Origin of the sequence: Enterococcus sp. 12F9_DIV0723 (genome assembly GCF_002174375.1) — a bacterium.
Classification (GTDB): Bacteria; Bacillota; Bacilli; order Lactobacillales; family Enterococcaceae; genus Enterococcus_A; species Enterococcus_A gilvus.
Genome location: NZ_NIBK01000002.1, coordinates 115343 through 230685, shown reverse-complemented (window position 1 = coordinate 230685; position 115343 = coordinate 115343). Strand labels below are relative to the sequence as shown.

The following is a 115343-nucleotide window of genomic DNA, read 5'->3' as shown; positions in this document are numbered from 1 at the left end:
CCCATTCTTTTTAAAGCGTTCGCTGCATTCCAAGAAAAATTCCTCAGTTAATCCAGTGCCCACTTGCGGGTAAAAATTGTGACAACCGAATAAATAAGGTTTATTGGCTTGATAACTCAAAATATTCTCAAGATACGCCACATCATTACTCATATTCAATTCAATGATCAGCCCATAAGGATTGTAACTGATCAGTGCTTCGGTATTGCCATCAAATCCTTGATCCAAGCGAATCCCATCGACACCTAATTCTGCAAAAAAGCGTAGATTCTGATAACTGATTTTCAATTTTTCAAAAATACGGGGCGAAATATCGATGATCGTCAGATAGCCTAAATCTTTTGCAACGGCAACGATTTTAGTGAATTTCTCTTTAGTTGCAGGAATATCCTCAGCCTCGAGCATACTCATAAAGAGACGGGAATAGCCGTATTTTTTTCCAAGCTCTAAGTACTGCTTGTCCTTTGTAAAATCGCTATGGTCGGGATAAATCGAGAGTCCTAATTGTCTGAATGTCATGATTGCTCTACTCCTTCATAATAAAGTACCCCTGAAGCATTACTTCCTGTTAAAGGAATAATGGTTACTTCAGGATAGTGTTGTTTAATTGTTTGTTCAAAACTTTTTTGAACAACTAGATTGTGTGTCAAAACTGAACCACTGATAGCGATCTTGCTTTGACTTCCTAATGACCCCGCCCGATCTAATATATCTAAAGCTTGTTCTGCTAACTGCTCTCCAGATTTTTTCATGATTGCTTGGAATGCTTCGTTTTGATCACCGTGTTCGGCAAACTCTTTTCCATAAGCAGCCAGTTCGTTGCGGGAAAGACGATTGAACAAATGCACAGCTTCAAAAATATCCTTCACACCGATAATCGGTAAAATCAATGCCGTTAATTCCCCCACTTGTCCTCGGTCTGATTCTTTCAGCATCCCTTTAAACGCCTGCCGTACCATATCATAGGCACTTCCTTGATCCCCTAATAACTGTCCCCAGCCGCCCGCTCGATAAGGTGTCTGATTAAAGCGGCCCAAAACGATCGAGCCTATCCCCGCGATAACCAATAGTCCATTAGACCCTTGCAGACCTTTCAACAGTGCGAGTTCAGCATCGGAAAGCACGATAGTTGGTCGCTGTACTTTTTTTTCAATATATTCAGCAAGTTCTTTCTGATTTCCAGCGCTTTGACTACCCGCAACACCAGCTAAGATCAATTCGCACTTGTTAACTGGTAATTCTTCAAAGAGTTTATCTAAAGCAGCCAAAATATTTCTCTTTGTCTGATTAGTATCAACGAAGCTGTTTCCAGGTCCGGCTGTTGTCTCGGCGATCAATTCCTTATTTGATGTATATGCTTGAGCGGTAATGTGTGTTCCGCCACTATCAATTCCAATTTTATACTGCATAAATTTTTCCTCCAAAAAACTTGACATGGAATAAGAATACGTTTACATTATATCTGAAATGAAATTTTATTTCAATAACATTGAAGAAATGAAATCGAATTTCTAAAAAGGGGAATGAGAAGAAAGATGAAGAGAAGGAGGTCAATAGATTACGGTAAGAGAGCATGGGAGGAACAAGAATGCCGATTTTTGCTAAAATTCAAGAACAAAAAGATGCTTTTTCAAAATCCGAGTTAAAAATCGCGCAATTCATTCTGGATCAACCAGAAGAAGTGTTGAAAATGACCGCGCAACAAGTAGCGACAGCGGCCAATTCAAGCAGTGCGGCAGTCATTCGTTTGTGTAAACGGTTGAAGGTATATGGATTCCCGCAACTTAAAATTGAATTATCCGCGGATTTAAGCAGCGGTGAATTAAGCCAAAAAATACAACCAGAAGTGCGAAAAAATGAGGCAATCCATTCAATCAAAGAGCGATTATTACTAAACGTTCAAAGTTCATTAGCTGAAACCGTAGAAGAACTGGAAGATGCGCAAATCAGTCAACTAAGCCAATTAGTTGCTCGGACGACGCGTTTATTGGTTTTTGGCGTAGGCGCATCGAATTTAGTCGCTCAAGATATCGCCCAAAAGTGGGGAAGCATTGGAACGATCGTCAGCACGTTTAATAATCTAAACGACATCCTTCCAATAGTGGCAAATGCAAGCAAGGACGATCTCTTGTGGGTCATATCGAATTCAGGCGAAACGCCAGAAGCGGTGCATGCGCTGAAGATTGCGAAAGAACAGAATGTTGCGACCATTACGATGACCAAAAAAGGCAGCAGCACAATCTCTGAACTCGGGGACATTGACATTCACACGAGTCAACCGATCGAGTTACCAGGGAAGATCGCTGCAACAGATTCGCTGATGTTACAGTTTATGGCTATTGATATTATTTTTTACGATTATGTCAGTCGATATTATGAAACCAGTATTTCCAAATTAGAGCAATCGTCAAAACTAGTGAAAAACTATAAGAAAAATTTCTATAAAAAATAAAGAATACAGAGTTGCAAAAAAGGATGCCAGTCCAACTTTTAACAGTTTATCAGTTAGAACGATCCCAATCTTTTTCAAGCAGACAAACAGGAACCCTCCTAGTTGGATGGTATACGGCTTGAAAAGCAAACTTATTTTTCTGACAGGAAAAATAAATACATTAAAATGAAAAAGGAGACTTACCATGGATAGATTCATGAAGATCATTGAAGAAAAACTTGTGCCGCCAATGTCTAAATTAGGGACACAACGACACCTATTAGCAATACGTAATGGGGTCGTGTCGACGTTGTCTCTCATTTTGATCGGCAGCTTCTTTCTAATTTTTGTAAATATTCCTTATAAACCAATCGCAGATTTATTGGCCCCTTATAGTGAAACCATCGCTCTGCCCTTCCGCATGACGATGGGATTAATGGCTATCTACGCGACCTTTATCATGGGATCTGACCTTGCGAAATCCTACAAGCTTGACCCGACAACCGGTGGAGTGTTGTCCTTGGGTGCCTTCTTCATGTTACAGATGCCTGTGAATGTGACCACGCCAGCAGATGCACCGTTAGGATTCGTTTTGCCAATGGCATCATTAGGTGCTTCCGGCATGTTCTCTGGTATTTTAGCAATGATTTTCTCTGTTGAAGTGTACCGTTTCTTCACCAATAAAAAAATCACGATCAAGATGCCTGAACAAGTACCACCGGCAGTCGCACGTTCTTTTGAAGCGTTGATCCCCGGAGCCGTTGTGCTGATCACGTTATGGATCATTCGCGATATCATCGGATTCGATGTGAATTCTGCACTGATGGCCATGTTCAAACCAATCACTGGTTTGCTAGGAAATAACCTGTTCGGTGCTTTACTGCCAATGTTCTTCATCCATTTATTGTGGTCATTCGGGATACACGGGATGAGTATTGTCGGGTCGGTCATCCGTCCAATTTGGCTAGTAATGCTAGATGATAATGCAAAAGCTCTTGCCTCAGGAACACCTGCGACAGAGCTGCCTTATATAGCACCGGAACAATTTTACCAATGGACAGTGACCATTGGCGGAGCAGGTGCAACGATCGTAGTTGCTGTGTTGTTCCTGTTCATTTGTCGGTCAAAATTTTTAAAAGAAGTCGGACGCTTCACCTTGATTCCCGGGATTTTTAATATCAATGAGCCGATGATGTTCGGTGCACCAATGATTCTGAATCCGTACATGTTCATCCCCTTCAATCTAGTACCGTTAGTATTAACGACGATCTCCTATTCCGCCATAAAATTCGGTCTTGTCAACGGGTTTAGCACCTATCAAGCGTGGACGCTGCCCGCTCCGATCGGTGGCTTTCTGAGTGCCGGAAATGATTGGCGCGTCGTGGTACTGATCCTTGTGAACTTACTCGTTGCGGGAATCATTTACTATCCATTTGTAAAGGCATATGACAAAAAGATGGTTCAAGACGAAATGGCGCAAGTTGAAACAAGTGCTGCTGAATAACTCGTTTTTCGAAGAAAGGATGGCGAAACTATGTATTGGTTTATCGTATTTGCATTTTTCTTAGTGGTATTGACGATCAGTCAGTTCTCATTAAACAAGTTGGAAAAAAAAGGAGTTCGAGTTCATCGTTGGATCTGGGCATTTGCTTCGTTTCTAATCATGATCATTCCAAACATTTTGCTGCCTCATTTATCTGAACAAGTCAACATCTTCCTATACGCATTGTGTGCGGTTTTCGCGGTCAATTTCATGATCGAACAAAGAAAATATGTAGAAGCGATGAACCAGCGTTTCCCCACACAATCGAAATGAAGGAATCAAATGAACCAGATGCACTGTAGACGGTCGGTAATTTGATCTTCCCTGTGATGTAACCGGTGTTTAGTGAGGGTAAGCTCTTACTATTTTAAGAATAAAAATCTGTTAGTTGACCTTGAAGTCTACTAACAGATTTTTTTATTTTCCTTAATTCATCCAAGCCTTTTTTGTCTGAGATTTCCTGTGTACAGTCCATCTACACAAGTTCCTACATGACGGTAACCTAACTCTGAATAATAAGTATTCAAAAACGAATTATCTTTTGCACAATCTAAGCGAACAGTCCTATGGTCTTTTTCCGCCTTCATTTCAATAAATTTTAATAGCAATTTCCCTAAACCCGGTTTATTTAATGCCGTTGCAAGATGATGCACATAATAGGATGGTTCTTTGCTGACCTTCTCCCATCTTGGGTCCTCTGTAAACAGCGCCGCAACTCCTACTATTGTCCCTTTTGATCTTGATCTGAGTACAAATAGTTCCCCTTGTTTTACAAGTTTACAGAAGTAGGATTGAGGGTATACGTCGAAGTATTTGGTTTCGTTCCACTGATGGATCTCTTCCTTGTTCATCCACTCAATTCTGTCTTCAATTATTTGAACTATGTCAGAAACATCTATTTCTAAGGCCTTCTCAAAATAATAATCCATGATATCATCCTCTGTTCTAAAATATTCGGCAATTATAGCCTCATTTTTTACATTCAAACGCTCTTCGTTTCTTGCTATTTCGGTAGTTATCATTCCATAATAGCACTATTTTAAAGAAAACAATTAGGTTTTTGAGGGGGAAATCAATCGAATTTTTTATGAATGCTACTCATAAGTATTGACGAGGGATTTCGCTACAGGTTTAGTGTAACTAATAGGTTCAAATTACGAGAGCACTCGCCAAACACTCGATAGCATCAACAAGGACCACATTTCTATTGACTCGAAATGTGGTCCTTTTGCCTTTGAGAGATTTGGGTTACTGCGTTAACTGAATATAGCGATTTCCTGGTGAATAGGCGTTCAGGTTTAAGAAGAGATTGCTGTAGTTTTCTCTTGCTAAAATATAGCCAACAGTAACGGTGGCTGTTTCGCCGGGAGCAATGGGTTGTTCCTCTGGGTCTGCTTCGACGACAAGATCATCAACGATTTTTCCAACCGTTGTCGGTAATGGACTTACGGAGCCGGCTATATAGCGGTAAGAATCTGATGAATCCTTTTGAACCAGAGTCGTCTCTTTCGGTAAATCCGTAATGGTCGTTCCTTCTTTGGCTAACTGTTCTATCTGCGGAAGTATAAGTCCACCATCAATCGTTTCTTCCTGTATATTCTTGACTTGAGTTCGATTTCTAGGTATTTAGGTTGTATGTCCACTTCTCTGATTTTTTTATTCGTGGTATTTTTTCCATCACCATAGCTGTATTCTGTCGCTGTGATCGGTTGAAGCGTGCCTTTTTTGTCCCATTTTTCGCCAAATTCCTGTTCAGTATACGTTCCTGCTTTCACTTGCTTCTTTAAGATCGACAAGTATTTCGGAGCGATCGTATCGCTAAGTGTTACCTTGGTTGCAGTGATTTCTTGCACGGGCGTACCGTAGATATCCATCGTTTGGATCGCTTCATTGAGCTGGACGACTTCCTTTTTGTTGTTGCTGTCTAAGATCATTGGGTCAACAGTTCCCATCCGTTCTGCTTCATCCTCGGGAGTCAGGTATTCGATCGTTTCCGTCGCTTCTTCCTCGGTTGCCACATTGACAAGGGAAAGCTGATCAAGGACCTTCGTGATTTCTTTTTCCGAAATATCGCCATAGCATTTCAGCTCAACAAACTTATTTTGCTGTTCAAAGAATTTTCTCGCTACTCTCTACTCTCGCCTCTAACTCCTCAAAAGGGTCTAATTGTTCAAAGAGATACGCGGAACCCTTGGAAAGCTTGATTTCCTTATAATTTCTAACGTAATCATCACTAACGGTATCTTTTTGGTTTAGCTCATACAGTGTAAAGGTGATACCTCGTGCATTATACAACGCTTCTAAATAGTCATCACTATCTGAGGACACGGGCTATGATACACTTTTCTTGACTACCAGTTACGTTACCGGAAGGAATGAACTCTATTGAGAAAAACATATGATCGTGAATTTAAACTAAAGATTTCACAGGATCTCCTTGAGAAAAAAGTAACTACCAAGGGAATCGCTGAAGAATACAATATCTCTCGTCCAACCATTTCCCGATGGGTTTCAGAATATCGTCGATACGGGAAAAATGCTTTTGCTGGAAAAGGAAAAAGATTACCTGATAAAGCAGATTTCTACATTCTTGAACAAAAAAATAAACGGCTAACAGAGGAAAATGAAATTCTAAAAAAGTTCGACACGTTTGTGAAGCAAAAAAAGTAGTTCGTTTTGAGTTTGTTCACAAACATCATCAACAATATTCAATTCAAACTTTGTGCAGGATTTTAAATGTAAGTAGGCAAGGATATTATTTATGGCGGAATCGTCGCCCCAATAGGACTCAACTCCGCCATGATTTTTTAAAACAGAATATTAAGCGAGTGTTCTACGAACACAAAGGTCGATACGGATCTCCAAGAATCGCTCAACAACTTTACGATGAAGGAATAGAGACTAATAAACGTGTTGTGGCGGTCCTTATGCGTGGAATGAATTTATGTGCAAAAGGATTTCATCGACGCCAACCTTCTTATGGCAGAGGAAAAGCAATCGAAGAAATAGTAAAAGAAAATTTATTGAATCGACAATTTGAACAGAGCCAAATTGATGCTGTTTGGGTGACAGATATTACTTACATTCCTTGTAATGACGGTCGCCTCTATTTGTCCACCTACATTGACTTAGCAACTCGTATTCCACGTTGCTATATGCTGGATTCAAACATGAAAAAAGAAATTGTCATCCATCCATTAAAAATTTATAAAGGAGAATTGCCTGCGGTAATTCATTCCGATAGAGGTAGCCAATATCGGTCTCTTAGCTATCAAGAGCTGTTGACCGACCACCACATCATACATTCAATGAGCCAACCTGGGACACCTGTTGACAATGCGGTAATCGAATCGTTTCATCGATCGATCAAACGAGAATTAATCGAACCCAATAAGCATAAAAGTAAACTAGAGATGAAGGTGTTGATTCAAGATTATTTAGAGGACTATTATCCAAATAAAAGAATCCATACAAAATTTATGATGACTCCTCGACAATTTGAGGCGAAGAAAATAAGTAATCTAACCGAATGTTAACTAAAATGTTGCAGGCCCCAAATTAACTTATCTTTTTGTTCATAAAAGTCTTGCCATTCCAACAAAATCCCTTAACTTAATGTCCAGTTTTTCTTGACATTTCCACCCCTTAAGTTAGATTTTCTGGTCTAACTCAAGGGGCGCACTTCATCACTTCTCCGTAGCTTTTTCTTAGTAATCCACTTTGATATATCCAACGCACCGACACAGATTATTTCCCTTTTTCAGGTAAAACTACACCGAGATCAAACGCAATCTTTGTAATTCTATCCCTGGTTTCTTCGTATTTGTAATTTAGATTGATCACTCTGTAATAGGTTCTGCGTGTAATTGCTAACTTGCTTATTGCTTCAGTTATCGGAACACGTTCCTTTTCTTTATAGATAAGCAATAACCGTTCAATTTGCTTATCGGTCAATTGACAGCCACCACGCCTCTTACTATCAAGGGTATTTTTTTTATCTTCTGGATTCAGCCCTTCCCCCGTTCTTTTCTTTTGGTGAAAAAATGGTTTTATAGTTTCTAACTCCCTAATCTTCTTCTTTTGAACGAGTATCTCACTTTTTAAATTACTAATCTTTTTATTATACACTTGAGCAGAGTTCGCAATTTTTTGATCACTATCATATTCTTTTAAATCGAGAATTTTCTTTTTTCTATTTAGCTGATCCTCTAAATCTAACGCTCTATTATAAAACGCTATTTCCTCTTCACTTCTTTTTTTCAATTTTCCTTTCACTCTTTCGAGTTCATTTTCTAGTCTATCTGCTCTCTCTTTTTCTTCATTACATTCCCTCTCGAGTTTTTCAATTCTTTCTTTATATGTTTTTTTATTTTGGAGGTGAATCTTTCTTAACTTCCTATTTTCTTTTTTCAAGCCTTCTGCCACGTCTATCCATGAAAATAAAAGACTATGAATCTCCTCATCACTTCCAGCATATATCATAAATCCTGGTCCATTTTTTTTAGTTAATTTCAGCAACAAGTCATAAGTATTTTCCTTCTTCTTGTCTGCGTCATCATTCCTCATACCATTCACCCTCTTATGTATCTTTTATATTAATATAAAAGATACACATAAATGCAAAAACAATCAATGCTTCTATTGATTTACAGCTTCCTTTCAGTACATAATATCCTCTTTTATGAAGGATGATTCATCTACCCTTAGACACTATTTTTTTCACAAAATTCTGAGAACATGACAATTAATTTGCTGATCTATTTAAACTCAATTCTTGATAGGGTAGAACAAACCATCATTAATTACATCAAATTTATCCACTATCCTCGGTTTTTTATTGTTTTTTTATTCAATCAAATTGAAGAAAATGATCGTAAGAATAAGGCAGTAGAAATAAGCAATCTTAACTAATCCTATTCTCTTAGTAATACTTTGAAAAACCAATAAAAATAATTTTTCTCTATTTATTTAGGTAGTTCATTTAGTTCACATTAAGAAATAAATTCTTTTCTACTGATTAGATCTTTCATAAATCAACTAGAGAAAAACTGTGGGTACCATTCAAAAACTGAATGGCATCCACAGTCTAAACTATCTATTTTTTTAATATAGTATTTCTTATGAACAGTTAATGAGCGCGTCTACTCCCAGGACATTACGCCATAACTTCCTGTAATTCCTTGCATCAATAAATTGTCTGCGTACCCTTCAATAAAGGTAGTTGCTTCTGCTTCTGATGAAAACAAATGCGCTCCCTTTTCAATATTTGTTGATTGGTCATCCCCTTCGGAGACGTAATACCACACGGTATATTGAACTTGCGGCTCTGGTTTTGGTGTTGGTATCGGAGCAGGCGTTGGGTCTGGTGTTGGAGTGACATTTATTCCCTCTCCATCATTAGGGGTTCCATTAGACGAATTTTCATTGTTTGTTGATCCATTCCCCTTACTATCTTCAGTACCAGATGGTTTAGATGCACCAGTATCAGTCGATTCAACAGTAGATGGATTCTGTGTACCCGAAGCAGCATCTGTAACCTGTGAAGGCTGACTGACAGATTCACCAATTGGTTGATTAGGTACTACCTTATCCGCTTCAGTAATAGATTGTTGATCCGTTATGACACCATTTTGATTTTGAACAGTCACTACGTTACCTTCAAACACCAACTTGTTTCCTGCATAAATCAAATTGTAATTTCCAATGCCATTCAACGAAGCTAATTTGTCCATGGCAATGTTCGTTGCCAATGAAATACCGCTTAACGTGTCTCCCCAGACAATAGTATATTCTTTTTTCCCTTCAACATCTTTTTTGATTTGATCAATTGATCGTGCTTCCCATTTACCATCAGCTGCGGATGCCTTAGTGGACTGTATCCCAGCTAATAGAATCCCACTCAGTACTACTGGACTAATAAGTAAGCTCATTTTCATTTTTTTGTTTAAAAATCGTTTTTTCTCCATATTCTTCTTTTTCATTACATTCTTTCGTCTTTCCATAATTTCCTCCTTGAAATCCTATTAGTACAATCTATTCAGTAATCCAAAAGAATACCTGGATTTGAATATTCTTTACTCTGTTATTGCTTCATTTCATCACTAAATAAAGATGGTTTTCTCCCATTTTTTCTTAATTGTTTACACAATTTCTCTGATCTCATTTTGTATTGCTCAAGACCCATTTTATAGTGCTCTGATTTGACTTTTTGAACAGTCAACTCATTTCTCATAAAGTAGTTCATCCGTTCTAAATCATGAATCTTTTGTAAAAGTATTCTTTTCTCTATTCCCGCTAAGCTTTCACAACTGTCTTGACAGTCTTCACAAATTGTATATGTTTCATTATCAACCATAGTCTGTGCTACTGAATAACTACCACACCATTCACAAGTCATTTCACTTGCGAGTTCAGCTTTGTACAAAATTTGTTGAACTTCAGATGACATATCCTCTGATTTTCTTTCAATTGAAATTATTAGTGCACCATCCACTCGCTTTACATTTCTAATTGAATGTCCTAAGTCAGATAATTCTTTTTCAGCGGTAATTAAAATTGCGTACCATCCTCGACCAATTTTGTAACCGAAGCGAATATACGAAAGATGCTTCAACGTTTCATAGTTGATTGCGTGTTGATTCATAAGTCTCACTTCCTTCTAGATCTATTCTTAATATATCTATAGTATACCAATCTAAAACCAGAAGTCAACATATAGTGTTTTTTATAAAGCAAAAAACAACACTATAGTTAATACAAGTGATAATTTAATTGCTATAGAATTAGAAGAAACAGATGGAACTGGTGGAGTATGGAAGAATTAGATGCAGCAAAAATTGGTAAAAGAATTAGAGAGTTACGGAAAATAAAAAAATTGACTCAAGAAAAGTTAGCTGAAATATCAGGAGTAAGCGTTGTATTAATTGGAACACTTGAAACTAAAGGAAGAAATATCTCTATTGAAACATTAGTTAAATTACTTGATGGACTAAATGTTAGCTTTATTGAATTTTTTTCTGCTTTCGAGTCAACTGAAAATGACACAGCAAACTTGATTGAATTACTTTCACGATCAAACAATAAAAAGGACTATATAGATGTATTTACCAAAATATTGAAAATGGAATCTAGTGATATTTGAATTGCTTTACTTATAAGTTCTTAATACGCAACTAATAACTACCGTTTTTTTATCCATTCAACCTTCAAACAGCTTGCTCGAGTGTACTGAGAGAGCTGTTTTTTTACTCTTCAGCTTTTGCCCCGTCTATTATTCTTGAAAGATCTTCGAGTTGAATATCCTCTCCTTCAGTTTCAACAAATTGTAGCGTGACTTCGACATCATAGGGAGGCTCAACCTCTGAGAGGTCAAAAGATTCCCTGTCGCTATCGAATAATACCGTCTCTTCTTCTTCATCCAAGATGTCTTCTGAGACTGTTTCTTTGGATATAGGATAGAAGTTGAGACAGATTTTGAGAGAAGGTAAACTAATCTCAAAGTAAGGTGTCTCGTTATGCCAAAACGCTACACAAAAGAATTTAAAGAAACGATTTTAGAGTTGCACAAACAAGGAAAATCAGTACGACAATTATTCTTAGAATATGAAGTTGGATATTTTACTATTACTAAAGTGGGTTCAAGGTACAACCAGAATAAGTCCTGCCGGACTTACTCCCGACGAAGCTAAAGCTTTAAAAAAACAATTAAAAGAAAAAGACGAGGAACTCCTTATCTTAAAAAAGGCACTCGGCCTGTTGGCAAAGAAATAGAAATCATTGAATTCATAAGTCAAGAATGCAAAGCAGACCATCACAGTGTGTCAAAAATGTGTCGTCTGCTGGGCATATCTAGAGCTGTGTACTATCGTAAAATTAATCCGACCCTCTCCAAAAGAGCTAACGAACAAGCTTTGTTGGATCGTCGAGTCCTCCGTGTCTACCACGAAAGTGGTCGTGTCTGCGGTGCTGGGAAAATTCATTGAATACTCGCACAAAACTATTCAGACTATCGAAAAATCAGCACGAAATGTATTCAGAGATCAACGAGGCGTCAAAAGATCCAATCTATTGTCATTAAGAAATTCAAAGTAGGTAAGCCTGCCAAGATACTCTTGAAAAACTATCAAAATTTATTGAAACAAGATTTTTCCACTACTAGGTTGAATCAGAAATGGGTAGCTGATATCACATACATCCATACGTTAGACGATGGATGGTGCTATCTTTCAACTATCAAGGACCTTCATTCAAGAAAAATTATCGGTTATCACTTTGATCGTAATATGACGACTGTTATTGTAGGAAAAGCCCTTGAGGACGCTGTTTCAAATAGAAATGTTGAAAATGGGCTGATTTTGCATACCGATTTAGGGTCGCAGTATACAAGTAATGAATATAAAGAACGGCTGAAAGAATTAACTATCACCCATTCCTACAGCCTTAAAGGCTGTCCCTACGATAACGCAGGAATTGAATCATTCCATGCATTATTGAAGAAAGAATATGTGTACCAACGACCAACATATCAAACTTTTGAAGAAGCAAGGCGACAAATTTTCAGTTACGTTCAAGGATTTCATAACAACCGCAGAATTCACAGTGCTTTAGCCTATCTGTCTCCGGTTGAATTTGAGAAAAAGATACTGGCTGCTTAACATAAAAAATCTCTCGTAAAAAGTGTCTTAGCTATTGACTCTAATCCAGCTACCGAGGGCACAGACGTCGTGGACACGTCTGAAGAGCAAGCGGCTTCTGAGACATCTGCTGCGAAAGGACCTGTATTTTCGACAATCCCGGGAGCTAATTCGCCAATTCGCCAAACGTCATTAATAGTACCTGCACCACCCATCGGAAATGAACACCTCGCATCTGGTACGAGCCAGATGCCCCCTCCCGTGGCTGTGGAACAGGCCCCTTCGATACAGCAATCAGAACCGCCGCCTTCACCCTCACGCAGTCGAAGAGGCTTGCTTTCTCGACTGCTCCGCAAGAAACAGTGGGAATAACTCGCCGTATAAATAGGCGCGTCTCTTTGAACGGACATCTTTTTACGCAGGGCTCATCGCTCTTGGCAGCACCCCCACTGTGAAAGGAGGTAATCTGCTTGAGCGAACTGACCCGCTATCTACTCGCCCCGATCGTCATGGGCGTGATCGTTGCCCTCTTCAACCATTGGCTGAGGGGCCGCGATCCATAACGAAGCTGCCTGCGTTTTTTTATCTTATTGCCGCAGGTATTCTTCATAAAAAAAATGATGATCCCTTTGACAGGAATCATCATTTTTTGGCTGCCTTTTTTTAAATAGAAGGCGGCTATTTTCTTATAGATAGATCGAGAAGAACATCAGCATCGCACCCAGCATCACGAATAAGTGCCAGACCACGTGCATATACCGGCGGTTTTTCATGCTGTAGAAAAGCGACCCTACGGTATAGGCGACACCGCCTGCGACTAGCAGCAATAACCCCTTCAGCCCGACACTGTGGTACAGGCTTGGCAGAGCGATCACGACGGCCCACCCCATCACGTTATATATAATAGTAGAAAGCTTCGACACCGATTTGACTTTGCTTAGCGTCAGGCTTTTGCAGACAATGCCTACGATCGCCGCCAGCCAGATCACACTCAGCAGCACGATCCCGATCGTCCCTTTGATATAGAGCAGGCAGTAAGGCGTGTAGGTCCCTGCGATCAATAAATAGATGGAGCAATGATCGAAGACTTGAAAGACTTTCTTGGCTTTCGTAAAGATCAAACTGTGGTACAACGTCGATGCTAAGAACAGCAGCAGCAGCGAGACCCCGTAAATAATGAAGGACACATAATGCAGCTCGCTAGTGGCCTTCCCCAACAAAAAAACAAACCCAATAATGCTCAAAACGACGCCCACTCCATGCGTCACGGCATTTAATACTTCATTTGTGATTAAATATTTTCGGTTGTACTGTGTCTCCATTTCGTTATCACCTCAGTTGATTTATTAAAGATACTATATCATGGTTAACAAGATAATTCAATCTAGTTTTTAAAACTAGATGTTAAATTTACCCTAAGATAATGCCGTTATCTGCTAACTTGTACCCAAAAACCAACAAGTCTCCTGCATAAATCTCTGCTTCCTTTGCCTCATTCAATACCTTGATCAACCCTGCGACGGTCAATAGTTCCTTTGGCTGCTTCGTCAAAAGGATCTTTCCTTCTTCCACCTTCACCTCGATCCGATTCGTCAGCTTTTTCCCATCGGCAATAAAAACATAGGTATACGAAGACAACTGCTTCAATTCGCCTTCCGCATCTACTTGAATGGCCGTCAATAAATCTTTGGCTTTCATGACATCCCCTCCTCTTTTATTATAACGTAAAACAAAACGATCGCGGGTTTTGTTATAATCGAGGGACTAAAGGATTCGGGAGTCTCCCACTCCTTAGAAAACTATGTAAGGAGAGAGAAGATGTCTAAACAGATTACGCGCTTTTTCAGCTACTATCGTCCCTATAAGAAATTATTCCTATTAGATTTTACCTGCGCAGTTTTTGCGGGCTTATTGGAGCTGGCCTTTCCTGTCGCGGTCAATCAGGTGATCGACAAAATCATGCCTAAAGGGGAGTTCCGCACGATTTTGCTGGCTTGCTTTGCCCTTTTGCTGTTTTATGTACTGAATACGGTGCTGCAATACATCGTGGTCTTTTTTGGTCACAAGCTGGGGGTCAATATCGAGACGGATATGCGGCGGGAATTGTTTGCCCACCTTCAGACGCAGCCCTATGAATATTACGACAATCAAAAAACGGGGAAGCTCATCAGCCGCTTGACGACGGATCTTTTTGAGATTTCCGAGGTGGCGCATCATGGGCCGGAGGACGTGTTCATCACCATCATGACCTTGCTGGGGGCATTTTTATTGATGCTTCAGAGCCATGTGAAGCTGGCGTTGGCGACCTTTGCGTTATTGCCGCTGATCACGCTGGCACTCGTGTTCTTCAATAAGAAGATGACCTCGGTCAATAACCGGATCTATGAGGACATCGGGGAGTTTAATGCGGGGGTGGAGGCGTCGGTGAGCGGGATTCGCGTGACGCAGTCCTTTGCCAATGAGGAGCATGAATTTCATCGCTTCGGCGGGTTAAGTGACGCGTACCGTAAATCAAAGATCGTCTTTTATCGTTTGATGGCGGTCAGTTCTTCCTATAATTACTTTTTGATTCGCTTGATCAATCTCTTCACGCTGATCTTTGGTTCGTATTACGTGATTCAGGGAGAATTGACGAATGGGCAGTTTGTCGGGTTCATCCTGCTGGCCAATGTCTTTGTCCGACCGATCGAAAAGGTCAATACCATGATCGAGAGCTACCCAAAAGGGATCGCGGGGTTCACCCGTTTGACCGAGGAGCTGGACAAGCAGCCGGCCATCGCGGATCGTCCGACGGCGCAGGCAGTCACTGAGCTGTCTGGGGACATTCGGTATGACGACGTGTCCTTTTCTTATGCGGACGGCAAAAAGGTGCTCCACCACATCGACCTCCACATCCAGCCGGGAGAAACGGTGGCGTTTGTCGGGCAGAGCGGCTCTGGGAAGACGACGCTTTGCAACCTGCTGCCGCGTTTTTACGAGGTCACCGAGGGGCGGATCACGATTGACGGGATGGATATTCGCGATATGACGCTGGCTTCTTTGCGGAGTCAGATCGGGATCGTCCAGCAGGATGTCTTTCTGTTTCCCGGCAGTATTCGGGAAAATATCGCCTATGGCCGTTTGGAAGCCACGGAGGAAGAGATTCTGGCTGCCGCTTCGATGGCTCATTTGGATGGCGTTTTCGCCCAGATGCCGGAGGGAATCGACACCCAGATCGGGGAACGAGGCGTCAAGCTGTCTGGCGGACAAAAGCAGCGGGTCGCCATTGCTCGGATGTTTCTAAAAAATCCGCCGATCTTGATTTTGGATGAAGCGACCTCTGCGTTGGATACGGAAACGGAGCAGGTGATCCAAAAATCGCTGAATACCTTGGCAAAGGGACGGACGACCATGATCATCGCCCACCGCCTCGCGTCAATCAAGCATGCCACACGCATCGTCGTGGTGAGCGCAGATGGGATCGTCGAACAAGGCACCCACGAAGCCTTGATGGCAAAGGGCGGCGCCTATCTCGCTCTGTACGACGCACAATTCAGAAGCTAAAAAAGTCTGTCTACCACCCCATAAGCGGTGTGTAGACAGACTTTTTTTGCGTTCTCGTTAACTGCGGTCCAAGCTTTTCGCCACGGTATTGCCTAAGGACTGTACGATCTGGACCAAGACGATCAAGAGGATGATCGTCGTGTACATCACCGCCGGCTCGTTTCTTAAAAAGCCGTATTGGTAGGCGATGTTGCCTAGTCCGCCGGCGCCGACCAAGCCCGCCATCGCGGTAGCGCCGATCAGCCCGATCATGGCGATCGTCAAGCCGCGAATGATCCCGCCTCGTGCTTCTCTCAGCAGCACATCGCGATAGCGCGATAGATTTTGTGACGGGTTTATTGACACGAAAATGACCAAGATTTTAAAAAATGAGTCACTAAAAATAGTGTACAGAAACGGACCATTTTCTGTACACCTGAATACCATTTTTTAGATTACAAAAGTTCATCATGGCTTCCTGTTCTTGTCATAGTTAAGATAATATTTTTGTCATCAATCTTATAAATCAATAACCAGTCTTTATCTAAATGCAGCTCTCTATAGCCTTTCCAGTTTCCTTTTAGAGCGTGATCTCTATATTTTCTTCTTAATTGTTCTTGATTATTTGTGACGAGCAACTTAACTACTTTTTCCAACTTTCTCATATCGTAGTGTTTTTTCATCATTCTTTTGAAATCTTTTTTGAATATGGACGTGTACTCAATCTTCAGCATCCAGCTTCTCCATCAATTCTTCTACTGAATCAACCTTTGTTGTCAATCCGTTTTCAACCTCATAGCGAGCGATAACGTTCTCAATCGGTTCTCTACTTGGTTGGAAAGGTAAACGTTGTTCTCGCACACTTTGCTTTAAAAAGATTGTAACAGCTGTAGTTAAATCCATTCCCATATCGTTGTAAACTTCTTTTGCTTGCTCTTTCAGATCGCCATCAATCCGAATATTCAGTCGTGACATAGTCATGAAATCACTTCCTTCCTTTAGAGAAAGTATACCATTTTTGTGATTACGTTGGCAACACATTGGGATATGCGATGTTCTATTCTTAGTTCTATCTTATCGTTGGAAGTTGCTGCCTTAGCAAGCAACAATAACAATCCTTCACTTGCGGTAGTAACGTACTTATGATTTTATTGATTGTTCATTTGATAGTCGTTTTGTTCAGTTGCAGCAGGCGGCCAGTTCTATTTTTGAGTATCACGTTTTTTTCGATACCATCTGCGATCATTAATAGACCGTTCACTCCCCATTCTATCCTTTTCAACCAACAGATTCGAGTTAATTACGACGCACAATTCAGAAGCTAACAAAAAGTCTGTCTACCACCTCATAAGCGGTGTGTAGACAGGCTTTTTTTGCGTTCTCGTTAACTGCGGTCCAAGCTTTTCGCCACGGTATTGCCTAAGGACTGTACGATCTGGACCAAGACGATCAAGAGGATGATCGTCGTGTACATCACCGCCGGCTCGTTTCTTAAAAAGCCGTATTGGTAGGCGATGTTGCCTAGTCCGCCGGCGCCGACCAAGCCCGCCATCGCGGTAGCGCCGATCAGCCCGATCATGGCGATCGTCAAGCCGCGAATGATCCCGCCTCGTGCTTCTCTCAGCAGCACATCGCGATAGCGCGATAGATTTTGTGACGGGTTTATTGACACGAAAATGACCAAGATTTTAAAAAATGAGTCACTAAAAATAGTGTACAGAAACGGACCATTTTCTGTACACCTGAATACCATTTTTTAGATTACAAAAGTTCATCATGGCTTCCTGTTCTTGTCATAGTTAAGATAATATTTTTGTCATCAATCTTATAAATCAATAACCAGTCTTTATCTAAATGCAGCTCTCTATAGCCTTTCCAGTTTCCTTTTAGAGCGTGATCTCTATATTTTCTTCTTAATTGTTCTTGATTATTTGTGACGAGCAACTTAACTACTTTTTCCAACTTTCTCATATCGTAGTGTTTTTTCATCATTCTTTTGAAATCTTTTTTGAATATGGACGTGTACTCAATCTTCAGCATCCAGCTTCTCCATCAATTCTTCTACTGAATCAACCTTTGTTGTCAATCCGTTTTCAACCTCATAGCGAGCGATAACGTTCTCAATCGGTTCTCTACTTGGTTGGAAAGGTAAACGTTGTTCTCGCACACTTTGCTTTAAAAAGATTGTAACAGCTGTAGTTAAATCCATTCCCATATCGTTGTAAACTTCTTTTGCTTGCTCTTTCAGATCGCCATCAATCCGAATATTCAGTCGTGACATAGTCATGAAATCACTTCCTTCCTTTAGAGAAAGTATACCATTTTTGTGATTACGTTGGCAACACATTGGGATATGCGATGTTCTATTCTTAGTTCTATCTTATCGTTGGAAGTTGCTGCCTTAGCAAGCAACAATAACAATCCTTCACTTGCGGTAGTAACGTACTTATGATTTTATTGATTGTTCATTTGATAGTCGTTTTGTTCAGTTGCAGCAGGCGGCCAGTTCTATTTTTGAGTATCACGTTTTTTTCGATACCATCTGCGATCATTAATAGACCGTTCACTCCCCATTCTATCCTTTTCAACCAACAGATTCGAGTTAATTACGACGCACAATTCAGAAGCTAACAAAAAGTCTGTCTACCACCTCATAAGCGGTGTGTAGACAGGCTTTTTTTGCGTTCTCGTTAACTGCGGTCCAAGCTTTTCGCCACGGTATTGCCTAAGGACTGTACGATCTGGACCAAGACGATCAAGAGGATGATCGTCGTGTACATTACCGCCGGCTCGTTTCTTAAAAAGCCGTATTGGTAGGCGATGCTCCCTAGTCCGCCGGCGCCGACCAAGCCCGCCATCGCAGTAGCGCCGATCAGACCGATCATGGCGATCGTCAAGCCGCGAATGATCCCGCCTCGTGCTTCTCTCAGCAGCACGCCGCGGATGATATGGAAATGACTGATCCCCATGGCTTGATACGCCTCGATCACGCCGCCGTCCACCTCTAGTAAGGACGTTTCCACCAAACGGGCCAAATACGGCGCCGTATAGATGATCAGCGGCAGCAAGACACCCTGCACTCCGATCGTGGTCCCTACCAGAAATTTCGTCAACGGCAAAATCAGAAACAATAGAATAATAAAGGGCAACGAACGCAGCACATTGATGACGCTGTTTAAGATTGAATAGAGGGGAAGATTGCTGTTTAGTCCTCCAGGGCGCGCGATGACCAGCAGGACTCCTAGTGGGATGCCGATCAAAATAGACAACCCCAGCGCGACACACACCATGACGAGGGTCTGCCCCAACCCTTCAAGGACGACCTGCCCCCATTGACTCCAAAATGCACTCATTAGATAACCTCCTCGATTAGTACCCCTTGGCTTTTGATGTAGGTTTTGGCGGACTGAAAATCAGCTTCTGTCCCGCCGTCAAACTGCACCAGCAACTGTCCATGACGTTTTTCTTTTAAATACCCGATGTTGCCGCTAAGGATGTTCGGGCTCAATTGGAAGTCTTTCGCTACTCGAGCCAACACAGGCTCCGTGGCTTCCTCTCCGATAAATTGCAGCTGAACGAGCCGCCCGCTGCCCTTATAGGCCGCTAAGACCTCCGCTGGGACGTTGTAGCCGTCGTTTGCACCAATGAATCGCTTCGTCGTCTCTTCTTGCGGACGGGTGAAGAGATCGATCACTGGACCGGCCTCCACGATTCGGCCATCCTCCATCACCGCCACACGGTCACAGATTCGCTGCACCACATCGATCTCGTGGGTGATCAGAAAGATCGTGATCCCCAGCTCCTGATTGATCTTCGTCAATAGCGTCAGGATCGACTCAGTCGTTTCCGGGTCCAACGCACTGGTGGCTTCGTCAGACAGAAGGATCTCCGGTTCATGGGCCAGGGCGCGGGCGATCGCCACCCGCTGCCGCTGCCCGCCAGATAATTGCGCCGGGTAATTCTCCTTGCGATCCGTCAAGCCGACAAGGTCCAAGTATTTCTCCACCCGTTTGGCGATGACATCCTTTGGCACCCCTTCTAATTTCAGCGGCTTGGCGATATTTTCGTAGACGGTCGCCGTTGACAAGAGATTGTAGCCTTGAAAAATCATCCCGATCTTTCGTCTAGTTAACAATAATTCTTTTTTGTTAAGCTCTCGTAAATTTTGACCATTGATCAAAATGTCTCCAGTGGTGGGCGGCTCTAAAAAATTGATCATACGGATCAGGGTGGATTTCCCTGCCCCTGAATAGCCGACAACGCCGAAGATCTCCCCTTTTTCAATCGTCAAATCCACGTCCTTCACCGCTTCGATCAGGCGTTTTTTCTGCTGAAAGACCTTGGATACCTTTTTCAGTTCAATCATGCGACCTCTCCTCCTGTTTAAAACGCTGGTACAACCGAACCTTTAAACTTCTCTTCGATAAATTTCTTCGTTTCGTCTGAATAATAGTATTTCTTTATTTCTTTGATGATCTTGTCGTCTTTGTTCTCTGTCCGTACCGCAAACACGTTGTAATTCGGGTTGTCCTTCAAGGGTTCATGGTAGATGGCGTCGTCGTTGATCGTCAGCCCCGCACCAAAAGCGAAGTTCGTGTTGATGGCTGCGGCGGTCAGTTCTCCTAATTGTGACGGGATCTGAGACGCTTCTAATTCGACGATCTCAATGTCTTTCGGATTCTCCGCAACGTCGTTCTTCGTTGCTTTGACCTCTACCCCGTCCTTCAGCTTCAAGACGCCGGCTTTTTCAAGCAATTTCAACGCCCGATACTCGTTGGTCGGGTCATTGGGGACACCGATCTTGTCCCCCTTTTGAAGTTTACTTAAATCAGAAATCTTTTTAGAGTAAACCCCTAATGGGAAGGCAACTGTTTTAAAGGCCTGCTCGATCTTGTAATCCTTGTCCTTCACCTGCTGCTCTAAAAACGAAAGTGTCTGGTAGCTGTTGCCGTCCAGATCCCCGTCATTCAAGGCTGTATTCGGCGTATTATAATCATCAAAGCTCTTGATATCAATCTCGATGCCGTCCTTTTTCGCTTGCTTGGCGACCTCTTCTAAAATCTCCTGATGGGGCCCCGAAGTCACGCCGATCGTGACCTTTTTCTCATCTAAAGGTTTCGCTTCCCCTTTTGATCCGCAGCCTGCCAATACCCCGCTCACGGTCAATGCCGCAACACCTAATAAAATTGCTTTTCCTAGTTTTTTCATCATCATTTCCTCCTGAGTTGTTTGTTTCGGATGCTCCCGCAACGAGTCGCACCTACACACGCCTTTAGACGCTCCTGTTTAGCTGTCTAATGCTTGCCTATCCTGCGAATCGCTGCTAGGCCATCCTGCATTTTGCCAAAGAAAAAAAGCCCGCCCTCTCCCCACACTATGTGCGGGAAAAGGACGAGCTTGCTCGCGATACCACCTTCATTTGCAACAGTCTCACAACTATTGCCTCAACAAGTACGATCATACTTGAGCGTTGTTAACGAGCGCTGCCCCGTCAGTACCTACGTATCGGCACTGCCATTCAGAGACCATTTTCTAAATCTGCCCACATATCCGCTCTCACCTGCCCGGACTCTCTTTGATGCGTTTCGATCTATACTTTTCTCTTCATCACGTTTCTTTGTTTCGCAAATTGATAAATCGTATCTTACAGGTCAAAAAGAAAACTGTCAACACTTTTTTATCATCAAAAGCACATTTGACTTTCATTTTCACAAAGCATAAACTAGTTGAAATCTCACTTTTACCAAATTTTTGAGCAAGTGAGGAAAAAATCGTACGTTCATCCATTCAGGAGACCATGTTTCCTATGTTCAAAAAAGGAGTTGATTCAATGGATATCACCACGGAAGTGCGCCCTGGCGCCAATCGCTACGTTAGCGGCGAAGGCATTCTTCAAGACCTTCCCAGCTATTTCGTCGGATTTAAAAAGATCTCTATTATCACAGGGGAAAAATCCTCTGAAGCATTCAGAAAGTATTACCGCCAAGAATTGCACTATCCTACCTATCGCTATGACGGGACCTCTAGCCATGAAAATGCGGTCGCCCTCGCAGAAGAGATCGAGCAGGCAGAATTGATCGTCGCCATTGGGGCGGGGCGTGTGATCGACACTGCCAAAATGGTGGCAGAAGAGCTCAACGCCGAGCTTTTAGTGATCCCGACGCTCATTTCAAACTGTGCACCCTTTACACCTATCGTTGCGGTTTACCGTCCCGATCGGACCTTCAAGGCGATGGGCTTCATGACGCGCGCGCCCTTCCTGACCATCGTGGATTCAAAATTCTTACTTGCGACGCCGAAGGATTATTTTGTGGCAGGTGTCGGCGATACCTTGGCGAAATGGTACGAGATCGAAGGCATCACACGACGACTGCCAGAAGACGAAAAGTCGGCTTATGTCAGTCTTGGAATCGCCTGTGCCAAAGCCATTCAGGAGCTGCTTTTAAGAGACGCGATCCCCGCGATCCAAGACCTTCAAAACCGCAAAGCCTCCCCTGCCTTTAGTCGTGTTACCGATGCGATCATTGGTCTGGCAGGCGAAACCGGCGGATTTGCTGCATCCTTTGGACGATCCGCGGGCGCCCACGCGATCCATGACGGCCTCTCCTATTTAGAGAGTACCCACGAGCAGCTTCATGGGAAGAAAGTCGCTTACGGTATTTTGGTGCAATTAGCCCATACGAAGGACATTGAAGAGATTCTTACTCTGAGACCCTTCTATGAAGCCGCCGGTTTGCCGATGAAACTAAAGGAATTGAACGTGCTAGATACCTCTAAAGAAGCACTGACTCCTGTCATCGATCATGCCGCTTCTGCCAATGAAACCTTCAATATGGTCGATCCTGCAATCACCTTTGACGACATTTATCAAGCGATCCAAACCGTCGAATCCTTATAAAGTTTACTTTAAAAGTCTAGAGAAATTTTTCTAGGCTTTTTTTGCGGTTTACTTTTATATTTTGAAGTTTACTTTTAATTTATATAATATGAAAAGTTTACCTTAAATGATTCCCTTTATGAAGGTGATAATTGAGGTTAACTGTTAATCTTAGTATGAATAATCATTGCTAATTAGTTTACTTTATTTATCATCATTTAGGTTTACCTTTTATATTGAAGTTTACTGTATTAGATGTGTTTTGCTGCTGTAAAATTCAGTTTACTTTAATTGATTTATAAAAGGTTTACTGTAAATTTTTCTCTCTTAATTGCTTTAGTTGCAGTCCATGTTTTGAAGTATACCTTATTTAATTAAGTTGCAATAGACAGTTTACCTTAAATATTTTGTTTTAAGTAAACTGTATTTACGTATAACAAAAGGTTTACTTTAATCATTAAAGGTTTACCTAAACAAGTTGTATTTGAGTTTACTACAATAAAATACGTTTAAGTTTACTTTTTAGGTTTAATGTTTACTTTAATTTAACCTCGAAAAGTTTACCTTATTGTTTGCAATAGAGTTTACTTTATTTACGTTCTATTTGAAGTACACTTTATTTTTGCATTACCTATTAAGGTTTACCTTTGAATACTAAGTTTACTTTAATAAAATGATATACAGTAAACCTTATCTTATAGAGTATACTTTAAATTAGGGTAAATTCTAAATGACGTTTACTTAAATATAATATCAGGTAAACTTCAATAGAGTTAAAGTATACTTTATTTAGATTTAATCACTGTTATAACAACAATCTTCTATTCTAAAGGTTTACCTTTATCTATATAGAGTAAACTTTGATTGCAGTAAACGTTTACTCTATTATTTTAATAAGGTAAACTTCCATATATTAAAGTAAACTTTGAATCGATAAACTAAGTTTACTTTTATTCCGTATAAGAAGTTTACCTTTATTATTTATTGCAGTTTACTCTAATAGCAATCAATACGGTTTACTTTAGTTCGATCCTTATTTATAGTTTACCTCATTTTAACTATTTGTAGTAAACCGTATTGCTATTTAGATTTTTATATAGTAAACTTTAATTGAGAAATTAGGATTGGAGAATGTGTATGGCTAAAAAAGCTGAGACCTATGTTGTAGGAAATTTTAAGGGGGGCGTTGGTAAATCGACGACCGTTCAAATGCTGTCATTTGAGAGTGCCTTCCGAAAAGATCGAAAAACACTCGTGATCGATTTAGACCCTCAGGGGAATACCAGTGACGTGTTGTCCTTAACAGCAGAAAATTTTGGAAACAAAGAATTGCCCGATGAATTTGATGCAACGATTTGGGAAGCGGTTCGTTCAGGGGACATTCAATCGTCTATCTATAATATTATGCCGAATTTAGATTTGATCCCAGCGAATATCTCATTTTCTGATTTTCCAGATTATATGATCGAACGCTACCCAGGAGACAAGCTCTCTCAATTCAAATACATGGAAGAATTGATCGAACCGCTGAAGCGCATTTACGACGTGATCTATATCGATGTGCCTCCGACGATCAGCACGTATTCAAATGCGGCGATGTATGTGGCGGAATACGTTATCGTCATTCTGCAAACACAAGTAAAATCCTTAAAAGGGGCCCAAAACTACATTGATTACATGAATTTCTTCATTGATCAATACGACACAGACCTTGAAGTTGTAGGGATCGTGCCCTTCATGATGCAGAAACGGGATTCTGTTGACCAAGAAATCTATACCGCAGCAAGAGACATCTATGGTGCCCATCTGTTGGACACAGTCGTGCTAAATCAAAGCCGTTTGAAACGCTATGATGGGTCTGGAATTACCTATGATATCAACAAAAATGGCAAAGTTGAGCAGTGGGACAAGCGTGCACACGAGGTTTTCGTCAATATTTTGGATGAAATTGATGAACACCGCCTCATATTGAGCGGTGAAGAGTAGGGGAGACGTTGAATGGCGAAAAAAATGAAGCTAGATTCGCTTTTAACGGCGAACAAAAAAAATAAGGGCATTGAAAAAATGTCTGAATACTCCAATCAAGACAAAGAGGAGAAGAAGCCCAGCTCTCAAGACCTCTTAGCAAACCGAACGCTGAGTCCAGAAACGGACTTTCGGCGCTCCGCACTCCATGACGAATCGCGACACTTAAATGAACGAACACCTATAATAGAAGAACATCCGTCGCAGGCACATGATACCGAGGCAGGGAAGAGGGGACGGAAGCGTCAATACTACGATCCTCGTCTGAAAGCCTTGGAAATGCAAAAAATCTCGGCCCGAACCAAGATTCGGATGCAAAATTTGATCAATGCGAAGTTTGACGGCTACACGCCAGACAAGATGATCGACTTTTTATACGACTATTATCTTGAAAAAGGGCTCTCCAGAGACGACCGAAACTTCCTGAATCAGCTTGAAGAAGCCTCTATGGAGGAGTATAAAGAGAAGCCGAAGTATCAGAAATTATTCAAAGAATTAGAAAACAATGAGAATTAAATACAAAAAAAGTAAACCGTAATGCTCTTTATCTCCTGCATTATGGTTTACTTTTTTTAAAGTTATTCAGTATTTCAGTTTACCTTTATTATCATAAGTTTTCTTTAAAAGTTTACTTTTGAAAAACGGATCGCTTCTTTCCGCGAGCTGTGGATAACTATTAAACGCCTTATCCACATTACTTTTTATCCACATTCTTGTTTTGAACAAGGGAGTCGATTGCCTTATTTAGAGTTTACCAAAACTACTTTTATATCCTTTAATAAAGTAAACCTTAATAGTTTTTATTCTTGTATTATAGTAAACCTTAAAATTCTTTATAAACATATTAAAAGTTTACTCTAAAAAATGTTGTTTGGAAATCGCTTTACAATAGGGTTTCAATCCATTATTCTAGACATGTAGAAAAAAACGAAAAAAAGAGTCTAAAGATTTGGCGATCTTTAAACTCAAAGGTTTGAGCTAATTTTGGCGAATTAGCCTGTCACATTTTAGATAAACGTTTAAGGGTTAGAAAAATTGGTGTTTGCCTAACCTCTATTAAGTATACCATATTTTGGTAACTTTCTCAATCCTCTATCTGGTGACAGTATCCATTCCTTTAAAACTTTCGCTACGCATTTGAAAGTATCTATAGGAGGTTCTTTGTCATGTCCACAAACTTAGACAATACCATGACCGCAACCAATTTGCCCAACGGCAATTATATCCCCATCGATTTGAATTTAATCAATAATCCACAGTATAAAACGCTCTCTATTGAAGCGATGATGCTTCATGCCTTGTACACGATGCGCATGACGTGCAGTATCTATAATGGACAAAAAGACGGAAGTTGGCTTGATGAAGCTGGTCTTCCTTACATCTATTTTTCCAATGAAGAGGCTGCGGCCTTGTTGCGGGTATCGGAACGCAAGATCACTAATTTGAAAACAGACTTGGCAAAGGCTGGCTTGATCCAGGTTCTTCGTCATGGACTGAAAAATTATCGGATCTATGTTTCCAATCCCAAAGCACCTGAAAAAAATGTCGTCGTTCAATTGTCCTTCAAGAATTATACCCGCAGCAAAACGATCGTACCTGTGGAAAACGATACACCGAAAAAAGCAGCGGAGTTATCCACTGTGGATAGAGAAGCAGAATCTGCGTCTCCGAGCTCGCAAGATTTGCTTACAAGTACACAAAAACAATTAGCAAAACAAACCACAAGAGCAACAAATGTAACAGGCACGTTGCCCAAAAATGACGTTGTTTCGTTGGATCAAAATCTGATCGACGGCTTGGCGGCTCGCTATGCCCATGTCTTGCCACAACAGGCGTTCCAACGGTTTCTCCCTTTCTGTAACGGGGATTACCGCAAGGCACGCTGGTTTGTCGACACGATCTTCAAGGCGAAGTATGCCAGCACGCAACAGTATATTCAGGCAGGCTTGCCGGCAGAGGCAGAGGTTCTGACCTTTGAACACAACACGTATTTCAAAACAGACATCGGTGACGCGATCGCAAAAGCCATCGAGCAAATGTACCGCTACAAGACCGTCCGAAACCCAGAAGGCTTCTTCTTTGCCTTCATGAAGGGCTTCTTTACGGAAAAGACACGTCAATACCTGGTCGATCATTATGAGCTGACGCCAGACTTGAATCGGACCCTGTCCTCTGTTCAACAGACGCTGCAGAAGAAAAATGCGTCTTCTTTGCTGCAAAAATCAGAAAAAGTAGTGAAAAAGGTCTCCTAAGAGCCACAACCTTTGTTATAATGTAGCGGAGTCTATCAGAGAAAGGTTAATGTTATGAATAAGTTTAAACTCGCACTTTTTGGCTACAGTGGGCTCTTAGGCCTCGCGGTGGGGGTCATTGTAGCTTTGTTTATGGGATTTGCGGAGATCGGGCATCAGCTTTTATGGCAAAAGCTGCCTGCGTTGATCGGGAATCCGCGCTTTTATCCTTTGATCCTTTGTACCATCGGGGGTGTGGCGATCGGCTTTTTTGTGAAAGCATTTGGGCGATACCCGCGAACCCTGCAGGAATCCTTTACGGAATACCACGAAACACAACGAATTGATTATCATGATGGAAAAATCGTCCGAAATTTATTGGGTTCCCTGATCGTCTTGCTTTTTGGCGCAAGCTTGGGACCTGAGGCGGCGTTGATCGCGATTATCGGCGGCTTGGTGACATATGTTGCAGACAGGCGAAAGATCGCGGGGAGTCAGCGCACAGATCTGATCGAGTTTGGGATCGGCACCTCTTTAGGGGTGATCTTTATGACGCCGCTCTTTGGGGTCGGACGTTCGGTGGAGCGTGACGATTGGCAGGTCGTGACAGAAAGCAAGCTGAAGAAATATGTCTTGTATATTTTTACGACGTTTACTGGATTTATCGGGTACCTTTTGGCGTATGGTCTGTTTCCGAATCAGGAGCAGGTCTTCGCGATCCGCAGGCTGGAGGGAAGCTTTACGTGGCAAGGTCTCTTGCTCGTCATTCCCATGATCATATTGGGCGCGTTGTTCGGAAAGTTCTTCCTAGTGCTTCAGGACAAAAGCGACCAGTTGAACCAACGGATTCGCAATCCGATTCCTTTAGCCATCTTTGCGGGGATCGTATTGGGTGTTTTAGGAATGATCTCTCCTTATTTCTTGTTTTCCGGGGAGCATAATTTATTGTCCTTTACTCGTCAGGCGGAAACGATGAGCTTTCTCATCTTGCTGCTGATCGGTTTTGGAAAAGTCGGGATCACGATGTTCTGCTTGGCCTGCAACTGGCGCGGCGGAACGATCTTTCCCATGATTTTTGCCAGTATTGCAGTAGGCTTGGCTTTTGCCAATCTTTTTCCTTATTCGCCGGGCTTATTGGTGGCTGTCTTTACCGCTAGCGCCTGTGCCGTGATTTTGAAGCAACCGTTGGCGACGGCCTGCTTGTTCCTATTGCTGTTTCCTGTGGAGCTGTTCCTATGGATCTGGTTGGCAGGGTATCTGGGCAATCTGTTTTTACAGCGGCTGCCTTTTTTCCACGAAGAACAAACCATCAATACCTTCAAGCTGCCTGAGCTTCCAAAGCGGACAAAGGCACCTAAAAAGAAAAAAGAAGAGACCTCTGTGGCAAAAAGAGACGTTTCAGAATTAAGAAAAGCGGCGGCACGTAAACAGGCTGCGGCAACAGAAACGCAACCAAAAGTAGCGGAGCCGAAAAAAGAACTCTTGGTACGCAAAGACGTTCAAAAGGACGAACGGAAGTCCCGTGAGACCCCGAGAACTCAAGCTTCGCCGCGTACAAGAGAGCTTACGGACGCACCGCGAACACGTTCGAGTCGTCACAAAAGAAAATAACGAAAAGGGGAGACCGTCGAAGGGGCGATCTGCCCTTTTCTTTTTTGTCCTTTTTTTGAAAGCGTTGACCAACGTTACATTGACTGCTACTCTATGTTATAGAAGAGGAGAACCTCAAAATAGAAAGGAACGTGTGACAATGTTAAACGAAACAAAGATCCGTGCGTATTTGGAAAAAGAGAAATTGGATGCTTTTTTTATTGCCAAAAGAGTGAATGTTCGTTTTACTAGCGGTTGGACAGGAGACGATTCATTCATCCTGCTCACACAAGAAGGCCAGTATTTCTTGACCGATCCACGCTATACCGAACAAGCGGCGATCGAAGTACCGGACTATGAGATCATCAATTGGCGTTTGCCCGGAAAGACTGTGGGGGACACCGTGGCGCGCTTAGCCAATGAGAAAAAGATAAAAACGATCGCTTTTGAAGCGGATTATTTAACCTACGATATGTATGCGGATTTTTCAGCGAAAACACCTGCGGAATTTGTTCAGGCAGGGGGCGTGATCGACCGTATGCGTGCGATCAAATCACCAAAGGAAATTCAATACATGCGCAATGCCTGCGAGATTTCTTGCCGCGCATTGGAACGACTATTGCCTGAGATTCGTGTGGGCGTGACAGAAAAAGAGTTGGCGGCCAAGCTTTCCTTGTACATGGTGCAAGAAGGCGCGGACACCCAGCCCTACGGCAATATCCTGATTTCTGGCGCCAACACGTCGCTGCTCCATGGTATCCCATCGAAAAAAGCGATCGAATACGGCGATTTCGTCCTTATGGATTTTGGCTGTCAATACGAAGGCTATATGTCTGATATGACTCGAACAGTGGTCGTCGGTCAAGCGTCTGACAAGCAGCGGGAAGTCTATGAGCTGGAGAAACAAAGCCTCGAAGCAGCAGAAGCAGTGATGAAAAACGGCGCGGCGGTGAAGGACATCTATCAAGCCTCTTTGAAACCTTTGGAGGGAACGGATTATACGCAATACACGTATCGAAATATTGGTCACAGTATCGGCCTGTTTGTTCATGAATTGCCTTACATCGATGAACAATATGACGATGTTTTGGAGACCGGCATGGTGATGACTATCGAACCGGGAATCTACATTCCAGATTGGGGCGGCGTGCGGATCGAGGATCAAGTGCTGATCACCGAAGACGGCTATGAAAATATGATTCGTCTTTCCCATGATTTGATTGAATTATAAGCATCAGATAAGCTATACTAAGACGACGACGGCAGCGGCTGTCGTCGTTTTTTACCGTAAAAAAATAAAAACGTTTCGCTAATCCCATAGTTATAGGATTCGTGGAAACATTCAAGCAAACCAATCACGACGCATCAGAAAAAGGGGGAGACCGATGGATGAACGGGAAGCATTTGATCTTGTCTACGATATTGGCGAAACACTGCTGAAAAACGGGGCGGAGATCAAACGGATTGAAACGACCATTCACCATATTGCAAAAGCATTGGAACTGCAAGAGTTTGACAGCTTTGTTTTGATCAACGGAATATTTATGACTGCGCGTTTGAAGGATCAAACGGTCCAGGCCCGTGTGCGGGACGTGCCGATCTCGCCTATCAACTTAGGCCGCATCGAGCAGATCAATACACTGTCGCGCCGACTCGCGGAAAAGCGGCTAAGTCCAGAGGAAGCCAACCAATGGCTGCAGGAGATCAAGCAGCAGACCTTTTCCTCTAATCCGTTAAAAATTTTCGCCTATGCCTTCGGGAGTGCCAGCTTCTGCTTTATTTTTGGCGGAAGTATCTGGGACACGATGGGGGCGCTGCTTTTAGGCGTGATACTCGCCTGCTTTACGATGTATTTGCTGCCGAAGTTCAACATGTCAGACATTATCTTGACCATCACCAGCAGCGGCTTCGTGAGCATTCTGGCCTGCCTCTTCGTTCATTTCGTGCCGATCCTGCAATTGACCAGCTTGATCACCGGCGGCATCATCTCGCTTTTGCCGGGGGTAGCCATCGTGAACGGCATCCGCTATTTATTTGACGGCGACTACAGCTCCGGCTGGGGCCAAATGATCAATGCGCTCATCACGGCTTTGTGTGTGTCCGTCGGCGTGGGGCTGGTTCTAAGAGTTTTCAGCATGTTGTAAACGATAAAATGATTTTTTTCTGGAGAAAGGAGCGCCTTATGATCACTATTTTGTTCCAAATTTTAGCAGGCTTTTTAGGAACGATCTCTTTTGCGATCCTGTTTGAAGTGCCGCGACGCTACTATGTCTATTGCGGCATGATCGGTGCGTGCGGGTGGTTCATCTATTTGCTGATCATGCAATTTTGGGTGGCACCAGTTACGGCAACCTTTATTGCCTCTCTTGTGTTGATCTATCTTTCACGAGAAGCCTCGTTTGCCCTGAAGGCACCAGTCACGATCTTCTTGATTTGTGGTATTTTTTGCCTCGTTCCTGGGATGGGAATTTACAATTTTACGTATAATTTCTTTATTGGCGACTCGATCAAGGCTGCACAGATAGGCGTACAGGTATTGAAAATTGCGATCGCGATCGCTGTCGGGATCACCGCGGGGTACGAATTATCACCGAAATTTTTCTATTCTTATCATAAAATGCAAAAGAATAAAAATTCATTCTGATGAATATGATAGAAAGTCGTTTTGTTATAATACAGAACGGCTTTTTTGTTTGTTTTTGATTGGATAATTCAACTTTTTTTGTCGACAAACGTTATTGAAAAACCCATTATTTTAATGGGAATCCAAATTTTTGGTAGAGGTGAACAAAATAAAAATACCAGAGATATAATAGAATTTTGCGGATTTTTTTTCGAATTATTCCAAATAGAAACCGCTTTTCAAAAAAATGTTTAAAGAAATGTTTAAATTGGGTAAAAGATATAGTAAACTAGTGGAAGCGGATACGCTGTGACACATTCGATTTTCTTTGTCGAAAGCTTGAAAACTAAATAGTTTTATGGTTATTTTAAAACTAGTGACAGGTGAATCGTTACACAAATTAGTATCCTTGTGCTCAAACTGTTGCATAGCAGTTGAGGTCCTCGAAATCAATTATTAACAGCTACGTGAGAACAGAGCTGTTTTTAATAATGCCGTCAGGCAAACAATATCAATAAAAGGAGTGGAACATTTTGAAAGAACGTCGCGTTGAAAGAGTCATCGAAAAAATGAATGAGCAAGACTATGGCCAATTGTTAGTTTCAGATCCAACAACTATTTTCTATCTAACTGGTCGCTGGATTCATCCTGGTGAACGTCTATTAGTATTAGTGATTACTCCAGAGAACAAGAATACTTTGATTGTCAACAAGTTATTCCCGATCGAAGAAGATCTAGGTGTCGAAAAAGTATTTATTGATGATACAGACGATGCTGTGAAGAAAGTGCTTGAATATGTGGATACGGACAAAAAAATCGGTATCGACAAGAATTGGCCTGCCCATTTCTTATTGCACTTGTTAGAGCTTGTTCCAAATGCCAAGTTAGGAAATGGCTCTGAAGTAACGGATGCCGTTCGCGCAATCAAAGACGAAGAAGAAAAACAATTGATGCGTGACGCACAAGCGGACAACGAGCTTGCGATCGATCGCCTGAAGAATTTGTTGCCGGAAGAGCTTACTGAAGCTGAAATGGCGGACAAATTGGGTGAGATCTACAAAGAATTAGGCAATACAGGGTTCTCTTTTGATCCAATCGTAGGATATGGAGCGAATGCAGCCGATCCTCACCACGAAACGGATGATTCAAAAGTGAAGCCAGGGGATTCAGTGATCTTGGACATCGGCGGGATCAAGAATTCTTATGCTTCTGATATGACCCGTACGTTCTTCTACAAAGAAGTTTCTGACAAAGGGCGCGAAGTCTATGAAACAGTCAAAGAAGCGAACCAACGTGCGATCGATCTAGTAAAACCAGGCGTAAAATTATCAGATATCGACGCGGCAGCCCGCGATTACATTACTGAAAAAGGCTATGGCGAATACTTTACGCACCGTTTAGGCCACTTCATTGGAATCGATTGCCATGAAACTGGAGATGTTTCAGGCGCAAACGACAACGTGGCAGAAGTCGGAAATGTCTTCTCAATTGAACCAGGAATCTATATTCCAGGCGAAGTAGGCGTGCGGATCGAAGATTTAGTAATCGTGACCGAAGACGGATGCGAAAACTTGAATCATTATTCGAAAGACTTAGAAGTCATCGGTTAGGAGGCCAGACGTCGTATGAAAATCGAAGAAGGATACATGCCTTATTTAGGGCATCAGACTTACTACCGCATCGTTGGTGAACAAAGCGGTAATAAGAAACCATTGATTGTCATGCATGGCGGCCCCGGATCAACCCATAACTATTTTGAAGTCCTTGATGAAATGGCGGTCGATGGCCGCCAGATCATCATGTATGATCAATTAGGTTGCGGGAAATCTGCGGTGCCATCTCAGCCAGAGCTTTGGACGGCTGAAACATGGGTCAATGAATTAATCGCATTAAGAGAACATCTAGGATTGGATGAAGTCCATCTATTAGGTCAATCTTGGGGCGGCATGCTGGAGATTATTTATGTGTGTGACTATGCACCTAAAGGCATCAAGAGCATGGTCCTTTCAAGCACCTTGCCTTCAGCCAAGCTTTGGGCACAAGAACAACATCGGATGATCAAATTCATGTCCGAAGAGGATCAGGCAGCGATCGCAAAAGCAGAAGAAACAGAGGTCTATGATGATCCGGCGTATCTTGCAGCCAATGATCGTTACATGGTTCGCCATGCTGCGCCTGTATTCACTGAAAACGATCCAGAACCTTTACGACGGAAAAAAGTCGCAGGGACAGAAAGCTACGTTACAGCTTGGGGACCGAATGAGTATTCTCCAGAAGGAACACTCCACGGGTACGATTATACCGACAAGCTGACGGACATCACTGTTCCAACACTTGTTACGAGCGGCACAAACGATTTGTGTACACCGCTAGTAGCAAAAACGATGTACGACGCGATTCCAGGAGCAAAATGGGAGCTGTTTGCCTTCAGCAGACACATGCCTTTTGTGGAAGAACGTGAAAAGTATATGAAACTTTTAGCGCAATGGTTAGACGCGAACGATTAATTTTTTAAGAGAAAGAAGGAATGATAGTGGAAACAACTCCAGTAAAAAATAAGAAGCCTTTTGGGTTTTATGTCTGCGCACTTGGCTTTACCTTTGAGCGGTGTGCGTTTTATACCGCGAAATACATGTTGGCGATTTGGATCGCAACAACGGCTGCTTCTGGCGGCTTAGGTATGACCAGTGCACAAGGTGTGCAAATATCTGCTTGGTTCGTTGCAGCGACGTACATCACACCAACCTTTGGCGGATACATCGCCGATTATTGGCTAAGTCCTCGCTTATGTGTGGCAGCCGGAATGGTTATGATGGGTGCAGGCTACATGTTGGCTTGGCAAGCAAGTTCAATGGGCATGGTATGGTTGATGATTATTTTGGTAGCACTGGGTACCGGATTATTCAAAGGGAACCTATCGGGTGTAAATGCCTTGCTTTTCAGTGATGAAAAAGAATTGAACGAAGCCTTCTCGATCCAATACTCATTTGTAAATATTGGGTCATTTATCGGAACAACATTCTTAGTATTATTAATTAAAAATTACGGCTTTAACTTTGTATTTATGATTTGCGGTGTGTTACTGCTAATTGATGCTTTGTGGTTTATTTTGAACAGCCGCTCATTAGGCGAAGCTGGTAAAAAACCATTTAAAGTGGATCAACGCCAATTCGATTCTGCTGGTAAAAAAGCAGAGGGTGCCGTAGATACAAAATTAACATCTGGAGACAAAAAACGTATTGTCGCAATTATTTTAGTAACATTGTTCTCAGTTGCGTTTTGGACCGTTTGGTATTTAGCATATATGCCAGCATACTTCTACTTCGGATACGGTGATGGTGCCGGATTTATCGAGCGTGCCAACTGGGTCATTGGAAGCTTCAAGATTCCTACGTCTTACTTTGACTCAATGAACGCACTGACGTGTATCGTATTAGGCCCACTCTTAGGTCGTTTATGGACGAAGCTTGCTGCACGTCCGCAAGGCGATATGAGTATGTTTAAGAAAACAGCTCTTGGTATGATCTTAGTTGGAATCTCTTATGTCGTAATGGTACTTGCAGATATGATCGGAAATGGTCATACAGGCATTTTATGGTTGGCATTAGTTAGTTTATTGATGTCCGTCGGCGAAATGGTCTTCTCTCCACTTGGAAATTCATTTATTGCCAAATTAGCTCCTGCTAAATTAATGGGACTGTTATTAGGTGTTTGGACCATCGCGGTGTTCTTCTCACAAATGATTTATCCTGTGATTTATGCAATTTTGGAAACCGCTGATCCAGCGAAATTCCAAATGGGTTATGGGGTCTTAGCCGCAGTAGTTATTGTGCTGGGAATCATCCTATGGTTTGGTAGTAAATCATTAGACAAATTAGAAAGCGCAGAATAAAACGCGTGATGTGATTAAACGCTCATCCCTTGAATAGGGGTGAGCGTTTTTGTGTGTTTTATGTGAAGTCCTATACATATAAATGTATCGAATGAAAGCAAGGTTGATCAATAAAAAATGTCTATATAATGGAAATAAGTGATTCAAACGTCTTATATTAAATAACGATTTAATAAAACACTTAGTTTTGTGAAATAACTGAGTATAAATGGTAATTTTTTAGTCTATTTGTTGATTGTCGACTGTCTACAAGTACTGATAAAAGTTGTGAAATCAATAATTGTGAACGTTTTTAGTCAATCACCTCGGATTAATGAAAATTCAATTAGAGAAACCAAAAAAATGAACAATCCATAAAGATATTTGTCAGAAAATATCAAAATAAACAGGAAACGACCTTTAATAAGCTAGATGATTGTGCTATCATTTACATGAACTACGGGTGGCTGATTTGCTCAAGTTCGAACAAACGAAAAAGCGAGGAGGTGAAACAATTTGACACAAATTCTTATACCATTAAAACAACATGTCGGCGCTCCTTGTAAAGGAATCGTGAAGGCAGGCGACCATGTCCAACGCGGACAACTGATCGCTGAGCCGAACGGGTTAGGCGCAAATATCCATGCGAGCTTTTCTGGAAAAGTAGTTGATGTAGACGGTGACAACATTGTTCTCATGATCGATGAAGAGCAGGATTTCTCGAAATATCTGCCTATTCCTAAGACAGAGAGCAACGCGAAAGCTGTCGAGGCTGCGGGGATCGTTGGTGCTGGGGGAGCAGGTTTCCCTACATTCTTAAAACTGGCGTGTGATATTCCAGAAGGAACCTTTATCGCAAACGGTGCGGAATGTGAAGCATTGCTGGCTCATAATGTGAAACAAATGAGCGAGCACATCGATCAATTGATCCGCGGGATGAAGTATTCCATGGAAATGATCCATGCCCCTAAAGGTGTGATCGCTGTAAAAGGCAAGCATCGGATGCTAGTGACACGCTTATTGAAGGCCGTGGACAGCGAGCCAACGATTGACGTGTATCAATTGCCGGATATCTATCCAGCAGGAGATGAGCGAATGATCGTTCGTGAAGTAATGGACATTGTGCTGGAACCAGGCCAGCTTCCAACAGAAGTTGGTGCAGTGATCGATAATGTGGAAACGATCAAACGAATCGCGGAAGCTATTGAAGATCGCAAGCCGTTCATTGACAAAGATGTGACCGTCTCTGGTCGCGTAAAACAAAAAGAAACAGTCTTCGTGGATGTACCGATCGGAACACCAGTCAAGACATTGATCAACAATGTCGGCGGTTACGTCGAACCACATGGCGAGATCGTTGTCGGCGGACCTATGACGGGACGAAGCGGCGATGAAATGACACCGATCACGAAAACAAGTGGCGGTGTGTTAGTCGCAATGCCATTTCCACAAGAAAGCCGGAAAGTCGGTTTGCTGATCTGTGAATGCGGCGGTTCTGCCGAACGCATGACCGAGATTGCTAACAACATGGGCGCGGAAGTTGTCGCTGCTGAAAGATGCAAGCGGATGGTAGAAGTAAATGGAAGATATAGATGTGCCCTGCCAGGTATTTGTCCAGGCCAAGCTGCAACTGTCATGTCCTTGAAGAAACAAGGGGCAGAAGTAGTATTGACTGGCTCCTGTTCCGATTGAACGAACACCGTTATGGGTGTAGCTCCTAGGTTAGGAGTTCCGGTTTATCATCATACAGATCATGTGCTGCGGGCAGATGGGCATAGACTATATCGTAGATTACCTACAAATTAATTTTAAAAATTAGGAGGATTTAACGAATGTCTATTACAGCAGAAACTGCTAAGGAACATGCCAAAGACCCTGCCGTATTATGTTGCCGCGCGGAAGCGGGCAAAGTAATCGCACCAGATGATTTAGAAGATCCAGCGATCTTCCCAGATTTAGAGGATTCAGGCTTATTAGAATTACCTGATACGACTCTAACAATCGAACAAGTACTTGGTACGACATTGAAAGAAACAACGGATGCGTTGGTTCCATTGACAAAAGAATTATTAGATGGTGTTTCTGAAGTCACGGAAGAAGCAGCCGAAGAGGAAGCTCCTGCAGAAGAAGCAGCAGCGCCAGCTCCGGTGGCTCCTATCGCTCCAGTCGCACCTGTTACGCCAATGGGCGGACAAACAATCAAAATCCATATTGCAGAAGGACGCGGGATCGATCTAGAAGTACCGATGTCTATCGCCGGTCAAATGGGTGTTGCACCAGTCGCACCAGCGGCTCCAGGTGAAGCAGCAGCGCCAGCACCAGCGGCAGCAGCACCAGCTCCTGAAGCAAAAGTAGAAGAAAAAGTGGTTCGTTCCGTTCGTCGTGATCACATGAAGATTGAAAAAGTGGTCTTCGGTGAGGAAACAAAGATCGAAGGAACAACTTTGGTTCTGCGCAAAATGGAAGACATGTGCGAAGAAGCAGCGGAACTAGAAGAACTAGTTGAGAGTGTGACTTTTGAAATCATTACACCAGATAAATATAACGAATATAGTGAAACGATCATGGACGTACAACCTATCGCTGCTAAAGTAGATGGCGCAGATATCGGCCATGGCGTTACTCGTGTGTTAGATGGCGTAGTCATGGTTCTTACAGGTACAGACGCAAATGGTGTACAAATCGGTGAATTCGGTTCTTCTGAAGGCGAATTGGACCGCAACATCATGTGGGGACGTCCTGGTGCACCAGATAAAGGCGAAATCTTCATTAAAACACAAGTAACGATCAAAGAAGGCGCGAATATGGAACGTCCAGGACCATTAGCCGCTCATAAAGCATCAGACTATATCACACAAGAAATTCGCGAAGCCGTGAAAAAAGCGGACGAATCTCTAGTGGTAGAACAGGATGAAATCGTACAAAAACGTCGATTTGGTAATAAACGAGTGATCATCATCAAAGAGATCATGGGTCAAGGTGCGATGCACGATAACTTGATCATGCCAATCGAACCAGTTGGAACATTGGGCGCAAAACCCAACGTTGACTTAGGAAACTTACCAATTATTTTGGCGCCAACTGAAGTATTAGATGGTGGTATCCATGCATTGACGTGTATTGGACCTGCATCAAAAGAAACGTCTCGCCACTATTGGAGAGAACCATTAGTGCGTGAAGCGATGGAAGACGAAGAAATTGATTTAGTCGGTGTAATGTTTGTAGGTTCTCCGCAAGCAAATACTGAAAAATATTATGTTTCTAAACGTTTAGGTATGACGGTCGAAGCGATGGACGTTGATGGCGCGATCGTTACGACTGAAGGATTTGGTAACAATCATATCGATTTTGCTTCGCATATTGAAGAAATCGGCAAACGCGGCATTAAAGTTGTCGGAGATTCTTACTCAGCAGTACAAGGTGCGTTGGTTGTTGGGAACCCAGAAATGGTCGCGATGGTCGACAACAACAAATCAATGCAAGGGATCGAAAACGAAATCTTGTCGAACAACACACTATGTAAGGAAGACGCGATTCGTGATTTAGCAATGTTGAAAACATTGATGGGCGGCGGCACGATCAAAGCAGCCGAACGTAAATGGAACCCGAATGTAAAAGCAAACAACATTGAGATCATCGAAAAAACTACAGGCAAGAAGATTGACCTTGTAGAAAATGAGCAAGTCTTGCCTAAGAGTAAAAAACGCCAAGAAATTTACGAAGTAGAATAAGGTGAAATAATGGATGGAATGAATAAACTCAAATATATTTCGACGGAACAAATGTTTGAAGGGATCATCGTTGAACTTCATGATGCCAGTGTGACGATCGACTTAAAAGGTCGATTAGGTCAGCTTAAAATACCTCGTCGAATGATCATTTCTGAATACAATTTAGAGATCGGTCAAGAAGTTGGGTTTTTAATGACTTATCCAGAAGTTTTGGCAGAAGAACCGGATGAACATTATAAAACTGCTATTTATGAGCATGAGCGTCGCCGGGCCGAAGCCAGAAAAAAACGTGAAGAAGCAAGAGAGGAGAATTAACACATGGGCTTAACAGTCTTTGAAGGGTTACAGTCAGAAATTTTTGTGCCGATTACGCCAAAATCTGTCTTTACCCCTGTGAAAAAAGAGCTTAAAGAAATGCGTGTGGCATTAGCAACTGCTGCCGGCGTACATTTGAAAACAGATAAACGATTCAACTTAGCGGGTGATACCACGTACCGCGAAGTACCAGATACAGCTAAAGTAGAGGAATTGATGGTTTCTCACGGCGGGTACGACAATGCCGATGCAAACCGTGACATCAATGCGATGTTCCCATTAGATCGTTTACATGAACTAGCGGCAGAAGGATTCATCAAAGAATCTGCACCTGTCCACTATGCTTTCATGGGCGGCGGCGGAGACCAGGACGCATTCCACGATGTAACTGGACCAGAAATCGCACAAAAATTAGTAGAAGAAGACGTCGATGCTGTCGTCTTGACCGCTGGCTGAGGAACCTGTCATAGAACTGCCGTGATCGTGCAGAGAGCTATTGAGGAAGCGGGAATTCCTACTATTTTAATCGCCGCGTTGCCACCAGTTGTACGCCAAAACGGGACACCACGTGCCGTTGCTCCGCGTGTACCAATGGGTGCGAATGCCGGTGAACCACATAACATTGAAATGCAGACAGGTATCATGAAAGATACTCTGGAAGCACTTGTAGCAATCGAAACGCCAGGGAAAATTGTTCCTTTACCTTATGAATACATTGCCCACGTCTAGAACATGAGGCGGATGGAATAAGTATTCAGCGTCGAGAAATAAGACGAAAAGCCTAAAAATTGGTTTTCCTATTTTTGCGGCTGTTCGCTTATTTCTAAGACGCTGCTTATTCAATCGCCGTTTATATTGGAAGTAGGTGTGAATAATGCGAGGCGAAACGCTAAAAATCAAAGTGTTTCATATGGAAGACGTCACCAGTGGCGACACCTTCCGTCTTGAACCCACTCGTTTGCAGATCAAGCAAAACTTTGACTGCGGAGACGCCGCTATTCAGAAGCTGACGATTCGATTGCTCCCACCGCATCAGCATAATGTTGAGACCAACACCATCATGGATATCCTTCCGATCTCCACGAAGGTGCTGGGCGCGCTGGGGTCTGGGATCACGCATACACTTACCGGTGTTTCAGTCGTCATGACTGGGGCTATTGAGGATGGAGAACAAATGCATGAATTTGGCTCTTCTGAGGGTGTATTGCGTGATCATTTAGTATTGAATCGAGCAGGGACGCCTAACGCAGAGGATTACATTCTTTTGATTGATCTTCTAGCGAAAAAGGGGACTCCTTTTAATCGTGAGCTCTGTCTTAAAATGTTTGCGATCGTAGACGACTATATCCAAGAAATTCGCGAAAAGCTGAAGATGCTGGAAGGAAAAGAAGCCTGTGAGACCCATGTCTACGAAGACAAGACCAATCCAGGCAAGCCGAAAGTGGCTTTGGTGAAGCAGGTGGCGGGGCAAGGAGCGATGTACGATATGCTTCTTTATCCGAATGAACCTAGCGGCTTCAAAGGCGGCTGTTCCATCATCGACATGAACAATATGCCCGTCTTCTTGTCAGCGAATGAGTATCGCGATGGGGCGATTCGTTCGATGGTTTAACGTAACTAATGGATAGGTGGTGGTGGTATGGGGATTGGCCCATCAACCAAAGAAACATCTTTGCATCATTTTCAAGACCCACTGGTGGATCTGTTAAGCAACGATCCTGATATCGATTTTCAAGGAGTGGTTGTCGTTGGGACGCCGCAAAGCAACGCCATGAAATACCTCGTTGGTCAGCGTACGGCTGCATGGCTGGAAGGGATGCGCACGAATGGTGTGATCGCTTCGACCGATGGCTGGGGGAATTCAGATGTTGATTTTGCGAACACTTTGGAAGAGATCGGCCGCCGAGAGATTAGCGTGATTGGACTCAAGTTCATTGGTACACAAGCGAAGTTTGTTGTAGAAAATGACTTTACCACGCACGTTTTGGATTTCAATAAATCAGAAGCGGGGATCGAAACAGAGGTCGTTGGTGAAAATACGATCAATCAACGAGATGCTGTTAAAGCGCTTGCGTCGATCAAATTGAAAATGCGAAAAGACAATCAAGAAATACGATAACTGTTTGAAAAAATAGAAATAGTGGATGAAAAAATCATTCACTAGTACGAACAAGGGAGGATAATCATGAAAGTATCAAAAATGATCTCAGCAATCGACACACATACAGCAGGTGAAGCTGCCCGTCTGATCATCGGTGGAATCCCAAAATTCCCTGGTGAAACAATGGCTGATAAGAGAGCCTATTTGGAAAACGAAGCAGATGACCTTCGTAGAATGTTGATGCTGGAACCACGAGGACACCGTGATATGTTCGGCGCCTTCATTACAGAGCCTGTTCACAAAGAAGCAGACTACGGTATCATTTTTATGGATTCAGGCGGTTATTTGAACATGTGCGGCCACAACACGATCGCAGCGATGACTTCAGCAGTAGAACAAGGCTGGGTAGAGGTCAAAGAAGGCGAACGTGAAGTCAAAGTGGTTCAAGATACGCCAGCCGGAATCGTTCACGGAACGGTTCATCTGGATGAAGATTATTCAGCAGAATCTGTGTCATTTGAAAACGTGGAATCATTCCTTTATAAAGAAAACGTCACAGTTAATGTTCCGGATATCGGAGAATTGTCGATGGATATCTCCTTCGGCGGCAGCTTCTTTGCGATCTTGCCAGCCGCATCTGTTGGTCTGGAGATCAAACCAGAGAACGCATCGAAATTCAATGATCTTGGGATGATCATTCGTGATGCAGTGAACGAACAAATCGACATTCAACATCCAACATTGGAGCATATCAAAACTGTAGACCTTGTGGAATTTTATGGTCCAGCAACGAGCCCTGATGCGACGTATCAAAATGTGGTGGTCTTTGGTGATGGACAGGTAGACCGCTCGCCATGCGGAACGGGAACCAGTGCCAAGCTTGCGACATTATACGGCAAGGGCGAAATGAAAGTCGGCGACACCTTCGTGTATGAAAGTATTCTTTGCACGAAGTTTAAAGGGGAGATTGTGGAAGAAGCTGAAGTTGGTGGATACAAAGCAATTATTCCTCGCGTAAGCGGTTCAGCGTATGTCACAGGATACAACTCATTCTTGGTTGATCCGAAAGATTCCTTGAAGGATGGATTCCTTTTAGGATAAAGATGAAGGAGGGGTAATATGGTAACGATTTTAGTAACATTATTTGCGGTGGTTCTAGCGGCACAAGCGGCTGGGATGGTCATTGATTTCTTGAGACACAAAGGCGACGACGGTGGCGGCTCATGGGGCGGCGGACTTGGGATTGGTTTTGTAACGAACTTTTTGGATACATTGGGAATTGGTAGTTTTGCCCCAACGACATTGCTTTTTGATGTCACCAAACAATTGAAAAACCCTCGTCATTTACCAGGAACATTGAACGTGGGACATGCGATCCCCGTATTGACACAAGCGATTTTATTCACGACGACAGTTGCCGTCCAACCATTGACGTTGGTTGCATTGATTGGCTCAGCGACGGTTGGTTCGTATATCGGTTCAAACTTTGTAACAAAATTACCAGCTAAAAAAGTCCAATTGTATATGGGTGTTGCGTTGATCGCAACGGCGATCTTGATGGCCTTGAGACAATTAGGGATGATCGACATCTTGGGTGCCGATAATACAGCGACTGGGTTGAGCGGTATCCGTTTGATCATCGGTGTTGTCGGAAACTTCATCTTCGGTGCGTTGATGACTGTTGGCTGCGGCTTGTACGCACCATGTATGGCTATGGTTTATATGCTTGGGATGAGCCCGTTGGTTGCTTTCCCGATCATGATGGGATCTTGTGCAGGCTTGATGCCCGCAGCAAGTATCAACTTTATCCGTACAGGCGACTATGCCCGTAAATTGAGCTTAGGCTTAGGGATCGGCGGCGTTGTCGGTGTATTCATCGCCTTTACCTTTGTGAAGAGCTTGAACCTGGATATTCTAGTATTCTTGATCGTATTAGTTGTTCTTTATACAGGCGCAACGTATATCAAAAAAGGCTTGTCAAAAGAACCTGAACAAAAAACAGCGTAATTGCTATCAAAACTACCTGCTTCTTTCGAGCAGGTAGTTTTTTTTATGCTGGTTTAGAAAGATAAAAACGGCGGGCCGCTTTTTATTTCCCGCGCGTCAGGGGCCAGCGATGTTGAGTCTCAGAATTTCTTGACGATCGGAGAGGTCATTGGAACGAAAAAAAAACGTCTGAAATGCAAAAAAGTCTCCAAAAAAGAGTTCGTATAAAAAACACGTGACAAGAATCACGAGAATAAAAGAAAAATCTTTATGCAATCGCTTAACACAAGAGAAAAAGGCGTATCTTATTCTTAACAAAGAGAGACGAAAATTTACATAGAGAAACAAAAAACAAACTGTTATAATAGAACACGTGAAGGATGGTGAAGAGGATGGAAACAGTCCAACAATTAATCGTCTGCGGCGGCTGTAATGCAAAAATTGGACCAGGAAATCTAGGGGAGCTCTTGGCAGATTTGCCGAAAGCGACTAGTGAAAAACTACTGGTGGGATTTGATTCAACTGACGATGCTGCTGTTATTAAATTACGAGAAGATCTGGCGATTATCCAGACATTAGATTTTTTCCCAACGATGGTCACTGACCCGTACCTTTTCGGAAAGATCGCGGCGGCCAATGCGCTGAGCGATGTGTATGCGATGGGAGGCGAGGTACTTTCAGCATTAAATATCGTCGCTTTTCCAGAAGAAAAGGATTTAGGGATTCTAAAAGAAATTTTGCGGGGCGGTGCGGAGAAGGTGCAAGAAGCAGGGGCGATCTTAGCCGGCGGGCACTCGATCCATGATTCGTCTGTCAAATATGGTCTTTCTGTCACAGGAACGATCGATCCAACGAAGATCTACCAGAACAATACGTGTCAGCTAGGCGATCATTTGATTTTAACGAAGCCTTTGGGCGTGAGCATCATTACGGTGGGCTATAGCGCAGAGGAAATCAGTGAAGAGGCATTTGTGAAAGCGACCACGAGCATGGAGACCTTGAATAAATATGCGATGGCGATCATCCGCAACTACGAGATCAATAGCTGTACGGATGTCACCGGCTTTGGATTGGCGGGGCATCTCCATGAAATGGTGAATGGTCAGTACAGTGCGGAGATCGATTCGGCACGTCTGCCATATTTTGAGGAAGCTTACCAAGGGGCGAAGGAATTTATCTTGACGGCTGGCGGCCAGCGCAATCGGAATTATATGGAAGACAAGATCGATTTCCAATTGAATGATTTTGGGATCGAGGAATTGCTCTTTGATCCGCAAACCTCTGGTGGATTGCTGGTCAGCGTACCAGCCGATGAAGCGGCAGCGCTAGTGGCGGAATTACAAGCAGCCGGGATTCCCGCACAGGATTTTGGTACGATCATTGAAAAACAAGACAAGGAATTGATTGTTTATTAATCTCTGCTTGCAGCAGATAATAACGATAAAAAAGAACGGAGTGAACCAAATGTTCAAAATCGATGCATTAGGAAAAGCGTGTCCGTTACCGGTGATTGAAACAAAGAAAGCTTTGAGAGAACACGATGTCGTGGAAACCTTAGTGGACAATGAGATCGCGACACAAAACCTAAGAAAAATGGCGGAGCAGCTTGGCTATATTTATCAGATGGATCAGGATGCGCCGAATCACTACAAAGTGGTCATTTCAAAAGGAAACGCGGACCTGATCGATGACGAGGAGCCGCAGGTCGCTGAGGCGATCGCAACCGTTGACGATTACATCGTCGTGGTGGACACCAATGTCATGGGGCGTGGTTCCGATGAATTAGGGAAAAACCTGTTGAAGGGGTTCATTTATTCTTTGACGGAACAAGATGTACTACCTGAAAAAGTCATCTTCTATAATGGCGGCGTGCAATCCGTCGTTGAAGGGTCTGATTCGCTGGAGGATATTCGCGGGTTGGCGGAGCAGGGCGTGGAGATCTACGCTTGCGGCGCGTGCCTGAACTTCTATGAGTTGACCGCGGCTGTCGGTGAGGTCACAAATATGTACCGAATCGTAGAAATGATGCGCCAAGCACCAAAAATCGTGAAACCATAAGCAAAATAAATGCATTACCAAATAGTAAAAACGTACAAGTTGAAACGAAAGAGCATTTTTCAAAGAAAGAATGACTAGTTGATCATGAAGGAGCAGTTTTTATGCAAACATACGGAGTTGCGTTGTTTTATTCGACCCGTGAGGCCATGAAAGCTGAGGAAATCGCGAAGAAAGCCCAACTCGCTGTTCGAATCATTCCCACACCGGAAAAGATTCATGCCAGTTGCGGCTTTTCTTTGAAATATCCGCTGGCTGAAGAGGTGTCCCTGACCCTTTTGCTGACAGAAGCGGAGATCGTTTCGGAAGGCTTTTATCATGCGTCTCAAGAGGGCTTAAAAACGGACTATGAATTGATTCAGAAAGGATGACGGAATGGCAAATATAGTGATTGGAACGGCAGGGCATATCGATCATGGCAAGACGACCCTGATCAAAGCACTGACCGGCATTGAGACGGACACCACCAGTGAGGAAAAGAAACGCGGGATGTCGATCAATTTAGGTTTTGCTTATTTGGACCTGCCAAATAACAAACGCGTCGGGATCGTGGATGTGCCTGGGCACGAGAAATTCATCAAGAACATGGTGGCTGGCTTGCCGGGCATCAATTTGGTTTTATTGGTGATCGATGCGGCAGAAGGGATCATGCCGCAAACAAAAGAACACATCGATATTTTGACCTTGTTGGGCATTCGTGAGTTCTTGTTGGTTTTGACCAAAGTGGATACGGTCGATCCCGAATTAAAGGAGCTGGTGGTCGAGGATATTCGCGACCAGTTGGCAGATACGCCTTTAGCTGACGCGGAGCTGATCGAGACCGATGCGGTGACCGGAACGGGAATCAAGGAGCTGTTGGCAACGATCCAAGCTCATTCGGAAGAGGTTCAGGAGCGTTCAGGCAGCGGGTCCGCACGGCTGAACGTGGACCGCGTGTTTAGTGTCAAAGGATTCGGGACAGTCGTGACCGGCACCTTATTGGATGGGTCAGTGAACGCGGGGGATGACCTGTATCTTTATCCAAGTCAAAAAAAGACGCGGATACGAAACATCCAAGTCCATGAGACGGATGTAAAAAGCGCTCAAGCCGGGCAGCGGACGGCCTTAAATTTAGCCAACATCGCCACCGACGAGATTCAACGGGGGGATGTTTTGTCGGTATCAGAGAAATTGGAAGACACGTGGATGCTAGATGTCAAAGTCACCTGTTTGCCAGAAGTGGAAACCGGCATCGGTCTTTGGGATCGAGTTCGATTGTTAGTCGGCACCCGTGAGGTGATGGCGCGGACCGTTCCGTTAGGCGTTGATTGGATCGGACCAGGGGAAGACGGCTTCTTGCAGCTTCGCTTGGAAGAGCAGGTAGCTGTCAAAGAGCGCGATCGGTTCATTCTGCGGTCGTATTCGCCGATGCATACCATCGCTGGCGGGGAGGTTCTCGATGCGGCGCCTCATAAACATCGCCGCTTCAAAGTAGAGATTCTTGAAAGCCTGAAGGCCAAAGAAGACGGCAGCTTGGATGAATTGATCGCTGATTTTATGGTCAATAAAAAGCAGCCATTTACAAAGGAAAAAGAGCTGCAAGAATATTTAGGCGTTGGAAAAGAAGAAATTCAGCCCATCTTAGCAGAAATGGTCGCAGACGGTCGGGTGATGGAGACGAAGGTCGGCTATCTGGCACAAGCGAGTTATCAAAAGCTTGCAGAGCAGGCAACGGAGATTTTGTCGTCGTATCATAAGCAATACCGGCTGCGGTTTGGGATGCCGATCGAAGAATTCCGTTCCCGGATGCGAGGGGTTCTTGCTGAGAAGGAAATCTCTACCTTGATCGCCTTATTAAAAGCAGACCTTGTCAAAGAAGCAAACGACCGACTTGCTTTGCAGACCTTCGATGTTGTCTTTAACAGCTACCAGCAAGCGGCGAAAGAAAAAATCGAACAAACGCTTGCGAAAAATGGCTTCACTCCGGTGAAAAAAGAAGACTTGTTTAGCTTAGACAAAAATGCGGAGGAAGTCTTGGAGGCGTTGAACGGAGATACGGTCGTCTTTTTGACTCATGAATATGTGCTATTAGGCACGGTATTCGACCAAGCGGTGAAGGTGATCCAAGACACGATCACGGCTCATGGACAAATGACGCTGGGAGATTTTCGCGATTTGACGAACTCCAGCCGGAAAGCCTCGATGCTGATCCTAGAGTACATGGATAAACAAGGGATCACCAAACGAGTGGAAAATTACCGCGTATTAGGCTAGGACACGAGTCAGAGAGCGAAAGAAAGAAGGGTAGAGGAATGGGTATTTATTTGGACAATGCGGCCACGACGGCGCAAAAACCGCCTGTTGTGGCAGAGGCGATGACAGCGACCCTTACAGGTGACTATGGGAATCCTTCCCGCGGTGCCCACGGGTATTCCTTAGCAGGGTACCGTATGGCAGAGAAGGCACGCAATCAAATCAAAGCGCTGTTTCACGCCGATCAGCGGTATGAGGTCGCCTTTACCAATAATGCGACGGTGGCTCTGAATGAAGTCCTAAAGGGCTTGATTCAACCAGGCGATCATGTACTCACGACTTCTTGGGAGCACAATTCGGTCTTGCGTCCGCTGTACCAATTGGAGGCGCAGGGCGGACATTTTGATGTAGTCTCCAGCGAAGCCGTGACCGGACGTCTACGTTACGACGAGTTTGTTACAAAGGTCCGCCCTGAAACGAAGGCGGTGGTCTGCAATCAAGCCAGTAATGTCACGGGCAATCTGCTGGATCTCGAATGGGTCAAGACCTTTTGTGAAGAGCAAGGACTCTATCTGATTCTCGATGCGTCGCAAACTGCTGGGGTCGTTCCCATTGATCTGACTGATGGAAAAGTCGCGGCAGTGTGCTTCACAGGGCACAAATCCTTGTACGGGCCACAAGGGACTGGCGGGGTTTGCCTGTTGAAAAATCTTCCGCTGGAACCGGTTCTCACAGGCGGTGACGGTATGCAGTCCTTTTCAAAGGTTCAGCCGAAGGAATTACCGACGTTGCTGGAGGCTGGCACGTTAAATATTCCCGGTTTGGCAGGACTGGCGGCGAGTGTCGAGTGGCTTCAAACCAACGAGAGTGACGGAGCGTTAGGGGATTATTTTTCCAAAGGATTACAGAACATCGAGGGTGTGACGGTGTATGGTGCGTTATCTGATCCGCGAGTGGCTGTTTTTTCCATCAACATCAAGGATGCAGAATCAGCATTGGTTAGTGATATTTTATGGGAAGAGTACGGCATCGCGACACGACCGGGGTATCACTGTGCGCCCTTGATGCATGACGCGTTGGGAACGGCGGATCGTGGAACCGTTCGCTTGTCGCTGTCTCACTTTACGACGCAGACTGAGATCGACACCGTCTTAGAAGCGATTCAAAATTTGGCGTTACGCTAGGAAAGCAGGTGACCTATGTCAAAAGAAATTCAAACTATTTTAGCCAGTCTGCCTTCAGTGGATGTCTTACTGAAGCAGATCGATCCCGTCTATCCTCATGGGAAAGCGAAGGAGGCGACCCAAGAAGTCGTTGCCCTTCTGCGGGAATCCGTGGTGGAGGGCACACGGAAAACCGTGATTGACCGAGAAGAGGTACTGGCGATGATCCACAAGCAGCTAGAGGAAAAACAATTTTCACTGCGGCGGGTGATCAACGGGACAGGAACCGTGATCCATACGAATCTAGGACGTTCTTCCTTGAGTAAAACGATCCAAGAACAACTGCTAGCGACCAGTTTTAATTATTCAAATCTGGAGCTGGATCTTGCGAGCGGCAAGCGTGGCTCGCGGTACAGCCATTTGGTCTCTATCGTGAAGAAACTCACAGGCGCAGAAGATGTCTTGGTCGTGAACAACAACGCCGCGGCAGTCCTGCTAGTTCTGAGTACATTGACGCAGGATAAGGAAGTGTTGGTCTCACGAGGTGAATTAGTAGAGATCGGCGGGGCCTTCCGAATCCCTGACGTAGTGACCTCCAGCGGCGGAACGATCGTGGAAGTCGGCACCACCAACAAGACCCATTTGCGTGACTATGAACACGCGCTGACAGAAGAGACCGGTGCCGTCTTGAAAGTCCACACGAGCAATTATCGAATCGTCGGATTTACGGAAACGCCGAAGCTGACGGATTTAGCAACGCTTGCTCATGCCAACGGCTTGCCGCTGATCAATGATTTAGGCAGCGGGCTGTTGATGGATATGCGGCCATTCGGCTTGCCTTATGAACCGACGGTGAAAGAAGTGATGGATCAAGGCTGCGACATCGTGACCTTCAGCGGTGACAAGCTGTTGGGCGGACCGCAGGCAGGGATCATCGTTGGGAAAAAAGAATACATCGAAAAGATGAAGAAAAACCAACTGCTGCGCGCTTTGCGAATCGACAAGATGACGCTGGCTGCACTAGAAGCCACTTTGGCGCTGTATTTAGATGAAAAAGAAGCCTTAAAAACAGTTCCAACGCTGCAAATGATCAGTTTGAGTGAAGAAGACTGCTTAGGAAAAGCCGCGGAGCTTGCGGCGATGCTCCAGCCAATCACTGAATTGAGTATAAAAATCGAAAAAGACAGCAGCACGATCGGCGGCGGTTCGTATCCAGAACACTTATTGCCGACGTATGCAGTGGTCTTGAGCTGTGAGAAATTCTCTCCAGACGACCTGCAAGAAAGATTAAGATTTGCTGTCACCCCGATCATCAGCCGCATCAAGGACAACTGCAATTTCTTAGATATGCGAACCATCGCTGTCGAAGAATTCCCGATGATCCAAGAATGCTTGCAGGAAATCTTCGGATAGTGTATCGGGTTAGCATAAAGGAGTAAACATGAGTCAACCACAAAAACAATTGGTCGCCGTGTCGCATTGTGTTTTGAACCAAAATGCCGTGATCCATGGGTGGGAACGGGCACGAGGCGCCTTTCCCTTCGCGATCGAACTCTTGCGTCGCGGCATCGCGCTCATTCAATTGCCGTGTCCAGAATTCATCGTCTTAGGCGGCGACCGTCCACCGATGACCTACGAGGAATACCACGAGCTGCCGGATTTTCGCCAGACGTGTCAGGAGCTGCTGGCCCCGTGCATCCAGCAGATTCAAGCCTATCAAGCAGAAGGCTATGAATATCTAGGGGTGATCGGTATCAACGAAAGCCCTAATTGCGCCATCAGCGGGCAACGCGGCGTATTAATGGAAGAATTTTTTAAAGAATGTCAAAAAAGACAGATTGCGAACAATTATTTAGAAGTGCCCACGTGGTACGAAGAAGAGGAACAACGAGAATTTAATGACTCGTTGCAGGTATTTTTAGAAAGAGGAGTGAAGAAATGAATAGTAAGGCAAAAGTGATCGCCATGTGTGCCATTGCGGTCGGATTGAATGTTGTGTTGGGTGAAGCTGTCTCCATGATGAAGATTCCGCTATTATTTTTAGATACAATGGGAACGATTTATATTGCGGCGAATTTTGGGATGGGCTACGGGATTTTGACCGGAGTAACGACGAATTTGCTGATGGGACTGTTTAGCGGTCCGATGGCGATCCCCTTCGCTTTAGTGAATGTTGCGGTCGCTATCGTCGTAGCGTTATTGGCAAAAAAAGAATTTAGCTATAAGGAAGCATTGATCGCAGGGATATTGCTGGCCGTTATTTGCCCGATGATCGGTGCACCGATCCGATTGGCGTTGTTCGGCGGCTTTACCGGCTCAGGCACGGACGTGGTCATTATGGCGCTCAGGGCGTCTGGCAAAGAAATGATCAGTGCGACCTATTGGGGCGCGGTCATGGGAAATATCGTCGACAAGATCGTTTCCTGTTTACTGGTCGCATGGTTTATCAAATTGCCGCAGATGAAGCGTTTTGCTGTCAAATGAGCGTGAATACCTTCTACGGCTGAGGGACTTAGCCTAGAACATTTAAAATGAGTGGGTTTCGACGGAATTGGTTGAAGCTTGCTCATTTTTTGTTGGTCAGAAAAGAATTCTTTGCTGCCGGTTTCAGGTATGGTATTCTTTAATGGACGAAACACACGAAAGGAGGGAATTTATCAATGGTCTGTGTGTCAAAAATAACGTTGAATGAAGATCGCTTACGTTTTCATATCAGCTTTTGTCATGCAATTGCTTTTAAATCAGTGGTCAAGGGAGAAGTATGCTCAAAAACACTGACAATAAAAGAAAATACATGACCATGTGGTAAAATCCTGAATTTTTAGATGTTTAAATAATAACAGGGTCATGTTTGGAATGTCCAAACATGATTTTTTATTTTTCCCATGGTCTCGACTAAGGGAGAGAAACACGATGTTGATTCAAGCAAACATGATCACAAAAAAATTTAGTACGACCCCTGTTTTTGAAGGGTTGACGTTCGCGATTTATCCAGGCGATAAAATAGGCTTAGTAGGAATGAATGGCTGTGGCAAGAGCACGCTGCTGCGCATATTGACAGGCGAAGAAGGGATCGAAGCTGGAACTGTCGCGAGGCGAAAAGGAGTGTCGATCGGGTATGTTCCTCAAACATTGGCCTACAGCGAGACGAGTGTAAAAGACTACTTGTTCAACAGCTTTGAAAAAGTTGCCGCTTTACGCCAACGCTTGCGAAAAATCGAGGAAGCCATGACCGATCCGCAGGCAAATTTCGAGGTGCTGCTGCAAAAATATGGGCAGTTGCAAGAGCGCTATGAAGAAGCTGGCGGGTATACATTAGAGGATCGGATCGCTGCTACGATGAAGGGCTTAGGCATTGAGGAAAAACTTGAGGCATCCCTTTCCTCATTGAGCGGAGGGCAGCGTATCCGCGTTGAATTGGCCAGAGTATTGACAGAACCAGCAGACGTTTTGCTGCTGGATGAACCGACCAATCATTTAGACATTGACGGCATTCATTGGTTAGAAAATTATTTAAGCCACAGCAAACAGGCGTATCTGGTGATCTCCCACGATCGGGTATTTCTGGATACGGTCGTGACGCGTATTGTGGAGATTGAAGGGGAGCAAGCCGTCAGCTATCCGGGAAATTATAGCAACTATGCACAACTCAAACGCGAAAGAATCGTGTTGCTGCAAAAGAATTTTGACCTGCAACAAAAGGAAATCCAACGGCTGCAGCGGATGAGTCGCCGGTATCGCCAATGGGGTCAGGAAAGCGATAATGAAGATTTTTTCCGTAAAGCGAAAGAAATCGAAAGACGAATAGAAAAATTAAAACACGCGTTGATCAAACCGCCAGAACCTGGCAAGAATCGGTTGCAGCAGGTCACGCAAGCCAATCGCTCAGGAAAAGAAGTTCTTGTGGCTGAGGAAATCGGCAAGTTTGTCGGCGACCGCTTGTTGTTCTCAGATTCAACCTTCATGATCTATCGGCAAGAAAGGTTGGCGTTGACAGGTGCGAATGGCAGCGGCAAATCCACGTTGATCCGCTGTCTATTGGGAGAAACTTCGTTGGATGAGGGCACGATTCGATTGGGTGCGAATGTGAAGATTGGCTACCTTCCCCAAAAACTATTTTTTGCCAACCCCAAGCAACGTCTGCTGGCCTATGTGCAAGACGTGCTGCCAGAAGAACAAAAAGCGCGCCGAACACTGGCGCAATTCGGTTTCTTTGCGGAAGATGTGACGAAACGAATCCAAGACCTTTCTGGCGGCGAACAAATGCGGATCTATCTATTGAAGCTTTTGCAACAGAAAATCAACTTTTTGATTTTAGATGAACCGACGAATCATTTAGACATTGCCGGCAAAGAAGAACTCGAAACAATCTTAGCCGCTTATGAAGAAACGATTTTAGTAGTCTCCCACGATCGGTATTTTTTGCGGAAGGTCACGGATGGGCAGTTGGCAATCACGGCTGGAAGCATTCGCAAGCACGCGTTGCCAGTTATACAATAGCGTTGAACCAGCAGTCATGGAGCGTGGCTGCTGGTTTTTTTGCGGGAAATGACTGAAATGACAAAACTGTTAGGTGTTTTTAGGCTCTATCAATGGTTGATTTTGCAGGAAGTTTGTATAGTAGGCGTAGAAAGAAAAAAGGAGCAATCAGTGATGAAAAAATTTTTGATTGGTTTGATTAGTTTAATCGTTCTCGCCTATGTAGGCTTACAAATAGCAGATAAAGTTGTGAAAAGCGGGGATGATTACTACGTTCAGATCACCACAGACGGGAAACGTCTCAACGAGAAAGACGATAGCGGCAATGATTTCGTTGATTATAAATATGAATTGCCTGGCTATGACAAGGAAGGCAAGAAAAAGGACTTGGATTTCAACGCCAACAAAGATCGTCCATTGCGACGCGAGGCCTTTCTTAAAGTAACGTGGAACAAGAGCAAAGGGGTCACTTCCTATGAAGAGGTCCAACAAAAGGAACTGCCCAAAAAAGCAGCAGAAAAACTAGGTGTTTAATATTCTGCCAGAAAACAGGTATAAACTTTCAGCATTTCGGTGCTGAAAGTTATTTTTTAAATGAATGTAGGAGTGATAGCATGGAAAAAATCGTAACCGTCGATGCCGTAAAGAAAACCTACGGCAAAGGCAATCAGAAAAAAACGGAAGCCTTAAAGGGCATTTCATTTGAAGTAGAAAAAGGAGAATTCGTCGGGATCATGGGCGCATCAGGCTCAGGAAAATCCACGCTGTTGAATTTATTAGCGACTTTAGACAAGCCGACAGAAGGACAAATCAGCATCAACCAAGACGATGTCACTAAATTGTCTGGCAATCAATTGGCAGATTTTCGGAGCCGCGAGATCGGCTTCATCTTCCAAGACTTTAATTTATTAGAAAATCTAACGGCGGCGGAAAATATCGCTGTGCCCTTGTCCTTGCAGGGCGTGAAGGCTAAAGAGATCCATCGACGGGTCTCAGAAGTCGCGCAGCGTTTGTCGATTGACGGGATCTTAAACAGCTATCCTGCACAAATCTCTGGCGGGCAAAAGCAACGTGTGGCGGCAGCGCGTGCCTTGATCACACAGCCGACGATCTTACTTGGGGATGAACCAACAGGGGCATTGGATTCAAACAGCGCCCGGGATCTGTTGGACACGATGGAGGAATTGAACCAAAAGGACCAAGTATCGATTCTTTTAGTGACCCACGATCCTTTCTCAGCCAGCTATTGTCAACGAATTCTCTTCATTAAAGATGGCGTGATCTATCAAGAGGTGAAACGAGAAAATCAAACGCGGGAAGCTTTTTATCGTCAGATTTTAAGTATTCTCGGGAACTTGGAACAGTAGGGGGTGCCGTTCGATGCTTTTAAAATTATCACTTACTGGGATCAAAGGACGTCTGCGTGATTACATCGTTTTGTTCTCCGGCTTAGTCGTCGCTTCAGGAATTTTTTATATGTTTGAAGGTTTGGCTACAAATACGGCCTTCTTAGAAAGCAACTCCATGGTCAAATCGATCGTGTTCATTTTTCATTTAGGAACGGTCTTGCTGTCGATCATTACCTTTGTCTACATTCTGTATGCTAATTCCTTCTTGATGACGATGCGCCAGAAGGACTATGCGATGTTCATGATGCTGGGGGCAAAAGGACGCAAGATCGCTCAATTGATCTTTATTGAGACGTTTGTGGTTGGCGTCAGTGCCACCATCGTTGGAACCCTGCTGGGCATTGGATTGAGCAGTATCGTCCAGCAATTATTGGTCAAACAGTTGGCGATCAAGATTACCCACTTTACGGCCGTCAGTTCGTCGGCAGCGCTGTTTACATTGATTTTTTTCACCGTCATTTTTCTGTTGGCAGCCTTTGTCAACGCCATGACGATCGTGAAAAAACCGATCCTGACATTGCTGCGAGCAGGCGAGACACCGATGCCGGCAAATCGCAAACCATTTACGCTGCTGTTAGAGGTAATTTCGGGCATCGCGTTTCTGGCTATCGGCTATTTCATGATGTCACAAGTCATGACCTTGGCATTTTTCGCCTTGATCACTGCCCTGATCACGATTGTTTTAGGAACGTATTTTGTTTTCCATTCGATCCTGATCTTCGTTTTAGACCTGTTGAAACGTCGGGACAGTATCGCGTTGAAAAAATTGAACAATTTCACGCTCTCGCAACTAAGCTTCCGTATCCAGGATTACACGAGGATTTTATCCATGGTGGCGATGCTCTTTGCTCTTGCATTAGGAGCGATCACCGTTGGGTTGGGCTTCCATAATGAGATCATGAAAATGACGGACGCCACTTCAACCTATGATCTTGTGCTGAACAATGGGCAAGAATTCACCGCGTCTGATTTAAAAGGTCTATCGACTTCTTCCGATGTGGCGTATCAACAAAAAGAAGACAAGGATACCGTTTATTACGATCGGGAACAATTCAATCAAACACCTTTCAAAACCAAAGTATTTACCTCAAACCGTCAAACAAAGACAGTTGGCTTTGATGGGGAGAAATTAGCCAGCGATGTCACTGCGTCAGACCAGCTCCGAACCTTGGAATTGCCTGAACAAAGTGCCAAGAAGCATCAATTTGTCTCCAATCAAGAATTTGCGGCGTTGCCGGGAAAAACAACGGAATTACGTCTAATCACGGTGAAGGACTTCGAGAAAGACCGAGACGCCTTGACAAAATTAGCCAATGAGAACTTCCAAAAAAATCCGACATTAGACAAGGATATGGGAGGGATGAGCCAGAAAGCTTTGGTCTATGAGCTATACAACGCCTTGTTCTCAGGCTTTGAATTTATGGGCTTCTTCTTAGGGATCGCCTTTTTGACGATGCTGGCAAGCTGCCTGATGTTCAAGATCTTGTCAGGAGCCAAAAGCGATATCCAACGATACAGCATGCTGGAAAAAATCGGCGCACGCCAAAAGCTCTTGAAGCAATCTATTCGCAAAGAGATCGGCATTCTTTTCCTAGTCCCAGGACTGTTAGGGGTGACCCACGTGCTCTTTGGACTGCAAATGTTCAACACGCTCCTAAGTGATCCCTACAGCAATCTCTGGCTGCCATTCCTGATTTTCTTCGTGCTATACTTTGTCTATTATTTATTGACAGTGTGGATCTATACAGGAATCGTGATGAAACGCGAGGGGTAAAAAGAAAGCTTCCAGCAGATTAGGTGCTGGAAGCTTTCTTAGTCTTCTTCATCTATATAGGCTAAGATATCGCCCGGTTGGCATTCCAGCACTTTACAGATTTCATTCAGTGTGGAAAAACGAACGGCTTTGGCTTTCCCCGTTTTTAGAACGGAAATATTCGCATTCGTCATCCCGACCCTTCTTGCCAGCTCACCAGAAGACATTTTTCGTTTTGCTAGCATCACATCTAGGTTTACTTGGATCATTAGATTTCCAGTCTCCTTTTCATACGGTTCAATTAGATAGTTAATTCATTTTCTTCAGCGATCACATTAGCCTTTTCTAAAATTTTGGCTAGTGCCCAAACGATGATTGCACCAACGATATAAGTGAGGTCGAGTAAAGAATAATCCATTGCCATTCCGTGCATAGAAGCATAGACATCGGGAAGACAAGTGGTTACGGATAAAAGCACTAGCACAACAGAAATCTTTTTCGCAGTAAGCACATTTGTTTTAACAAAAATCTGTTCCATTTCTAAATTTTTAAAAAAACTGCGTACAAAGTAGAAGAGCAGCCCGTACAAGATAACATTGGTAATCAACAGCAATAGGAAAAGCGGAGATGAAAAAATTGCTAAGGTAAATTTTCCTAAAGGCAAACTATCCATATCCATGCTCGCCATCGTAATTTCTCGTGTTACCGACGGAAAATTAAAGATCACCGCTAAAATTCCTAAACCAACAATAGCAATACCCATTGCCCCAACAAAGAAACTAAACAACCATTTCAACCCTTTAAAAACAGCTTTTTCTGAATTCATTTTTAAAACACTCCTTTTTTTGTTTGAATCTCTTGATGTGTTCACTATAAAGCAGGTTTTAAACAAAGTCAATATATTTTTATCGAAAAACGATAAAAATATATTGAATAAGAAGATTTCAAAATTAGGAGTGTTTTGGAAATCACTGACGCTAATAAATAAAAAAAATAGATGTTTCCAGTGTCTTCGTGTTATTTTATCCCAGTTTATTAAGAATGTGAATTTTTTATGTCTTGGAAAGTGGGTAAGAGACGCTACAAAAAGCAAGTATATCGGGATTTTTCTTTGCATTTTGAACGTAAAAAAACGATTTACGTTCAAAATGTAAAATTGAGCGATGAAGCTTAATTTAAAATGCATTTTTTTAAAATCTGCTCTATAGTAGATACGGACAATTTAATAGAGAAAGAAGTGTTCCGGATGAACCGGGTAAAAAAAGCTTTTAGCAACCGCTGGGTGATTTTACTGACAGCGAGTGTGCTCTTTTGGGCGAAAACGATTTTAGCCTATTACGTAGATTTTTCATTAGGTGTAGAGGGGTCCGTTCAAACCTTCATTTTGTGGATCAATCCAATCGCTACAACCTTGTTGATGTTTGGCGTGTTTTTGTACGTCAAAAAGTTCAAGCCGGCTCTGGTGGTCTTGTTCTTGATGGATCTGTTGAACACCGTGATCCTCTATTTGAACGTGATCTTCTATCGTGAATTCACCGATTTTGTGACGATCAAATCGATTTTAGGCTTTTCTAAAGTATCACAAGGCATTTCCGGCAGCTCCTTTGCCTTGATGAAGCCCCATGATGTGTTGTACTGGATTGATTTGGCAGTATTTTTAGGGATTCTGATTTACCTCTTTGCCGAACGCAAAGAAATCGTCAGCAAGCCTGCCAAAAAAACTGTTGCCATCGCTGTGAGCTGTTTGGCCGCGTTGACCTTCTCGATCAACCTATCCATGAGTGAAGCCGATCGGCCGCAATTATTGCAACGGACCTTTGACCGTTCCTATATTGTAAAATATTTGGGATTGGACGCCTTTACCGTGTATGACGGCATCAAGACGGAGCAAACGAACAGTGTGCGTGCCCACGCCTCAAGCAACGGACTAACGGATATTTTGAAATATACCAAGTCCCACTATGCGGCACCTGATCCAAGCAAGTACGGGATCGCGAAGGGAAAAAATATCATCGTGATCCATTTGGAAAGCTTCCAGCAATTTTTGATCAATATGAAAGTGGATGGACAAGAAGTAACGCCATTCTTAAACAGCTTAGAAAACGACAATAAACAAACGCTGGCCTTTGATAATTTCTTCCATGAAGTCGGCCAAGGGAAAACCAGTGACGCGGAAAATATGCTGGAAACAGGCACGTTTGGGTTGCCGCAAGGTTCGCTGTTTACACAACTAGGCTCGGACAATACGTTCCAGGCCGCTCCAGCGATCTTACAGCAGCAAGCAGGTTACACTAGCGCCGTGTTCCACGGAAATGTCGGCAGCTTCTGGAATCGCGACCATGTCTATAAAAATCTCGGTTATCAAAATTTCTTCGACCGCTCCTACTTCAATCAGTCGGATGAAAATCTAGGCTACGGGATCTTGGACAAGGATATGCTGAAGGAAACGGTAGGGCATCTAGAACACCTGCAACAACCGTTTTACTCAAAATTCTTGACCGTTACCAACCACACGCCTTATTTGACGGATGGAAAGAACTTTAATTTCCCTGCATTGAAGACGGGCAACAGCACTGTCGATGATTATGTTCGGACAGCGCATTACTTGGATGAATCGCTGCGCCAATTCTTTGACTATTTAAAAGCGTCAGGCATTTATCAAAACTCGATCTTTATGATTTACGGCGACCACTTTGGGATCTCTGACAGCAACAATAAAGACCTCGCAAAGGCAATCGGAAAAGATCCTACGACTTGGGATAAATTTGACGATTCTCAAATGCAGCGGGTGCCATTGATGTTCCATATCCCAGGCTATACAAATGGCGGTATCCAACATCAGTATGGCGGGGAGATCGACGTTTTGCCCACTCTCTTGCATTTGATGGGAATCGACAATCAAAAATACATTCAATTCGGAACCGATCTGTTTTCTCCAAAACACGATCAAACCGTGGCTTTCCGTAATGGTGATTTTGTTTCACCAGCGTGTACGGAATTAGGCGGCGACACCTACGATACGAAGACGGGTGAAAAGGTCGATCCTCAAGTACTGGGTATCCAACCTCAGATCGACAAGGAACAAAAGCAAGTCAAGCAAGCGCTGAGCCTGTCCGACAAGCTGAACCAAGAAAATCTGCTGCGCTTCTATACACCAGAAGGGTTCACGCCTGTTGATCCGAAGAAATACGACTATCACGATCTGGATAAAAAGAACGCGGAGATCGAAAAAGAGAAGGGCGGCCAATCAACTAGCCTTTACTCGAAGAACGGCAATAAAACGACCACAGCCCTTTATCCGCCGATCCAATAATTTCCAACTGTAAAGAAAAATCAAAAAATACTTTACAAATATAAAGCCAAACGCTGAAAAACTTTCCAAAAAGAAAGTGCCGCAGGGTTTGGCTTTTTTCTTGTCTCATTAAAGAAGAGGGAGTCTAATCCCCGCAAGGCTATCATTAGGTAAGTTAGGGAGGCCTTTGGTAAACTAGAGAGGAACAAAAAAAGAAAGGTGAGGCAACTATGGCAACCTTGGAAAAGTTGATTCCAATTATTTTTCATCCAATCGTGCTGTTATTGGATATTTTATCGATCTGCATTATTTTGTACGGGGCGTTTTTTTCATTTATGAAGCTGCTGCAGCGAGGAAAAGAATCCAGCCAGTTATCTGCGCTGCACAAGATCAAATACATTAAAGCCTATCTGGGCAGCTATATACTATTAAGCTTAGAATTTCTTATCGTCGCCGATATTATTGAAACAATCATTAATCCGACATTCCAAGACATTCTCAAGTTAGGATTGATCGTCTTGATTCGGACCACGATCTCCTACTTCCTAAACAAAGAAATCAACGAATTCTCCGAGCAGCAGCAGTAGAAGCGGTAAAGGTTTAAACCAATTAGTTAGTCATTTTTTAAAAGAAAGAAGTTTCTCAGAGAGGGAAAATTCTTTCTTTTTTTCTTATGAAATTGTTATTGATTCCTCTTTAAATGAATGGTATGATTGTTTTGTTTCGGGAGTGGATGGGTTCTGGTGTTCCCTCTGGTCTTCAAAACCAGTATGAGGAGTTAAGAGCTTCTTGGGTGGGTTCGATTCCCACACATTCCCGCCAATATAATTATTATGTCCGATAAACATTGATACAGAGCGCTTTCTGTTAAATGCTTGTCGGATTTTTTTGATTTCCGCTGCATTTAGTTTAATTCTCAAGATAGTGCATCATTTTTTCGACTGATTCATGTTTGCGCTTTTCGATGATGTGTAAATAGTATTTGCTAGTAATTTCAATAGAGGAATGCCCTAAATGATCCTTAACATCTTGTAAAGCTAGTACACTTTCTAAAAGCATTGGAGAGCGTGTCAAAAAGGATATAAGCGAGAAAATTATCAATTCTGTTTTAGGGATAAGTTTTTTCGGCAGCATTTTAGCCTGTTTCAAATATGGGATAGATTTGTTTGTAGTTAAAGATACACAAAATGTTGGAAAAAATGTACTTATGCATTGTGGAGTCTATGCGTGTGTGTCGGTCGAACTACATTGTAAAGAGTCAAAGCGTAATGATATAATATTTTAATAGTTGATATATAAAGGAGTCATAGCGAGTGGTGGAAAAAGGGAAGAGTACTGATGGGTTAATGAGACATATTAGAAATACTCATGGAGTAGCTATTAATGGCAGTACTGAGAAGCAGGCTCTTTTAAATATGGGATATTATCATGGTTACAAAGCGAGTAGGTATATAAAAAAGAGCACTAATTTACAAAATTATGACAATTTTCAGGAAGTAAAAGCTATTTATGATTTTGATATAGAAGTAAAAACAATATTCTATCCATTGCTAGTACGAATTGAAACATCATTAAAAAATCGTTTAATTGATTATTTGGTAAAGGATAATGATTCAGATTTGGAAAGTATTTACCAAAATAAATTAAATGATTATGAGGCCAAACCTGTAGGAAATAAAGATTATAAAAAATATTTAAATAAAAAACTGGAGTTGAGGAACAAGATAGACAGTACTATTGCGTACAACTATTCTAAAGGACATCCATGTATTCAGCATTTTTTTCATAGCAGTAAGCCACTTCCTTTGTGGGCATACTTTGAAGTAACAACTATGGGGGAATTTGGAAATTTTATCTCTTGTATGGATGTTTCATATAGAATTGAATTTACTCAAAATATGAATATGCATCATACTGGTTTTAATCAAAATGGTAGAATGTTAGAAAATATTATTTTCTGTTTAACAGGTATTAGAAATGCAACAATGCATAATTCCATGATTTTTGATTGCAGATTTAATAACAGTAATTTTTCTTCTCAACTTATAAGTTATTTAGAAAATACTACAGGGATAAAAAACATTGATTTTGAAAGCATAGTAGACTTTTTAATACTGCTCATATTTTTAATGAAAAAGCAGCATACGACAAAAACGGAACTGAACCGCGTAGTATCACAGTTTGATAAAAAAAGAGAGCTACTATATTCATCTATTCCGATGAAAGCATATAGTGAAATATTAGGAACAGATGCTAGGAAGAAAATAAATGGGTTAAAAGAGTATATTTCAAACGGTAGAATTTTTTACTTTACTCTATAAATAGCTCATGGTACCATTAATATACCAAATAGCGGTGTATTACTTCGGTTTGCACCTAAAAAAGTCGGATGCGTCCGGCTTTTTTTCTTTGTTTTATCATACTGAATGTTTGGAGTTTATTGAAATACGCCTCACAATTAAGTGAAATTGAATAAGAATTGTTGATTTTTAAAGCCATGATAAATCCGGTTAAACTCTACATTTAAACCCACACATGCCCGCCAATATAAACGCTACATCCGATGAACGCTATTGCAGAGAAGATCTGTCGAGTGGGCGTCGGATTTTTTTATTTTCCTTCCTCAATTAATCGTTCGTGTTTACGGTAAAAGGACTAAAAACAGAGAGAAACGTCAACGGTTTTTTTCGTTTGAGTGAGGAAAGGTACGTTGTCGTGTTTGGAAACAGTTCTTAAGAAAAAGAAGCAAAACTTAATGTTTGAAACAGTTAATTCAGGAAATGTTCATGTTTTTTTGCTTTTACTATCTATCCGTGATATAGTAACTAAGTAATACTTTGATATGTGACTAGTTGTTTATCTAGCTTTTCTAAGATACTTTTTTTTACACGTCATTCTTTATTACAAATAAACACACTTGATGTGTAATTGGAGGTACTTTATTATGAATAAAGGTACAGTAAAATGGTTTAACGCAGACAAAGGTTTTGGTTTTATTACAGGTGAAGATGGCAATGACGTATTTGCTCATTTCTCAGCTATCCAAGGCGACGGATTCAAAACTTTGGACGAAGGCCAAGCAGTTTCTTATGATGTAGAAGAAGGCCAACGCGGCTTACAAGCTACAAACATCACAAAAGACTAATTTGTTTAATCGACAGATAACTAAGAAGATCGGAAACGGTCTTCTTTTTTTCTATAATTATTTGAAGGAGGATATTCACATATGGCAAGCACCTATGGATTCAAATCTCCACAACCCTCATCGTTAGGGGAACGCTTCTCGATCGGTCAAGAAGTATTTTTCGAATATAACCAGGAAACGCAACTAGGGATTGTAAAGAACAAGCTGAACAATTCTGCGATCGTAAAAATAATTAAAAGTGAAACCGAAGATTTAATTGATTTCACAACGGTCATTAGTTACGGTGATCTCGTCGAACCTATTATGTAAATAAACACCGACCTTCGCAAACGTGGAGGTCGGTGTTTTTCTTTTCTATTCAAAAAATTCAAAGACGCCTATCGTGCCATCTGCGCGAAAAAGGATGCGGTAATTTTTATAGGACAAGCCTTCTTCATACATTCTTGCGTAGACTCTGACAGCATGCTCGAAGGCTCTTTTCGTGATCCCTAAATAATCGGCGCATTCCCAGACCGCCGAAAAATGTTCCTTATGGCAGTCAATAATATCCTGTGGCGTGACGACCAATGTGGCACCGACGTCGCGGGCCTTCTGCTCTTGCTTTCGTTTTTCATTCGTATCTTGACTGGTGATATCACCAGCGCTCGTCAAATAGTGGGCAATTTCTTCTGCGACTGTCTCTGTCAATTCTTCGGTCGACTGTCGCGGGTTCAAATAAACCTGATCATCAATGCATAGGCCCTTCAATCCGTCTGGCATAGCAGGCTCAAAAGTATAATCGATCCCTTGAAAGTCAGCCATCAATTTCTCTGCTTTATCCATCTCATCAATCCTTCTTTGCATGCTTCAGCTTAATAAAATCAATGTAATTTAAGATATCTTCCATTTGTTCTTCTGTGACCTCGTCATCGATATGCGCAGCAACGGTCAGTTGTTTAGAAGAAAAAGCCGTATTTTTTTCGCGGCCATGCAAATAATCCAAAGAAACATGAAAAAAATCGGCGAGCTTATTTTGCGTCTCAATATCTGGTGTTCGTTTTCCCTGTTCATAGGAGGCGTAGGTGGTTTTGGCGATCCCGAGCTCTTTTGCCATGTCCATCTGGGTGAGTCGCGGTGTTCTTTTTCTCAAGGCTTTCAGCTGTTGAGCAAACATAGGTGGTCACTCCCTTCAAAGACAGCATACCATAACTATGCCTATATTTCGTATAAAAAGAGACGAAATGTGGACAAAAGAATTTACAGTGTACGCGAAATGTATTACCATTGACTTATAAAAAGAAATTCAACCTACTTTTAAAAAAAGGCAGGTGTTCATTCATTTAGAAGATGCCTATCTTCTAAGTGTATTCGAGTTATTTTAAGGAGGGCTTGCGATGGAAAAATGGAAGAAAGACTATTTGAAAGGAATCTTGCAGGACTACCCGAACATGCAGGATTATTATTTAGAGCGAAGGGGAAAGCTGCTATTACATCCCACTGAAGCAACAAAGGTGGAAAATACTGACCCAGAAAGCAAGGATCTGTTGATCTCCATTTCATTGGATCGGCAGTTGATCAATCTCGAACGAAACCAGAAGATCATTTCTTATTGTTTGGAACAGGCAACCGGTGAGACGAGAGCGATCATTGAGGGTCTGTACATGTCAAAACAGCCAAAAAGAAATTTGGACCGTATGGCAGAGGATGTTTTTCTAAGTAAGCGGCAGGTGATTCGTTTGCGAGACCAATTTTTTGAAGTGTTAGCCGAGCATTTAGGAATCTAATGTCTTTTTTTTGGCAACAAAACGAACATAAGTTCGTATATACTAAAGGTAGATTTAAGAGAAAGGAAGGGTTCTTATGAGAGAGGGAACACGTGAGCGTTGTCAAAAGAGGGAATCTGGGAGCCGCCGATGCGCGGGGCTTCTGTTCAGAAAGTGGGTGAAGCAGCATGGATGCACTTCTTTCTTCACTGCTTGAGAATCCAGAGAGCATCGGTTTCCCGATCCTTTTTGTTGGGTTATTGGTGTGGGTAATGAAACAAAACAACGAACGAGAAGACCGTTACCTGAACACCATTGACGAGCTGACCGGTTCATTGAAGCAGATCGAGAGGCTAGAACGGACGATTCGACAAATTTGTGAAACAATGGAACGAATAAACTAGCAAAAAAAACCAGAAGCTTTGAAGCGACCGCCAAAGATTTCCCTTTTGGCGGTCGCTTCCTGTGATTCAAACTTCTGGGCGTATTAAGATTGTTTTTCTGCTTTTATAATCAACATCATTGGTCGGCGCATTTCGTCCTTCATACCAGGAACCGCCATCATCGTTTCAGGCGGAATAGGTTCAACGATTCGTTGGATCTGGAACCCATTCGTCAACAAGCTGTCTAGATAGGTCGTCATTGTTCGGTGGTATTTCGTCACATCACTGCCGAGAAAATGGGCCGTGCGCTGTCCTTCGTAAAAATAATTGTCTACTGGAAAGTGCGCGATCTGTCCCTTTTCATCGTAGGTCCAATCCTGTGCCCCTTCCGCAGTAAAGATCGGATGCTCCACGGAAAAGACAAGCTGACCCTCTGGAACCAACCAGGTGCCGATGTGTTTGGCTAGCGTTTCAAAGTCTTCAATATAATGGATCGCCAGTGAGCTGATCACGATGTCGAAGCTGTTTGGCTCGAAAACAACCGTATCAAAGCTGTCTTTTATAAAGGTGACCGTGGAAAAGGTGTTTTTCTCGCGGGCAACCGCCAGCATTTTTTCTGATAGATCGACGCCAACGACGGATGTGGCACCATGCTCTGCGGCATAAAAACAATGCCAGCCGTAACCGCAGCCGAGATCAAGGACGCGTTTTCCTTCAAAGTCCGGCAATAATCCTTTTAACGTTTGCCATTCGCCTGCACCATCCAAGCCCTGCTTACTGCGGGCCATTTGACTATAGCTGTCAAAAAATTCTTCGTTATCATAAATGTTTGTCATTATAAATTCCTCCATGTAATTGTATTTGTCTTAAACTACATGGAGTACATCTCTTTTGTGTGCAATCATTTGTATATCCTCGCTTTCGTTAAATTTCGTTCATCCAATAGGTACGGTCGATCGGTTCAACAAAGATCTCGAACTCCGTGGACTCGCTTTCAATCATGTGCGTGACGCCATGAACCAATAAAAATTTATCGGGTTGTCTCAATTGCAAGGTGTCACCAACATGAGGAATCATAGAAAGGTCGATCGAACATTCTTCTTTTCGGGTGAGGATGTTTTTTAAGTTGGCTTTATACATATCCTTTCCTCCAATTACGCTGTCTCAACGTACCTAGTTTAACATATAAACAGGTAATGAACAGGGGGGATTTTGTTTTCGGACAAATTCCATTTTCGGAGCAGGAAGGGACGTTGATAGGAGTTGGAAAATAAAAAAGCGTTCGTTTCCCAGCACGCAAAAAAAGACCGGCCTAGTAGGCAACGGTCCGCAAGTGAAAAAACAAATTCTATAAAGGATGGGTGTATACCCACAGTTAACTATAAATAGAAAAGGCTTTCTAGGCAACTTTTTTGCTCATAGAAAAAGCCGTCGCAGGGCAACGACGGCTGGAGTCCTGGGAAGGAACTCGGATAAACAAATGAACTACTGTTACCTTAACGGATAGCACAAAGAGATACAAGAAAAATGCTCAGAGAGGTGCAGATTATTCTTGAAAATTGAATAACACCCTTTTTTTAATTTTAAGCGTTAGAGGTGTGGAGAGAAACATACCGAAAATTTTCAAATTTGTAAAAAAATTGCCTTATCCCCAAAAAGAAAATCGATTATTTATTTTAGTCCAAAAGACTGCTGCGAATAAGCCATCCACTTTTCACTGCGATAACTTTTGTTATCAACGACAAAGTTTCTTTCGTTTCACAGATCGTCGCTTTTCCTTTATAATTTAAGAAAGGAGGCGGTTACAATGATCAGCCACTACAAGAATATATTGGTCGCGATCGACGGGTCGAATCACTCTGAACACGCGTTTGATGAAGCGGTGGAAGCGGCAAAACGCCACGGAGCCAAGTTGAGTGTTATTTCAATCATCAATGACAATGAACTCTCCACCAGCGCCTTTTCCTTTAGTAAAATCTACGCGGCATAAAAAGAACAGGTTGAAAAAGAGCTGTTGAAAAAAGTGCACGACGCATCCCTTAAGGACCTTGAAAACGTGGAGCCTTTTGTCGAGTTGGGCAATCCAAAAGAAAAAATCGTTGAATTTGCGAAGGAAAATGAGAGTGACATGATTTACTTGGGTGCGACGGGAAAAGGGGAGATTCGTCTCTCGCGCATCGGCTCGACCGCAGCTTATGTCGTCAATCATGCCCCCTGTAGTGTAACCGTCATTCGGTAGAGAACCTATCTTTTATGAAGGAACGATCCAATACAAAAGTCAATAGAATATGAACAGCGGAGGAGTAGGTAGTATGATCAGCAGATATAAGAATATTATGGTTGCCGTGGATGGTTCCGACCAGTCGGAAGGCGCGTTTTTTGAAGCGATCGGTGCTGCGCGACGGAACGATGCGAGGCTGTATGTGGTTCAGGTCATTGATGATTCCAGTATTTTGATGAGCAGTGCGCAGCCGATGGATGATATTTTAGCAGAAGAGTCTCAGCAGGCCAAAAAGTACCTTGAAAAGTTGCAGGAACGAGGCCGCTACCAAAATATGGAGATCGTGCAATATATTGGGAATCCGAAAAAGGCGTTAACAGAAGAATTGCCTAAGCAGTATGCGATCGACTTGATATATGTCGGCGCCACGGGGAAGGGCCGTTTCCAACGGCTATTGGTAGGTTCCACCAGCGGGTATATCGTGAATCATGCCCCCTGCAATGTGATGGTCGTAAGATAACAACAGGTTTTGGCGAATGCGTATTCGTCAAGACCTTTTTTTATGAACAAAAAAAGGCACCTACCGTGGATTCACAGCAGGTGCTTTTAATGCAATTTCGTGTCTTTCACTGAGATGTCACTCCTCATTCGTTTTAAGGAAATCATTTTACCGTTGCATCAGACGAGGCTAATGCGTTAGTTAAGTGATCATTTTTCCAAAACCACGAAAAATGAATCGGATCACCGTTGCATAGAGGTTGTTTCTACCAAACGGTTCTCTTAGTTCTTTTGCAATTCTTGTACCGCTTTTTCAATCGTTACACCCGTTGCTACATGGTTTTTGTCGTTCTTATCGAAAACGATAAAAAGGTTCAACTCTGTATCCAACGTGACACGGTATTGCACATTTTTGTTATCGAATGTCATAATCATTCTCCTTTCTTCTTGTCACGAAAGGCAACTATTACGCTGATAACGAAATTCCACTTATAAATATAACACGAATCGAGGCGAATTACTAACAAAAAGTTTGTAAACGCCATCAAAAAAATTAAACTTATTAAATCCTTAACTTTCATTTTAGAAAGCCTTCACAACATTTAAAATAACTTAATAATCATCTGATTTAAGGGGTTATCGTTGGTATATACCTTATTTATCCGTATAATTCCAAGTGGACTCTAATGATAGGTGATGACATGAAGAAAAGAAGAATAACTGTAGTGCTGATTCTGCTTGTAGTAATCAGCGGCGGTATTTATATCGCTAAAGGAAAGAATGATTGGACCGAGCTGATCGACCAAACAGAACAGGAAAAGAAGCTCGTTTTAGACGTGCCGTTAGAAAATCAATTTGACGGGGATGCCCTGGAAAATGGGTGTGAAGTGACGGCGTTATCCATGCTGCTGCGTTATTATGGCTTTGATACAACGAAAAATGAGCTGGCAGACGAACTGGATTATCAACCGCTGTACACAGAATCTGGCAATTACGGCGATCCTCATTTAGGATTTGTCGGAGACATTACTGGAGGCGATGAGGCGATGGGGGTCGCGGTCGAGCCGATCGCAAAATTAGCCAAGTCGGTCGTAGGGGATGACTACCGCGTCGTGAGCTCCAGCAAAACCTCCTTTGATAAGATCATTGACGTTGTTGGCAGTGGAAAACCGGTGTGGATCGTCGCAACGGTGGAGTTTCAAGTGCCGACCGATAACGACTTTATGCTTTGGGAGACCGATCAAGGCAGCATGTATGTGACGCCTTTGATTCACTCCGCAGTCATTACAGGCTTCGATCGAGAGAAGGAAGTCGTGTATGTGAACGATCCATACGGGTACCAAAACCGTGAAGTTCCCTGGGACGACCTGAAAGAAATCTATGATCAAACCGACAAGCAATCCCTTTATCTGGAAAAAATCTAACGCGAAACCACTTCTTTTTCAGGGAAGTGGTTTTTGTCTTCTCTAGGAGAAAAATGCGTACAAAACAGTCACACCTTGCTATACTAGAAGAAAAGGGGGAAGGCATCATGAAAGAACGTTACGGCAACATTTTAGCAGCAGTAGACGGCTCTCCGCAAGCGCACCAAGCATTGATGGAGGCGGTCGAGGCCGCACGAAGAAACAATGCACGTTTGTACATCGCACGAGTCATCAATAACAGCGGCATCTTGCTCAATAGTGCGACGCCTGTGTCCCAGATCCTTGAAGAAGAGAAGCAGTATGCCCTTAACGAATTGGAAGAAGAGGCGGCGAAGATTGATTACTACAACAAGCAGTTGATCACGTGTGTCGGCAGTCCTAAAAAAGCCCTGTGCTTCGATTTACCTGAAACCTATCACATCGACCTGATTTATATAGGCGCCACGGGGAAAGGCGCGGTCGAACGAGTGCTGGTGGGATCAACCACAGACTATGTCATTAACAACGCGCCATGCAATGTGATGGTGGTGAAATAATAGGAAAAACCACAGCCAGCAAACTAATGCTGGCTTTTCCTTGACCTTGCCGTAACGTTAAGGTGTAGGATTGGTTTTGTCAGGAAGAAGTTATCACATTCACGAAGGGGAGAAGGGATCAAATGAGTTACACCATCAAACAAATCGCAGAACTTTCAGGTGTCAGTGCACGGACCTTGAGATTCTACGACGAACGCGGATTATTGAGACCCGCCTTTCTAACCGAGGCTGGGTATCGGATGTATACGGACAAAGAAATTGATCGGCTGCAGCAGATTTTATTGTACCGATCCATTGGGATTCCTTTAAAAACAATCAAAGAATTGATCGACCAACCTGACGAAAAAATCCAAGATACCTTAATTCAGCAAAGAGACGAACTGATCCGCAAACGCGGAGAATTGGATCGTCTGCTGCAGGTCCTTGAGGACACCTTGGGGTATTACAAGGGAGAGATTCGAATGACAAATAAAGAAAAATTTGACGCCTTCAAGCAGCAACGACTGCTGGAAAATGAAGAGAATTACGGCACAGAGGTCCGCGAAAAATACGGAGAAGACGCCGTAGCCCATGCCAACCAAAAATGGCAGAACATGAGCGAGAAAGAGTACGGCGAGTTGACCGCGATTGAAGGAGAGCTGACGCAGAAATTGTCTTCTTTTTTAGAGGAACAGACACTGCCAAGCCCGCTAGCGAAAGAAGTGTTTGAGCTGCACAAATCTTGGCTGCAATTTAGCTGGAAGAAGTATTCTGGCGAAGCGCACAAGGGAGTAGCCGAAATGTATCTTGCAGATGAACGGTTTACCCGTTATTACGATGACAAAAGCGGTGTCGGCGCCGCGGAGGCATTGTATCAAATCATTCAGTATTACGCATAGAAAAAAAGGATTGCGCTTCGGCTCAATCCTTTTTTGCGTCCAACAGGCGTAATGAGCGCTGTGCTTCTGCCAAGAATACCGTTTCTTGCAGCAGCACAGCCTTACTTTGGGGAAAAGCGGAAAAACAAATAAGCATTTTCCATGGAATCAACGCATCTTTTCGATGGGTATGTTTTAACGATAAAAGCCGCTGGTAATGGGCGTCAGTTGCTACCGAGGGATGATAAAAGGCTATGAACCCAAGAGCATCGATCAGCTCTCTCAAGGGAAACGGCGACAGTTGCTCAGCAGAATCAAGCAGCAGCGGGAAAATATCAGGCGACATCCGACCCAACGAACGAGCGATCAAATCCCGTGGCAAAGGATAGGATTTCTTCTTTGAAGGGGCGATCGGCGTTCGATGCTGATTGTGACCGATGTTATTCAGCAACGGAATCATCTGTCGTGCAGTCGCTTCGCCGCCGCTCTCCAGCTTTGCGGTGATCGCTAATCGGGTATACAAAGCAGGCTCATGAATAAGCGCCTCTAATAAAATGTGTGTCGTGTCACAATCTAATGGCAATAGTCGTGCGGCAACCGTACGTTCGCAAGCATCTGTTGAGGCAAGCAACGCAATCAGGTCACTACGCGACAACCCTCGATACGGGGGTAAATCGGCTTCTTCTACCCATCCTCGGCCTCTTCGTTGAAGCTCCTTGTTCATATCAGCAACTCCTTTTAAAGAAGTATACCAGAAAAATACCGTTGAAAATTTGTGTTTTATTTCACAAAATGATTGATTTTAAGAATCGGATATGCTATTATCAAAAAAAAAGAAGAGGTGATGGGAATGACAAAAGTAGTTGCGAATCCTATGGAATTAAGAGATGCTATTCGTTGTGAGAAACAATCGATTTCAATCACAGGCGGCTTCGCCAAAATGATGCAGCCGATAGTGAGCCAGAAAGAAGTGGATGTAAACAGATTGGATCTGCCGACATTCGTAAAATTGGCGCTCGATCCTAGAACACTGGAAACATTAGCGACTGCGTACCAAGTAGCTAAGAAAAACGATACAAAAAATGTTGAATTAGAATATGTAAAAGGCTAATTTTTTTACCTGTATTTGTGAAAAATATATCAAAGTGTAAAAAGTGTCTCTTTAGAAAGCAAAGACACCAGAGGGAAGCACCCCTTTGAAAATGGTAGAATATCGATAAAATAATAGCTTTAATAATTTTTTTTGACAGTATTTAAATAGAATGAATACTTTTTCGAAATAAAAATATTTAGTAACATTCAGAATAAATTTGAAAATGTTAAAAAAACAATTCGTAAAATCGCCAAAAGAAGAAAGAAATCTGTTAAAATGTGAATATGAGGAAGACCTCTCTCAATCTTTCTTAGCTAGTAGTATTTGACTAGCATCCCCTTTAAGCACCTTGACGTTCAAGGTGCTTTTTTCTTTTCTCTAAAAAATGAGCCGTTCCAAAAAAAAGAAAGCGCTTCATAAACGCTGTACAAAAGGACCCCCCATTCGATACAATAGAAGAAAGGGGGGATTTACCATGAAAGAATCGTACAAAAGAATTCTTGTCGCAGTCGATTCATCTGAACAGGCACGACGCGCGTTTCAAGAAGCCATCGAAGTCACTCGCAGGAATGATGCCCACTTATATATTTTGATTGTCTCTGACACCAACCATTTAGGTGCCGAGCCCTATGCGGTGGACCAAGTCGTCAAGCAAGCGCATAAAGCAGCCGGAGCAGTCGTAGAGTCCTTGGAAGAATTGATCCCAGAAGATATTGCACACACGACGATCGTTGATGATGGCAATCCAAAAGCAAAAATCGTTGCCTACGCAGAAGAGGAAAAAATCGATTTGATTTTAATGGGCGCCACAGGTACCGGAACCTTTTCACGTCTGTTACTCGGTTCAACCACTGCATTTGTCGTGAACAATGCCCCGTGCAACGTCATGGTCGTTCGCTAACATAGAAGAAGCCAGCACATTTTTGTGCTGGCTTTTAGCTTGCGGTTTGATAGGCTTGAATATCCGTCATAAGTTTGGTTTTTCCTATCACTGCATATTTTGCGATGATCAGTTGGTCCCGCGCATTTCTTCTCCCCGACACCACGATCGTCAGCCCATTTTCCACATCCGCGAGAAAATTCAACGAGTGGGCCGCAATCAAACAGTTGGTACCAGCAAGCTGAAAATAAACCAGCGGCTGTTGCGAAAATTGGATAATCTTCAACTTCTCTACTGTTCCCTTAAGCGATTCCATCAGCCTTCCTCCTCGTATGGATGCCTTTAAAAACAAGCTCATTATTTTTACGTTCAAATTGGAAATAAATATCCTTCTTCCGCCCAGTCTTAACAGCAGGAATAACAAAATAATCGCGATCTTCCGCATCCATCTTCGCTGTGATCTGATTCAAACATAAGGCCAGCGGCAAAGAGTCCTTCACTAAGGAATCATACGTGCGGTAAAAAAGTTCAACAGAATCTGGACTAATCATAGACATGGTCATCACCTCATACATAGTATACGAACGTTTGTTCGATAAGTAAAGAAAAAAGAGAGCCTTTTTTATAAAATTACGCAAAAAAAAGAAACCTCCATGTAGTAATGGAAGGTTTCTTAAAAAAATACCTGTTTTACTAAAACAAAGACGATCACCCAAAAAAGCAGGCAAAAGAGATAAAGAAAAAAGGTCAACTATCGTTCGTGATAGTTGGCCTTAAACCTGTATCCTAGCACTCTTTCTTATGCACGCATAAGCGTAGAGCGGCAGCATGACCTGCACTTTCTTCATCTAAAATAGTATCGATTTCTCTACAAAAAGTCAACCAGTTTGTATAAAATGGCGAACATATCTCGCAGTTTAAAATTGTTTTTATACCATTCTTTATTTCTTAAAGCTCTTTTTATTAATCGAATTCCTTCCTTTTTTCTTAAATATCTTATGTGTCCAGAAACATAGGTATTGAACAATGCGAATAAACAGACTGCATCATGTATCTTTTTAAACTGTGCCTGATAAGGATCAATTTTCATTTGCTTAGCCATAGAAGTGACGACTGCCTGTGGGTTACCATTAATCTTGTTTTCCTTACCGAAAACGTTAATTGAAAGAATATTACTGTGCGCGGCAGAGTTCCGTAGATATTTAGCATATACCATTAATTTACTTGCCTTCTCAAGTTGAACGTTATGGTATTTGTCGTAATACATCTTAACGAAGCTGCATAAACTACCAAAATCCATTAATTCTACTAGTGTCCAAACGGGAACAGCATTTTTCCTTTTTCTGTACATATCATTTAGGTAGCGGCTGCGTTTGAACGTTTTCAGTGTTTTATTATAGGAATACGCATCGAATGTCTTGAATGCACGAACGATGGTAAAACCATCTTCCCGATCATTCGTAGTGATAAGACGTAAAAGGATGGTCTTAATACTATGTTCAATATCTAGTGACATCGCCATTATCAAGTATCTAAATTGCCTGTCAATCGAAGCGAGATCAACCATATATGAAAAATCTAAATCTACATATTTTTCGCATTTCTTAGGAAAATTCTTTCTAAATGCTGTCACTTTATAATAGTAACTTTTGCTTTCTAGTGTGCCGATAACATCTGACTTGCCTAAATAGTTGAAAGTGATCCCCTTAGATGCCATGTGCGCGTACATTTCTTGAAAAGTTAGCTTCTTTTGCTGACGTATCATACGTTCTCCTTTCCTTGAAGTGATCCTCCTAGTATTAAACATGGTGCAACAAGTAAACTCCTCCAAAACCAATCATAAAACGAGTTCTTTTCTAAAAAACTACGCAAAAAAAAGAAACCTCCATGTAGTCATGGAAAGTTTCTTAAAAAAATACCTGTTTTACTAAAACAAAGACGATCACCCAAAAAAGCAGGCAAAAGAGCAGGGCGATTCGGTATATGATGTGTTTGGGCTGGCGGTAGAGCCAGTGGGACAATTTTTTCATAGCTAAATTCCTTTTTTATTCGTTGTGGATCTTCGATTGATTGACATGAAAATCTTTCTATTAAAGAGAGAAAAACGCACACCAGCAATTTCTGCAGGCGTGCGTTTGAAAAGCGTGGACGGTTGGAATCGAACCAACACCTCTGTCTTAAATGCGGACTACATCATTGAACGAGTAAAACACCAAGTTCATCCACGCTTATCAGTATAGCGAAACGTTCGATAGATTCAAAGAACACGCGCGCTTAATTAAAAAATTATTATACTTTGACCTTTTTCAAGGACTCTTCGGAAAATTCTTTGGCAATCATCCACCCATAGCTTTCAGTAATCGCCGCAGCGGTGGAGCCATTGACGATATTACCGGCAACGGGAAGCTTGCCTGCTAAGAAGCGAGCCGTCATTTGCCCAGCCTTTTGCGCTAAAAATTGTGTCGCCAGCGCCTTTGCTGCGCCTTGCTCCAGCTTGACGTGGAACACTTTTCCTAAGGCGATCACCATCGCTGTCTGGATCGGCAATAAAACCGTGGCATCAGGGAAAGGCAATTGCGCCATCCCCGCACCGACACCGGCCGCGGCTGTGGAGGCACTATGAATGATGAGATGGGCTTTTCTTCGTTGTGTTTTATTCATCTCTGATTCTCCTTATTCGTTCTGTGAAGAAAGTGTAGCACCTTGATCAGAAAAGGACAATTTATACAACTTGCCTTAAAGCAGTTTTAAAGAATCATGTACTCACAGGCGTCCCTTGCGAAAGATTCCTGTGTTTTTTTGCGTAGGTTGTTGTAGAAGAAAATCGAGAGCACATGCTATAATGGGGGCGAGAAAAGCCTTCCTTGCTTGCACGTGTGCTGTCTGGAAGGTCGTGAAACGATGAAAAACTATCTGCCAACAAATGATTTACTCTTTAATAAAATGCTCACCTCTGAAGATTCCGCGTCAATCCTTAAAAATTTTGTCAAAGATCTGCTCGGCTTGGAATTCAAGTCCCTGACCCCCAAGGAAACATACCACATCGATAGTTATAAAAAAGCCTTTGAAAATGTAGAAATCGGGTTGACCGAGGTCGATATCTTGGCTATCACGGAAGACGGCAGCCATGCGACGATCGAATGCCAAATTCAACCGCATCAATATTTCCAAGAACGAACTCTGTTCTATCTCGTCGAAGCCTTCCGCGCTGCTTATGGCAACAGCGATGCCGAGACATTCATAAAAAAGAACAACTTTTCAACATTGCGACCCGCCTACGGAATCAATATCATTGATTTTCATTTATGCGATAAAGAACAAGACGCCCTGCAAATCTACCGTCTGCTGAACGAGAAAACCCATCAGCCATTTTTAGGCACCAAAAAAAGAGAACTATTTGTCCTTTGTTTCCTAAGTTTAAAAAATAAACACGTCGCGCCAAACAGCGCCTCTCAACACTGGCAATATTTCCTAAAAACTGGAGAAGTCCTACAAGACGCCCCATCCTACATTAAAGCAGCAAAGAAGAAGATCAGTTATTACCAACTGAACAAGGAGGAAAGAACCATGATCATGAGAATCAATAAAGCCAAAGCCATCGATGATGCCGTGCGATCAACACAATTGATGGAGGCACGAGAAGAGGCAAGAGAAGAAGAGCGTGCGAAGAGAGACCGAGAGATCGCCCTCAACTTATTAAAAACGGACCTTTCACTCATCCAGATTTCAGAAGCAACAGGAATGCCCATCGAAGACATCAAAAAGCTGAAAAACCGCGAACGCCATACTACTGAAAGCGAATAGAATTGGTTGTACAAAGGTACTGATTGTTAAGAACGGGAATTGAGGAGGGAAAGTGAGAATCTCCCCGACTTTTTTAACGCTTGATCGCGGGGCTTATTTGGAGTGTCCTCAAAAAATAAAAAAACAAAGAGAAAGAAGTAGTTTTCTTTTTAGAATAGAGAGCAGAATGATAAACTAAAGGGGAAAGAGGTGGCAAAAATGGTGGATGAATATAAGAATATTTTAGTTGCTGTGGATGGCTCGGAGCAGTCTAAAAAGGCCTTTGATGAGGCGATCAATATCGCAAAAAGGAACAAGGGGAAATTGACCTTGGCGACCGTGATCGACACGGCTAGTTTCAGTGGAACGACTGGGGGAAACTCGATTCCTTTGATGCAGGAAGTCCATGAGAAGGCGCAGAAAATCATCACGGATCTGGAGCATCATCGCGTGGCGGAGGAGCAAGAGGTTCATTTGACTTCGCAAATCATTGCTGGCAATCCGAAACGGGAAATCGTGGAGCTGGCTGAAAAGCTGGAAACAGATTTGATCGTGATGGGGGCGACTGGATTAGGGGCGTTATCGCTGATTTTTGTCGGTTCAACCACCGCGTACGTCGTCAATCAAGCACCCTGCAATGTGATGGTCGTAAAATAACAAAAACGTTTGGCCGTAGTGGTCAAACGTTTTTTTCGTCTAGCGTCATGAGCAGCTCTTCGCCAGTATCATAGACATACATTACTTTTGGAAATTCGATGTCGTCGTAGGCTTCGACATACGGGGCGGTGATGCCATCTGAGAAATAAGGCTCACTTTGGGAATAGACGACACTGAGTGTACGGGCCATTTTGTTTTTAAAAAAGTGAAAACGTTGCGGCGAAGTCAGCGGCAATCCCTTTAGCGGCCGCATGAAGATCATGTGCCAAATTTCCTGCTGCATATGCTCAGGAATCGCAGTGAAGGGGACGTCGCTTCTTCGTGGTTTTTTCGGTTCAAACAATTTCTTCACCCTCTCTTTGCTTTATCATAGCAGTTTTTTAATAGAAAAAAAGTGAAAATGCTCAAATTCCCATGATTTAGGTCGTTAAAACAGTTTTTTTGCCTTAAAAATGATAAGGTAAAAGGGAGTAGTTTTAGTTATTTAGCGCGAAAAGAAACGTGAAAACAGCAAATGAATGAGGGTGAAAGAACATGCGCTATGGAATTTTTTTTAATCCGAATGCAGGAGACGGAGATGCGGAAGAATCAGCAAAAAAAATGCGGGAGAAGTTTGAAAAAGCGGGGCACTCGGCAGACTTTTTAACGGCACCTGATGCGGAGAAAGCAATCAAGAAAGTGAAAGAGGCGATCGACGATTACGATGGTCTTGTCGCGATCGGCGGGGACGGTTCTTTGAACATCGTGGGGACAGCGTTTGTTCAGGCTGGAAAAGCCATCCCGTTAGGCATCATCCCTGGAGGAACCATTAATAACTTCGCGAAACGCTGGCATCTTCCAATGGACGAGGAAGAGGCGATGGACGTGATCCTCGCGGGTCATCAACGGAAGGTCGGGATCGCTGCCTGCGACGATCGGCAGAAAGCCATTATCAGCTCCTTTACCTTTGGGTCCTTTGCGGATATTTCCAACGAAGTGCGGCAAAGTGAAAAGCGGAAATTCGGGTTGATCGTGTATCCCTTAAAAGCGTTGAAGCAAGTCGGGAAGGATACTTCTTATCCCGTCGAGATCACCGCAGACAATTACCACGAGAAATTGAAGGTGTGGTTCTCTTTAGCAACGACCACCCATTCGATCGGCGGCAGACCGTATGTCGATACCGATTATGATGAGCTTCATGTCAGCATCTTGCACAATATGCGTCTCAGAAAATTGCTTCAGCTCTTACGTTTTGTGTTTACGGGACGTTTAAAGGATTCAGATGCTATGACGTATCTGGAGACGAACAAGTTGGAGATCAAGCCTTTGACAAATAAAAAAATCTATTCCCGTATTGACGGGGACAAAGGACCAGCATTGCCGTTAACCGTGGAATTTTTGGCAGATTTTGTGCCGCTTTATGTACCAGAAACACACGAATAGTACAAGCGAGGGGGGACAAAAATGGATAAGAATATGGAGAAGTTGTTGGCAAGTGCAGACACGTTCACAATGATCACAATGGACAATCGCGGATTTCCCCATGCGATCGCTATTTCACCGCCGTTGGAACGAAATGGGTTTTACTATTTCAAATTTTACATCAATGGCGACGGCCGAACCGCAGAGAATATTCGCCAAAATCGCATCGGCAGCTTGTTTTGTTTCAACAAAGAAAAGCATGAAAGTATCGCGTTAAAGGGGTACTTGTTTGTGGAAGAATTGGTCGAATACAAAAAATTGGCTGCGCAGCTCAATGAATTTCAAAAAGAGCTGGATTATGAGCATCCAGTCATCGCAGTCTTTGAGACCTTGAGCGTCAAGCATTACGAAAATATGCACGGTGAGTTTTTGGATGTGCCGGAAAAATAACAAAAAGGGTCAACTCTTGCAGGAGTTGGCCCTTTTGTATGTGGCTAGAGGAACGATCGTTAGTCGATGTTCGCTGAGACGGTACCAGAAGCTTTGGCTTTCTTGATGATAACAGCCAATACTAATGAGAAGATGATACAACCGATCCCCATCGCGATCGCATACATGAACATCATGTTGAAGCCGGTTTTTCCTGGATTATTATCCAGCCAGCCGCCGATCATGGTGTACATGAAGACATCCGGCAAATACCCAAGACACGAAACGATTCCAGAAACACGTCCGGTCATTTCCACTGGGAAGCCCGCATCATCAATGATCGCGAAGTACTGACTGCGAACTACATAGATGAAGAACAAGCCGAAGATAAAGTTCACGATGACGGCAACCAGCATCCCTGCGTTGGCTGGCAATACTAAGAAACCAGCGAAGCTGAGTGTCAGCAAGGCTGCACCACCGATGATTACCCGCAGACGTGACCCTAATTTATCTGCGATGATCCCGCCGATGATCCCGCCGGCAGCTTGAACTAAATAACGGATCGCGCCGAGCTGTGCACCGCCTGAGACAGACAAGCCATAAACATTGATGGCAAATGTATTGATGTAGCCTAAAATGCCATACATACTGTAGGCAAAGAAGACGATCGCTACTAAGACCCATGTACGAGGGATCTTCAGCGTTTTGAACATACCGATAACTACTTTAGAAAGAGGCTCTGAATGTGTTTCTGCTTCCGTGTCTTCAATAACAAACCAATTTAAAATACCAATGACGAAAACAGTGATCGCACAAACACGAATAGCCCAAGCGGTTCCTAAGACTTCATTTGAGAAGCGGACGAAAACCGCATTCATTCCAACAACCAACAACCAATTCAGCAACCCGCGTAAACCTTCTTGCCAACCAAACAAACGCCCTTGCTCCGAACTGTCGCCCAACATCCGTGTGGCTTTGATGGCCGCAGACCAATACGTGATGATCGTCGAGATCCCCATCAAAACGAAGATGAGCCGGCTGATCTGAAAGCCTGGGAATGTGGAGAACCACCAACCCAAAACGCCTGTCACTAAGAATGAAACGGTCAACAACTTCCGTGCGGAGAACTTATCCGCGACAACTCCGCCGACAAAGTACGAAAAAGTCGCCATCGTCGCATACCCTGATGAGAGCATCCCCATCTGCGCGTTGGTCAGATCCATGGCTTTTTGAATCGGTACATAAAACGTCTCCCGAATGTACGGGAGCTGGAAAATGATTCCGGCACCGGCTGACAGTAGTAACAACGTTCCCCATTTTTTAACTGCTTCTCTGTTCATATAACACCCTCCTGCTTGTGAATTGTTCTACAAAAAAACAAAAAAGAAGCAACGCTTAAAAAAGCGTTACTTCTCTCTGGTCTCCAGTAACACCCAAAGTATAGAATTATATGAAAGCGATGTCAACGTTTTTTTTGAACCTATAGTCAAATAAAGTGTCTTTTTTTTGAATGTTATGAAAGAGAAATAGTCAAAAAACGTTGCTATTTCAATAAAAGATAAGGGGTTTATTAGCCTAAGAGCGATTGACGAACTTCGTATTTTCCCGTAGACTATAAAAATAATCACTTTCAGAGATGAACAGTGAATGGACGTTTTTTCTTCTCGCTGTAGCTGCTCACGGCGAATTTCTCATGAAAGAGTTTGTGAGGTATGGTAGAATGAAAGCGTATTAAATTACTTGGTAGGGACAGTAGACAGATGAAAAATAAAATTATACAAATGATGGAAGACAATCCATTGATTGCAGCGATCAATAGTAAACGCAGTTTTGAGAAAGCGTTGACCTGCGAAAGTGACATTATCTTCGTTCTTTATGGCGATGTTTGCAGCATCGTGGATATTGTCGACCAATTAAAAGAAGCTGGAAAAATCGTGATGGTCGATGTGGATCTGATCGATGGACTGGCGACCAAAGAGACGGCGGTTGATTATTTGAAGCGAGCCACAAAAGCAGATGGCATCATCAGCTCAAAGTCGATCTTGCTGCGGGCGGCGAATGCGCGGGGACTTTTTACAGTCCATCGGTTCTTTTTGATCGATTCAAAATCGTTTCACAATTTGCCTAAGCAGTTAGGAACGTCAAAGGCCGATGTCGTGGAGGTGCTGCCGGGAGCGATGCCCAAAGTACTTTCTTGGGTGCAGGAGGTCGTGGATGTTCCGATCATCGCCAGCGGGTTGGTTTGCGACAAGGAGCTCGTCATGACTGCCCTGCAGGCAGGAGCAGTAGCCATTTCAACCACAAACATGGATGTTTGGGAAATATAAAAAATAGAAAACGGTCGTTGATGCTAAGAGGAGAGAGAAAAGCGGACACCAGCTTATTTGGTGTCCGCTTTTTTGTCTGCATACGGACCGATGGGGGGACATAAATGGAAATAACAGAATTCAGCATGGATCTTTTCTCGCTGAGGGGGAAATCAGCCATCGTCACAGGAGGCAACACCGGCATCGGGCGTGCCTTCTCGTTGGCGCTCGCGCAAAGTGGTGCGAATATCCTTGTTCCGAGCTTGATCGATGACGATGGGACGACGCAGAAGATTATTGAAGAGACGGGTTCCTGCTATGTTTTCATGGAAGTGGATTTGACAGATGAAGGGGTCCCTCAGCAGGTGGTGGAGCATTGTGTCGAGGTCTTCGGAACGGTAGACATACTGGTGAATTGTGCGGGAATGTATCTTTCTGAGGAGGTTCGTCACTTCGACCGTGCCAAGTGGGACCCGATGATCCAATTGAATTTGACGGCAGCATTTGAGATGTCTCATGAGGCAGCCAAAAAAATGATTCCGCAAAAAAGCGGCAAGATCATCAACATTTGTTCGCTCTTTGCCTTCTTAGGTGGACAGTCGTCCCCAGCAAATGCGGCGGCGAAGCATGGATTGGTCGGGCTGACTAAAGCCTACTGCGACGAATTGGCGGGACATAATATTCAAGTAAATGGCTTGGCGCCGGGGTATCTGGCTACGGATATGACGAAGCGGGATCGCGACGACCCTGTGACCAATCAAAAAGTTTTGGCGCATGTGCCCGCCAATTATTGGGGAGAGCCGGCGGATTTGATGGGGGCGCTGATTTTCTTAGCTAGTTCGGCCTCGAATTTTGTGAATGGCCATATTTTACCCGTTGATGGCGGGTATTTGGTTCGATAATCTCTAGCCGCCCAGATTCACTGGCGGCCTAGTACATAATGGATGGAGGAAACAATGTATGATCGAGTTTGAACAGGTTGAAAAAAGATATGGAGAAAAAGCAATCGCCGTCCACCCGTTTGATTTAACGATTGAGGATAATCAGTTTATTTGTGTCATTGGTACGAGCGGAAGCGGAAAAACCACCTTGGTGCGGATGATCAATCGCATGATCGAGCCGTCTAAGGGCAGTATCAAGATCAATGGAGAAGACGTTACGCAGCTAAATGAAGATGAATTACGCAGAAAAATCGGGTATGTGATCCAAAACATCGGGTTATTTCCCCATATGACGATCAAGGAAAACATCATGATCGTTCCAAAGCTGTTGAAATGGAGCGAAGAGAAAAAGGCGGGGATCGCGGAACGCTTGATTCAGCGGGTGGATCTGCCGTTGGACTATTTAGAGCGCAAGCCGAAAAATCTTTCTGGCGGGCAACAGCAGCGGATCGGCGTGATTCGTGCATTGGCAGCGAGTCAGGACATCATTTTGATGGACGAGCCGTTCGGTGCCTTGGACCCGATCACCCGAGACGCGCTGCAGGAGATGATCAAAGGCTTGCAGCAGGAGATGAAAAAGACGATCGTTTTTGTCACCCATGATATGGATGAGGCGATCAAGCTGGCGGACAAGATCATTATCATGGACCACGGCGAGATCGTTCAATACGACACGGTGGAAACGATCTTGGAACATCCTGCCAATGATTTCGTAGAGGAACTGATCGGAAAACGCAAGCGAAACAGCTACTACAACAATGAAATGACCGTGGCAGACTTGATGGTGCCCCGGGTCGAAGCCATTTCCATCAGTAAATCGATCACGGATGCGATTCGCCAAATGTCGGAAAAGAAGGTCGATACGTTATTGGTCGTGGACGATCAGCGATGCTTAAAAGGATTTGTCGACATCAATTTTGTGGAGCGGAACATCTCGAAGCTGAAGCCCAATACGTCTGTTTTTGAAGTGATGGGAAAAGACACGGCCAGTGTGAATCAAAACGACCGGGTCGCAAATGTGATCGAGCCATTGATCAATCACACCTACAAATACCTGCCCGTGGTGGATGACGAGGAACATCTGGTTGGGATCGTGACCCGTTCGTCCTTGGTTTCACTCGTACAAGAACAGTTGCAATAGGAGGTGATGGTATGAATTTTTGGTCTGAATATGGCAATGAGATTTTATTGAAATTTTGGGAACATTTTTATTTATCCTTTTTCGCGATTTTTTTAGGGATTCTTGTGGCGGTGCCATTGGGGGCGTTATTGACGCGGTTGTCTAGAGGATCAGAAACCGTGATCAAGGTCGTGGGCGTTTTTCAAACGATCCCGTCATTGGCGCTGCTGTCCATCATGATCCCGCTTTTTGGGATCGGAAAAATTCCGGCGGTCATCGCGCTGTTTTTGTATTCGTTGCTGCCGATCTTGCGAAATACGTATGTGGGCATCAAGTCTGTCGATGCGACTTATCTGGATGCTGCTAAGGGCATGGGCATGTCGCAAATGCAGCGGCTGCTGCAAATCGAGCTGCCGTTAGCGATGGGGGTGATCATGGCTGGGATTCGCGTGTCGACGGTCTATGTCATTTCATGGACGACGCTGGCTGCTTATATTGGTGCAGGCGGTCTGGGGGATTATATTTTCAACGGCTTGAATTTGTACCGGATGGACCTAGTTATGATGGGGACGATCCCTATCACGCTATTGGCGTTGGTCTCTGACGCGCTGTTGAAACGTTCTGAACAAAAATTAACGATGGATCGAGGGTGAGCCGATGAAAAAGCGAAACGTACTTTTAGTGGCGATGATCCTTCTTTTTGGAAGTTTTATCATGCGCAATTTTTCTACCAAAGACGACACGATCACGGTGGCTGGAGGGGTGACCTCTGAATCACAGATCTTAGGCAATATCGTCGTGGAGCTTCTCCAGCATTCAACGAATAAAAATATTGTCTATCTGAACAATTTAGGCTCCGCCAATTTGATGCACGAGGCGATGCTGCGGGGCGATCTCGATATCGCACCGACGCGTTATACGGGGACGGATCTGATCGGGACCTTGGGATTGCCGACAGAAAAAGAGCCGGACAAAGCATTAAAGATCGTGCAGCGGGAGTTTGACAAACGCTTCGGCTTTGATTGGTTCCCAAGCTATGGGTTTTCCAATCAGTTTACCTTTATGGTGACGCAGGAAACCGCAAAAAAATATGGGTTGAAAAAAGTCAGCGACCTGCAAAAAGTCGCTGGGAAAATGCGGCTAGGCTCTGACCAAACCTGGTACAAGCGGGAAGGCGACGGCTATAAAGGGTACACCGAGGAATACAATACGACCTTTCAACGGGTCTATCCAATGCAGGTGGGGCTGCTTTACGATGCGCTGGTGTCAAATGAATTGGACGTGATCTTGGGGTATTCGACCGATGGACGTGTGGGAAGCTATGATCTGGTGATGCTGGAGGATGATTTGAAATTCTTCCCGCCGTATACAGCGAGTGTCGTGGTTTCTGGCGAGACCTTGAAGGCATATCCTGAACTCAAGCCGATTTTATTGAAATTGCAAAACACGATCGACACGGAAACGATGCAGCGTCTGAATTATGAATCGGACAACGAGCTGCTGGAGCCGAAGATCATCGCGCGGCGCTTTTTGGAACAGCACAATTATTTTGAGGAGGGAAGCTGATGCTGGATAATTTGATGCAATACTTGAGTGAGAATTCCTCCTACTTGATCGAGCAATTTGGGATTCACGTCTACATTTCGGTGATTGGCGTCGTACTGACCTTTCTGATCGGCTTTCCATTAGGGATCTTGCTGTCGGAACGCCCGAAACTCTCAGATTTTGTGATCGGCATCATCAATGTGATCCAGACGGTGCCGTCGATCGCGATGCTGACTGTTTTGCTGATATTGATGGGCTTGGGACAGAATACGGTGGTCGCTACAGTGGTGCTGTATTCGTTATTGCCGATCGTCAAAAATACGTATGTCGGGTTGGTCAATGTCGATCCGATGTATATCGATAGCGCCAAAGGAATCGGGATGAATCGCTATCAAATCCTGTACATGATCAAGATCCCGTTGGCGATGCCGGTAATTTTGGCGGGCATCCGTAATGCGCTGGTGATTTCTGTCGGGATCACGACGATCGGTTCCTTCGTCGGCGCTGGCGGTGTCGGGGATGTCATTTTGCGGGGAATCGCGATCACAGATGGCGCACCCATCATCATCGTCGGGGCGGTCCTGTGTGCCTTCATCGCGATCATGATGGATTGGCTGTTTGATTGGATCATGAAATAAGCACAAAAAAAAAGCCTCCGCAATTATTCATTGCGGGGGTCTTCTTGCGTCAGCTTACGAATCACTTCTTCGATATACATCAATAAGATCGTTCGCGTCTTTTCATGTGACTTCAACTGCTCGTTCTGATGCGATTTTGTCAGAAAAATGATCTCACTGCTATCCAGGGAAAGGTCTGTATTCAATTCTTCCATCACCAGCAATGATTTTGCGTGGTGTTTTTTTGCTTCTTCAAACAAGGGATCAAAGTTGGCGAATTTTCCAGCGACGGAAAAAACCAACAGCAATGAATCCTCTGTCAACAGATCAGGAATCAAGGATGGCTGACTCACGCGAATGACATTTTTATTCAGGGTGAAATTTAGTTTGTATTCAAAGTATTCCATACAAAAATTTGTCGGGCCATAGCCGAAGAGCAATATTTTTCCAGATTGCTGAATCAGCTCTGCTAAATAGTCGACGGACGCTTCATCAAAGTTTTCCATGAACTCTTTGATGCGGGCAAACTCACTATTCAACCGTTTCTGTTTGACCAATTCTTTGCCGGTCAAGAAGCGGAAATATTCTTTATACCCGGAAAAGCCCATCTTCTTTACCATTTTTGAAATCTTCGAAGGGGAAACATCGGCGAGTTTCGCGGCTTCGGTGATGGTCAAGTTCGTCTTTTCTCGGCTTTCTTCTAACAAACGAGCATGAATGGTGCGTTCGAGCTCATTCATTCGATCCAACTGAATCTTCATCGCGGGGCCTCCTTTGTATCTTGACACAAGCATAGCACGGTCATCTTCTAAAAAGCAAATATAAAGTGGAAAATTTTCCTATAAATACAAAAAAATTGAAAATAAATAGAAAATCTAATCAAATTTTAATGAAAAAGCGGATTCTTCACTTTATACTGAACTCAGGAAAAGCGCTTTCGAAAAAAAGATGAATGGGGTTATTTGAATGAGTTCTGAGACATTAGTGAAAGAAGCAATCATTAACGACGTAAAAAACATCGTTTCTGAGGAACAGGTAGTGACGGATCATGAAACATTGTACGATGCGGCCTCTGACCGTTACCGTAAATACATGAAAGCAAAAGGTGTTTTGGACAATCCATTGCCAACGGCGGTCGTTTATCCGAACAATCCAGAAGAAGTCAAAGAATTATTGATGTACTGTAATGAAAATGATATCAATGTGATTCCACGCAGCGGCCAAACAGCGACAGAGGGCGGACTTGAAAACTGGAAAGACCTGGCATTAGTGATCGACGGTTCTCATATGAACAAAATCTTAAAAATCGATGCGTACAACATGCAGGCGACGGTTCAAGCAGGTGTGCCTTTGCAGGCTTTGGAAGATGAATTAAGAAAAATCGGCTATACGACAGGGCATTCGCCGCAATCAAAACCGATCGTACAATACGGCGGCTTGGTTGCTACCCGTTCGATCGGACAATTTTCAACTTTATACGGCGGGATCGAAGACATGGTCGTTGGGTTGGAATGTGTCTTCCCGAACGGACATATCTCACGCATCAAAAATATTTCACGTCGTGCCGGCGGACCAGACATTCGCCACATCGTTATCGGGAATGAAGGAACGCTTTGCTACATCACTGAAGTAACGGTGAAAATCTTTAAATATTACCCAGACAACAATAAATTCTACGGCTATCTAGTGAAGGATGTAGAAGACGGGGTAAAAGTTCTCCGTGAAGTAATGGTCAATGGGTACCGTCCATCGGTTGCTCGGACGTATTCACCAGAAGACGCACGTCAGCATTTCTACCATTTCTACGAAGGGCAATGTGTTTTGATCTTCATGGCAGAAGGACCTGAAGGCATCGTGGAAGCAACAGGCAAAGGCATTGAAGAAGCCGTTGAAAAATTTAAAGACGGTATCGTGAAGCAAGTGGATTCGCAATTGATCGAAAACTGGTTCAACCAATTGAACTGGACACAGCAAACGATCGACGATGAGATCCAAGGCATGATCGACAATGACAAGCACGATGGCTATACGACTGAAGTTTCTGCGGATTGGGAAACCATCACAAAAATCTACAATAACGTGATTGAACGGATTCGCAATGAATTTCCTCGTGCGGATGATTTGACTATGCTGGGCGGGCACTCTTCCCATAGCTACTTGAATGGAACGAATATGTACTTTGTGTATAACTACGACATCAATTGCGAACCAGAGGATGAAATGAAAATTTACCACCATCCGATCCAAGCGATCATTGTTGAAGAAACATTGAAATTAGGCGGTTCGATGTGTCACCATCACGGAATCGGTAAATACCGGAACGAATGGACCAAAGACGAGCATCAATCGGCTTACTATATGCTGGAAACATTGAAAGAAGCGTTTGATCCAAAAGGAATCATGAGCTTCGGGAATATCTATCCAGTCCAAGAAGGCTACAAGTACCAAAAATAAGCGTACACTTCTCGGCAAGGAGGCTTTTGCTTCCTTGTCAGAGGGTGTAAAGAGAAGGGGTTTACTGTGAAAATCATTTGCTTAGTCAAATTCGTTCCAGACACGGAGAAATTTGAATACGATTATGAGACAGATAAGATTGATCGAGACGCATCAAAGCTTATCCTGAATCCAGATGATAAGAACGCTGTGGCCTTTGCGATGCTGCAAAAAAAACAGGACCCTTCTACTTCTATTGAAATTGTCACGATGGGCCCGATGAAGCTTGAAGAGGAAATGAAAGACTTTGTGCGCTTAGGTGCGGATCATGCCGTTTTGATCAGCGATCGCCGCTTTGCCGGCAGTGATTCTTTGGTAACGAGCCGCATCCTCGCACGGTATCTTGAGACGACGTCCTTTGACCTTTTGCTTACCGGCACCCACACTCTGGATGGCGGCACTGGGCATGTAGGTCCTCAGATTGCTGAATTGATGGGGATCAATCAGTTTTCGACAATTGTTGCAATCCCAGAAGTGACGCGGGAATTTTCGATCGTTGAAGCGTTGCAGGAGGAAAAAACGTACCGCTTGAAGATCAAAAATCCAAGTGTTTTAAGTGTGACGCACCAAATGAATTTGCGGTTAGGGTTTGTTCGTTATGAAAACATCGGGAAAAATGTGGACGATCACTTTTCACTGGTGACCAACGACACGCTGCAATTTCCTCTTGATGCAATTGGCGGCAAGGGTTCACCCACGAAGGTGAGAAAAAATGTGGTCGTAAAAAGGGAACAGGTCGCCCATAAAGTGGTGAAGGTGGACGACGAAGGCATCGAGGAAGTGGTGCATTTTCTAAAGGAAAAGGGGTACGTATAATGTTCAAGGGACTCATTGTGATCGACAACGATCGGGTCGCTGATTCACTGGATCTGGTGGCTGTTGTGGAACGACTGGCAGGAGAAGAAGAATCCTTTATTTACGGCTTAGGCATCAATTTGACGGAAGACGTAAAGGGATTGGATGCTGTGATCGCGGTGGATGCGCCGACGATCCAGTCGAAGGATAGTCAGTTAGTCACGACGATCATTGAACAGGTGCACAGAGAGTATCAATTTGACAGTATCATCCTTTTAGCGACAGAATTTGGGCGAATGGTGGCCCCGAGAGCGGCGATGCGTCTTGAGGTAGGATTAGTGGCTGATATTACCGATATAGAGGTCGACAAACGCGGGAAAAAATTGATTCGCCCAGCCTTTTCAGGCAACATCATGGCGAGTATCGTCTGTGACTCCTCACCGATCATGGCGAGTGTCCATCCCAATGTTTTTCACGCAGCAGATCAGACGAAGCGTCCGCAAAAGATCCCCTTTGTTCCGGTTGAATTGAAAGCGTCATCAATCGAAGTGTTAGAGGTTGTTGAAAACGAACAAAGCGCGATAGATATTCGGGAAGCCTCTGTCCTCGTCTCAGCGGGAGGCGGCTTCAAGCGACCCATTGAGGAGCTGCAGGAGCTGGCGGAGGAGCTGTCGGGTGCCGTCTCCGCGTCGAAGCAATTAGTCGATCGCAAGAAAGCGCCGAGAGAGATCCAAGTTGGTCAATCCGGCAAAACGGTCAGCCCCGATCTGTACATTGCTTTAGGGATTTACGGATCGACGCAGCACATTGAAGGCTTAAAAAACGTCAAAGAGATTCTTTCGGTGAATACCGATCTTGGTGCACCAATGAATTATTTAGCCAGCCTCGTCGTCCATGGCGATGCGGCAGAATTCGCACGAAAACTAAGTACCAGACTCAAGGGATAACCCCCAAGCGGGTGAAAAAACAAAAATAAAGGAAAAGAAGGTAGAAAAATGGAAATCAAAGATTTTAAAATGGACATGTTTCATATCAAAGGGAAAAACGCGATCGTCACAGGCGGAAATACTGGATTAGGCCAAGCATTCTCATTGGCGTTAGCAGAAGCAGGAGCGAACATCTTCATGCCTTCGATCATGCCGGATGATCCAGAATTCAATGCGGTGTTAGAAGAACGCGGTGCGAAAACAGCGTACATGGAAGCAGACATCACGAAAGACGGCGTGTGCCAAGAGGTCGTTGAAAAATGTGTCGCTGAATTCGGCTCTGTCGATATTTTAGTAAACTGTGCGGGCATTTGCCCATGTGACGACGTCGTCAGCTACGGCCGCGACAAATGGGACCCAACCATCAACATCAATTTAACAGCCGCTTTTGACATGAGTCATGAAGCAGCGAAAGTGATGATTCCGCAAAAGAGCGGAAAAATCATCAACATCTGTTCTATGTTCTCTTTCTTAGGCGGACAATGGGCGCCTGCCTATGCTGCGTCTAAACACGGGTTGGCTGGGTTGACAAAAGCTTACTGTGACGAATTGGCACAATACAATATCCAAGTGAACGGGATCGCACCAGGCTACTTCAAAACACACGCAGCGAAAGCATCGATTGAAGATCCAGAACGCAGCAAATGGATCGTTGACCATACACCAGAAGGACGTTGGGGCGATGTGGCGGACTTGATGGGTGCCACAGCCTTCTTAGCATCTGAAGCGTCACACTTTGTGAATGGCCATATCTTAGCAGTCGACGGCGGCTTCCTCGTACGCTAAAGCCTGTTCCTTTTTAAGACTGAGAACCCTATTCTCAGTCTTATTTTGCCAGTTAAGGACGAAGAAAAAATGACTGGTCCTCAACGGATTGAAGGAAACGTTTCGTTGAAGGACATACTGCACGGGAAGCATTATATAATAGAAGAAAAAAATCAGATGGGCAAGGAGAGGCATATGGAAAAGAAATATATCGTTGGGATCGATGGCGGCAGCCAAAGTGCGAAGATCGTGATTTTTGATCTTGAAGGAAACATCGTGGGTGAAGGAAAAGAAGCAACGCGGCCTATGATTCTTGGAGAGGATGTTTTGGTTGAACATCCAGGCGACGATCTATGGGATGCGCTATGCAGCGCGTCGAATAAAGCAATGGATGAATTCGGTGTACGGAAGGAAAATATTGTTGGGATCGGGCTTGGGTTTATTCGCTGCTGCCGTGTCTTGCTAAAAAAGGACGGAAGTCTAGCGCAGCCGGTCATTAGCTGGATGGACAAACGGACCTCGACCCCTTATGTTCATGAAAATCCAGAGGTGCAATACGTCACTTCGACAAGCGGGTACATCACCCATCGTTTGACCGGCGAATTCAAGGACAATATCGGAAACAACTTTGGGCAATGGCCGGTGGATTACGAAACATGGGATTGGTCAAAAGACGAGGACGTTTTAAAGCAATACAACCTGCCAGAGGAGATGCTGTTTGAAGCGGTGAAACCTGGCGATCAGTTAGGAACGGTCACAAAAGAAGCGAGTGAAAAAACAGGTCTGCCAGAGGGCTTGCCGGTTTTTGCCACAACGAGTGACAAGGCGGTTGAAGCGTTAGGTGCCGGCTTGATCCAAGACACGAGTGCGGTGGTGTCGCTGGGAACATATATTTGCAGCATGATGATGGGCAAAACGATGCCGCCAAGCGATGCAGTGAATTACTGGGGGATATTATCTTCGATGCCCGGTCGTTACATCTATGAAGGCTATGGGATTCGCCGCGGCATGTGGACCGTTTCATGGTTCAAGGATCTTTTAGGCGAAAAAATCAGTATTCGTTCAAACTATCAAGGCATCAGCGAAGAAGAATATTTGAACGAGCAGGCAAGTAATATTCCAGCCGGCAGTGACGGGCTGATGACGAAGTTGGATTGGTTGGCGAATCCGTGGGAACCCTTCAAGCGCGGCGTGATGATCGGCTTCAATGCCCATCATGATTATCGCTACTTGTATCGTTCGATTTTAGAAGGCATTGCCTATACCATGAAAAACAATGTGACGAACATGACAGATGAAATGAACCATCCTATCGATGAAGTCATCGTGACAGGGGGCGGCTCCAATAGCGATCTTCTGATGCAGATTTTTGCGGATGTGTTCAATTTGCCAATCAAACGAAATGTCGTAAATGGCAGTGCCAGTGTTGGTGCAGCGATCAATGCGGCCGTTGGCTTGGGAATCTATGAGAGCTATGAAGAAGCCGTGGAAAAAATGGTCAAGGTAAAAGATGTCTTCACGCCGAAACCAGAAAACGTGGCGGTCTACAAACGCTTGAACGAAGAAGTGTACCAAGGATTAACGGATTACACGGACGAAGTGTTGAAGAAAACTTACAGCGTGCTGCATCCAGAAGGATAATGGCACACGAAAAAGAGCCCTTCCTTATTGCTGGAAGGGCTCTTTTTTTGAGCAATCGTTCATAGTTGATCGATCGATGCGCGAACACAGGGAGAGACATGTCTGAAGATCTATTCTTCTTTCACAAGCGAAGGCTCGTACTCATTCTCCTTGGTAAACGCTTCAAATGACCCATACAGGCGTTCCACGTGATCCAAATAGCCGAATTCTTCCTCAGACGGTAATCGTTCTTGGATCAGGACGAAGGTTTTTAGCTTGTTTACGAGCTCTTTTTTTGAGAGAGGGGCGATTTCTTCTTTATGCAGCGCCAAACCTTGGCAGTGGAGGAATTTCTCGTAGGAGCCGAAATATCTTTTTATTTGTCTTTCGCTATAGCCAAATTCCTTCGCTGTTGGGATTTGGCCGTACTCTCTTACGAAAAACGCCAGCTCTTCCAGCAAAAATTCTTCGGTGATCTTGATGCCCATCATCCCCGCGGTTCTATGTCTCTCTGTTGGGGTTGGCTGAGAACGGATGTGCATCAAGGTGTACCCGGTAGTTTTAAGAAAGCCTAAATAATTGCGGTATTCCTTTTTGATCGATCGGGTATGTGCGAACTCCTGCTGCGTCGGGGTTCGTCCTTTTGATTTGATAAATGATTTTAGCCGCTGCTCCATCTCCTCTCTAGTCAGCAGCTTCGGTTCGACGCGGTAGGGAACGAGTCCTTGACTGAGAATAAATTCCTTGTAGGAACCAAAATGTCGATTGATCGAACTGGAATTTCCAAATTCAGTCAGGCGAGGCGGCCGCCCTTTTTCCTTAACAAATGCCATTAGCTTTTCGATTAATTCTTCCTTTGTAATTGATTTAGCCAAGTATACCAGCCTCCTTTATTTTTTTATTACCATACTATTAATGTACAGAAAATAATTAGCAAAACCAATAATAGTTGCGTGATTTCATACTCTTTTTACGCGACTTTTTTGATATTTTTGAATACTTTTTTACAGCGAAGGCTTCAAGGGTGCTATAATAGAAAAAATATTTTAAAAGGGGTGCAGGAATATGAACAAAAAGACATTGAAACGTTTGATCGACGTAGCCGCAGGGCGTTTGCCAGCAGATATTGTTTTAAAAAATGCACGCGTGATCGATGTGTACCAAGCAGAAATCATGGAAGGCGACGTTGCCATCGTGGATGGACGAATCGCTGGCGTCGGGGAAGCGTATGAAGGAAAAGAAACCCTCGATCTACAGGGCAAATTTGTGGCACCAGGCTTTATTGATCCTCATATTCATGTGGAATCCTCTTATGTGACACCAGAAGAATTTGGCAGATTGCTAGTTCCCCACGGCACAACGACTGTTCTAGCTGATCCCCATGAGATCGTGAATGTTCTTGGGCTGGAGGGGCTGACCTATATGGTAGAGGCGGCGAAGGAAACCGCGCTGGACATCCGATACATGATGCCTTCTTGTGTGCCGGCGACGAACATGGAGAATGCGGGGGCCGTCATTGAAGCCGAAGATATGATCCCTTCATTTGAAGAGAATCATGTCGATGGCTTAGCGGAATTCATGAATTTTCCGGGCGTGATCCATGCAGAAGACAGCGTTTTGGACAAACTTTTAGCCGCAAAATCACGGGGCTTACGGATCGACGGGCACTCCCCAATGGTGTTCGCCAAAGACCTTAACGCCTATGCGGCAGCAGGAATTTCCAATGACCATGAATGCTCCACGGTGGAAGAGCTGAAGGACCGTATCGCGCGCGGGATGTTTGTCTTTTTACGTGAAGGCTCGGTCACACAAAACTTGCGGACGCTGCTGAAAGGCGTAACAGAAAATAATTACCAACGATGTGTGTTGTCTGCGGATGACTTGCAGGCAAAAACGATGTTGGAAAAAGGCCACTTGGATAACAGTATTCGTATTTGTATCGAAGAAGGGGTCTCACCGATTCGAGCGATCCAGATGGCAACGATCAATGCCGCGCAATGCTGCCAATTGTCCGATCGCGGCGCTGTGGCGCCAGGCCTAAGAGCCGATTTAGTCATTTTTTCTGATTTGACAAACCCGACGATCGAAGCAACATATATCGCTGGAGAATTGATCGCTGAAAAAGGCGCCTATTTGCCGACAGTGAACCGAATCTCGACAGAACAAGTTCAATCCAGCGTGCACATCAACAAATTCCAGCCGGAGCAGCTGGCACTCACGCTCACGAGCGACAACGCACGAGCAATCGAAGTCATCCCTCAAGAAGCGCTGACCAATGAAGCCATTGTTTCGGTGAAAAGAGACGAAAACAATCACTTTGTTTTTGATCCGAGTCAGGATGTTACGAAGATCGCAGTCATCGAACGGCATCATGATACAGGAAATGTTTTTGTGGGACTGCTGAAAGAGTACGGATTGAAAAAAGGCGCGATTGGACTTTCGATCGCCCACGATTCCCATAATTTGATCGTTACAGGAACAACGGATGAAGACATGGCTGCCGCTGTCCACGCTCTGAAGGAACAAGAAGGCGGCGTGGTGCTGGTTGAATCTGGAAAAGTGATCGGAAGCATGGCCTTGCCGATCGCGGGATTGATGAGCGATCTTTCCGGGGAAGCAGTCGCAAAACAAGAAGTAGAGATCAATCACTTGGCCCATCACGTGTTAGGTGTCTCAGAAAAAGTCGATCCGATCATGACGTTGGGCTTTATGTCATTGGCGGTCATTCCAAATCTAAAAATCACGGATATCGGGTTAGTCGATGTCACGAAATTTGAAATCGTGCCTGTATCTGTAGAAGCGTAAAAAAAGAGCAAGAGGAAAAGAGGGGATCTTTTCGTCTTGCTTTTTCATTTTTGATAAACAGTAAGATTGACGAAGCCTTGAAATTAGAGGAAAATATTCACAAAGAAGGCCTCTTTATTTGTAGAAGAGAACCTATGTTTTAATAAACTAGAGGAGTGAGATTATTGGTAAGAATCGCAGTTGATATGGATGAAGTGATCGCTGATTTTGTTTCCAAAGAGATCCGGCTGTTTAATGAAGCAAACGGGACAACGTACGTGAAGAATGATCTGGCGGGGAAGAAATTACGAGAATTGCACCCCGAGCAGGAAGAAAGCATTCGCGAACGCGTTAAGGATACCCGCTATTTTTCGGACCTTCCCTTGATTGACGGAGCGAAGGAAGCCTTAGAGAAATTGTCTGAAAAGCACGAAATTTTTATTACTACTGCGGCAATGGATTTTCCAACCTCCTTTAATGCAAAGTACGCATGGCTGCAGGAGCATTTCGCCTTCATTCCGAAAAGCCATTACGTTTTTTGCGGAGACAAATCGATTATTTCTGCGGATTATTTGATCGATGACCATAAGCATCACTTGGAAGATTTTCAAGGCCAAGGGATTCTTTTCGCGGCGCCCCACAACTATTATGAAGAGTACCCACTAAAAATGAATAGCTGGGATGAAATCTACGAGTATTTTGTTGAAAAATATGGATAGTCAGCTACCCCACGTTCTTTTTTGATCAATCTATCGTCTGAAAAATGAGGCTACACGCCTCTTTTTTCAGGCGTATTTTGCGTTCTTTAAGAAGTCCTGAGGAAGAGGGCAGGAGCCTCTCTCCAGCAGGCGCCAATTTTTCGCCGCACGAAATACGCCTTTGATGGCTGTCATCAAAGCGTGATCACCGTCTTTTTCGTTTGTTTAAGGCCTTTTTGATCTTTCGCTGCCGCTTTCGTTCCTCTCGAGCTTCCTGAATCTGTTCTTTGGTTTTTCCAATTTTCATATACGAGGTATCTGGTTTTTGCAGCGATTCAGGGACGTATTTTGTGGAGGAGGGGGCTTTTTCTGAAGCGCCTCGTGTTTTCGAACTGCTAGGAGGTGCAGCAGAAATGCTAGCGGTATCCAGCGAAGCTTCATCTGGGAGCGCGGTGCTTGTTTGTTCAACGTCCTCTTCGTAGAGCAGAGCTGCGTTGTTCTTCCCGGTAGAAGCCGCGACTGCTTGTTTTCGAGCCGCGGAACGCTTCGGTTTCTCAGGTGTTTTGGCAGCAGGCGTCTGCTCCTCTTTGATAGTCACTACCGGTTCGACATCTTCAGCATCGACGCGTCCCTTTACGCTTTTATATCTAACGTATTCCGCAAAACGGCGGACTCCTGCAGTTTTGAAGATCGTCAACGTGGTCAAGATTTTCAAAATGCCGCGCGTTTGCTCTGTGGATTGGACCTTTTTGATATTCTGAAGCGCCCACGTGTGTCGTTTTCCCGTTACATCTTTAAATACGGAGACCAGATTAAATTGATAATCAGAAAGGACCGGTACTTCGCGGTTCTTCTCATCTAACAGGGCTTTATAGGCACTCGCTTCCCGAGTATAGTCACGAAACGCCGCTTCACTTGCAAATAAACGCTGAATGACCGTTTTCCAGTCCTTTTCATCTGGAAAATAATCCTGAAAATAAACACAGTGCTGGCGCAACGTATCCGTAGGTTCAGAAGTTAGAAAAATGCTGCGGATCAAGTCGGACAACTCATTGATGGAATAGTCGCCGACACTCAAGGCATGACGAACCAAGACCGCAACAAAATATTCTACGACCTCCCCAGCATTATTGGTTTCCTCAAAATACGTGCTGATCCGTTTCAATAAATTATCTTTCTTGATTCCAAATAATTGTCTTTGCCCAAGGCTCGCTGCGTTCATCCTGATCATCCTCCATGTCTCTTTTGTGTAATCGGTTACAACTGATTTATACCAGCATGATAATATAAAATAACTAGCTTGTAAATAGGTTTTGAAATACCTTTTTCCTTTAAAAAAGCTAAAAAGTTTGAGTAACGAGTTCTATAACAGAAATTATTATATAAATGAACGTGTCGCCTTAACTATAAATAACAAATAATCTGTAAGTGTGTCGGGAAGAGGAGGATGCAAACCTTTTATTTGATAAATTCAAATTTATGCAGGAGATAGTGATGTGTTTTGCTTTTTATGTTGAAAAATAAAATTATAGAAGTGCTTAAATAGAAAATAGTGTTAGATGAAAGAAATGAAGGAATAAGATACGCAATATTTTTTTGAATACGAGGAGGATGTCCCATAGGCTCCTTGTTATTCACTCGGATTTTTTTACTCTCAAAGTTTCTACAACAATAATGTACCGCGTTTCTTTAATCATGCTTCCTCCATTTTGCACATCAAAAAAACTCAACCTGCCTCTCTTACTGAGAATGGCAGGTTGAGTTTTTTTAATCCAATACCTCGCTGGTATTCGTGAGTGGCGTCTCCGCTGGTTCTTCGGGGACTTCATAATGGAAGTTCGAGGTATCGTATTTGAAGTTGTATTTATTTCCTATAATGTATTTCGCGATGTGGAGGGTACGGTCGCTGGAGCGTTCTAAGTTTGAGCTGATGTCGATCAGTAGAACCCCATCTGCGGCGCGTCCTTCTCCTTTGGTCATGAGCCTGATGTATTTCTTTCGTAAAAGTTCGACTAATTGATTGATCTCTGTTTCGCGCTCCAACATTTTTTGTGCGAGGGCGATGTCATCGTTTTCTAGTACTTGAAGGGCGTCGCGGACATTTTTCAGGACCTTATCGAACAGGCGCTCCAAGTCTTCATCTTGAAGCAGGAAGGTTTGTCGTCCGTTCGTGGTGCTTGTTTTGTTGCGCTTGTCTTTTGCCCGCTGCTTTTCTTCTAAGGCGATGGATTCTTCGACATAACGCAGGATATTCATCGAGTGGTCCCCGATCCGTTCGAAGTCTTTGGTGAATTCTAAAAGCATGGCTTGTTCTTGACTTTCTAGAGGCGAAAGCTCGGCCATGGAGATTTTCACTAAGTATTCGGTCAATTCAATGTCGCATTGATTGATCGCGTCTTCGTATTGCTGGGCGTCGTCGTGCCATTCTTCTTTATTTTCATGATAATATTTTCGGGCAGCTTCTAAAGAAGAAATGACGTAATGCCCCATTTGAACGATCTCGCCTTTGGCTTGTTCGATCGCCATGACCGAAGACGTGTGGATGATCGGCTCACTCAGCGTAACTGGGCGAATATTTAAATTTTTCTCGCTGCCAGGAACGATCTTCTTCACGAGGATTTCAATTTGCGGGATGAACCAGAATTGGATCGCCAAATTTGAAAGATTGAAGAGACCGTGAGCGAAAGCCAGCTGCATGGCGGGATTCAGCCCAAGGGTATCCGCGATCATTACAACGACTCCGGTAAAGGGCGTTAACAAGATCGTAAATAGGACAGCTCCGAATAAATTGAAGATGACGTGAGATGCAGCCGTTCTTTTTGCGGCAACACTGGCGCCCAGGCAGGCGATGACAGCGGTGATGGTCGTGCCGATGTTGTCGCCAAATAAAATCGGCAGTGCCGCACCAAGAGTCACGCTTCCTTGCATGTAGAGTTGCTGTAAAATCCCGATCGTGGCACTGGAGCTTTGCAGGACCATCGTCAATAAGGTCCCGATCCCTACACCGAGAATGGGGTGATGGGAGACACTGATCATCAAGTCATTAAATTGCGGCAGTTCCTTTAGCGGGTCCATTGCGGAACCCATTAATTTCAATCCATAAAAAAGTGCGCCGAATCCAAAAAGGATCTGTCCGATCGATTGAAGCGAGGGCCGTTTTGCAAAAAAGAGCAGGATCGCCCCAACACCGATGATCGGCAGGGCATATTCACTTAAGTTGAACCCAATGATGAAAGCGGTAACAGTTGTCCCGACATTGGCACCCATGATGACACCGATCGCTTGTCGCAAAGTCATGAAGCCGGCACTGACTAGACCAACGGCTAGAACGGTCGTCCCTGAACTGCTTTGAATGACTCCAGTGACGAGCAGTCCTGCTAGTACAGCGCGAAAAGGCGTTGAGGTAAAACGATTTAGGATTTCTCTCAGCCGATTTCCGGCTGCTTTTTGAAGTCCATCTCCTAAATACTTGATCCCGAAAAGAAAAATTCCTAATCCACCTAAAAAGGTGAAAAGCATTTCTTGATAAGACATAGTGCGTCCTCCGCTAATTATTTTTTTGCATGCTACTACCAAAATAATAGATTCACAAGTAAAAAGAAAGCCTTTTATTCAAAAAAATCATAAAAATATTTAAAAAATCTAGTTTTTTTGAATGAAATCGAAAAAAGCGTGTGGACGCTGAAATAAATGAGAGGAATTCTTTTGTAATTTATAGCGCTTTCAGCTACTCTTAAGAGGAAGGAGTATTCGGGAAATGATTGGATAAATTTAGGGCATTTTTGACTAAAAAGGGGACGTGATCAGATGCTTTATGGAAAGAAAGATCGACGAGAGGCCAGTTATTTAGAACCCATTTTTGGGTCGCGAAACGAAGAGGAGACGCTGCCGTCCTATCGGCTTGGCGAACAATCGATCGAACCGCGTATCGCCTATCAAATGATCAAGGACGGATTGTTGGATGAAGGGAATTCCCGTCAGAACTTGGCAACGTTTTGTCAGACCTTTATGGAGCCGGAAGCAGTCAAGCTTATGAGCGAGACATTGGATAAGAACATGATCGATAAGTCCGAATATCCGCGTACCGCCGAAATGGAAAATCGCTGTGTCAATATCATTGCGGATTTGTGGCATGCGAAGGGGCCAGAGAAATTTGTCGGGACCTCCACGATTGGTTCTTCTGAAGCGTGCATGCTCGGGGGGATGGCGATGAAATTCGCTTGGCGCAAGCGAGCAGAGAAGCTGGGTGTGGCGGTTCAGGCGAAAAAACCGAATTTGATCATTTCTTCAGGCTATCAGGTGTGTTGGGAAAAGTTTTGTGTCTATTGGGATATTGAGCTGCGAGAGATCCCAATGTCCGAGGACCATTTGTCCCTAGATGTCGAAAAGGCGCTGGAAGCGGTGGACGACTATACGATCGGGATCGTTGGGATCTTAGGCATCACCTACACAGGACAGTACGACGACATCCAAAAGCTGGATCAATTAGTAGAAGAATACAACCAGCAAACGGATCACAAAGTCTATATCCATGTCGATGCAGCGTCAGGCGGGTTGTACGCGCCTTTTGTTGAACCCGCATTGGTATGGGATTTCCAATTGAAAAATGTGGTCTCCATCAACACGTCGGGGCATAAATATGGATTGGTCTATCCTGGGGTCGGCTGGGTCGTCTGGCGGGACGAAGCGTATCTGCCGGAGGAATTGGTGTTCAAAGTCAGCTACCTTGGCGGGGAAATGCCCACGATGGCGATCAATTTTTCCCACAGCGCGTCGCAAATGATCGGACAATATTACAATTTTGTCCGCTTTGGCTTTGACGGGTATCAGAGTATCCATCAGCGCACCCATGACGTCGCCGTCTATTTAGCCAAAGAAATCGGACGGTCACGGCATTTTGAGATCATCAACGATGGCACGCAGCTGCCGCTGGTTTGCTACAAGCTGGCGGAGGACACGAATCGCAGCTGGACATTGTATGACTTGTCGGACCGGCTGCTGATGAAGGGCTGGCAAGTGCCGACCTACCCGCTGCCTAAAAAGTTAGACAAGCAAATCATTCAACGAATCGTCGTACGAAGTGACTTTGGAATGAATATGGCCCACGATTTTGTCGAAGATCTGAAAGCGGCGATCAAGGAATTGGAACACAGTCATTTGGTTTTTCACGAAGAGACAGAACGGAAGAATTATGGCTTTACTCATTAAATCAATCAAAGGAGGCGCTAGTGATGAAAGTTGTTTTTCATGTGGATGAGTTAGGAATGATCCGAGAGGCTCGGCACAATATCGAGTATGTGCTGTTGACGGAGCCGGAGGCAGAAATCGTGTTGTTAATGAATGGTGAAGCGATCCAAGGGTATCTATTGCCGCGGGTGATCAAGTTTATGAAGGAGTATCCTCACGTGACCTACCAAGCGTGTCACCGTTCCATGCGGAATTTCCATGTGCGTTCGAAGCAAATGCATGATCAAGTGGACATTGTTGAATCCGGGGTGATCGCTCTAGTCGGGCTGCAGGAAAACGGGTATTCGTATATTAAATGTTAAAAAAGAAGTCCTTCAATTTGAAGGGCTTTTTTTGATGATTTCCGAAAAAAACATCGGTCATTTTTGACGAGTGTGCTTTAATAAGAGAGGCACAAAGCATTCAGACTTTTTTTGCACAATTAATTAGAAAAAGTTGCCATTTTAAGTAAAGGGCTTACATTGTATAGTTTATTTGTAAGCGGGAGGTCGTTATGAGACAAGAAAAAATTGTTGAATACTTATATGCGAAGAAGCACGCGATTGCGTCTAAGGCATTAGCGGCTGAATTTCAAATATCCGAACGCACACTTGCAAACGATATCAAATGGTTGAAGGATATCGGAGCTGCGGAGGGCTTTACGATCGAACGGATTCGATCGGCGGGCTATCAATTGAACATTCTTGATTCGGGAAGGTTTCGCAGCTACTTGTCCCAGTCAAAGCAGCAGGAGCGGGTGGATAATTCCAGTCCGCAGGAGCGAATCAAAAACATCGAATTGCTGCTATTGTTCAATGAAGATTACATTACGATGCAGCAGATCGCGGAGTGGCTGGACATCAGCTTATCGACGGTGAAGGCCGATATCAAGCAGGTGGAACAGTTCTGTGAGCAGTACGAGCTGTCCCTTTTCAGCAAGGCCCATTATGGCTTGAAGATTCTTGGGACAGAGACGAGAAAACGGCGGGCGATTCTTTATTTGATCCGAAACACGATCCACACGCCGGTGTTGACGGAAAAGTACAAAGAGTTCAACTTTGTGTTCGATGAGACAGACTTGCGCCAGTTTTTACAGGAGCAGCTTCAGCGCAACCAATTGAAGATCAGCGACATCGTCTTTGAAAATATCGTTCAGCATATTCGGTTACTCAGCTTTCGGATCATGCAAAACAACACATTGAGTCATGAGGAGATCGAGGAGCCGGCGATCGTAGATGGGTATGATCGGCTGACGGAGGAATTAGTCAGCTATTTAGAAACAACGTATCACTTGGCATTTTCTAAGGAAGAAAAGAGATACCTTGAAGAACAGTTGAGGGGGAAATTTGCGGTACTAGACGATGTGGTCAGCAATCAGTCTCTACGGTCATCGATCGAGAAGGCACTGGATTTTGTCGATCGGCAGTACCATACACAGTTTCGCAACGATCAGGAGTTAGCCAACGCGCTGCTGATGCACGTGGCACCGTTATTGCAGCGGCTTTACACCGGCCACCAATTGGAAAATCCTTTAATTGAAGACATTTATACACAATATGCCAACGTGTTCAACGTGGCGATGGTTTTTATCAATGAACTGAACAAGGATCTGGATGCGGACATCAGCAAGGATGAGATCGGCTACGTCGCGATTTATTTTGCGGCGAGTTTGGAAAAGCAATCCAATCAAGTGATTGAGGATTACCAAAAGATCGCGGTGATCTGTTCGACCGGAGGCGGGGCGGCGTATCTGCTAAAAGTCAATTTGGAACGATTGTTCAGCAATGCGGAGGTCTCGACCTTTGCGCTAAACGAGAGGGATCAAATTGATTCAAGTTTTGATCTCGTGATTTCGACAGTTCCGCTGAATCAGGCGGTCTTTGAGATCCCGATTATTTACACGAAGACGATCCTTAGTCATGCAGAGATCACAAAAATCGAGAAGGATCTGAACCTTCTGCGAGAATCGCAAAACAAGCTCTTCGACGTCCACCACGTCATTCTCAGTCTATTTGATCCTGAATGGTTTCAAATCCAGGAATGCGGCAACGCGTATTTACAGCTTCTTGAAAATGAAGGCGCTCGCTTAGAGGAAGCGGGCTGGGTCGAAGCTGGGTTCAAGGAAAGTGTCCTGCGGCGGGAGAAAATGATCGACACGATCTATCAGCACGGGGTCGCTGGACCGCACCCGATGGAGCAGGCAGCGATCAAGGAAGTCATTGATGTGGTTTTACTGAAAAAACCGCTAACCTATCGAGACAAGCAGGTCCGAATCATTTTCCTGATCACTATTAAAAAGGACCATTTAAATCTTCACAAAGAAATCAGCCGCTTGATGATCAAAATGATGGACGATCCGTCATTAGAACTGCAATTGGCAAAAATAACGAATTTTCAAGACTTTGTGTCTTATATGAAAAGCTTAATGAAAGAAGGATAACCCAATGAACGAACAAGAAATGGATATTTTTAAGATTATTTCCGCGGCAGGCGACTCTCGTGGGTCCGCGTTTGAAGCACTGCGCTTGGCTCGCAAAGGCAAATTTGACGAGGCGGATGCCAAGATGAAGGAAGCCAAAGAAAAAAGCATTGACGCACATGACGTACAGACGAAATTGATCACTAGTGAGATCAATGGCGACAAAACGGAAACCAGTCTGTTGATGGTCCATGCGCAGGATCACTTGATGACCAGTATTCTGGCGCGTGATCTGATTGAAGAAATGATCGGTATGCTACGGGAACAAAGTGAAGCATAGGCTTTACATAAAGATAAAAACGTTTAGGAGGAAAAGAATATGAAGACATTATTAGTTTGTGCAGGAGGCTTTTCAACGACCATGATGATGGAATCGATGAAAAAAGTCGTCAAAGAATCAAAAAGCCTAGAGGAAAGTGATTACCCAATGGAAGCCATCGGGGTGGATAAATTGGAACGCTACATCAATGATTATGATGTGATTTTGGTTGGGCCGCAGTTGAGCCACAAATATGATTTCATCAAAGGCGAAGCAGAAAAAGCAGATAAGCCGACGGTGCTGCTGACTTCAGACATCTACGGGTCAATGGATGGCGCGACGGTCATGAAGCAGGCGTTGGTGGCGTATCGTAAAAACCAAGCAATGAAGACGCAATAGACAGGAGGAAAGAAAATGGAAAATCCAAAGAAACAGGGTGCCTTTGAAAAGGTTGAAGGGTTCATTCGGAAAACATTGGTGCCGATCGCTAATAAAGTGGATAGCAATCCCTATTTGACAGCGATCAAAAAAGGGATGGTCGTCATGACCCCGGTGCTGTTGTTAGGGTCGATCGCAGCTATTTTTCCATCGATCCCTGAGTTTATCAAGACACAGGCGGTCGCGAATTGGTTTGAGAATTATGGGTATATTTTTGGGATCATCTCCAAAGTTTCCTTAGGCTTGGTCGGCTTGTATGCCGTGTTGGCCATTTCGTATTTCTTGAGTGAACATTATAAGCTGTACACGGTGGGTTCCATGATGCTTTCTGCGATCGCCTTTCTGATCGTTGCCATGGATGTCGATGACAACGGCAATATCGTCGCTGCGTATCTCGATTCAAAAGGCTTGTTCACCGCTATTTTTGTCGCTATTATTTCGGTAAAATTGTATCAATTCTTCACGAAGCATAAATTGGTGATCAAGATGCCTGAAGGGGTGCCGGATTTTGTTTCCAGTTCCTTTGAATTGATCACCCCAACCGCAGCCATCGGGGTCTTGTTCATCGTGATCCGTGCCATCACAGACAGCTTGTCAGGCGGGGTCTTGTTGCCGCAGGTCATCATGGATGTGCTGGCACCAGCGATCGGCAGCCTAGATTCATTGTGGATCATCTATATCGTCTTAGTTCTACGTCTTGTGTTCTGGTTCTTCGGTATCCATTCTGCTGTATTGTCACCGATCCTATCACCGATCGCCGTGCAATATTTGTCTGAAAACATCGCGGCTCACGAAGCGGGACAGCCTTTGCAGCACGTGATTACAAATGGAACGTTGTCAGCATTTGCGAACTTTTCTGGCTCAGGAGTCACGATCGGGTTAGTCCTAGCGATGCTGATCAGCAAGTCCTTACGCTACAAAAAAGTCGGTGCGGTGGCGCTGTTGCCGTCGCTATTCGGAATCAACGAACCGGTCCTCTTTGGTGTACCGATCATCTTGAATCCAGTGTTAATGATCCCCTTCATCTTCGGTGGCGCACTGGTGGGAATGTTCCCGATGATCTGCATGAAATTAGGATTACTGAACTATCCGCTTTTTGACCCGCCGTATGTTCCTGTCTTTATGGAAGGCTTTTTAACAGGCTTTGACTGGCGCGCCATCGTGATCCAGGTGATCCAAGTAGCCATGTCCTTTGGCTTGTACCTGCCATTCTTTAAAGTCTTGGAAAAACAAGAATTGGAACGTGAAGCTTTATTAGAAGCGGAAAAATCAAGCTCTGTCATTTCAGATGACGACGAACAATATTTGACCGATATTGATTTCTAGCCAAAAAGGACAGTTGCGACTGTCCTTTTTATTTCAGGAGATGAAAAAATGAACATGGACGCATTACGAAAACGATTAACAGAACAAAAGCTGGACGGTCTCTTAGTGACGGACAAAATCAATCGCCGCTACTTGTGCGGCTTCACCGGATCGAATGGCCTGCTAGTGGTCACTGAAAAAGAGGCGCGGTTATTTGTGGACGGACGCTATACCAAACAAGCACAACAACAAACGACCAATGTAGAAATCTGTGAGATTCCTGTTGGGGGCGATCTCTTCTCCCTGTTGCGGCGATCTGTAACTGGTTTAACGTTGGGGTTTGAAGCGGGCACGATCTCCTATGATACCTTTACAGGCTTCCAGTCATTGATGGCAGAAGTCGGAGGGACACTCATTGCTACGAGACAGCTAGTCGAAGGCCTACGGATGATCAAGTCCGAAGCGGAGATCCGCGCATTACGAAAAGCGGCTGCCCTCGCGGATCAGACACTGGAACGCATTTTGCCTATGATTCGCGTCGGCATGACAGAACTAGAGCTGGCGAATGAGATCGACTACCATAGTAAAAAGCTTGGGAGTGACGGTCCTGCGTTTGAAACGATCGTCGCATCGGGGGAGCGGACTGCGTTGCCTCATGCCCATGCCAGCCAGAAAAAAATCGCGGCAAATGAATTGCTCATGATCGACTTTGGTGCGATCTATCAAGGCTATTACTCAGATATCACGCGGACGTTTGCTTTTGGCGAAGTGAAAAAAGAAATCGAAGACACCTACCAAAAAGTTTTAGCAGCGCAAAAACACGCGATCGAAGCCGTCGCGTTTGGAAAAACCTTGGGAGAGCTCGACCAGACCGCGCGGCACGCACTTGAACAAGACGAACTGGCAGACTATTTCAGTCACAATCTCGGTCATGGCATCGGTCTTTCTTGTCACGAATATCCAGCACTGGCACCAAAAGAAACCGTCACGATCGAAAAAAATATGACCTTCACGATCGAGCCGGGCGTTTATTTGCCGAATGCTGAGTTTGGTATTCGGATCGAAGACGACATCCTGGTGAATGACGCGGGTCACGGGGAACGCTTGACACATTTTAACAAGGAGTGGATGACAATTGACTGCAACCGATAGCTTATTAATGGCTCTATCCAATTTAGATGCGTTACCAGGACAAGAGACGCAGGTGCAGCAGGCGCTGCAAGAAATCATTGATGAACCGGCGACAAAGGACGCCTTTGGGAATCTTTATTTCGGAGAGGTAAAAACAAAAAAGAAAACAATCGCCTTATATGCCCATATGGATGAGGTGGGATTTTTCGTGCATCGCATCAGCGACGACGGGTTTGTCTCTTTTTACCCGATCGGGGGCTGGTGGGGACATGTGATTTTAGGGCAGCAAGTGCGGGCGACTTGCCGTAAAAACGGTGCTGTTTTAGAAGGAATCGTGGGAACATTGCCCAAAACAAGCCATAAAATGACAGAAGTCGTACCCATCAGCGAGATGTACATTGATTTTGGTGCCCATTCAAAAGCGGAATTAGAAGAAGCCGGCTTGCAGGTGGGGGACATGATCTTACCGAATACGACAGCCAAGAAAAGCTTTAACCAAAAGAAAATCATCGGCAAGGCACTGGATGATCGCGTGGCCTGTGCGGTGATGGCGCAAGTCAAAAACCAAATGGAGACGAAGAATATTGAGGTGATCGGTGTCGGTACAGTCCAAGAAGAAGCAGGAACACGCGGGTCAAAAGTCGCGGCCGCTCACGTGGATGCAGACATCAATATTGTCATCGATGTTGCGAATGGCAAAGATACACCCAAAGCGGCGGAGGTTCCGAACCGCATCCAAGGGAAGGGTCCGGGACTCGTTCTGGCAGATAAAACAGCACTAGGCAACATAAAATTGATCGATTACTGCAAAGAAGTGGCGGAAAAGAATCATCTTCCTTGGCAATACGATTTACTTGGCGGTGGTGGAACAGATGCCGGTTCGGTACAGCTTTTTGCAGGGAAACCAACGGTGGTTTTCTGTGTGCCGGTTCGTTATTGCCATTCATGGCAGTCGATCGTAGAGTTCGCGGATGTGGAAGCGACCATTGATTTATTGTCGGCAGTGATCCGATCCTTCGATGAAGGAGGAATCGACCTTGAGCAATTTTAACGAGCAGCGTTCGCGCTACGGCACCTATTCTACCCAATGGGATTACGTGCAGGACCGATTTGGGGAAAAAGACCTGCTGCCGTTTTCTATTTCAGACACCGATTTTATGATTCCTGATGGCACGATCAACGTTTTGGATGAAGCCGTGACAAAGGGATTTTTCGGCTACACGCGCTGGAATCATCTGGACTATAAAGAAAGCATCGATCATTGGTTCAAGCAGGAATTTGATTGCTCTATCGATCCAGAATGGTGTGTCTATTCACCAAGTGTGATCTACAGCTTGTCCGTCTGTCTTCAATTGCTCAGCCAAAAAGGGGAGAAAGTCATGACCTTCACCCCTTGCTACGATGCCTTTTTCAACTGTATCGGCGGCAATCAGCGAGAACTCCTCGCCTTCTCGCTAACCAATCAGAACGAAGAGTTTACGATCGACTTTGCAGCATTGGCACACGCCTTTGAGACGGAAAAACCGGCGATCTTCCTCCTATGCAATCCCCACAATCCAACTGGGCGGGTGTTCACAGAAGACGAATTGACCCGTTTGATTGCACTCTGCAACCAGTACGAAGTAGCGATCATCAGCGATGAGATCCACATGGATGTCCGCCGACCAGGAAAACAACATTTGCCCATCTTACTGTTTGCCGATCAAATCGAGGTTCCCGTGGTTCTGCTGTCATCCGCGTCTAAAACCTTTAATTCTCCAGGATTGGGCGGCTCCTACGGCATCTTTTCAGATGAAGGATTGCGGGAACAATTCTTAAGTGTATTAAAAGGACGCGACGGCTTGTCTTCGATCCCGTATCCAGCACTGTTAGCCACGATGGATTGCTACAGAAATCAGAAAAAATGGGTGGAGAAATTGAATCAGACAGTGGATGAAAACTTCGCCGAACTGAAAAAGATTTTGGATGGCGATCCGCGTCTTCGCTTTACGATTCCTGAAGCCACCTATCTGGGGTGGATCAATATTGAAAACGTGCCCTATTCAATGGAAGAGCTGCAAAGGGTTTTAGTGAAACAAGAGAAGGTCGCCATCATGAAAGGCGAGACCTATGGACCCGAGGGCGCGACCTATCTGCGCTTCAACCTCGGTGCTCCAAAAGAAAAAATCATTGACGGGGCAGAACGGTTGATGCGTGGGATTCGGTATTTGGATGAACAATAAAAAAACAGAGAAGCAGCCAACGTTTTTGGCTTACTTCTCTGCTTTTTCGTTCCATTTTTTAGGGCTCCAGATATTGCCTTCCAGAGCGATCTGCAAACTTTCATTGTCGTCTTCTAATTGTTCGATATATTTCACCGCTTCGTCAACGACGAATTGGTACTTTTCCTCTGAAATAGCACCTAATTGTTCCTGTAACCATGTATTTCGCATTTACTTCACCTCAGAAGCAGTGTAGCATAGAATCAAGAAGAGATTGGTGCGCGGTGCTTGGGAGGAAATGTACAATGGAGATGAATGAAAGCGTTCTTTTAGTTGTGAAAGCAGAGTTAGTTGCGGCAAAAAATGAATTGAGAAGGCTGGAGCAATTGACACTTTCCAGTGAACTGAAAACGGAGCGGATCAAGGCGTTGCAGCGGGAGATCGAACAAGCGGAAGCTGTATTGACAACGCAAGCAGATTCTTAGCCATCTTATTTTCCTGGTGGTAGAATAAATTTAGAGATAGAGTCAAATGTATTTTTCTCTAAGAAAAATAGAAGAATCATTAGGAGGGTTTATTATGGCAAACAATGATGAGCTAAAAGGTAAAGTGAACGAAGCTAAAGGAAAAGTAACCGATGATGAATCAACTGAACTAAAAGGGAAAATCCAACAAGGCTTCGATAAAGCGAAAGACAAAGCAAAAGAAACAGCAGATGATGTTGCTGGTAAAATCAACAAAAAGATCGACAAGAACAAAGAAGATTAAGTCTTAGACCTGCGATGGCGGGTCTTTTTTTCATGTCAATTTATGCTGAAAGCTTTTTTTGATTGTTCTATAATAGAAGAAGCAAATCATACGATCAAAAATTTTTTATGGGAGAGAAGGAGTGGACAATCATGCGGATCTTGATAGTCGGAGGAAATGGAACGATTGGTCAGGCGGTCGTTGAGAAATTAAAAGAAAAACACGAACTGATCCTAGCGGGGAGAACGAGCGGGGATGTGCACGTAGATTTGACTTCGGTGGAAAGTATCGAAGGTCTGTTTAAAAGAGTCGGTCATGTTGATGCGATCGTCAATGCCTCAGGAGCAGCGATCTTTCGTGGGGTAGAGGAGATGACGCCGGAGGACAATATGGTGGCGGTGCAAAGCAAATTACTGGGACAAATCAATCTGGCGTTGATTGGACAGAAGTATTTGCGCAACGATGGCAGCATTACCTTGACGACAGGGATCATGAAGGACGACCCCATTCCTGGCGGTGCTTCTGCGGCCATGGCAAATGGCGGTGTGATGGCCTTCGTAAAATCAGCGGCCATTGATTTTACCCACGGAAAAAGAATCAATTGTGTCAGCCCCAATGTGTTAGTGGAATCCTACGACGACTACCAAGACTCCTTTAAAGGCTTTGTTCCAGTGCCAGCAGAGCGGGTCGCAATGGCGTATGTAAAAAGCGTCGAAGGCAAACAAACCGGACAAGAATACCAAGTATATTAAAGACGATCACTTTCGCAGGCGCGGGAGTGATTTTTTTTGTTAATAAGCGTGCGCGCGGTCCTTTTTTTAAATAGAATAAGAGCCTATCAATTTGTAAACGAATGTTCAATTATAAAAAAATAGTTTCAAAATGACTATGAAAACGCTATAATAAGTTAATATAATATAAAAATAGTTTCGGATGTGATGCGGTGTTCGCGAAAGAGCTTTACTTAGATAGAAATCTGAAAGAACTGATGGTGTTTCCAGACGATGCGTTTCCTTTTGGTGTCTGGCAGGATGATTTTAATGATTCGGTTGGTCAGATATTGAATTACCATTGGCATGAGACGATCGAAATGAATGTGCTGATGGAGGGAACATTGGATTATCGATTGAACGATCAGCAATTTATTTTAAATGAAGGAGACAGCGTCGTGGTTTTTTCGAATAGCTTGCATGGGGCGGCTTTGCAGGGAAAAAATCGCTCCGCCAAGATGCTGACGATCGTTTTTTCTACGGATCTATTGACCGGCGGTGGTGCGGGAACGATCTACCAAAAATATTTTCAATCATTAAGGGACGAAGGCTTTCTTGGAAGACTATTCGAGAAGCGAACGGCGATAGGCGCAGAGATGTTTCAGCGATTGGTAGAACTGGCGACGATCGAAGAAGGAACGGGCTATGAGCTGCGTGTCCTTTCTAAGCTTAGTTCGATCTGGGAAACAGTATTTCTTCATTTATTCCAACAGCAGAAAAAAACGTTGACGAAACGACCAGAAAAACACGAAAAAGAAATCAAAGCAGTGATGTATTACATCCAAAAAAATTATATGAAGCACGTGACGATCCAGACCATTTGTGAAGCGACAGGCATCAGCCGCTCCGAATGCTTTCGCATCTTTGCTCGCTTCACTCAAAAAAAGCCGATGGAATACATCAATGACTACCGAATGTCCATGGCCGCGGCGCTATTGGTGAATACAAATTGGCCTATCGAGCAAGTGGCAAAGGCGTGCGGCTTCAAAAATGCCAGCTATTTCGGAAAGCTGTTTAAAGCACGATTTAATCAAACGCCGAAGTATTATCGAAAAAATCAACGAAAAGAGGACGAAGTAAGTGGATAAAATTGCCGTACTGATCCCCTGCTACAATGAAGAGCAGACGATTCAAGCAGTGATTGACGACTTCAAAGCAGAGCTGCCGGAGGGGACCATTTATGTTTACGATAATAATTCCACCGACAATACTTACGCCATCGCTAAAGCAACAGGGGTGAAGGTAAAAAAAGAAAGTCGGCAAGGAAAGGGAAATGTCGTACGGACAATGTTTCGTGAAATTGACGCACTATGTTATTTATTAGTGGATGGCGATGATATCTATCCCGCAAAAGATGCCCGCAAGATGTGCCGCGAAGTGCTTGAAAACGGTGCGGACATGGTGACGGGGGATCGCCTCTCTTCAACGTATTTCTCCGAAAACAAGCGTCCCTTTCATAATTCTGGAAATGTCATGGTGCGCCGCCTGATCAATTCTTTCTTCAATGGGAACATCAAAGATATTTTGACCGGGTATCGCGCCTTGAGTCCGCTATTTGCGAAAAGTATGCCCGTTTTGAGCAAGGGCTTTGAGATAGAAACGGAAATGAATATCCACGCGCTGGATAAAAATTTTGTGATCAAAACTGTTGAAGTCGATTACCGTGATCGTCCAACAGGCAGTGAATCAAAATTAAATACAGTCTCAGACGGAGTACGAGTGATCAAAACGATCTTTCAGTTATTTAAAGATTATCGTCCACTTCTATTTTTTAGCACATTGGCCGCTCTTTTGGCTGTAGGTGCTATTGGATTGGGCACACCTGTTTTTATCGACTATTTCCGTACAGGGTTCGTCGAGCGGATGCCGACATTGATCACGGCAGGATTCTTAATGCTGGCGGCATTGCTCAACTTGTCCTGCGGATTTATTTTAGATACAGAAAACAAAAAAGCGCGGCAAAATTTTGAATTGCAGTTAAATGTGCTGCATCAATTATTGACGAAAAAGGAGGAAACAAATGATTAAAGCAGTAGCAGTAGACATGGATGGAACCTTTCTGAACAGTTTAAACGACTATGATCGTCCTAGGTTTGAGGAACTCTATTCGAAGATGCGGGAAAATGGTGTTCGTTTCATCGTCGCCAGCGGGAATCAATATTACCAGTTACGTTCCTTTTTCAGCGGCGATCGAGGAATCACCTATGTCTCCGAGAACGGGGCACTGGTTTTTAATGATGACGGCTTGCAGCAGGAGCATCATTTTTCTAAAGAGCTGACCAAAAAAATCATGGATTCACTCATTCAAAGTGAACATGAGTTGGAATTTGTTGCCTGTGGGATCGCCTCTTCCTATATGCTAAAAAGTGCCAGTGACGATTTCAAAAAATTCGCGCGCATCTATAGCTATCGTTTGGAAGAAGTGGCGGATTTCGACACCCTGCCAGACGATCCCATCGTAAAATTTGCGTTAGATGTCGAAGTAGAGAAAACATACGCGATCGCGGCTCATCTGAATGAAACCTTTGCAGGAGAGATCACCGCCGTCACCAGTGGTCACGGCAGCATCGATATCATTATCCCGGGAGTCACAAAAGGACGCGCGATCAAGCAATTGCTGGACGAATGGGGCATCGAACCCAATGAATTGGCGGCCTTTGGCGATGCCAACAATGATTTGGAAATGCTCGCATTAACAGAACACAGTTACGCCATGAAAGAATGCAGCCCCGAGGTGTTCGCAACAGCAAAAAATCAAGCACCTTCTCATACTGATTCAGGTGTGATGCAGGTGTTGGAAAAAATATTAAAATAATAAAAAACGCGAGCCTCGAGAAATCAAGGACTCGCGTTTTTTATTCGTATTCTTTCATGTATTCCTTGTAAGACCGTGTTTTGTAGAATTCTTCAGTGGATCGCTGCCCATTTTTTGAAAAAACGCTGGTCGAAGCGTTAGCCAATTTTTTCTCAATACGATTCAGAGTTTTTACTGAGTCCTTATAGTTGAATTGGTCTGTTTTGACTGGCTCAAGCCCGCTATCATAATAAAAACGCAGCAGATCGCCATGATTGATTTGGTCAGAGATATCTAATTGTGTATCCATTTTTTGTTTGTCCGCGTTTGCTTTTTCGACCAGTTCAGGATGACTGAAGTTTAAAAAGGCACCCGTTTGGCTATCATAAAGATCTCCTTTGATGTACGCGTAATCCTTTGTAACAAAATTGCGATTCCGAAAAGCCACGAGCTGCTCATTGTTTGGTGAAAGCAGATCGTGTCCAAGCATCATCAATTCATCCGTTTTATCGTAGCCAACTAAGTTTAGCAACGTCGGCAACACATCGACCTGCCCACCGTAAGTGTGGTTGATCGTGCCCTGGTCTTGACCAGGAATGTGAATAATCAGCGGGACTTTCTGAGCTTGGAGAGTGTCAAAATCAGACCATTCTTCTTTGCCAAATAAATCTTTCGTCTGTTTGATACGAGATTCAGAAATTCCGTAATGGTCGCCATACAAAACGATCATGCTGTTTTCATAGAGTCCGCTTTGCTTTAAATAATCAAAAAATTCTTTAATCGCGGTGTCAGTGTAATTTGCTGTTGCGAAGTACCCATCAATTGTGGAATCCCCCGTAGTAACTTTTGGAAACCCGTTCTCTTCTTCCGGCAATTCGGAAAAGGGGTAATGGTTCGAAACAGCTAAAAACTTGGCATAAAAGGGTTGTTGAAGATGCTCTAAATACTTCACTGATTGCTGAAAGAAGGGCTTGTCGTGCAACCCGTATTGAAACGAATTTTGATCATTCAATTTATAATAAGTAGAATCAAAGAAATGCTGATAGCCGAATTTCTTATAGGTTTCATTTCGATTCCAGAAACTGCCTGCGTTGCCATGAAAGGCAGCGGTCGTATAACCAAATTTCTGATTGAAAATAGCTGGCGCAGCATTAAAGGTATTTTTTCCGCCTACCTGTGAGAAGAGGGAGCCTTGATTCAAACCAAACAGCGAATTTTCCAAAAGCGTTTCTGCGTCACTCGTTTTTCCAGCACTGACCTGATGGTAAAAATTATCGAAACTAAACGAGCTGTTACTGTGATAGAGGCTGTTCACAAAAGGCATCACTTCATGTTCTGTTCCTTTTTCATCCTTCAGTTTGTAATCAATCAGGAACTGGTGAGCACTTTCCAGATGGACATAGATAACATTTTTACCTTTAGCGATGCCAAAGGTTTCCAGATTTCTTTCTTTTGGCTGTTGTTTGAGTTTTTCTGCTAAAAGCGTCATATCATTCGGACTGGCTTGAGCACGTATTTGAGAAACCTGATACGTTTTTATTCCATCGTAAATAGTATAGGCATTGATCCCCAAATACTTCACTAAATAATCTCTGGAAAACGTTCGGGTCAATAACCCTGGTCGGCTGGTCTCCGCTAATAAAATATTTCCCCCAAGCAAAAGCAGAGAAGCAACAGTAATTGAAAACGCGATTTTTCGTCGAAGGGGTCGAAAGTCTAAGGGGATTTTTTTCAAAAGTAAAAGCGCTAACAACAGAAGACAATCCAAAAAGTACAAAAGATGATGGGGCTTGAATAAGCGGACAGCACTCTCGCCCAATCCGCTTGCGACTTTTCCCGTCCCTAAAATCGTATCGATGGTGAGAAAATCGGTGAATTCCTGATAATAAACGACATTGGCAAAAAGTAACACACTTAAAAGCAGGTAGATACTATAACCAACGAAATACGCAAGTTTCGTTCGTTTGATAAACAAAGAGATAGCTAAAAAAAGCAACGTGGTTGCCAGTGGATTGATTATTAAAATAAACACCTGAAGTGGGTTGTCTAACCGCAAATCAAAATCGACAAAGTAGGCAAATAAGTTTTTTCCCCATAGTAAGAGTGTCAATGCTAGAAAGAAGAATAAACGACTGTTTAATTTGGACTTGTCCATAACAAAACCTCTCTTAATAAGTTATGTAATTCATTCATTGTACCGAAGAAGAGAAGCGTATGTAAAGAAATTATTTGACATGAATACTACAATTTATAACAAATTAAATGATAAATGGATGTAGTTTAGATTTTTTATGTATGTTGAATTTTTAAATCCTCAAAAAAACCGATAGTCAATGACTATCGATTCTATGTAGACTATTCTTCTATCGTTTCTCTCCGATGTTCTTTCACATAGGCTTTGGCTTCCTTGTT

126 protein-coding genes, 1 tRNA gene, 2 pseudogenes and 1 other annotated feature (2 of these 130 running past the window's edge) are annotated in these 115343 nt (G+C 43.7%); of the genes and pseudogenes, 88 read left to right on the top strand and 41 right to left on the bottom strand.

Translation table 11 applies throughout. From position 1 onward, the window contains the following. Both A5868_RS14270 and A5868_RS14265 read right to left on the bottom strand, forming a co-directional pair. Positions 1–519 carry the start of a DUF871 domain-containing protein gene (locus tag A5868_RS14270; protein ID WP_086305316.1) on the bottom strand. Its footprint begins 564 nt before the window's first position, so the window shows 519 of its 1083 coding nt (coding positions 1–519); it begins with the start codon at positions 517–519; its stop codon lies beyond the left edge, outside the window. Then, positions 516–1409 carry a BadF/BadG/BcrA/BcrD ATPase family protein gene (locus A5868_RS14265; RefSeq protein ID WP_086305315.1) on the bottom strand — a complete coding sequence of 298 codons (894 nt, stop codon included), beginning with the start codon at positions 1407–1409 and terminating at the stop codon, positions 516–518. The genes A5868_RS14270 and A5868_RS14265 overlap by 4 nt, the downstream gene beginning before the upstream one ends. Before the next feature lie 179 nt (positions 1410–1588). Here A5868_RS14265 and A5868_RS14260 point away from each other — a divergent pair, with 179 nt between their 5' ends. From A5868_RS14260 to A5868_RS14245, 3 genes are all read left to right on the top strand, one after another. Further along, positions 1589–2452 carry a MurR/RpiR family transcriptional regulator gene (locus A5868_RS14260; protein WP_086305314.1) on the top strand — a complete coding sequence of 288 codons (864 nt, stop codon included), beginning with the start codon at positions 1589–1591 and terminating at the stop codon, positions 2450–2452. 184 nt (positions 2453–2636) lie between these two features. Then, positions 2637–3935: a PTS sugar transporter subunit IIC gene (locus tag A5868_RS14250; RefSeq protein WP_010778827.1), complete on the top strand. Its 1299-nt coding sequence runs from the start codon at positions 2637–2639 to the stop codon at positions 3933–3935. Positions 3936–3965: 30 nt separating this feature from the next. Further along, positions 3966–4247, top strand: coding sequence for a hypothetical protein (locus A5868_RS14245; RefSeq protein WP_010778828.1), 282 nt, complete (start codon positions 3966–3968; stop codon positions 4245–4247). Positions 4248–4405: 158 nt separating this feature from the next. On the opposite strand, the gene A5868_RS14240 is transcribed toward A5868_RS14245, so the two are convergent. Both A5868_RS14240 and A5868_RS14235 read right to left on the bottom strand, forming a co-directional pair. Further along, positions 4406–4996: a GNAT family N-acetyltransferase gene (locus A5868_RS14240; RefSeq protein ID WP_049944368.1), complete on the bottom strand. Its 591-nt coding sequence runs from the start codon at positions 4994–4996 to the stop codon at positions 4406–4408. A 528-nt stretch (positions 4997–5524) separates the two neighbouring features. Next, positions 5525–5992: a hypothetical protein gene (locus A5868_RS14235; protein ID WP_010778830.1), complete on the bottom strand. Its 468-nt coding sequence runs from the start codon at positions 5990–5992 to the stop codon at positions 5525–5527. Positions 5993–6359: 367 nt separating this feature from the next. Between A5868_RS14235 and A5868_RS14225 the strand changes: the two genes are divergently transcribed. Beyond that, on the top strand, positions 6360–6644 hold the full coding sequence (locus A5868_RS14225; protein ID WP_010778831.1) for a helix-turn-helix domain-containing protein: 285 nt from the start codon (positions 6360–6362) through the stop codon (positions 6642–6644). Positions 6645–6667: 23 nt separating this feature from the next. Next, positions 6668–7510 (top strand): annotated as a pseudogene (locus A5868_RS14220) (IS3 family transposase); the annotation flags it as partial. Between the two features lie 211 nt (positions 7511–7721). On the opposite strand, the gene A5868_RS14215 reads toward A5868_RS14220, so the two are convergent. The 3 genes from A5868_RS14215 to A5868_RS14205 all read right to left on the bottom strand — a co-directional run bounded on the left by A5868_RS14215 (position 7722) and on the right by A5868_RS14205 (position 10617). Continuing rightward, a complete protein-coding gene (locus A5868_RS14215; protein ID WP_086305313.1) occupies positions 7722–8540 on the bottom strand; it encodes a hypothetical protein in 819 nt (272 codons plus the stop codon). Positions 8541–9115: 575 nt separating this feature from the next. After that, the gene (locus tag A5868_RS14210; protein ID WP_010778834.1) at positions 9116–9976 is read right to left on the bottom strand and encodes a LysM peptidoglycan-binding domain-containing protein; all 861 of its coding nucleotides are present in this window, start codon (positions 9974–9976) and stop codon (positions 9116–9118) included. Between the two features lie 80 nt (positions 9977–10056). Continuing rightward, positions 10057–10617, bottom strand: coding sequence for a hypothetical protein (locus A5868_RS14205; RefSeq protein ID WP_010778835.1), 561 nt, complete (start codon positions 10615–10617; stop codon positions 10057–10059). A 168-nt stretch (positions 10618–10785) separates the two neighbouring features. On the opposite strand from A5868_RS14205, the gene A5868_RS14200 reads away from it, so the two are divergent. Then, a complete protein-coding gene (locus A5868_RS14200; protein WP_010778836.1) occupies positions 10786–11115 on the top strand; it encodes a helix-turn-helix domain-containing protein in 330 nt (109 codons plus the stop codon). 103 nt (positions 11116–11218) lie between these two features. Here the strand turns inward: A5868_RS14200 and A5868_RS19085 are convergent, their stop codons facing one another. Continuing rightward, positions 11219–11395: a hypothetical protein gene (locus A5868_RS19085; RefSeq protein WP_176281349.1), complete on the bottom strand. Its 177-nt coding sequence runs from the start codon at positions 11393–11395 to the stop codon at positions 11219–11221. A gap of 561 nt (positions 11396–11956) precedes the next feature. Between A5868_RS19085 and A5868_RS14195 the strand changes: the two genes are divergently transcribed. Next, positions 11957–12628, top strand: coding sequence for an IS3 family transposase (locus A5868_RS14195; RefSeq protein WP_086305312.1), 672 nt, complete (start codon positions 11957–11959; stop codon positions 12626–12628). Here A5868_RS14195 and A5868_RS18820 read toward each other — a convergent pair. Further along, positions 12625–13017 (bottom strand): hypothetical protein, encoded by a 393-nt coding sequence (locus tag A5868_RS18820; RefSeq protein WP_044926771.1) that lies wholly within the window; start codon positions 13015–13017, stop codon positions 12625–12627. The genes A5868_RS14195 and A5868_RS18820 overlap by 4 nt on opposite strands. Positions 13018–13077: 60 nt before the next feature. On the opposite strand from A5868_RS18820, the gene A5868_RS19380 reads away from it, so the two are divergent. Beyond that, positions 13078–13170, top strand: coding sequence for a type I toxin-antitoxin system Fst family toxin (locus A5868_RS19380; protein WP_244265218.1), 93 nt, complete (start codon positions 13078–13080; stop codon positions 13168–13170). Between the two features lie 123 nt (positions 13171–13293). Here the strand turns inward: A5868_RS19380 and trhA are convergent, their stop codons facing one another. Together trhA and A5868_RS14180 are read right to left on the bottom strand one after the other, a co-directional pair. Beyond that, on the bottom strand, positions 13294–13929 hold the full coding sequence (gene trhA, locus A5868_RS14185) for a PAQR family membrane homeostasis protein TrhA (protein WP_086305311.1): 636 nt from the start codon (positions 13927–13929) through the stop codon (positions 13294–13296). Positions 13930–14017: 88 nt separating this feature from the next. Beyond that, positions 14018–14305, bottom strand: coding sequence for a hypothetical protein (locus A5868_RS14180; RefSeq protein ID WP_010778841.1), 288 nt, complete (start codon positions 14303–14305; stop codon positions 14018–14020). A 120-nt stretch (positions 14306–14425) separates the two neighbouring features. Between A5868_RS14180 and A5868_RS14175 the strand changes: the two genes are divergently transcribed. Beyond that, positions 14426–16150 carry an ABC transporter ATP-binding protein gene (locus A5868_RS14175; RefSeq protein WP_086305310.1) on the top strand — a complete coding sequence of 575 codons (1725 nt, stop codon included), beginning with the start codon at positions 14426–14428 and terminating at the stop codon, positions 16148–16150. A 57-nt stretch (positions 16151–16207) separates the two neighbouring features. On the opposite strand, the gene A5868_RS14170 is transcribed toward A5868_RS14175, so the two are convergent. The 9 genes from A5868_RS14170 to A5868_RS14130 all read right to left on the bottom strand — a co-directional run bounded on the left by A5868_RS14170 (position 16208) and on the right by A5868_RS14130 (position 21337). After that, positions 16208–16495, bottom strand: coding sequence for an ABC transporter permease subunit (locus A5868_RS14170; RefSeq protein WP_254908347.1), 288 nt, complete (start codon positions 16493–16495; stop codon positions 16208–16210). Positions 16496–16584: 89 nt separating this feature from the next. Next, the gene (locus tag A5868_RS14165) at positions 16585–16863 is read right to left on the bottom strand and encodes a type II toxin-antitoxin system RelE/ParE family toxin (RefSeq protein WP_086305308.1); all 279 of its coding nucleotides are present in this window, start codon (positions 16861–16863) and stop codon (positions 16585–16587) included. Further along, the gene (locus A5868_RS14160; protein ID WP_086305307.1) at positions 16850–17110 is read right to left on the bottom strand and encodes a type II toxin-antitoxin system RelB/DinJ family antitoxin; all 261 of its coding nucleotides are present in this window, start codon (positions 17108–17110) and stop codon (positions 16850–16852) included. Before A5868_RS14160 ends, A5868_RS14165 begins: the two co-directional genes overlap by 14 nt. A 403-nt stretch (positions 17111–17513) precedes the next feature. After that, a complete protein-coding gene (locus A5868_RS14155) occupies positions 17514–17801 on the bottom strand; it encodes an ABC transporter permease subunit (RefSeq protein ID WP_254908347.1) in 288 nt (95 codons plus the stop codon). An 89-nt stretch (positions 17802–17890) separates the two neighbouring features. After that, positions 17891–18169, bottom strand: a complete 279-nt coding sequence (locus tag A5868_RS14150) for a type II toxin-antitoxin system RelE/ParE family toxin (RefSeq protein WP_086305308.1) — start codon at positions 18167–18169, stop codon at positions 17891–17893. Continuing rightward, positions 18156–18416: a type II toxin-antitoxin system RelB/DinJ family antitoxin gene (locus A5868_RS14145; RefSeq protein ID WP_086305307.1), complete on the bottom strand. Its 261-nt coding sequence runs from the start codon at positions 18414–18416 to the stop codon at positions 18156–18158. The genes A5868_RS14150 and A5868_RS14145 overlap by 14 nt, the downstream gene beginning before the upstream one ends. Positions 18417–18819: 403 nt before the next feature. Next, a complete protein-coding gene (locus A5868_RS14140; protein WP_010778845.1) occupies positions 18820–19482 on the bottom strand; it encodes a methionine ABC transporter permease in 663 nt (220 codons plus the stop codon). After that, a complete protein-coding gene (locus tag A5868_RS14135) occupies positions 19482–20495 on the bottom strand; it encodes a methionine ABC transporter ATP-binding protein (protein ID WP_086305306.1) in 1014 nt (337 codons plus the stop codon). The genes A5868_RS14140 and A5868_RS14135 overlap by 1 nt, the downstream gene beginning before the upstream one ends. 17 nt (positions 20496–20512) lie before the next feature. Next, complete coding sequence (locus A5868_RS14130) at positions 20513–21337, bottom strand: MetQ/NlpA family ABC transporter substrate-binding protein (RefSeq protein WP_044926769.1); 825 nt, start codon at positions 21335–21337, stop codon at positions 20513–20515. A gap of 176 nt (positions 21338–21513) precedes the next feature. Next, positions 21514–21746, bottom strand: a binding site (T-box leader). Positions 21747–21959: 213 nt separating this feature from the next. Here A5868_RS14130 and A5868_RS14120 point away from each other — a divergent pair. The 31 genes from A5868_RS14120 (at position 21960) to A5868_RS13965 (ending at position 56591) form a co-directional block, all read left to right on the top strand. Continuing rightward, on the top strand, positions 21960–23027 hold the full coding sequence (locus tag A5868_RS14120; RefSeq protein WP_086305417.1) for an iron-containing alcohol dehydrogenase family protein: 1068 nt from the start codon (positions 21960–21962) through the stop codon (positions 23025–23027). Positions 23028–24143: 1116 nt separating this feature from the next. Then, a complete protein-coding gene (locus A5868_RS14115) occupies positions 24144–24992 on the top strand; it encodes a ParA family protein (RefSeq protein ID WP_086305304.1) in 849 nt (282 codons plus the stop codon). A 12-nt stretch (positions 24993–25004) separates the two neighbouring features. Continuing rightward, a complete protein-coding gene (locus tag A5868_RS14110; protein ID WP_010778850.1) occupies positions 25005–25547 on the top strand; it encodes a hypothetical protein in 543 nt (180 codons plus the stop codon). A 650-nt stretch (positions 25548–26197) separates the two neighbouring features. After that, entirely contained in the window at positions 26198–27283 is a 1086-nt protein-coding gene (locus A5868_RS14105) for a replication initiator protein A (protein WP_086305303.1), read from the top strand. A gap of 54 nt (positions 27284–27337) precedes the next feature. Next, on the top strand, positions 27338–28873 hold the full coding sequence (locus tag A5868_RS14100) for a chloride channel protein (RefSeq protein ID WP_086305302.1): 1536 nt from the start codon (positions 27338–27340) through the stop codon (positions 28871–28873). A 139-nt stretch (positions 28874–29012) separates the two neighbouring features. Next, positions 29013–30083, top strand: a complete 1071-nt coding sequence (locus A5868_RS14095) for a M24 family metallopeptidase (RefSeq protein WP_086305301.1) — start codon at positions 29013–29015, stop codon at positions 30081–30083. Between the two features lie 154 nt (positions 30084–30237). Further along, the gene (locus A5868_RS14090; protein ID WP_086305300.1) at positions 30238–30996 is read left to right on the top strand and encodes a threonine/serine ThrE exporter family protein; all 759 of its coding nucleotides are present in this window, start codon (positions 30238–30240) and stop codon (positions 30994–30996) included. Between the two features lie 38 nt (positions 30997–31034). After that, the gene (locus tag A5868_RS14085; RefSeq protein ID WP_010778855.1) at positions 31035–31496 is read left to right on the top strand and encodes a threonine/serine exporter family protein; all 462 of its coding nucleotides are present in this window, start codon (positions 31035–31037) and stop codon (positions 31494–31496) included. A gap of 512 nt (positions 31497–32008) precedes the next feature. Beyond that, positions 32009–33085 (top strand): M24 family metallopeptidase, encoded by a 1077-nt coding sequence (locus A5868_RS14075; RefSeq protein ID WP_010778856.1) that lies wholly within the window; start codon positions 32009–32011, stop codon positions 33083–33085. Positions 33086–33100: 15 nt separating this feature from the next. Further along, positions 33101–33982 carry a proline iminopeptidase gene (gene pepI, locus A5868_RS14070; RefSeq protein ID WP_086305298.1) on the top strand — a complete coding sequence of 294 codons (882 nt, stop codon included), beginning with the start codon at positions 33101–33103 and terminating at the stop codon, positions 33980–33982. Positions 33983–34008: 26 nt separating this feature from the next. Then, entirely contained in the window at positions 34009–35367 is a 1359-nt protein-coding gene (locus A5868_RS14065; protein WP_010778858.1) for a peptide MFS transporter, read from the top strand. A 495-nt stretch (positions 35368–35862) separates the two neighbouring features. After that, entirely contained in the window at positions 35863–37152 is a 1290-nt protein-coding gene (prdC, locus tag A5868_RS14060) for a proline reductase-associated electron transfer protein PrdC (RefSeq protein ID WP_174293634.1), read from the top strand. Between the two features lie 26 nt (positions 37153–37178). Beyond that, the gene (prdA, locus tag A5868_RS14055; protein WP_086305297.1) at positions 37179–39077 is read left to right on the top strand and encodes a D-proline reductase (dithiol) proprotein PrdA; all 1899 of its coding nucleotides are present in this window, start codon (positions 37179–37181) and stop codon (positions 39075–39077) included. A gap of 9 nt (positions 39078–39086) precedes the next feature. Next, positions 39087–39392: a CBO2463/CBO2479 domain-containing protein gene (locus A5868_RS14050; RefSeq protein WP_010741587.1), complete on the top strand. Its 306-nt coding sequence runs from the start codon at positions 39087–39089 to the stop codon at positions 39390–39392. Positions 39393–39395: 3 nt separating this feature from the next. Beyond that, entirely contained in the window at positions 39396–40121 is a 726-nt protein-coding gene (gene prdB / locus A5868_RS19375; protein ID WP_081633597.1) for a D-proline reductase (dithiol) protein PrdB, read from the top strand. A gap of 145 nt (positions 40122–40266) precedes the next feature. Continuing rightward, on the top strand, positions 40267–41004 hold the full coding sequence (prdD, locus tag A5868_RS14040; RefSeq protein ID WP_010778863.1) for a proline reductase cluster protein PrdD: 738 nt from the start codon (positions 40267–40269) through the stop codon (positions 41002–41004). A gap of 27 nt (positions 41005–41031) precedes the next feature. Then, positions 41032–41511, top strand: coding sequence for a glycine/sarcosine/betaine reductase component B subunit (locus tag A5868_RS14035; protein WP_010778864.1), 480 nt, complete (start codon positions 41032–41034; stop codon positions 41509–41511). A gap of 66 nt (positions 41512–41577) precedes the next feature. Beyond that, on the top strand, positions 41578–42594 hold the full coding sequence (locus A5868_RS14030; RefSeq protein WP_086305296.1) for a proline racemase family protein: 1017 nt from the start codon (positions 41578–41580) through the stop codon (positions 42592–42594). 18 nt (positions 42595–42612) lie between these two features. Beyond that, the gene (locus tag A5868_RS14025) at positions 42613–43500 is read left to right on the top strand and encodes a hypothetical protein (RefSeq protein WP_010778866.1); all 888 of its coding nucleotides are present in this window, start codon (positions 42613–42615) and stop codon (positions 43498–43500) included. Between the two features lie 371 nt (positions 43501–43871). Then, complete coding sequence (gene selD / locus A5868_RS14020; RefSeq protein WP_086305295.1) at positions 43872–44894, top strand: selenide, water dikinase SelD; 1023 nt, start codon at positions 43872–43874, stop codon at positions 44892–44894. 49 nt (positions 44895–44943) lie between these two features. Further along, positions 44944–45537, top strand: a complete 594-nt coding sequence (gene yedF, locus A5868_RS14015) for a sulfurtransferase-like selenium metabolism protein YedF (protein WP_010778868.1) — start codon at positions 44944–44946, stop codon at positions 45535–45537. A 101-nt stretch (positions 45538–45638) separates the two neighbouring features. After that, a complete protein-coding gene (locus A5868_RS14010; protein ID WP_086305294.1) occupies positions 45639–45905 on the top strand; it encodes a DUF3343 domain-containing protein in 267 nt (88 codons plus the stop codon). A 4-nt stretch (positions 45906–45909) separates the two neighbouring features. Further along, on the top strand, positions 45910–47787 hold the full coding sequence (selB, locus tag A5868_RS14005) for a selenocysteine-specific translation elongation factor (RefSeq protein WP_086305293.1): 1878 nt from the start codon (positions 45910–45912) through the stop codon (positions 47785–47787). 38 nt (positions 47788–47825) lie between these two features. Beyond that, positions 47826–48950, top strand: coding sequence for an aminotransferase class V-fold PLP-dependent enzyme (locus A5868_RS14000; RefSeq protein WP_086305292.1), 1125 nt, complete (start codon positions 47826–47828; stop codon positions 48948–48950). A gap of 15 nt (positions 48951–48965) precedes the next feature. Next, a complete protein-coding gene (gene selA / locus A5868_RS13995) occupies positions 48966–50342 on the top strand; it encodes an L-seryl-tRNA(Sec) selenium transferase (protein WP_086305291.1) in 1377 nt (458 codons plus the stop codon). Positions 50343–50370: 28 nt separating this feature from the next. Continuing rightward, positions 50371–50871, top strand: coding sequence for a CD3072 family TudS-related putative desulfidase (locus A5868_RS13990; protein WP_010778873.1), 501 nt, complete (start codon positions 50371–50373; stop codon positions 50869–50871). Beyond that, positions 50868–51413 (top strand): CD3073 family putative ECF transporter S component, encoded by a 546-nt coding sequence (locus A5868_RS13985; RefSeq protein WP_086305290.1) that lies wholly within the window; start codon positions 50868–50870, stop codon positions 51411–51413. The genes A5868_RS13990 and A5868_RS13985 overlap by 4 nt, the downstream gene beginning before the upstream one ends. 429 nt (positions 51414–51842) lie before the next feature. Continuing rightward, a complete protein-coding gene (gene abc-f, locus A5868_RS13980) occupies positions 51843–53429 on the top strand; it encodes a ribosomal protection-like ABC-F family protein (protein ID WP_086305289.1) in 1587 nt (528 codons plus the stop codon). Between the two features lie 153 nt (positions 53430–53582). Continuing rightward, positions 53583–53942: a YxeA family protein gene (locus tag A5868_RS13975; RefSeq protein WP_010778877.1), complete on the top strand. Its 360-nt coding sequence runs from the start codon at positions 53583–53585 to the stop codon at positions 53940–53942. Positions 53943–54022: 80 nt separating this feature from the next. Next, entirely contained in the window at positions 54023–54775 is a 753-nt protein-coding gene (locus A5868_RS13970; protein WP_010778878.1) for an ABC transporter ATP-binding protein, read from the top strand. Between the two features lie 13 nt (positions 54776–54788). Continuing rightward, a complete protein-coding gene (locus tag A5868_RS13965) occupies positions 54789–56591 on the top strand; it encodes an FtsX-like permease family protein (protein WP_086305288.1) in 1803 nt (600 codons plus the stop codon). Between the two features lie 38 nt (positions 56592–56629). Here the strand turns inward: A5868_RS13965 and A5868_RS13960 are convergent, their stop codons facing one another. Together A5868_RS13960 and A5868_RS13955 are read right to left on the bottom strand one after the other, a co-directional pair. Next, on the bottom strand, positions 56630–56839 hold the full coding sequence (locus A5868_RS13960) for a helix-turn-helix domain-containing protein (RefSeq protein WP_086305287.1): 210 nt from the start codon (positions 56837–56839) through the stop codon (positions 56630–56632). A gap of 32 nt (positions 56840–56871) precedes the next feature. Next, positions 56872–57396, bottom strand: a complete 525-nt coding sequence (locus A5868_RS13955; RefSeq protein WP_086305286.1) for a DUF2975 domain-containing protein — start codon at positions 57394–57396, stop codon at positions 56872–56874. Positions 57397–57816: 420 nt separating this feature from the next. On the opposite strand from A5868_RS13955, the gene A5868_RS13950 reads away from it, so the two are divergent. The 6 genes from A5868_RS13950 (at position 57817) to A5868_RS13925 (ending at position 63316) form a co-directional block, all read left to right on the top strand. Then, the gene (locus A5868_RS13950; RefSeq protein WP_086305285.1) at positions 57817–59883 is read left to right on the top strand and encodes an LTA synthase family protein; all 2067 of its coding nucleotides are present in this window, start codon (positions 57817–57819) and stop codon (positions 59881–59883) included. A gap of 209 nt (positions 59884–60092) precedes the next feature. Further along, complete coding sequence (locus A5868_RS13945) at positions 60093–60449, top strand: DUF1622 domain-containing protein (protein ID WP_086305284.1); 357 nt, start codon at positions 60093–60095, stop codon at positions 60447–60449. A gap of 138 nt (positions 60450–60587) precedes the next feature. Next, positions 60588–60684: transfer RNA gene (locus A5868_RS19080), tRNA-Sec, on the top strand. Between the two features lie 491 nt (positions 60685–61175). Beyond that, positions 61176–62183: an Abi family protein gene (locus tag A5868_RS13935; protein WP_254908346.1), complete on the top strand. Its 1008-nt coding sequence runs from the start codon at positions 61176–61178 to the stop codon at positions 62181–62183. A 623-nt stretch (positions 62184–62806) separates the two neighbouring features. Beyond that, entirely contained in the window at positions 62807–63007 is a 201-nt protein-coding gene (locus A5868_RS13930; protein ID WP_010778882.1) for a cold-shock protein, read from the top strand. 81 nt (positions 63008–63088) lie between these two features. Then, entirely contained in the window at positions 63089–63316 is a 228-nt protein-coding gene (locus tag A5868_RS13925; protein WP_010778883.1) for a hypothetical protein, read from the top strand. Positions 63317–63361: 45 nt separating this feature from the next. On the opposite strand, the gene A5868_RS13920 is transcribed toward A5868_RS13925, so the two are convergent. Together A5868_RS13920 and A5868_RS13915 are read right to left on the bottom strand one after the other, a co-directional pair. Next, positions 63362–63829 (bottom strand): ImmA/IrrE family metallo-endopeptidase, encoded by a 468-nt coding sequence (locus A5868_RS13920; protein ID WP_086305282.1) that lies wholly within the window; start codon positions 63827–63829, stop codon positions 63362–63364. A 4-nt stretch (positions 63830–63833) separates the two neighbouring features. After that, positions 63834–64160, bottom strand: coding sequence for a helix-turn-helix domain-containing protein (locus A5868_RS13915; protein WP_010778885.1), 327 nt, complete (start codon positions 64158–64160; stop codon positions 63834–63836). A gap of 220 nt (positions 64161–64380) precedes the next feature. Between A5868_RS13915 and A5868_RS13910 the strand changes: the two genes are divergently transcribed. Both A5868_RS13910 and A5868_RS13905 read left to right on the top strand, forming a co-directional pair. Beyond that, positions 64381–64770, top strand: a complete 390-nt coding sequence (locus A5868_RS13910) for a RinA family phage transcriptional regulator (RefSeq protein ID WP_010778886.1) — start codon at positions 64381–64383, stop codon at positions 64768–64770. A 167-nt stretch (positions 64771–64937) separates the two neighbouring features. After that, the gene (locus tag A5868_RS13905) at positions 64938–65153 is read left to right on the top strand and encodes a BhlA/UviB family holin-like peptide (RefSeq protein ID WP_086305281.1); all 216 of its coding nucleotides are present in this window, start codon (positions 64938–64940) and stop codon (positions 65151–65153) included. Between the two features lie 83 nt (positions 65154–65236). On the opposite strand, the gene A5868_RS13900 is transcribed toward A5868_RS13905, so the two are convergent. Together A5868_RS13900 and A5868_RS13895 are read right to left on the bottom strand one after the other, a co-directional pair. Further along, positions 65237–65968, bottom strand: a complete 732-nt coding sequence (locus tag A5868_RS13900; protein ID WP_217808913.1) for a class I SAM-dependent methyltransferase — start codon at positions 65966–65968, stop codon at positions 65237–65239. An 88-nt stretch (positions 65969–66056) separates the two neighbouring features. After that, complete coding sequence (locus A5868_RS13895) at positions 66057–66272, bottom strand: hypothetical protein (RefSeq protein ID WP_010778888.1); 216 nt, start codon at positions 66270–66272, stop codon at positions 66057–66059. A 667-nt stretch (positions 66273–66939) separates the two neighbouring features. Between A5868_RS13895 and A5868_RS13890 the strand changes: the two are divergent. Both A5868_RS13890 and A5868_RS13885 read left to right on the top strand, forming a co-directional pair. Further along, positions 66940–67371, top strand: a pseudogene (locus A5868_RS13890) (universal stress protein). A gap of 73 nt (positions 67372–67444) precedes the next feature. Beyond that, complete coding sequence (locus A5868_RS13885; RefSeq protein WP_010778890.1) at positions 67445–67873, top strand: universal stress protein; 429 nt, start codon at positions 67445–67447, stop codon at positions 67871–67873. Positions 67874–68133: 260 nt separating this feature from the next. On the opposite strand, the gene A5868_RS19075 is transcribed toward A5868_RS13885, so the two are convergent. Beyond that, positions 68134–68280, bottom strand: coding sequence for a hypothetical protein (locus A5868_RS19075; RefSeq protein ID WP_010778891.1), 147 nt, complete (start codon positions 68278–68280; stop codon positions 68134–68136). 272 nt (positions 68281–68552) lie between these two features. Between A5868_RS19075 and A5868_RS13880 the strand changes: the two genes are divergently transcribed. The 3 genes from A5868_RS13880 to A5868_RS13870 all read left to right on the top strand — a co-directional run bounded on the left by A5868_RS13880 (position 68553) and on the right by A5868_RS13870 (position 70689). Continuing rightward, positions 68553–69275 (top strand): C39 family peptidase, encoded by a 723-nt coding sequence (locus tag A5868_RS13880; RefSeq protein WP_044926907.1) that lies wholly within the window; start codon positions 68553–68555, stop codon positions 69273–69275. 53 nt (positions 69276–69328) lie between these two features. Further along, on the top strand, positions 69329–69811 hold the full coding sequence (locus tag A5868_RS13875) for a universal stress protein (RefSeq protein WP_254908345.1): 483 nt from the start codon (positions 69329–69331) through the stop codon (positions 69809–69811). Between the two features lie 122 nt (positions 69812–69933). Next, on the top strand, positions 69934–70689 hold the full coding sequence (locus A5868_RS13870; protein WP_086305279.1) for a MerR family transcriptional regulator: 756 nt from the start codon (positions 69934–69936) through the stop codon (positions 70687–70689). 22 nt (positions 70690–70711) lie between these two features. On the opposite strand, the gene A5868_RS13865 is transcribed toward A5868_RS13870, so the two are convergent. Further along, complete coding sequence (locus A5868_RS13865) at positions 70712–71392, bottom strand: hypothetical protein (RefSeq protein WP_086305278.1); 681 nt, start codon at positions 71390–71392, stop codon at positions 70712–70714. 126 nt (positions 71393–71518) lie between these two features. On the opposite strand from A5868_RS13865, the gene A5868_RS13860 reads away from it, so the two are divergent. Beyond that, the gene (locus tag A5868_RS13860; RefSeq protein ID WP_010778896.1) at positions 71519–71779 is read left to right on the top strand and encodes a hypothetical protein; all 261 of its coding nucleotides are present in this window, start codon (positions 71519–71521) and stop codon (positions 71777–71779) included. A gap of 457 nt (positions 71780–72236) precedes the next feature. After that, positions 72237–72662 (top strand): universal stress protein, encoded by a 426-nt coding sequence (locus tag A5868_RS13855; RefSeq protein ID WP_010778897.1) that lies wholly within the window; start codon positions 72237–72239, stop codon positions 72660–72662. Between the two features lie 34 nt (positions 72663–72696). Here A5868_RS13855 and A5868_RS13850 read toward each other — a convergent pair whose 3' ends face one another. The 3 genes from A5868_RS13850 to A5868_RS13840 form a co-directional block, all read right to left on the bottom strand. Next, complete coding sequence (locus tag A5868_RS13850) at positions 72697–72957, bottom strand: hypothetical protein (protein WP_086305277.1); 261 nt, start codon at positions 72955–72957, stop codon at positions 72697–72699. Next, entirely contained in the window at positions 72944–73198 is a 255-nt protein-coding gene (locus A5868_RS13845) for a DUF5960 family protein (RefSeq protein WP_086305276.1), read from the bottom strand. The genes A5868_RS13850 and A5868_RS13845 overlap by 14 nt, the downstream gene beginning before the upstream one ends. Before the next feature lie 311 nt (positions 73199–73509). Further along, positions 73510–74406: an Abi family protein gene (locus A5868_RS13840; protein WP_176281348.1), complete on the bottom strand. Its 897-nt coding sequence runs from the start codon at positions 74404–74406 to the stop codon at positions 73510–73512. A gap of 301 nt (positions 74407–74707) precedes the next feature. Between A5868_RS13840 and A5868_RS19070 the strand changes: the two genes are divergently transcribed. Continuing rightward, complete coding sequence (locus A5868_RS19070) at positions 74708–74881, top strand: hypothetical protein (protein WP_157777026.1); 174 nt, start codon at positions 74708–74710, stop codon at positions 74879–74881. 49 nt (positions 74882–74930) lie between these two features. On the opposite strand, the gene A5868_RS13835 is transcribed toward A5868_RS19070, so the two are convergent. Further along, positions 74931–75302 carry a hypothetical protein gene (locus A5868_RS13835; RefSeq protein ID WP_010778900.1) on the bottom strand — a complete coding sequence of 124 codons (372 nt, stop codon included), beginning with the start codon at positions 75300–75302 and terminating at the stop codon, positions 74931–74933. 240 nt (positions 75303–75542) lie between these two features. Here A5868_RS13835 and A5868_RS13830 point away from each other — a divergent pair, with 240 nt between their 5' ends. Both A5868_RS13830 and A5868_RS13825 read left to right on the top strand, forming a co-directional pair. Continuing rightward, positions 75543–76445 carry an Rpn family recombination-promoting nuclease/putative transposase gene (locus A5868_RS13830; RefSeq protein ID WP_086305274.1) on the top strand — a complete coding sequence of 301 codons (903 nt, stop codon included), beginning with the start codon at positions 75543–75545 and terminating at the stop codon, positions 76443–76445. Between the two features lie 198 nt (positions 76446–76643). Continuing rightward, positions 76644–77081, top strand: coding sequence for a universal stress protein (locus A5868_RS13825; RefSeq protein WP_010778905.1), 438 nt, complete (start codon positions 76644–76646; stop codon positions 77079–77081). Positions 77082–77103: 22 nt separating this feature from the next. Here the strand turns inward: A5868_RS13825 and A5868_RS13820 are convergent, their stop codons facing one another. After that, complete coding sequence (locus tag A5868_RS13820) at positions 77104–77424, bottom strand: DUF960 family protein (protein WP_086305273.1); 321 nt, start codon at positions 77422–77424, stop codon at positions 77104–77106. Between the two features lie 191 nt (positions 77425–77615). On the opposite strand from A5868_RS13820, the gene A5868_RS13815 reads away from it, so the two are divergent. Beyond that, the gene (locus A5868_RS13815; RefSeq protein WP_086305272.1) at positions 77616–78503 is read left to right on the top strand and encodes a diacylglycerol/lipid kinase family protein; all 888 of its coding nucleotides are present in this window, start codon (positions 77616–77618) and stop codon (positions 78501–78503) included. Positions 78504–78524: 21 nt separating this feature from the next. Further along, complete coding sequence (locus tag A5868_RS13810) at positions 78525–78932, top strand: pyridoxamine 5'-phosphate oxidase family protein (RefSeq protein WP_010778908.1); 408 nt, start codon at positions 78525–78527, stop codon at positions 78930–78932. A 59-nt stretch (positions 78933–78991) separates the two neighbouring features. Here the strand turns inward: A5868_RS13810 and A5868_RS13805 are convergent, their stop codons facing one another. Beyond that, complete coding sequence (locus tag A5868_RS13805; RefSeq protein ID WP_086305271.1) at positions 78992–80251, bottom strand: MFS transporter; 1260 nt, start codon at positions 80249–80251, stop codon at positions 78992–78994. 420 nt (positions 80252–80671) lie between these two features. Between A5868_RS13805 and A5868_RS13800 the strand changes: the two genes are divergently transcribed. From A5868_RS13800 to A5868_RS13775, 6 genes are all read left to right on the top strand, one after another. After that, positions 80672–81238: a glycerol-3-phosphate responsive antiterminator gene (locus A5868_RS13800; RefSeq protein WP_010778910.1), complete on the top strand. Its 567-nt coding sequence runs from the start codon at positions 80672–80674 to the stop codon at positions 81236–81238. 104 nt (positions 81239–81342) lie between these two features. Beyond that, positions 81343–82119 (top strand): SDR family NAD(P)-dependent oxidoreductase, encoded by a 777-nt coding sequence (locus tag A5868_RS13795; protein WP_086305270.1) that lies wholly within the window; start codon positions 81343–81345, stop codon positions 82117–82119. A 58-nt stretch (positions 82120–82177) separates the two neighbouring features. Beyond that, complete coding sequence (locus A5868_RS13790; protein WP_010778912.1) at positions 82178–83299, top strand: ABC transporter ATP-binding protein; 1122 nt, start codon at positions 82178–82180, stop codon at positions 83297–83299. Between the two features lie 11 nt (positions 83300–83310). Beyond that, the gene (locus A5868_RS13785; protein WP_010778913.1) at positions 83311–83931 is read left to right on the top strand and encodes an ABC transporter permease; all 621 of its coding nucleotides are present in this window, start codon (positions 83311–83313) and stop codon (positions 83929–83931) included. Positions 83932–83935: 4 nt separating this feature from the next. After that, positions 83936–84844, top strand: coding sequence for an osmoprotectant ABC transporter substrate-binding protein (locus A5868_RS13780; RefSeq protein WP_010778914.1), 909 nt, complete (start codon positions 83936–83938; stop codon positions 84842–84844). After that, entirely contained in the window at positions 84844–85461 is a 618-nt protein-coding gene (locus tag A5868_RS13775; RefSeq protein ID WP_086305269.1) for an ABC transporter permease, read from the top strand. Before A5868_RS13780 ends, A5868_RS13775 begins: the two co-directional genes overlap by 1 nt. 23 nt (positions 85462–85484) lie before the next feature. Here A5868_RS13775 and A5868_RS13770 read toward each other — a convergent pair whose 3' ends face one another. After that, entirely contained in the window at positions 85485–86201 is a 717-nt protein-coding gene (locus tag A5868_RS13770) for a MurR/RpiR family transcriptional regulator (protein ID WP_086305268.1), read from the bottom strand. A 205-nt stretch (positions 86202–86406) separates the two neighbouring features. Between A5868_RS13770 and A5868_RS13765 the strand changes: the two genes are divergently transcribed. The 5 genes from A5868_RS13765 to A5868_RS13745 all read left to right on the top strand — a co-directional run bounded on the left by A5868_RS13765 (position 86407) and on the right by A5868_RS13745 (position 92120). Continuing rightward, a complete protein-coding gene (locus tag A5868_RS13765) occupies positions 86407–87894 on the top strand; it encodes an FAD-binding oxidoreductase (protein ID WP_086305267.1) in 1488 nt (495 codons plus the stop codon). Positions 87895–87960: 66 nt separating this feature from the next. Continuing rightward, entirely contained in the window at positions 87961–88749 is a 789-nt protein-coding gene (locus A5868_RS13760) for an electron transfer flavoprotein subunit beta/FixA family protein (RefSeq protein WP_086305266.1), read from the top strand. Continuing rightward, positions 88749–89675, top strand: a complete 927-nt coding sequence (locus tag A5868_RS13755) for an electron transfer flavoprotein subunit alpha/FixB family protein (protein WP_086305265.1) — start codon at positions 88749–88751, stop codon at positions 89673–89675. The genes A5868_RS13760 and A5868_RS13755 overlap by 1 nt, the downstream gene beginning before the upstream one ends. Before the next feature lie 48 nt (positions 89676–89723). Continuing rightward, positions 89724–90500, top strand: coding sequence for an SDR family oxidoreductase (locus A5868_RS13750; protein WP_010778920.1), 777 nt, complete (start codon positions 89724–89726; stop codon positions 90498–90500). Positions 90501–90674: 174 nt separating this feature from the next. After that, complete coding sequence (locus A5868_RS13745; protein ID WP_086305264.1) at positions 90675–92120, top strand: FGGY-family carbohydrate kinase; 1446 nt, start codon at positions 90675–90677, stop codon at positions 92118–92120. 110 nt (positions 92121–92230) lie between these two features. Here the strand turns inward: A5868_RS13745 and A5868_RS13740 are convergent, their stop codons facing one another. Further along, the gene (locus tag A5868_RS13740; protein ID WP_086305263.1) at positions 92231–92974 is read right to left on the bottom strand and encodes a homing endonuclease associated repeat-containing protein; all 744 of its coding nucleotides are present in this window, start codon (positions 92972–92974) and stop codon (positions 92231–92233) included. Positions 92975–93164: 190 nt separating this feature from the next. Between A5868_RS13740 and ade the strand changes: the two genes are divergently transcribed. After that, positions 93165–94904, top strand: a complete 1740-nt coding sequence (ade, locus tag A5868_RS13735) for an adenine deaminase (RefSeq protein WP_086305262.1) — start codon at positions 93165–93167, stop codon at positions 94902–94904. A 164-nt stretch (positions 94905–95068) separates the two neighbouring features. Further along, the gene (locus tag A5868_RS13730) at positions 95069–95602 is read left to right on the top strand and encodes a 5' nucleotidase, NT5C type (RefSeq protein ID WP_086305261.1); all 534 of its coding nucleotides are present in this window, start codon (positions 95069–95071) and stop codon (positions 95600–95602) included. Positions 95603–95786: 184 nt separating this feature from the next. Here the strand turns inward: A5868_RS13730 and A5868_RS13725 are convergent, their stop codons facing one another. After that, the gene (locus tag A5868_RS13725) at positions 95787–96803 is read right to left on the bottom strand and encodes a hypothetical protein (RefSeq protein ID WP_010778925.1); all 1017 of its coding nucleotides are present in this window, start codon (positions 96801–96803) and stop codon (positions 95787–95789) included. 545 nt (positions 96804–97348) lie between these two features. Next, positions 97349–99115, bottom strand: coding sequence for a Na/Pi cotransporter family protein (locus A5868_RS13720; protein WP_010778926.1), 1767 nt, complete (start codon positions 99113–99115; stop codon positions 97349–97351). Between the two features lie 273 nt (positions 99116–99388). Here A5868_RS13720 and A5868_RS13715 point away from each other — a divergent pair, with 273 nt between their 5' ends. The 9 genes from A5868_RS13715 to A5868_RS13675 all read left to right on the top strand — a co-directional run bounded on the left by A5868_RS13715 (position 99389) and on the right by A5868_RS13675 (position 108641). Continuing rightward, positions 99389–100789: a glutamate decarboxylase gene (locus A5868_RS13715; protein WP_086305260.1), complete on the top strand. Its 1401-nt coding sequence runs from the start codon at positions 99389–99391 to the stop codon at positions 100787–100789. Between the two features lie 23 nt (positions 100790–100812). Beyond that, a complete protein-coding gene (locus A5868_RS13710) occupies positions 100813–101130 on the top strand; it encodes a DsrE family protein (protein ID WP_010778928.1) in 318 nt (105 codons plus the stop codon). 191 nt (positions 101131–101321) lie between these two features. Next, positions 101322–103247 (top strand): BglG family transcription antiterminator, encoded by a 1926-nt coding sequence (locus A5868_RS13705; RefSeq protein ID WP_086305259.1) that lies wholly within the window; start codon positions 101322–101324, stop codon positions 103245–103247. A 4-nt stretch (positions 103248–103251) separates the two neighbouring features. Then, positions 103252–103566 carry a PTS lactose/cellobiose transporter subunit IIA gene (locus tag A5868_RS13700; protein WP_010778930.1) on the top strand — a complete coding sequence of 105 codons (315 nt, stop codon included), beginning with the start codon at positions 103252–103254 and terminating at the stop codon, positions 103564–103566. A 39-nt stretch (positions 103567–103605) separates the two neighbouring features. Further along, a complete protein-coding gene (locus A5868_RS13695; protein ID WP_086305258.1) occupies positions 103606–103944 on the top strand; it encodes a PTS sugar transporter subunit IIB in 339 nt (112 codons plus the stop codon). A gap of 15 nt (positions 103945–103959) precedes the next feature. Then, positions 103960–105309, top strand: a complete 1350-nt coding sequence (locus A5868_RS13690; protein ID WP_086305257.1) for a PTS sugar transporter subunit IIC — start codon at positions 103960–103962, stop codon at positions 105307–105309. A gap of 48 nt (positions 105310–105357) precedes the next feature. After that, a complete protein-coding gene (locus A5868_RS13685) occupies positions 105358–106440 on the top strand; it encodes a M24 family metallopeptidase (RefSeq protein WP_086305256.1) in 1083 nt (360 codons plus the stop codon). Further along, entirely contained in the window at positions 106424–107470 is a 1047-nt protein-coding gene (locus tag A5868_RS13680; RefSeq protein ID WP_086305255.1) for a M42 family metallopeptidase, read from the top strand. Before A5868_RS13685 ends, A5868_RS13680 begins: the two co-directional genes overlap by 17 nt. Beyond that, the gene (locus A5868_RS13675) at positions 107457–108641 is read left to right on the top strand and encodes a MalY/PatB family protein (protein WP_086305254.1); all 1185 of its coding nucleotides are present in this window, start codon (positions 107457–107459) and stop codon (positions 108639–108641) included. Before A5868_RS13680 ends, A5868_RS13675 begins: the two co-directional genes overlap by 14 nt. A gap of 30 nt (positions 108642–108671) precedes the next feature. Here the strand turns inward: A5868_RS13675 and A5868_RS13670 are convergent, their stop codons facing one another. Beyond that, on the bottom strand, positions 108672–108851 hold the full coding sequence (locus A5868_RS13670) for a hypothetical protein (RefSeq protein WP_010778936.1): 180 nt from the start codon (positions 108849–108851) through the stop codon (positions 108672–108674). Between the two features lie 74 nt (positions 108852–108925). Here A5868_RS13670 and A5868_RS13665 point away from each other — a divergent pair, with 74 nt between their 5' ends. From A5868_RS13665 to A5868_RS13640, 6 genes are all read left to right on the top strand, one after another. Continuing rightward, positions 108926–109105: a hypothetical protein gene (locus tag A5868_RS13665; RefSeq protein ID WP_086305253.1), complete on the top strand. Its 180-nt coding sequence runs from the start codon at positions 108926–108928 to the stop codon at positions 109103–109105. Positions 109106–109199: 94 nt separating this feature from the next. Beyond that, entirely contained in the window at positions 109200–109388 is a 189-nt protein-coding gene (locus A5868_RS13660) for a CsbD family protein (RefSeq protein ID WP_086305252.1), read from the top strand. Positions 109389–109519: 131 nt separating this feature from the next. Further along, positions 109520–110119, top strand: a complete 600-nt coding sequence (locus A5868_RS13655) for a short chain dehydrogenase (protein ID WP_086305251.1) — start codon at positions 109520–109522, stop codon at positions 110117–110119. Positions 110120–110310: 191 nt separating this feature from the next. Then, positions 110311–111225: an AraC family transcriptional regulator gene (locus A5868_RS13650; RefSeq protein WP_086305250.1), complete on the top strand. Its 915-nt coding sequence runs from the start codon at positions 110311–110313 to the stop codon at positions 111223–111225. After that, positions 111218–112165, top strand: coding sequence for a glycosyltransferase family 2 protein (locus A5868_RS13645; RefSeq protein ID WP_086305249.1), 948 nt, complete (start codon positions 111218–111220; stop codon positions 112163–112165). The genes A5868_RS13650 and A5868_RS13645 overlap by 8 nt, the downstream gene beginning before the upstream one ends. Then, positions 112158–112952, top strand: a complete 795-nt coding sequence (locus tag A5868_RS13640) for a Cof-type HAD-IIB family hydrolase (RefSeq protein WP_086305248.1) — start codon at positions 112158–112160, stop codon at positions 112950–112952. Before A5868_RS13645 ends, A5868_RS13640 begins: the two co-directional genes overlap by 8 nt. 40 nt (positions 112953–112992) lie before the next feature. Here A5868_RS13640 and A5868_RS13635 read toward each other — a convergent pair whose 3' ends face one another. After that, positions 112993–115086, bottom strand: coding sequence for an LTA synthase family protein (locus A5868_RS13635; protein WP_086305247.1), 2094 nt, complete (start codon positions 115084–115086; stop codon positions 112993–112995). 200 nt (positions 115087–115286) lie between these two features. Continuing rightward, positions 115287–115343: the 3' end of an epoxyqueuosine reductase QueH gene (locus A5868_RS13630; RefSeq protein WP_086305245.1), read on the bottom strand. The gene runs 687 nt beyond the window's last position; 57 of the gene's 744 nt are visible here — the last part of the coding sequence; its start codon lies beyond the right edge, outside the window — the gene reads right to left on this strand; the stop codon is at positions 115287–115289.

Excerpts from the sequence above, each read along its gene's own strand:
- A5868_RS14265 (WP_086305315.1), bottom strand. The coding sequence starts at position 1,409 with ATGCAGTATAAAATTGGAATTGATAGTGGCGGAACACACATTACCGCT.
- A5868_RS14260 (WP_086305314.1), top strand. The coding sequence starts at position 1,589 with ATGCCGATTTTTGCTAAAATTCAAGAACAAAAAGATGCTTTTTCAAAA.
- A5868_RS14250 (WP_010778827.1), top strand. The coding sequence starts at position 2,637 with ATGGATAGATTCATGAAGATCATTGAAGAAAAACTTGTGCCGCCAATG.
- A5868_RS14245 (WP_010778828.1), top strand. The coding sequence starts at position 3,966 with ATGTATTGGTTTATCGTATTTGCATTTTTCTTAGTGGTATTGACGATC.
- A5868_RS14240 (WP_049944368.1), bottom strand. The coding sequence starts at position 4,996 with ATGATAACTACCGAAATAGCAAGAAACGAAGAGCGTTTGAATGTAAAA.
- A5868_RS14215 (WP_086305313.1), bottom strand. The coding sequence starts at position 8,540 with ATGAGGAATGATGACGCAGACAAGAAGAAGGAAAATACTTATGACTTG.
- A5868_RS14210 (WP_010778834.1), bottom strand. The coding sequence starts at position 9,976 with ATGGAAAGACGAAAGAATGTAATGAAAAAGAAGAATATGGAGAAAAAA.
- A5868_RS14205 (WP_010778835.1), bottom strand. The coding sequence starts at position 10,617 with ATGAATCAACACGCAATCAACTATGAAACGTTGAAGCATCTTTCGTAT.
- A5868_RS14200 (WP_010778836.1), top strand. The coding sequence starts at position 10,786 with ATGGAAGAATTAGATGCAGCAAAAATTGGTAAAAGAATTAGAGAGTTA.
- A5868_RS18820 (WP_044926771.1), bottom strand. The coding sequence starts at position 13,017 with ATGTCCGTTCAAAGAGACGCGCCTATTTATACGGCGAGTTATTCCCAC.
- trhA (WP_086305311.1), bottom strand. The coding sequence starts at position 13,929 with ATGGAGACACAGTACAACCGAAAATATTTAATCACAAATGAAGTATTA.
- A5868_RS14180 (WP_010778841.1), bottom strand. The coding sequence starts at position 14,305 with ATGAAAGCCAAAGATTTATTGACGGCCATTCAAGTAGATGCGGAAGGC.
- A5868_RS14175 (WP_086305310.1), top strand. The coding sequence starts at position 14,426 with ATGTCTAAACAGATTACGCGCTTTTTCAGCTACTATCGTCCCTATAAG.
- A5868_RS14165 (WP_086305308.1), bottom strand. The coding sequence starts at position 16,863 with ATGCTGAAGATTGAGTACACGTCCATATTCAAAAAAGATTTCAAAAGA.
- A5868_RS14160 (WP_086305307.1), bottom strand. The coding sequence starts at position 17,110 with ATGACTATGTCACGACTGAATATTCGGATTGATGGCGATCTGAAAGAG.
- A5868_RS14150 (WP_086305308.1), bottom strand. The coding sequence starts at position 18,169 with ATGCTGAAGATTGAGTACACGTCCATATTCAAAAAAGATTTCAAAAGA.
- A5868_RS14145 (WP_086305307.1), bottom strand. The coding sequence starts at position 18,416 with ATGACTATGTCACGACTGAATATTCGGATTGATGGCGATCTGAAAGAG.
- A5868_RS14140 (WP_010778845.1), bottom strand. The coding sequence starts at position 19,482 with ATGAGTGCATTTTGGAGTCAATGGGGGCAGGTCGTCCTTGAAGGGTTG.
- A5868_RS14135 (WP_086305306.1), bottom strand. The coding sequence starts at position 20,495 with ATGATTGAACTGAAAAAGGTATCCAAGGTCTTTCAGCAGAAAAAACGC.
- A5868_RS14130 (WP_044926769.1), bottom strand. The coding sequence starts at position 21,337 with ATGAAAAAACTAGGAAAAGCAATTTTATTAGGTGTTGCGGCATTGACC.
- A5868_RS14120 (WP_086305417.1), top strand. The coding sequence starts at position 21,960 with ATGGATATCACCACGGAAGTGCGCCCTGGCGCCAATCGCTACGTTAGC.
- A5868_RS14115 (WP_086305304.1), top strand. The coding sequence starts at position 24,144 with ATGGCTAAAAAAGCTGAGACCTATGTTGTAGGAAATTTTAAGGGGGGC.
- A5868_RS14110 (WP_010778850.1), top strand. The coding sequence starts at position 25,005 with ATGGCGAAAAAAATGAAGCTAGATTCGCTTTTAACGGCGAACAAAAAA.
- A5868_RS14105 (WP_086305303.1), top strand. The coding sequence starts at position 26,198 with ATGTCCACAAACTTAGACAATACCATGACCGCAACCAATTTGCCCAAC.
- A5868_RS14100 (WP_086305302.1), top strand. The coding sequence starts at position 27,338 with ATGAATAAGTTTAAACTCGCACTTTTTGGCTACAGTGGGCTCTTAGGC.
- A5868_RS14095 (WP_086305301.1), top strand. The coding sequence starts at position 29,013 with ATGTTAAACGAAACAAAGATCCGTGCGTATTTGGAAAAAGAGAAATTG.
- A5868_RS14090 (WP_086305300.1), top strand. The coding sequence starts at position 30,238 with ATGGATGAACGGGAAGCATTTGATCTTGTCTACGATATTGGCGAAACA.
- A5868_RS14085 (WP_010778855.1), top strand. The coding sequence starts at position 31,035 with ATGATCACTATTTTGTTCCAAATTTTAGCAGGCTTTTTAGGAACGATC.
- pepI (WP_086305298.1), top strand. The coding sequence starts at position 33,101 with ATGAAAATCGAAGAAGGATACATGCCTTATTTAGGGCATCAGACTTAC.
- prdA (WP_086305297.1), top strand. The coding sequence starts at position 37,179 with ATGTCTATTACAGCAGAAACTGCTAAGGAACATGCCAAAGACCCTGCC.
- A5868_RS14050 (WP_010741587.1), top strand. The coding sequence starts at position 39,087 with ATGGATGGAATGAATAAACTCAAATATATTTCGACGGAACAAATGTTT.
- prdD (WP_010778863.1), top strand. The coding sequence starts at position 40,267 with ATGCGAGGCGAAACGCTAAAAATCAAAGTGTTTCATATGGAAGACGTC.
- A5868_RS14035 (WP_010778864.1), top strand. The coding sequence starts at position 41,032 with ATGGGGATTGGCCCATCAACCAAAGAAACATCTTTGCATCATTTTCAA.
- A5868_RS14030 (WP_086305296.1), top strand. The coding sequence starts at position 41,578 with ATGAAAGTATCAAAAATGATCTCAGCAATCGACACACATACAGCAGGT.
- A5868_RS14025 (WP_010778866.1), top strand. The coding sequence starts at position 42,613 with ATGGTAACGATTTTAGTAACATTATTTGCGGTGGTTCTAGCGGCACAA.
- selD (WP_086305295.1), top strand. The coding sequence starts at position 43,872 with ATGGAAACAGTCCAACAATTAATCGTCTGCGGCGGCTGTAATGCAAAA.
- yedF (WP_010778868.1), top strand. The coding sequence starts at position 44,944 with ATGTTCAAAATCGATGCATTAGGAAAAGCGTGTCCGTTACCGGTGATT.
- A5868_RS14010 (WP_086305294.1), top strand. The coding sequence starts at position 45,639 with ATGCAAACATACGGAGTTGCGTTGTTTTATTCGACCCGTGAGGCCATG.
- selB (WP_086305293.1), top strand. The coding sequence starts at position 45,910 with ATGGCAAATATAGTGATTGGAACGGCAGGGCATATCGATCATGGCAAG.
- A5868_RS14000 (WP_086305292.1), top strand. The coding sequence starts at position 47,826 with ATGGGTATTTATTTGGACAATGCGGCCACGACGGCGCAAAAACCGCCT.
- selA (WP_086305291.1), top strand. The coding sequence starts at position 48,966 with ATGTCAAAAGAAATTCAAACTATTTTAGCCAGTCTGCCTTCAGTGGAT.
- A5868_RS13990 (WP_010778873.1), top strand. The coding sequence starts at position 50,371 with ATGAGTCAACCACAAAAACAATTGGTCGCCGTGTCGCATTGTGTTTTG.
- A5868_RS13985 (WP_086305290.1), top strand. The coding sequence starts at position 50,868 with ATGAATAGTAAGGCAAAAGTGATCGCCATGTGTGCCATTGCGGTCGGA.
- abc-f (WP_086305289.1), top strand. The coding sequence starts at position 51,843 with ATGTTGATTCAAGCAAACATGATCACAAAAAAATTTAGTACGACCCCT.
- A5868_RS13975 (WP_010778877.1), top strand. The coding sequence starts at position 53,583 with ATGAAAAAATTTTTGATTGGTTTGATTAGTTTAATCGTTCTCGCCTAT.
- A5868_RS13970 (WP_010778878.1), top strand. The coding sequence starts at position 54,023 with ATGGAAAAAATCGTAACCGTCGATGCCGTAAAGAAAACCTACGGCAAA.
- A5868_RS13965 (WP_086305288.1), top strand. The coding sequence starts at position 54,789 with ATGCTTTTAAAATTATCACTTACTGGGATCAAAGGACGTCTGCGTGAT.
- A5868_RS13960 (WP_086305287.1), bottom strand. The coding sequence starts at position 56,839 with ATGATCCAAGTAAACCTAGATGTGATGCTAGCAAAACGAAAAATGTCT.
- A5868_RS13955 (WP_086305286.1), bottom strand. The coding sequence starts at position 57,396 with ATGAATTCAGAAAAAGCTGTTTTTAAAGGGTTGAAATGGTTGTTTAGT.
- A5868_RS13950 (WP_086305285.1), top strand. The coding sequence starts at position 57,817 with ATGAACCGGGTAAAAAAAGCTTTTAGCAACCGCTGGGTGATTTTACTG.
- A5868_RS13945 (WP_086305284.1), top strand. The coding sequence starts at position 60,093 with ATGGCAACCTTGGAAAAGTTGATTCCAATTATTTTTCATCCAATCGTG.
- A5868_RS13930 (WP_010778882.1), top strand. The coding sequence starts at position 62,807 with ATGAATAAAGGTACAGTAAAATGGTTTAACGCAGACAAAGGTTTTGGT.
- A5868_RS13925 (WP_010778883.1), top strand. The coding sequence starts at position 63,089 with ATGGCAAGCACCTATGGATTCAAATCTCCACAACCCTCATCGTTAGGG.
- A5868_RS13920 (WP_086305282.1), bottom strand. The coding sequence starts at position 63,829 with ATGGATAAAGCAGAGAAATTGATGGCTGACTTTCAAGGGATCGATTAT.
- A5868_RS13915 (WP_010778885.1), bottom strand. The coding sequence starts at position 64,160 with ATGTTTGCTCAACAGCTGAAAGCCTTGAGAAAAAGAACACCGCGACTC.
- A5868_RS13910 (WP_010778886.1), top strand. The coding sequence starts at position 64,381 with ATGGAAAAATGGAAGAAAGACTATTTGAAAGGAATCTTGCAGGACTAC.
- A5868_RS13905 (WP_086305281.1), top strand. The coding sequence starts at position 64,938 with ATGGATGCACTTCTTTCTTCACTGCTTGAGAATCCAGAGAGCATCGGT.
- A5868_RS13900 (WP_217808913.1), bottom strand. The coding sequence starts at position 65,968 with ATGACAAACATTTATGATAACGAAGAATTTTTTGACAGCTATAGTCAA.
- A5868_RS13895 (WP_010778888.1), bottom strand. The coding sequence starts at position 66,272 with ATGTATAAAGCCAACTTAAAAAACATCCTCACCCGAAAAGAAGAATGT.
- A5868_RS13885 (WP_010778890.1), top strand. The coding sequence starts at position 67,445 with ATGATCAGCAGATATAAGAATATTATGGTTGCCGTGGATGGTTCCGAC.
- A5868_RS19075 (WP_010778891.1), bottom strand. The coding sequence starts at position 68,280 with ATGACATTCGATAACAAAAATGTGCAATACCGTGTCACGTTGGATACA.
- A5868_RS13880 (WP_044926907.1), top strand. The coding sequence starts at position 68,553 with ATGAAGAAAAGAAGAATAACTGTAGTGCTGATTCTGCTTGTAGTAATC.
- A5868_RS13875 (WP_254908345.1), top strand. The coding sequence starts at position 69,329 with ATGCGTACAAAACAGTCACACCTTGCTATACTAGAAGAAAAGGGGGAA.
- A5868_RS13870 (WP_086305279.1), top strand. The coding sequence starts at position 69,934 with ATGAGTTACACCATCAAACAAATCGCAGAACTTTCAGGTGTCAGTGCA.
- A5868_RS13865 (WP_086305278.1), bottom strand. The coding sequence starts at position 71,392 with ATGAACAAGGAGCTTCAACGAAGAGGCCGAGGATGGGTAGAAGAAGCC.
- A5868_RS13860 (WP_010778896.1), top strand. The coding sequence starts at position 71,519 with ATGACAAAAGTAGTTGCGAATCCTATGGAATTAAGAGATGCTATTCGT.
- A5868_RS13855 (WP_010778897.1), top strand. The coding sequence starts at position 72,237 with ATGAAAGAATCGTACAAAAGAATTCTTGTCGCAGTCGATTCATCTGAA.
- A5868_RS13850 (WP_086305277.1), bottom strand. The coding sequence starts at position 72,957 with ATGGAATCGCTTAAGGGAACAGTAGAGAAGTTGAAGATTATCCAATTT.
- A5868_RS13845 (WP_086305276.1), bottom strand. The coding sequence starts at position 73,198 with ATGTCTATGATTAGTCCAGATTCTGTTGAACTTTTTTACCGCACGTAT.
- A5868_RS13840 (WP_176281348.1), bottom strand. The coding sequence starts at position 74,406 with ATGATACGTCAGCAAAAGAAGCTAACTTTTCAAGAAATGTACGCGCAC.
- A5868_RS13835 (WP_010778900.1), bottom strand. The coding sequence starts at position 75,302 with ATGAATAAAACACAACGAAGAAAAGCCCATCTCATCATTCATAGTGCC.
- A5868_RS13830 (WP_086305274.1), top strand. The coding sequence starts at position 75,543 with ATGAAAAACTATCTGCCAACAAATGATTTACTCTTTAATAAAATGCTC.
- A5868_RS13825 (WP_010778905.1), top strand. The coding sequence starts at position 76,644 with ATGGTGGATGAATATAAGAATATTTTAGTTGCTGTGGATGGCTCGGAG.
- A5868_RS13815 (WP_086305272.1), top strand. The coding sequence starts at position 77,616 with ATGCGCTATGGAATTTTTTTTAATCCGAATGCAGGAGACGGAGATGCG.
- A5868_RS13810 (WP_010778908.1), top strand. The coding sequence starts at position 78,525 with ATGGATAAGAATATGGAGAAGTTGTTGGCAAGTGCAGACACGTTCACA.
- A5868_RS13805 (WP_086305271.1), bottom strand. The coding sequence starts at position 80,251 with ATGAACAGAGAAGCAGTTAAAAAATGGGGAACGTTGTTACTACTGTCA.
- A5868_RS13800 (WP_010778910.1), top strand. The coding sequence starts at position 80,672 with ATGAAAAATAAAATTATACAAATGATGGAAGACAATCCATTGATTGCA.
- A5868_RS13795 (WP_086305270.1), top strand. The coding sequence starts at position 81,343 with ATGGAAATAACAGAATTCAGCATGGATCTTTTCTCGCTGAGGGGGAAA.
- A5868_RS13790 (WP_010778912.1), top strand. The coding sequence starts at position 82,178 with ATGATCGAGTTTGAACAGGTTGAAAAAAGATATGGAGAAAAAGCAATC.
- A5868_RS13785 (WP_010778913.1), top strand. The coding sequence starts at position 83,311 with ATGAATTTTTGGTCTGAATATGGCAATGAGATTTTATTGAAATTTTGG.
- A5868_RS13780 (WP_010778914.1), top strand. The coding sequence starts at position 83,936 with ATGAAAAAGCGAAACGTACTTTTAGTGGCGATGATCCTTCTTTTTGGA.
- A5868_RS13775 (WP_086305269.1), top strand. The coding sequence starts at position 84,844 with ATGCTGGATAATTTGATGCAATACTTGAGTGAGAATTCCTCCTACTTG.
- A5868_RS13770 (WP_086305268.1), bottom strand. The coding sequence starts at position 86,201 with ATGAAGATTCAGTTGGATCGAATGAATGAGCTCGAACGCACCATTCAT.
- A5868_RS13765 (WP_086305267.1), top strand. The coding sequence starts at position 86,407 with ATGAGTTCTGAGACATTAGTGAAAGAAGCAATCATTAACGACGTAAAA.
- A5868_RS13755 (WP_086305265.1), top strand. The coding sequence starts at position 88,749 with ATGTTCAAGGGACTCATTGTGATCGACAACGATCGGGTCGCTGATTCA.
- A5868_RS13750 (WP_010778920.1), top strand. The coding sequence starts at position 89,724 with ATGGAAATCAAAGATTTTAAAATGGACATGTTTCATATCAAAGGGAAA.
- A5868_RS13745 (WP_086305264.1), top strand. The coding sequence starts at position 90,675 with ATGGAAAAGAAATATATCGTTGGGATCGATGGCGGCAGCCAAAGTGCG.
- ade (WP_086305262.1), top strand. The coding sequence starts at position 93,165 with ATGAACAAAAAGACATTGAAACGTTTGATCGACGTAGCCGCAGGGCGT.
- A5868_RS13725 (WP_010778925.1), bottom strand. The coding sequence starts at position 96,803 with ATGAACGCAGCGAGCCTTGGGCAAAGACAATTATTTGGAATCAAGAAA.
- A5868_RS13720 (WP_010778926.1), bottom strand. The coding sequence starts at position 99,115 with ATGTCTTATCAAGAAATGCTTTTCACCTTTTTAGGTGGATTAGGAATT.
- A5868_RS13715 (WP_086305260.1), top strand. The coding sequence starts at position 99,389 with ATGCTTTATGGAAAGAAAGATCGACGAGAGGCCAGTTATTTAGAACCC.
- A5868_RS13710 (WP_010778928.1), top strand. The coding sequence starts at position 100,813 with ATGAAAGTTGTTTTTCATGTGGATGAGTTAGGAATGATCCGAGAGGCT.
- A5868_RS13705 (WP_086305259.1), top strand. The coding sequence starts at position 101,322 with ATGAGACAAGAAAAAATTGTTGAATACTTATATGCGAAGAAGCACGCG.
- A5868_RS13700 (WP_010778930.1), top strand. The coding sequence starts at position 103,252 with ATGAACGAACAAGAAATGGATATTTTTAAGATTATTTCCGCGGCAGGC.
- A5868_RS13695 (WP_086305258.1), top strand. The coding sequence starts at position 103,606 with ATGAAGACATTATTAGTTTGTGCAGGAGGCTTTTCAACGACCATGATG.
- A5868_RS13690 (WP_086305257.1), top strand. The coding sequence starts at position 103,960 with ATGGAAAATCCAAAGAAACAGGGTGCCTTTGAAAAGGTTGAAGGGTTC.
- A5868_RS13685 (WP_086305256.1), top strand. The coding sequence starts at position 105,358 with ATGAACATGGACGCATTACGAAAACGATTAACAGAACAAAAGCTGGAC.
- A5868_RS13670 (WP_010778936.1), bottom strand. The coding sequence starts at position 108,851 with ATGCGAAATACATGGTTACAGGAACAATTAGGTGCTATTTCAGAGGAA.
- A5868_RS13665 (WP_086305253.1), top strand. The coding sequence starts at position 108,926 with ATGGAGATGAATGAAAGCGTTCTTTTAGTTGTGAAAGCAGAGTTAGTT.
- A5868_RS13660 (WP_086305252.1), top strand. The coding sequence starts at position 109,200 with ATGGCAAACAATGATGAGCTAAAAGGTAAAGTGAACGAAGCTAAAGGA.
- A5868_RS13655 (WP_086305251.1), top strand. The coding sequence starts at position 109,520 with ATGCGGATCTTGATAGTCGGAGGAAATGGAACGATTGGTCAGGCGGTC.
- A5868_RS13640 (WP_086305248.1), top strand. The coding sequence starts at position 112,158 with ATGATTAAAGCAGTAGCAGTAGACATGGATGGAACCTTTCTGAACAGT.
- A5868_RS13635 (WP_086305247.1), bottom strand. The coding sequence starts at position 115,086 with ATGGACAAGTCCAAATTAAACAGTCGTTTATTCTTCTTTCTAGCATTG.